General features: G+C 30.1%; 104 protein-coding genes, 2 tRNA genes and 1 pseudogene (1 of these 107 running past the window's edge). 43 read left to right on the top strand and 64 right to left on the bottom strand.

The window, feature by feature from the left end:
• Positions 1-529 carry the 3' portion of an alpha/beta fold hydrolase gene (locus MPF19_RS12055; RefSeq protein ID WP_249988442.1) on the top strand. The gene continues 326 nt to the left of window position 1, outside the view, so the window shows 529 of its 855 coding nt (coding positions 327-855); its start codon lies beyond the left edge, outside the window; its stop codon occupies positions 527-529.
• Between the two features lie 21 nt (positions 530-550).
• On the top strand, positions 551-1,183 hold the full coding sequence (locus MPF19_RS12050) for an NAD(P)-dependent oxidoreductase (RefSeq protein ID WP_249988441.1): 633 nt from the start codon (positions 551-553) through the stop codon (positions 1,181-1,183).
• Positions 1,184-1,520: 337 nt separating this feature from the next.
• Here MPF19_RS12050 and MPF19_RS12045 read toward each other — a convergent pair whose 3' ends face one another.
• Positions 1,521-3,305, bottom strand: a complete 1,785-nt coding sequence (locus tag MPF19_RS12045; RefSeq protein WP_249988440.1) for a glycoside hydrolase family 2 protein — start codon at positions 3,303-3,305, stop codon at positions 1,521-1,523.
• Positions 3,306-4,146: 841 nt separating this feature from the next.
• Here MPF19_RS12045 and MPF19_RS12040 point away from each other — a divergent pair.
• Positions 4,147-6,984: a M16 family metallopeptidase gene (locus tag MPF19_RS12040; RefSeq protein ID WP_249988439.1), complete on the top strand. Its 2,838-nt coding sequence runs from the start codon at positions 4,147-4,149 to the stop codon at positions 6,982-6,984.
• A 324-nt stretch (positions 6,985-7,308) separates the two neighbouring features.
• Here the strand turns inward: MPF19_RS12040 and MPF19_RS12035 are convergent, their stop codons facing one another.
• From MPF19_RS12035 to pdxA, 10 genes are all read right to left on the bottom strand, one after another.
• The gene (locus MPF19_RS12035; RefSeq protein WP_249988438.1) at positions 7,309-8,016 is read right to left on the bottom strand and encodes a LytR/AlgR family response regulator transcription factor; all 708 of its coding nucleotides are present in this window, start codon (positions 8,014-8,016) and stop codon (positions 7,309-7,311) included.
• A gap of 18 nt (positions 8,017-8,034) precedes the next feature.
• The gene (locus MPF19_RS12030; protein WP_203391916.1) at positions 8,035-8,349 is read right to left on the bottom strand and encodes an Hpt domain-containing protein; all 315 of its coding nucleotides are present in this window, start codon (positions 8,347-8,349) and stop codon (positions 8,035-8,037) included.
• A 33-nt stretch (positions 8,350-8,382) separates the two neighbouring features.
• Positions 8,383-8,790 (bottom strand): response regulator, encoded by a 408-nt coding sequence (locus MPF19_RS12025; protein ID WP_203391915.1) that lies wholly within the window; start codon positions 8,788-8,790, stop codon positions 8,383-8,385.
• Positions 8,791-8,914: 124 nt separating this feature from the next.
• The gene (locus MPF19_RS12020) at positions 8,915-9,364 is read right to left on the bottom strand and encodes an Lrp/AsnC family transcriptional regulator (protein ID WP_249988437.1); all 450 of its coding nucleotides are present in this window, start codon (positions 9,362-9,364) and stop codon (positions 8,915-8,917) included.
• Between the two features lie 91 nt (positions 9,365-9,455).
• Complete coding sequence (gene accC, locus MPF19_RS12015; RefSeq protein WP_249988436.1) at positions 9,456-10,793, bottom strand: acetyl-CoA carboxylase biotin carboxylase subunit; 1,338 nt, start codon at positions 10,791-10,793, stop codon at positions 9,456-9,458.
• A gap of 82 nt (positions 10,794-10,875) precedes the next feature.
• Positions 10,876-11,352: an acetyl-CoA carboxylase biotin carboxyl carrier protein gene (accB, locus tag MPF19_RS12010; protein ID WP_203391912.1), complete on the bottom strand. Its 477-nt coding sequence runs from the start codon at positions 11,350-11,352 to the stop codon at positions 10,876-10,878.
• A 25-nt stretch (positions 11,353-11,377) separates the two neighbouring features.
• Entirely contained in the window at positions 11,378-12,373 is a 996-nt protein-coding gene (locus MPF19_RS12005) for a beta-ketoacyl-ACP synthase III (RefSeq protein WP_249988435.1), read from the bottom strand.
• 154 nt (positions 12,374-12,527) lie between these two features.
• Positions 12,528-12,725, bottom strand: a complete 198-nt coding sequence (gene rpmF, locus MPF19_RS12000) for a 50S ribosomal protein L32 (protein WP_068448735.1) — start codon at positions 12,723-12,725, stop codon at positions 12,528-12,530.
• A gap of 1 nt (position 12,726) precedes the next feature.
• On the bottom strand, positions 12,727-13,263 hold the full coding sequence (locus tag MPF19_RS11995; protein WP_203391910.1) for a YceD family protein: 537 nt from the start codon (positions 13,261-13,263) through the stop codon (positions 12,727-12,729).
• 71 nt (positions 13,264-13,334) lie between these two features.
• Positions 13,335-14,369 carry a 4-hydroxythreonine-4-phosphate dehydrogenase PdxA gene (gene pdxA / locus MPF19_RS11990; protein WP_249988434.1) on the bottom strand — a complete coding sequence of 345 codons (1,035 nt, stop codon included), beginning with the start codon at positions 14,367-14,369 and terminating at the stop codon, positions 13,335-13,337.
• A gap of 59 nt (positions 14,370-14,428) precedes the next feature.
• Here pdxA and MPF19_RS11985 point away from each other — a divergent pair, with 59 nt between their 5' ends.
• Positions 14,429-15,013 (top strand): riboflavin synthase, encoded by a 585-nt coding sequence (locus MPF19_RS11985; protein ID WP_203391908.1) that lies wholly within the window; start codon positions 14,429-14,431, stop codon positions 15,011-15,013.
• On the opposite strand, the gene MPF19_RS11980 is transcribed toward MPF19_RS11985, so the two are convergent.
• The 3 genes from MPF19_RS11980 to MPF19_RS11970 all read right to left on the bottom strand — a co-directional run bounded on the left by MPF19_RS11980 (position 15,003) and on the right by MPF19_RS11970 (position 16,938).
• Positions 15,003-15,152 (bottom strand): PID-CTERM protein-sorting domain-containing protein, encoded by a 150-nt coding sequence (locus MPF19_RS11980; RefSeq protein WP_249988433.1) that lies wholly within the window; start codon positions 15,150-15,152, stop codon positions 15,003-15,005. The two genes, MPF19_RS11985 and MPF19_RS11980, sit on opposite strands and share 11 nt — an antisense overlap.
• Before the next feature lie 675 nt (positions 15,153-15,827).
• Positions 15,828-15,901, bottom strand: a tRNA-Ile gene (locus MPF19_RS11975).
• A gap of 65 nt (positions 15,902-15,966) precedes the next feature.
• Positions 15,967-16,938 (bottom strand): polyprenyl synthetase family protein, encoded by a 972-nt coding sequence (locus MPF19_RS11970; RefSeq protein WP_249988432.1) that lies wholly within the window; start codon positions 16,936-16,938, stop codon positions 15,967-15,969.
• A gap of 229 nt (positions 16,939-17,167) precedes the next feature.
• Between MPF19_RS11970 and MPF19_RS11965 the strand changes: the two genes are divergently transcribed.
• The 5 genes from MPF19_RS11965 (at position 17,168) to MPF19_RS11945 (ending at position 24,345) form a co-directional block, all read left to right on the top strand.
• On the top strand, positions 17,168-17,767 hold the full coding sequence (locus MPF19_RS11965) for a TetR/AcrR family transcriptional regulator (protein WP_249988431.1): 600 nt from the start codon (positions 17,168-17,170) through the stop codon (positions 17,765-17,767).
• Between the two features lie 7 nt (positions 17,768-17,774).
• Positions 17,775-19,118, top strand: a complete 1,344-nt coding sequence (locus MPF19_RS11960) for a TolC family protein (protein ID WP_203391904.1) — start codon at positions 17,775-17,777, stop codon at positions 19,116-19,118.
• Between the two features lie 9 nt (positions 19,119-19,127).
• Positions 19,128-20,300 carry an efflux RND transporter periplasmic adaptor subunit gene (locus MPF19_RS11955; protein WP_203391903.1) on the top strand — a complete coding sequence of 391 codons (1,173 nt, stop codon included), beginning with the start codon at positions 19,128-19,130 and terminating at the stop codon, positions 20,298-20,300.
• An 11-nt stretch (positions 20,301-20,311) separates the two neighbouring features.
• Positions 20,312-23,797 (top strand): efflux RND transporter permease subunit, encoded by a 3,486-nt coding sequence (locus tag MPF19_RS11950; protein WP_249988430.1) that lies wholly within the window; start codon positions 20,312-20,314, stop codon positions 23,795-23,797.
• Between the two features lie 74 nt (positions 23,798-23,871).
• Entirely contained in the window at positions 23,872-24,345 is a 474-nt protein-coding gene (locus MPF19_RS11945) for a regulatory protein RecX (RefSeq protein ID WP_249988429.1), read from the top strand.
• Between the two features lie 544 nt (positions 24,346-24,889).
• Here MPF19_RS11945 and MPF19_RS11940 read toward each other — a convergent pair.
• The gene (locus tag MPF19_RS11940; protein WP_249988428.1) at positions 24,890-25,411 is read right to left on the bottom strand and encodes a nuclear transport factor 2 family protein; all 522 of its coding nucleotides are present in this window, start codon (positions 25,409-25,411) and stop codon (positions 24,890-24,892) included.
• A gap of 5 nt (positions 25,412-25,416) precedes the next feature.
• Positions 25,417-26,070, bottom strand: coding sequence for a hypothetical protein (locus tag MPF19_RS11935; protein WP_249988427.1), 654 nt, complete (start codon positions 26,068-26,070; stop codon positions 25,417-25,419).
• Positions 26,071-26,286: 216 nt separating this feature from the next.
• Here MPF19_RS11935 and MPF19_RS11930 point away from each other — a divergent pair, with 216 nt between their 5' ends.
• On the top strand, positions 26,287-26,889 hold the full coding sequence (locus tag MPF19_RS11930) for a thioredoxin family protein (protein ID WP_249988426.1): 603 nt from the start codon (positions 26,287-26,289) through the stop codon (positions 26,887-26,889).
• A 99-nt stretch (positions 26,890-26,988) separates the two neighbouring features.
• On the top strand, positions 26,989-27,471 hold the full coding sequence (locus tag MPF19_RS11925; RefSeq protein WP_249988425.1) for an ABC transporter ATPase: 483 nt from the start codon (positions 26,989-26,991) through the stop codon (positions 27,469-27,471).
• Positions 27,472-27,475: 4 nt separating this feature from the next.
• On the opposite strand, the gene MPF19_RS11920 is transcribed toward MPF19_RS11925, so the two are convergent.
• Complete coding sequence (locus tag MPF19_RS11920) at positions 27,476-27,862, bottom strand: pyrophosphohydrolase domain-containing protein (protein ID WP_203391897.1); 387 nt, start codon at positions 27,860-27,862, stop codon at positions 27,476-27,478.
• Between the two features lie 215 nt (positions 27,863-28,077).
• Here MPF19_RS11920 and MPF19_RS11915 point away from each other — a divergent pair, with 215 nt between their 5' ends.
• The 3 genes from MPF19_RS11915 (at position 28,078) to MPF19_RS11905 (ending at position 35,020) form a co-directional block, all read left to right on the top strand.
• Entirely contained in the window at positions 28,078-28,284 is a 207-nt protein-coding gene (locus MPF19_RS11915) for a hypothetical protein (RefSeq protein ID WP_203391896.1), read from the top strand.
• A 752-nt stretch (positions 28,285-29,036) separates the two neighbouring features.
• Positions 29,037-34,067 carry a cadherin-like domain-containing protein gene (locus MPF19_RS11910; protein WP_249988424.1) on the top strand — a complete coding sequence of 1,677 codons (5,031 nt, stop codon included), beginning with the start codon at positions 29,037-29,039 and terminating at the stop codon, positions 34,065-34,067.
• Complete coding sequence (locus MPF19_RS11905) at positions 34,064-35,020, top strand: PorP/SprF family type IX secretion system membrane protein (RefSeq protein WP_203391893.1); 957 nt, start codon at positions 34,064-34,066, stop codon at positions 35,018-35,020. The genes MPF19_RS11910 and MPF19_RS11905 overlap by 4 nt, the downstream gene beginning before the upstream one ends.
• A gap of 126 nt (positions 35,021-35,146) precedes the next feature.
• Here the strand turns inward: MPF19_RS11905 and MPF19_RS11900 are convergent, their stop codons facing one another.
• The gene (locus tag MPF19_RS11900) at positions 35,147-36,079 is read right to left on the bottom strand and encodes a calcium/sodium antiporter (RefSeq protein WP_249988423.1); all 933 of its coding nucleotides are present in this window, start codon (positions 36,077-36,079) and stop codon (positions 35,147-35,149) included.
• Between the two features lie 541 nt (positions 36,080-36,620).
• Between MPF19_RS11900 and MPF19_RS11895 the strand changes: the two genes are divergently transcribed.
• The 3 genes from MPF19_RS11895 (at position 36,621) to MPF19_RS11885 (ending at position 37,150) form a co-directional block, all read left to right on the top strand.
• A complete protein-coding gene (locus MPF19_RS11895) occupies positions 36,621-36,773 on the top strand; it encodes an SsrA-binding protein (protein ID WP_203391891.1) in 153 nt (50 codons plus the stop codon).
• 11 nt (positions 36,774-36,784) lie between these two features.
• Entirely contained in the window at positions 36,785-37,015 is a 231-nt protein-coding gene (locus tag MPF19_RS11890) for a putative signal transducing protein (protein ID WP_203391890.1), read from the top strand.
• Between the two features lie 58 nt (positions 37,016-37,073).
• Positions 37,074-37,150, top strand: a tRNA-Arg gene (locus MPF19_RS11885).
• An 89-nt stretch (positions 37,151-37,239) separates the two neighbouring features.
• On the opposite strand, the pseudogene MPF19_RS11880 reads toward MPF19_RS11885, so the two are convergent.
• From MPF19_RS11880 to MPF19_RS11840, 9 genes and pseudogenes are all read right to left on the bottom strand, one after another.
• Positions 37,240-37,308 (bottom strand): annotated as a pseudogene (locus MPF19_RS11880) (GTP-binding protein); the annotation flags it as partial.
• A gap of 57 nt (positions 37,309-37,365) precedes the next feature.
• A complete protein-coding gene (locus MPF19_RS11875; RefSeq protein ID WP_249988422.1) occupies positions 37,366-38,271 on the bottom strand; it encodes a GTP-binding protein in 906 nt (301 codons plus the stop codon).
• A gap of 98 nt (positions 38,272-38,369) precedes the next feature.
• Positions 38,370-39,035, bottom strand: a complete 666-nt coding sequence (gene folE, locus MPF19_RS11870) for a GTP cyclohydrolase I FolE (RefSeq protein WP_249988421.1) — start codon at positions 39,033-39,035, stop codon at positions 38,370-38,372.
• Complete coding sequence (locus MPF19_RS11865; RefSeq protein WP_249988420.1) at positions 39,025-39,435, bottom strand: MerC domain-containing protein; 411 nt, start codon at positions 39,433-39,435, stop codon at positions 39,025-39,027. Before MPF19_RS11865 ends, folE begins: the two co-directional genes overlap by 11 nt.
• Positions 39,436-39,480: 45 nt before the next feature.
• On the bottom strand, positions 39,481-39,960 hold the full coding sequence (locus MPF19_RS11860; protein ID WP_249988419.1) for a DUF4625 domain-containing protein: 480 nt from the start codon (positions 39,958-39,960) through the stop codon (positions 39,481-39,483).
• Positions 39,961-40,020: 60 nt separating this feature from the next.
• The gene (locus tag MPF19_RS11855) at positions 40,021-40,806 is read right to left on the bottom strand and encodes a DUF4625 domain-containing protein (RefSeq protein WP_249988418.1); all 786 of its coding nucleotides are present in this window, start codon (positions 40,804-40,806) and stop codon (positions 40,021-40,023) included.
• A 40-nt stretch (positions 40,807-40,846) separates the two neighbouring features.
• Entirely contained in the window at positions 40,847-43,216 is a 2,370-nt protein-coding gene (locus MPF19_RS11850; RefSeq protein ID WP_249988417.1) for a TonB-dependent receptor, read from the bottom strand.
• A 254-nt stretch (positions 43,217-43,470) separates the two neighbouring features.
• Complete coding sequence (locus MPF19_RS11845) at positions 43,471-43,713, bottom strand: hypothetical protein (RefSeq protein ID WP_249988416.1); 243 nt, start codon at positions 43,711-43,713, stop codon at positions 43,471-43,473.
• 117 nt (positions 43,714-43,830) lie between these two features.
• The gene (locus MPF19_RS11840; RefSeq protein ID WP_249988415.1) at positions 43,831-44,217 is read right to left on the bottom strand and encodes a MerC domain-containing protein; all 387 of its coding nucleotides are present in this window, start codon (positions 44,215-44,217) and stop codon (positions 43,831-43,833) included.
• A 154-nt stretch (positions 44,218-44,371) separates the two neighbouring features.
• Here MPF19_RS11840 and MPF19_RS11835 point away from each other — a divergent pair, with 154 nt between their 5' ends.
• Positions 44,372-44,746, top strand: a complete 375-nt coding sequence (locus tag MPF19_RS11835; protein ID WP_249988414.1) for a Fur family transcriptional regulator — start codon at positions 44,372-44,374, stop codon at positions 44,744-44,746.
• 314 nt (positions 44,747-45,060) lie between these two features.
• The gene (locus tag MPF19_RS11830; protein WP_249988413.1) at positions 45,061-45,945 is read left to right on the top strand and encodes a ChaN family lipoprotein; all 885 of its coding nucleotides are present in this window, start codon (positions 45,061-45,063) and stop codon (positions 45,943-45,945) included.
• Positions 45,946-46,038: 93 nt separating this feature from the next.
• Here the strand turns inward: MPF19_RS11830 and MPF19_RS11825 are convergent, their stop codons facing one another.
• The 6 genes from MPF19_RS11825 to MPF19_RS11800 all read right to left on the bottom strand — a co-directional run bounded on the left by MPF19_RS11825 (position 46,039) and on the right by MPF19_RS11800 (position 55,923).
• Positions 46,039-47,484, bottom strand: a complete 1,446-nt coding sequence (locus tag MPF19_RS11825; RefSeq protein ID WP_249988412.1) for a M16 family metallopeptidase — start codon at positions 47,482-47,484, stop codon at positions 46,039-46,041.
• Positions 47,485-47,494: 10 nt separating this feature from the next.
• Positions 47,495-48,811 (bottom strand): M16 family metallopeptidase, encoded by a 1,317-nt coding sequence (locus MPF19_RS11820; RefSeq protein ID WP_249988411.1) that lies wholly within the window; start codon positions 48,809-48,811, stop codon positions 47,495-47,497.
• Positions 48,812-48,871: 60 nt separating this feature from the next.
• Entirely contained in the window at positions 48,872-50,407 is a 1,536-nt protein-coding gene (locus MPF19_RS11815) for a DUF6850 family outer membrane beta-barrel protein (RefSeq protein ID WP_249988410.1), read from the bottom strand.
• Positions 50,408-50,435: 28 nt separating this feature from the next.
• Positions 50,436-51,677 carry a DUF4876 domain-containing protein gene (locus tag MPF19_RS11810; RefSeq protein WP_249988409.1) on the bottom strand — a complete coding sequence of 414 codons (1,242 nt, stop codon included), beginning with the start codon at positions 51,675-51,677 and terminating at the stop codon, positions 50,436-50,438.
• A 32-nt stretch (positions 51,678-51,709) separates the two neighbouring features.
• Positions 51,710-54,598, bottom strand: coding sequence for a TonB-dependent receptor (locus tag MPF19_RS11805; RefSeq protein ID WP_249988408.1), 2,889 nt, complete (start codon positions 54,596-54,598; stop codon positions 51,710-51,712).
• 146 nt (positions 54,599-54,744) lie between these two features.
• Complete coding sequence (locus MPF19_RS11800) at positions 54,745-55,923, bottom strand: FecR family protein (RefSeq protein ID WP_249988407.1); 1,179 nt, start codon at positions 55,921-55,923, stop codon at positions 54,745-54,747.
• Between the two features lie 121 nt (positions 55,924-56,044).
• Between MPF19_RS11800 and MPF19_RS11795 the strand changes: the two genes are divergently transcribed.
• Positions 56,045-56,620, top strand: coding sequence for an RNA polymerase sigma factor (locus MPF19_RS11795; protein WP_249988406.1), 576 nt, complete (start codon positions 56,045-56,047; stop codon positions 56,618-56,620).
• Between the two features lie 266 nt (positions 56,621-56,886).
• Here MPF19_RS11795 and MPF19_RS11790 read toward each other — a convergent pair whose 3' ends face one another.
• From MPF19_RS11790 to MPF19_RS11765, 6 genes are all read right to left on the bottom strand, one after another.
• A complete protein-coding gene (locus tag MPF19_RS11790) occupies positions 56,887-57,084 on the bottom strand; it encodes a hypothetical protein (protein WP_249988405.1) in 198 nt (65 codons plus the stop codon).
• 101 nt (positions 57,085-57,185) lie between these two features.
• The gene (locus MPF19_RS11785; RefSeq protein ID WP_203391873.1) at positions 57,186-57,458 is read right to left on the bottom strand and encodes a hypothetical protein; all 273 of its coding nucleotides are present in this window, start codon (positions 57,456-57,458) and stop codon (positions 57,186-57,188) included.
• 34 nt (positions 57,459-57,492) lie between these two features.
• Entirely contained in the window at positions 57,493-57,768 is a 276-nt protein-coding gene (locus MPF19_RS11780; RefSeq protein ID WP_249988404.1) for an ATP-dependent Clp protease adaptor ClpS, read from the bottom strand.
• Between the two features lie 10 nt (positions 57,769-57,778).
• Positions 57,779-58,615, bottom strand: a complete 837-nt coding sequence (prmA, locus tag MPF19_RS11775) for a 50S ribosomal protein L11 methyltransferase (protein WP_249988403.1) — start codon at positions 58,613-58,615, stop codon at positions 57,779-57,781.
• A gap of 79 nt (positions 58,616-58,694) precedes the next feature.
• Positions 58,695-59,453, bottom strand: coding sequence for a triose-phosphate isomerase (tpiA, locus tag MPF19_RS11770; protein WP_249988402.1), 759 nt, complete (start codon positions 59,451-59,453; stop codon positions 58,695-58,697).
• A 232-nt stretch (positions 59,454-59,685) separates the two neighbouring features.
• The gene (locus tag MPF19_RS11765) at positions 59,686-60,180 is read right to left on the bottom strand and encodes a TlpA family protein disulfide reductase (RefSeq protein ID WP_249988401.1); all 495 of its coding nucleotides are present in this window, start codon (positions 60,178-60,180) and stop codon (positions 59,686-59,688) included.
• A gap of 103 nt (positions 60,181-60,283) precedes the next feature.
• Between MPF19_RS11765 and pyrF the strand changes: the two genes are divergently transcribed.
• Positions 60,284-61,099 (top strand): orotidine-5'-phosphate decarboxylase, encoded by an 816-nt coding sequence (gene pyrF, locus MPF19_RS11760; RefSeq protein WP_249988400.1) that lies wholly within the window; start codon positions 60,284-60,286, stop codon positions 61,097-61,099.
• A gap of 4 nt (positions 61,100-61,103) precedes the next feature.
• On the top strand, positions 61,104-61,886 hold the full coding sequence (locus MPF19_RS11755) for an ABC transporter substrate-binding protein (protein ID WP_249988399.1): 783 nt from the start codon (positions 61,104-61,106) through the stop codon (positions 61,884-61,886).
• A 95-nt stretch (positions 61,887-61,981) separates the two neighbouring features.
• On the opposite strand, the gene MPF19_RS11750 is transcribed toward MPF19_RS11755, so the two are convergent.
• The 5 genes from MPF19_RS11750 to MPF19_RS11730 form a co-directional block, all read right to left on the bottom strand.
• A complete protein-coding gene (locus tag MPF19_RS11750; RefSeq protein ID WP_249988398.1) occupies positions 61,982-63,337 on the bottom strand; it encodes a RagB/SusD family nutrient uptake outer membrane protein in 1,356 nt (451 codons plus the stop codon).
• Between the two features lie 18 nt (positions 63,338-63,355).
• Entirely contained in the window at positions 63,356-66,367 is a 3,012-nt protein-coding gene (locus MPF19_RS11745) for a SusC/RagA family TonB-linked outer membrane protein (RefSeq protein ID WP_249988397.1), read from the bottom strand.
• A 317-nt stretch (positions 66,368-66,684) separates the two neighbouring features.
• On the bottom strand, positions 66,685-67,389 hold the full coding sequence (locus MPF19_RS11740; RefSeq protein ID WP_249988396.1) for a DUF4197 domain-containing protein: 705 nt from the start codon (positions 67,387-67,389) through the stop codon (positions 66,685-66,687).
• Between the two features lie 54 nt (positions 67,390-67,443).
• Complete coding sequence (locus tag MPF19_RS11735) at positions 67,444-67,608, bottom strand: C1orf53 family protein (RefSeq protein ID WP_203391863.1); 165 nt, start codon at positions 67,606-67,608, stop codon at positions 67,444-67,446.
• Positions 67,609-67,667: 59 nt separating this feature from the next.
• A complete protein-coding gene (locus tag MPF19_RS11730) occupies positions 67,668-68,210 on the bottom strand; it encodes a DUF4136 domain-containing protein (RefSeq protein WP_249988395.1) in 543 nt (180 codons plus the stop codon).
• Positions 68,211-68,624: 414 nt separating this feature from the next.
• On the opposite strand from MPF19_RS11730, the gene MPF19_RS11725 reads away from it, so the two are divergent.
• The 3 genes from MPF19_RS11725 (at position 68,625) to MPF19_RS11715 (ending at position 73,386) form a co-directional block, all read left to right on the top strand.
• Complete coding sequence (locus MPF19_RS11725) at positions 68,625-68,948, top strand: hypothetical protein (RefSeq protein ID WP_249988394.1); 324 nt, start codon at positions 68,625-68,627, stop codon at positions 68,946-68,948.
• 11 nt (positions 68,949-68,959) lie between these two features.
• The gene (locus MPF19_RS11720; protein WP_249988393.1) at positions 68,960-69,721 is read left to right on the top strand and encodes a M15 family metallopeptidase; all 762 of its coding nucleotides are present in this window, start codon (positions 68,960-68,962) and stop codon (positions 69,719-69,721) included.
• Between the two features lie 62 nt (positions 69,722-69,783).
• Entirely contained in the window at positions 69,784-73,386 is a 3,603-nt protein-coding gene (locus MPF19_RS11715; RefSeq protein ID WP_249988392.1) for a methylmalonyl-CoA mutase family protein, read from the top strand.
• Positions 73,387-73,614: 228 nt separating this feature from the next.
• Here the strand turns inward: MPF19_RS11715 and MPF19_RS11710 are convergent, their stop codons facing one another.
• From MPF19_RS11710 to MPF19_RS11680, 7 genes are all read right to left on the bottom strand, one after another.
• The gene (locus MPF19_RS11710; protein WP_249988391.1) at positions 73,615-75,105 is read right to left on the bottom strand and encodes a M48 family metallopeptidase; all 1,491 of its coding nucleotides are present in this window, start codon (positions 75,103-75,105) and stop codon (positions 73,615-73,617) included.
• Positions 75,106-75,112: 7 nt separating this feature from the next.
• Positions 75,113-76,288, bottom strand: coding sequence for a DUF6882 domain-containing protein (locus tag MPF19_RS11705; protein WP_203391858.1), 1,176 nt, complete (start codon positions 76,286-76,288; stop codon positions 75,113-75,115).
• A 38-nt stretch (positions 76,289-76,326) separates the two neighbouring features.
• Positions 76,327-76,983: a hypothetical protein gene (locus MPF19_RS11700; RefSeq protein ID WP_249988390.1), complete on the bottom strand. Its 657-nt coding sequence runs from the start codon at positions 76,981-76,983 to the stop codon at positions 76,327-76,329.
• 14 nt (positions 76,984-76,997) lie between these two features.
• Positions 76,998-77,987: a hypothetical protein gene (locus tag MPF19_RS11695; protein ID WP_249988389.1), complete on the bottom strand. Its 990-nt coding sequence runs from the start codon at positions 77,985-77,987 to the stop codon at positions 76,998-77,000.
• Positions 77,988-78,010: 23 nt separating this feature from the next.
• The gene (locus MPF19_RS11690; protein WP_203391855.1) at positions 78,011-78,421 is read right to left on the bottom strand and encodes a hypothetical protein; all 411 of its coding nucleotides are present in this window, start codon (positions 78,419-78,421) and stop codon (positions 78,011-78,013) included.
• A gap of 107 nt (positions 78,422-78,528) precedes the next feature.
• Positions 78,529-79,266, bottom strand: coding sequence for a LytR/AlgR family response regulator transcription factor (locus MPF19_RS11685; RefSeq protein WP_203391854.1), 738 nt, complete (start codon positions 79,264-79,266; stop codon positions 78,529-78,531).
• The gene (locus MPF19_RS11680; RefSeq protein WP_203391853.1) at positions 79,266-81,116 is read right to left on the bottom strand and encodes a tetratricopeptide repeat-containing sensor histidine kinase; all 1,851 of its coding nucleotides are present in this window, start codon (positions 81,114-81,116) and stop codon (positions 79,266-79,268) included. Before MPF19_RS11680 ends, MPF19_RS11685 begins: the two co-directional genes overlap by 1 nt.
• A gap of 278 nt (positions 81,117-81,394) precedes the next feature.
• Here MPF19_RS11680 and MPF19_RS11675 point away from each other — a divergent pair, with 278 nt between their 5' ends.
• The 6 genes from MPF19_RS11675 to MPF19_RS11650 all read left to right on the top strand — a co-directional run bounded on the left by MPF19_RS11675 (position 81,395) and on the right by MPF19_RS11650 (position 87,266).
• A complete protein-coding gene (locus MPF19_RS11675; protein WP_249988388.1) occupies positions 81,395-81,922 on the top strand; it encodes a DUF8685 domain-containing protein in 528 nt (175 codons plus the stop codon).
• A gap of 250 nt (positions 81,923-82,172) precedes the next feature.
• Positions 82,173-82,712, top strand: coding sequence for a sigma-70 family RNA polymerase sigma factor (locus MPF19_RS11670; protein ID WP_249988387.1), 540 nt, complete (start codon positions 82,173-82,175; stop codon positions 82,710-82,712).
• Positions 82,713-82,780: 68 nt separating this feature from the next.
• A complete protein-coding gene (locus MPF19_RS11665) occupies positions 82,781-83,671 on the top strand; it encodes a dienelactone hydrolase family protein (RefSeq protein ID WP_249988386.1) in 891 nt (296 codons plus the stop codon).
• 79 nt (positions 83,672-83,750) lie between these two features.
• Positions 83,751-84,572 (top strand): class I SAM-dependent methyltransferase, encoded by an 822-nt coding sequence (locus tag MPF19_RS11660; RefSeq protein WP_249988385.1) that lies wholly within the window; start codon positions 83,751-83,753, stop codon positions 84,570-84,572.
• A 66-nt stretch (positions 84,573-84,638) separates the two neighbouring features.
• The gene (locus MPF19_RS11655) at positions 84,639-85,604 is read left to right on the top strand and encodes a family 43 glycosylhydrolase (RefSeq protein WP_249988384.1); all 966 of its coding nucleotides are present in this window, start codon (positions 84,639-84,641) and stop codon (positions 85,602-85,604) included.
• Positions 85,605-85,781: 177 nt separating this feature from the next.
• Positions 85,782-87,266: an FAD-dependent oxidoreductase gene (locus tag MPF19_RS11650; RefSeq protein ID WP_502925189.1), complete on the top strand. Its 1,485-nt coding sequence runs from the start codon at positions 85,782-85,784 to the stop codon at positions 87,264-87,266.
• 141 nt (positions 87,267-87,407) lie between these two features.
• On the opposite strand, the gene MPF19_RS11645 is transcribed toward MPF19_RS11650, so the two are convergent.
• Complete coding sequence (locus MPF19_RS11645; RefSeq protein ID WP_249988382.1) at positions 87,408-88,010, bottom strand: short chain dehydrogenase; 603 nt, start codon at positions 88,008-88,010, stop codon at positions 87,408-87,410.
• A gap of 467 nt (positions 88,011-88,477) precedes the next feature.
• Between MPF19_RS11645 and MPF19_RS11640 the strand changes: the two genes are divergently transcribed.
• Together MPF19_RS11640 and MPF19_RS11635 are read left to right on the top strand one after the other, a co-directional pair.
• The gene (locus tag MPF19_RS11640) at positions 88,478-89,542 is read left to right on the top strand and encodes a sensor histidine kinase (RefSeq protein WP_249988381.1); all 1,065 of its coding nucleotides are present in this window, start codon (positions 88,478-88,480) and stop codon (positions 89,540-89,542) included.
• Positions 89,539-90,270 carry a LytR/AlgR family response regulator transcription factor gene (locus MPF19_RS11635; RefSeq protein WP_203391845.1) on the top strand — a complete coding sequence of 244 codons (732 nt, stop codon included), beginning with the start codon at positions 89,539-89,541 and terminating at the stop codon, positions 90,268-90,270. The genes MPF19_RS11640 and MPF19_RS11635 overlap by 4 nt, the downstream gene beginning before the upstream one ends.
• 70 nt (positions 90,271-90,340) lie before the next feature.
• On the opposite strand, the gene MPF19_RS11630 is transcribed toward MPF19_RS11635, so the two are convergent.
• A complete protein-coding gene (locus tag MPF19_RS11630; RefSeq protein ID WP_249988380.1) occupies positions 90,341-92,308 on the bottom strand; it encodes a YgiQ family radical SAM protein in 1,968 nt (655 codons plus the stop codon).
• Positions 92,309-92,894: 586 nt separating this feature from the next.
• Between MPF19_RS11630 and MPF19_RS11625 the strand changes: the two genes are divergently transcribed.
• Positions 92,895-94,271: an aldehyde dehydrogenase family protein gene (locus MPF19_RS11625; RefSeq protein ID WP_249988379.1), complete on the top strand. Its 1,377-nt coding sequence runs from the start codon at positions 92,895-92,897 to the stop codon at positions 94,269-94,271.
• A gap of 100 nt (positions 94,272-94,371) precedes the next feature.
• On the top strand, positions 94,372-96,774 hold the full coding sequence (locus tag MPF19_RS11620) for a helix-turn-helix domain-containing protein (protein WP_249988378.1): 2,403 nt from the start codon (positions 94,372-94,374) through the stop codon (positions 96,772-96,774).
• 205 nt (positions 96,775-96,979) lie between these two features.
• On the opposite strand, the gene recJ is transcribed toward MPF19_RS11620, so the two are convergent.
• Together recJ and MPF19_RS11610 are read right to left on the bottom strand one after the other, a co-directional pair.
• A complete protein-coding gene (recJ, locus tag MPF19_RS11615) occupies positions 96,980-98,665 on the bottom strand; it encodes a single-stranded-DNA-specific exonuclease RecJ (RefSeq protein ID WP_249988377.1) in 1,686 nt (561 codons plus the stop codon).
• Between the two features lie 14 nt (positions 98,666-98,679).
• The gene (locus tag MPF19_RS11610; RefSeq protein WP_249988376.1) at positions 98,680-99,111 is read right to left on the bottom strand and encodes an OsmC family protein; all 432 of its coding nucleotides are present in this window, start codon (positions 99,109-99,111) and stop codon (positions 98,680-98,682) included.
• 219 nt (positions 99,112-99,330) lie between these two features.
• Here MPF19_RS11610 and MPF19_RS11605 point away from each other — a divergent pair, with 219 nt between their 5' ends.
• Both MPF19_RS11605 and MPF19_RS11600 read left to right on the top strand, forming a co-directional pair.
• The gene (locus MPF19_RS11605; RefSeq protein ID WP_249988375.1) at positions 99,331-102,483 is read left to right on the top strand and encodes a SusC/RagA family TonB-linked outer membrane protein; all 3,153 of its coding nucleotides are present in this window, start codon (positions 99,331-99,333) and stop codon (positions 102,481-102,483) included.
• A 10-nt stretch (positions 102,484-102,493) separates the two neighbouring features.
• On the top strand, positions 102,494-103,951 hold the full coding sequence (locus tag MPF19_RS11600; RefSeq protein WP_249988374.1) for a SusD/RagB family nutrient-binding outer membrane lipoprotein: 1,458 nt from the start codon (positions 102,494-102,496) through the stop codon (positions 103,949-103,951).
• 64 nt (positions 103,952-104,015) lie between these two features.
• Here MPF19_RS11600 and MPF19_RS11595 read toward each other — a convergent pair whose 3' ends face one another.
• Positions 104,016-105,032 (bottom strand): aminotransferase class I/II-fold pyridoxal phosphate-dependent enzyme, encoded by a 1,017-nt coding sequence (locus tag MPF19_RS11595; RefSeq protein WP_249988373.1) that lies wholly within the window; start codon positions 105,030-105,032, stop codon positions 104,016-104,018.
• Between the two features lie 2 nt (positions 105,033-105,034).
• Positions 105,035-106,045 (bottom strand): dipeptide epimerase, encoded by a 1,011-nt coding sequence (locus MPF19_RS11590; RefSeq protein ID WP_249988372.1) that lies wholly within the window; start codon positions 106,043-106,045, stop codon positions 105,035-105,037.
• A gap of 68 nt (positions 106,046-106,113) precedes the next feature.
• Between MPF19_RS11590 and MPF19_RS11585 the strand changes: the two genes are divergently transcribed.
• The gene (locus MPF19_RS11585; protein WP_249988371.1) at positions 106,114-106,704 is read left to right on the top strand and encodes a carboxymuconolactone decarboxylase family protein; all 591 of its coding nucleotides are present in this window, start codon (positions 106,114-106,116) and stop codon (positions 106,702-106,704) included.
• Between the two features lie 185 nt (positions 106,705-106,889).
• Positions 106,890-107,897 (top strand): hypothetical protein, encoded by a 1,008-nt coding sequence (locus tag MPF19_RS11580; protein WP_249988370.1) that lies wholly within the window; start codon positions 106,890-106,892, stop codon positions 107,895-107,897.
• Here MPF19_RS11580 and MPF19_RS11575 read toward each other — a convergent pair.
• The 4 genes from MPF19_RS11575 to MPF19_RS11560 all read right to left on the bottom strand — a co-directional run bounded on the left by MPF19_RS11575 (position 107,859) and on the right by MPF19_RS11560 (position 110,137).
• Complete coding sequence (locus MPF19_RS11575) at positions 107,859-108,437, bottom strand: uracil-DNA glycosylase family protein (protein WP_249988369.1); 579 nt, start codon at positions 108,435-108,437, stop codon at positions 107,859-107,861. The genes MPF19_RS11580 and MPF19_RS11575 overlap by 39 nt on opposite strands.
• A 156-nt stretch (positions 108,438-108,593) precedes the next feature.
• Positions 108,594-108,935, bottom strand: coding sequence for a HopJ type III effector protein (locus MPF19_RS11570; RefSeq protein ID WP_203391832.1), 342 nt, complete (start codon positions 108,933-108,935; stop codon positions 108,594-108,596).
• Positions 108,936-108,985: 50 nt separating this feature from the next.
• Positions 108,986-109,972 carry an aldo/keto reductase gene (locus MPF19_RS11565; protein ID WP_249988368.1) on the bottom strand — a complete coding sequence of 329 codons (987 nt, stop codon included), beginning with the start codon at positions 109,970-109,972 and terminating at the stop codon, positions 108,986-108,988.
• 12 nt (positions 109,973-109,984) lie between these two features.
• Positions 109,985-110,137 carry a HopJ type III effector protein gene (locus tag MPF19_RS11560; RefSeq protein ID WP_349666070.1) on the bottom strand — a complete coding sequence of 51 codons (153 nt, stop codon included), beginning with the start codon at positions 110,135-110,137 and terminating at the stop codon, positions 109,985-109,987.
• 549 nt (positions 110,138-110,686) lie between these two features.
• Here MPF19_RS11560 and MPF19_RS11555 point away from each other — a divergent pair.
• From MPF19_RS11555 to MPF19_RS11540, 4 genes are all read left to right on the top strand, one after another.
• Positions 110,687-110,854: a hypothetical protein gene (locus tag MPF19_RS11555; RefSeq protein WP_249988367.1), complete on the top strand. Its 168-nt coding sequence runs from the start codon at positions 110,687-110,689 to the stop codon at positions 110,852-110,854.
• 99 nt (positions 110,855-110,953) lie between these two features.
• The gene (locus tag MPF19_RS11550) at positions 110,954-111,469 is read left to right on the top strand and encodes a GFO_1088 family ECF-type sigma factor (protein WP_249988366.1); all 516 of its coding nucleotides are present in this window, start codon (positions 110,954-110,956) and stop codon (positions 111,467-111,469) included.
• Positions 111,450-111,878, top strand: coding sequence for a hypothetical protein (locus MPF19_RS11545; RefSeq protein ID WP_249988365.1), 429 nt, complete (start codon positions 111,450-111,452; stop codon positions 111,876-111,878). Before MPF19_RS11550 ends, MPF19_RS11545 begins: the two co-directional genes overlap by 20 nt.
• Before the next feature lie 39 nt (positions 111,879-111,917).
• Positions 111,918-112,415, top strand: a complete 498-nt coding sequence (locus MPF19_RS11540; RefSeq protein ID WP_249988364.1) for a hypothetical protein — start codon at positions 111,918-111,920, stop codon at positions 112,413-112,415.
• Positions 112,416-112,485: 70 nt separating this feature from the next.
• Here MPF19_RS11540 and rsmI read toward each other — a convergent pair whose 3' ends face one another.
• From rsmI to MPF19_RS11525, 3 genes are all read right to left on the bottom strand, one after another.
• Positions 112,486-113,163, bottom strand: a complete 678-nt coding sequence (rsmI, locus tag MPF19_RS11535; RefSeq protein WP_203391826.1) for a 16S rRNA (cytidine(1402)-2'-O)-methyltransferase — start codon at positions 113,161-113,163, stop codon at positions 112,486-112,488.
• A 123-nt stretch (positions 113,164-113,286) separates the two neighbouring features.
• The gene (locus MPF19_RS11530) at positions 113,287-114,468 is read right to left on the bottom strand and encodes a hypothetical protein (RefSeq protein WP_249988363.1); all 1,182 of its coding nucleotides are present in this window, start codon (positions 114,466-114,468) and stop codon (positions 113,287-113,289) included.
• 464 nt (positions 114,469-114,932) lie between these two features.
• On the bottom strand, positions 114,933-115,247 hold the full coding sequence (locus MPF19_RS11525) for a hypothetical protein (RefSeq protein ID WP_249988362.1): 315 nt from the start codon (positions 115,245-115,247) through the stop codon (positions 114,933-114,935).
• Positions 115,248-115,343 lie beyond the last annotated feature (96 nt).

Raw genomic sequence — 115,343 nt, 5'->3', positions numbered from 1 at the left:
TAGAATTGCCTCAAAAAAACCAGAATTAATCAAAGGTTTAATAATTCAAAATGCAAATGCCTATATGGAAGGCTTAGGAGAATGGGCTAAAAAAATTGAACAATTTCAAAAAAATAATGATTTAGAAGGCCTTAATAATTTTAAAGGTTATTTAATGTCTCTTGAAGGTCTTAAGGAACAGCATCTTGGAGGATCATCAACACCAGAAAACATTGACCCTTCTTACTATTTAATGGATAACGCTTTTTTAAATAGAACTGGAGCAAAAGAAATACAAACAGCCATGTTTTATAATTATGGCACCAACTTTTCAAAATACTCAGAATGGCAAGATTACTTTAAAACTCATCAGCCTAATACTTTAATTGTATGGGGAGAAAACGATCCGTTTTTTAATAAATCGGGAGGTGATGCTTATGGTAAGGATATTAAAAATATTCAATCTTATTTTTTTAATGGTGGCCATTTCTTATTAGACGAATATGCCGTTGAAGTAGCAGAAAAAATACAAAAATTTATAAAAAATTAAGTACAATTAAATATCATAAAAATGAAAGTAACAATTATTGGAGCTGGTGGAAACATCGGACAAAGAATTACAAAAGAAGCAGCAACAAGAAATCATGAATTACAACTAGTAACCTCAAAAGACAGTCGTTTTTTTGGATTAAATAATGTTAACATAGAAAAAGCAGAAATTTTTGATGTAAATGCTCTAGCAGAAATTTTTAAGAGTAGTGATGTTGTTATAAGTGCTTATGCGCCACCGCTAGAAAATACAGACTTAATTATTGATGCTTCTAAGGCACTAGTAGCAGCTGCAAAAAAGGCCAACGTTAGATTAATAGCTGTAGGAGGAGCCGGTAGTTTAAAAGTAAGTGAAGATTTGCTATTAGTAGATACACCAGAATTTCCAGCAGCTTATAAAGCTGTTGCAGTTTCTCACCAAAAAGCATTGGAAAACATTTACCTTAAAGAATCTGTATTAAACTGGACAAACGTTTCACCATCTGCTTATATTTTTGAAGGAGAAAGAACTAATAAATTTAGAGTTGCAGGTGATTACTTGCTCGCTAATGATAAAGGTGAAAGCTCTATTTCTATGGAAGATTTTGCTGTAGGAATTATGAACGAAGTTGAAAAACCTGCTTATAGTAAAAAACGTTTTACAATTGGGTATTAGTATAAAACGACATACAACGATGTCTAAAAATAATAGCGACTTTGGTTCTTAATCAAAGTCGCTATTATTATGTACTCTAAATCAAAAATAAGAAGGTTTGTATTTCATTTTTATTTAACAATGCAAGTAAATCAACATCAATAAATTTAAGTATTTTTAAAAGCTTAAAATCAACCCAAATGAAAAAAATACTACTTGTAATTATAGCAACAACTTAAAAACGAGATCTAAATATCATAGAACTTAACGTGATTTATAGTAGAAAAGAGTATGTTTTTTTTCAGCGCAGAGGCCTTAATAACAACGATACGATCCTATACGATACTTGCTTGTACGGCTATTTCATATCAATATTATTATAATAATTCTTCATCACAAACCAGGCTTTTTTACGTTGTCCTTTATCAGAAATAAGTCCTTTACGATTCCATCCTTCTTGGTTTTTAGGGTGGCATCTATATGGTGAGCGAAAATCGAATAATACCCACGGACTCGTTCCGCTAAGGTTCGGAATGTTTTTGAACATTTCAAGGTTTTTTAAGTATAAATCTTTCTGGTAATCTTCACTCCAAGAATGTGCTTTATCTTTATCGCCTATTTTTCCATATAAACTCTCACAGCCAAACTCTGTCATAATTAGAGGTTTATCAAGAGCTACATTCCATTTTATATTTGATGGGTCGGTTGGCCATGGCATGTACCATCCCATATATTTATTTACTCCTACCACATCAACAATTTTTGAGATATCATCTTTTATATTAAACGTTGAAGTTTCTTGATCATAACGTGGATTGTCAAAAGCAGCTCCAACAAGGCGGGTATCATCTAACTCATGGGCTAGATTAATTAGATCTGTAAGCACTTTATCTCTATAATTACTAGGCTTCGTTTCATTTGCTACACTCCAAATAATAATTCCTGCTCTGTTTTTATCGCGATAAATCATTTCACGTAGCATATTTATTGCTTTGTCTAGTACAACAGGGTTTTTAAAATCAATTCCTTGCCAAAGAGGAATTTCCTCCCAAATCATGAGTCCTTTTTTTTCTGCCAAGCGGATGATATGTTCGTTTTGAGGATAATGAGCAGTACGTATAAAATTACAACCTAATGCAGTAACCTCTTCTATAATCATAGCTGCATCGGCAGTGGAATAAGCACGTCCTAAGCGTTGTGGTATTTCTTCATGAAAGTTAACCCCTTTAAGGAATACTTTTTCACCGTTTAGAAGAATGTCATCTCCATTTACACTTATATTTCTAAATCCAATTTCATCTTTTACTTGTTCTTTTTGCTCTGAAATAATAGATACGTTATACATTTTTGGCGAATCAGGATTCCATAATTTTGGTTTTGCTTTTATTTCAAAAGAAGCATATCCTTTATTGTTGGTGCTAACAATTTTTTCAATTTTCAGTTCAGGAATAGAAACGGTTACTTGTTGCGATAATTTTGCTCCATCTAACTGTACATAACCAGAAATTATTTTTTTTTCATTTTTCTTTAATTGTATTTTGTAATCGCGAATAAAAGTATCTGGTGTTTGAACAAGAAATACATCTCTTAAAATTCCACCATAATTCCACCAATCAAAATTCATAGCTGGTATCCGATCTTTTTTTCTGTTATTATTTACTTTAACAACAATATCATTTTTGCCTTCCTTCAATAAATCGGTTACTTCAAATTGAAATGGTGTAAAACCTCCTTCATGATTTCCTACTTTTTTTCCATTCAACCAAACAGTTGCTTCGTAACTTACTCCGGCAAAATAAATAAAAGATCGTTTATGGTTTTGTTTGTTTGCTTCAAAATAACGTTGATACCAAATATCTCCTTCATAATATTTTAACTCTGGGTATTGTGAGTTGAAATCTCCGGGAACATCGAGCCTCATAGCTCCTTCAAATCCATATTCTAAAAACTTAGTGTCCTCTGTAGCAATTTGATTCAGATAAAATTGCTTTTTTTCTCCTCTACTATATTGGTCGACTATCGCATTCCATTTTCCGTTTAATAATTTGGTATTGTCTCTGCCATAAGGGTTCATTATAAAGCTTTGAGCATTTAAACCAATAGCAAGTATAAGATAGATGAATGTAATTAAGAATCTTTTCATTATGTTAAAAATATTTAATAAACGAATTTACATTATAAATCTAACTCATTAAATTTAATGATCATAAAATGTTGATTTCGGCTTATGGAGGTAGTCCATTAAAAAATACACAGTGTAAACGGCTTATTAAATCAATAAAATTCAAGAAATAGTATAGGCGTTTTTTAGAGCAGATTTACCAATACAAATTAGTATTATTTAATTCTCTCGAATATCTAATTTCTCTACCTTTTATTTGATAAACTCTTCTCTGTTTTTTAAATTGGTAGAAACTGAAGGCTTTAAATTTGACCTATTTGATGGCTTTAAAATAATACGCACCAAAAATGACCATATTTTACTAGCCTATGCCAAAGGTTATAGTTTGCAAACCGAATTAAATTAGCGTTTAGTAGCATCTTTTTTTAGCGAACCAAAGGATATATCAAATAAAGATGTTCTGTATAAGGAATTGCTGACTGTAGGTATAAACGCTAATGAAAGGATTAAAAAATTAGTTGATACAGAAGCTCGTAAGCACGTAGAAAAACAATTACAATATTGGAAAAACCAAACCAAAAAAATTAGTCTAAAAAAAAATAAACTTTCTCAAGTTCTTATTTTTCGCTCTAAATATCTCGTTAAAATTCAATCAATAAAAACTTAGACCACACTCAGCAAACAGATCTATAAATCTTACGCTGTAAACCTTGCAAGAAAAAAAACGACAAAAGCATTATTTCTATTAAATAATATTCAAAATCCAACACGAAGTTTTAGTGTTTTTCTCATAATATTTAACAACACAAAAATACCTCTATCAATAAATTTAAGTATTTTTAAAAGCTTAAAATCAACCCAAATGAAAAAAATACTACTTGTAATTTTAGCAACAACTTGTTTTTTAAGTTGTAAACAATCAAAAGAAGAAAAAACACCCGAACTTAGCATCAATTATAAAAAAATTGAATTAGAAAACGGTTTAGATGTTGTTTTTCATGTAGATAAATCCGACCCAGTTGTGGCTGTAGAACTAATGGTTCATGTTGGTTCTGCCAGAGAAATTGAAGGTAGAACTGGTTTTGCACATTTATTTGAACATTTATTATTCCTAGAATCTGAAAATCTAGGAAAAGGTGGATTGGATAAAATGAGTGCAAGAATTGGTGGTTCTGGCGCAAACGGATCTACTTCTAGAGACAGAACAAATTACTTACAAACGGTACCAAAAGATGGTTTAGAGAAAATGATTTGGGCAGAAGCCGATAAATTAGGATATTTTATAAACACCGTTACAGACCCGGTTTTAGCAAAAGAAAAACAAGTAGTAAAAAACGAAAAAAGACAAAGTATAGACAACAGACCGTACGGACATAACCAATATGTAATTGGTAAAAACTTATACCCAAAAGACCATCCATATAACTGGCAAGTTATTGGTTCTTTAGAAGATTTACAAAATGCAACCTTACAAGATGTAAAAGATTTTTATAAGAAATGGTATGTACCTAACAACGCAACTTTAGTATTATCTGGAGATATAGATATTGCACAAGCAACAAAATGGGTTCATAAATATTTTGATGAAATACCGAAAGGAAAAGAAGAAATACCTGTATTGGTTAAAAGACCTGGTGTAGTTAAAGAAACGAAATTTTTATATTATGAAGATAACTTTGCAAGAGTACCACAATTAACAATGGTTTGGCCAACAGTAGCGCAATACAATCCAGATTCTTATGCACTAGACGTATTATCTCAATATTTAACAGATGGTAAATCTGCCCCTCTTAATCAAGTTTTAGTTGATGATTTAAAATTGACATCTAGAACAGGTATGTACAGCAGAAATTCTGAATTGGCAGGAGAAATTCAAATTTCTATACGCGCTTTTAATAATGTAAAACTAGACGATGTAAAAGCTGGAGTTGAAAAAGGATTGGCAAAGTTTGAAACTGAAGGAATATCAGAAAAAGATTTAAATAGAATTAAAGCAGGTCAGGAAACTGATTTTTACGCAAGCCTTTCTAGCGTTTTAGGTAAAGGAACTAACCTTGCATCTTACAATACTTATTTAGGCAACCCTGGCTTTGTTACAGAAGATATTAAAAGAACATTATCCGTTACCACAGAAGATGTAATGCGTGTTTATAATACATACATAAAAAACAAAAATTATATAGCAACAAGTTTTGTTCCTAAAAACAGTACTGAATTAGCATTAACAAATTCTCAGTTAGCAGATGTTGTAGAAGAGAAAATTGTAACAGGAGCAGAAGAAAAATTCGATCCTAAAATTGCGGCAACATACGAGAAAACACCTTCTTCTTTTGATAGAACGATAGAACCACCTTACGGAGCTACGCCTTCTTTAGCAGTTCCAAAAGTGTATGAAAGTAGTTTAAAGAATGGTTTAAAAATCTTTGGAATTGAAAATGACGAAGTTCCTTTGGTTCGTTTTAATATAACTATTAATGGTGGCCAATTATTAGAATCTATGGATAAATTAGGGGTTGCTAATTTAACGGCGAATCTATTAAACAAAGGAACAAAAAATAAAACTGTAAAAGAATTAGAAGAAGCTATTCAAGAATTAGGTGCTTCTATCTATGTGTCTTCAGATGTTGAAAACATAACCTTAAGCGGAACAACATTAGCCAAAAACTATGATAAAACGTTAGCTTTAGCAGAAGAAATATTATTAGAACCAAGGTTCGATAAAAACGAATTCGATTTATTAAAAAAAGCGACCATTGCTAATTTACGTCAGGAAGAAGCTAGCCCTAATTCTGTAGCTAGAAATGCTTATAACGCGTTAATCTACGGAAAAGACAATATCCGTTCTAAAAACATTTTAGGAACAACAACATCCGTAGAAAAAATAACAATTAATGATTTAAAAGAATATTACAACAAGTTCATTTCTCCTTCTATAGCAAAAATGTTAGTTGTAGGAGATATTTCTAAAGAAAAAGTAATTGCTTCTTTAGGCAGTTTAAACACAAATTGGAAAGCAAAAGAAGTTACAATTCCGGTATATAAAACACCAGAAACACCAACTAAACCTACTGTTTATTTTTATGATATTCCGAATGCAAAACAATCTGTTTTACAATTTGGCGCACCTGCTTTAGCAGCAACAGATAAAGATTTTTACGCTGCTTCAGTTATGAATTACATTCTTGGTGGTGGTGGCTTTGCTTCTCGTTTAACACAAGAATTACGAGAAGGAAAAGGATATACGTACGGAATTCGTTCTGGTTTTTCTGGCACAAAAGCAAAAGGTGCTTTTACCATTTCTAGCGGCGTAAGAAGTAATGTAACTTTAGAATCTGCCCAAGCTGTACAAAAAATATTAGAAGAATACCCAACTACTTTTTCCGATAAAGATTTAGAAACTACCAAAAGTTTTTTAATTAAAAGTAATGCAAGAGCTTTTGAAACTTCTAGAGCAAAACTAAATATGTTGTCTAATATTAGTGACTATGGCTGGAGTGCAGACTATGTAAAAGACCAAGAAAACACGGTTAATAACATGACCAAAGAACAAATTACAGCGTTAGCAAACAAATATGTGAATCCTAATAAAATGATCTGGTTGGTTGTGGGTGATGCAGAAACACAATTGGAAAGAATGAAAGAATTAGGGTATGGAGAACCTATTTTACTGAATAAAAGACAAGAAAAAATAAAAAATTAGATATAAAACACTTCCATAAAAAAGCCCCAATTTCAAAATTGAAATTAGGGCTTTTTTTATATTCTTATGCTTTAAATTTTTCAAACAAAAGGCACCATGAGCCGCAACAGATCTATCCTATTTATTACAGCGTTTGTAATATTAGTACTTCTAAGAACCAGATACTTATATAAAAAACAACCTTTTAATTAAGACGTTACATCTCATAGAGAAGTCTTTAAATAGAACTAAAACAATCTAAATTATTAAACATTTACAATTCTTGAAATAACAAAATCAGAGTAAAGTACATAGGTTTTATTAAACTGAGGCCAATAAATTACTTTAAAGCAAGTTTAACCTTCTCATTAATTCACTTTTATTAGATCTACTAATCGGAATAACACTTTTTTGAATAAGCACACTATTATCTTCTATATCAACAATCTCTGAAATATTAATAATAAATGACCTGTGTATTCTTAAAAATAAAGAAGACGGTAACTTATCTTCTATTTTCTTTAGTGTGGAATGTACTATATAATTTTTCCCTTCTGTTTTAATGCTAATATAATCTCCTTTTGCTTCAACAAAATAGATATCTGGAATATTAATTTTAACAAGCCTTCTTTCTACACTAACATAAATAAAACTAGAATCTTCCTTAGACACATCCTTTAGATTTATAGAATTTTTAATTTTATTTAAGCCCGCTAATTTCTGTAAAGATTTATTAAATCTTTCTTTAGTAATAGGCTTTACTATATAATCAATCACGCAATCATATTCAAATGCTTGTAAAGCAAAATTCATGTCTGAAGTAGTTAAAATAATTTTTGGAGGCGATTTTAACGTTTGTATAAAGTCAAAACCAGAAAATGTAGGCATGTGTATATCTAAAAATATTAAATCGACATCATTAGAATTAAGATACTTTACAGCTTCTATAGCAGAACTAAACTCCTCTATTACAGAAACTTCTTTAGAATTACTACATAACTGCTTAATAATTAATCTTGCCGTTGCATCATCATCTATTATTATACCAATCATACTATATTTAAAAAATTATTAGACCTTTAAATATACATGAATTTTGTCTAAAATATTTACAAAATCATTATATAATTCTGTGTTAGTATTTTTTAAATCTTTTTCAAATCTAGAAGCTAATTCTAGCCCTTTTTTCAAACCTAAAATACTAATTTTATGTTTTATCTTATGAACATTATTAGCAGCCTCTACATATTCTTTTTTAGAAAAATTCTCATTAAAGAGCATATGTTCTTCAGGAAATTCCTTTTTTAACAGCTCAATGATATTTTCTTCAAATTCTAAATCTCCTCCAGAAAGCTCTTTTATATAATTTAAATTTGGGGTCTCCATTTTTGTTAGAATTGTTTTAAAAAAATCTAATTATTATTCATTAAGTTCATTCCTTTTCCAATAATCTAATAATGATTTTACTTTTTCAGAATATTGAGAATATTGTGCTGGTTTTGTAAAATAGCCAGAAATCCCCAAATTATAACAGTCTTGTAATTCTGTACTATCTTCTGAATTAGACATTATGACTACAGGAATATTCTTATACTCGGTATTTGACTTTAATATTCTTAAAAGTTCAAGACCGTTCATTTTAGGCATGTGTAAATCTAAAATAATAATATCGAAAGTTTTACCTTTTGCACTTAAAAAATGTAAAGCTTGTTTTCCATCTACCGCTTCAACTATTGTGCATGAAAAACAAATATCTTTACATACTTTTTTAAACTTAATTCTTTCCAATTCATCGTCATCAATAAGTAATATGGAGAGAGATTTCATTTCTTTTAACTTTTTTTGTTTAGAACTATGTAAAATTGAACTATTAAGAAAGAAATAAAAAATTTGTTAGTTTACATGAAGTAAAAACTCGTTAAATGGTAAAATTTTAGAGTTCAGTTTATTTTTATATGTGTATTTGCCTCTCAATATGTTTATTTAAAGAAATAAATGTTTCAAATTTAACAACTCCTTTAATAACTTTTAACTTACTATCTAACAAATACATTAAATCTTCATTATTTTTACATAATACCTTAATAAAAACTGTAAAACTACCGGTTGTATAATGACATTCTACTACTTCCGAAATTTCTTTAAGTCTTTTGATTACAGATGATAAAATTGCAGAAGCTTCTAAAAAAACCCCTACAAAAGCGGTTGTATTATAGCCCAAAGCCTTAGTATTTACCATCATTTGATAACCATCAATTAGTTCTGATTTCTCCAATTTTCTTAACCTTTGATGGATTGCAGCTCCAGAGATACCAACTTCTCTAGCAATACTTAAAATAGGTGTCCTTGCGTCTTTTATTAAACTTCTAATAATTTTTTTATCAATTCCGTCTATTTTCATCTTAAGATCTTTAACTATAAAGATAAAAAAAATAGAGAACACAAATTGTATTCTCTATTTTTATATTAAATTTAAACTAAGGTTTTATATTTTATTTCATTACAAAATCTTCCATAAACTTAGTTGTATAGTTTCCGGCAACGTAATCTGGATGATCCATTAATTGTCTATGGAAAGGAATTGTTGTTTTAACACCTTCTATTACAAATTCATCTAAAGCACGCTTCATTTTATTAATTGCTTCTTCTCTTGTTTGAGCAGTCGTAATTAATTTAGCAATCATAGAATCGTAATTTGGCGGAATCATATACCCTGCATATACATGTGTATCTACTCTTACTCCATGCCCTCCTGGAGAATGGAATGTTGTAATTTTTCCTGGTGCTGGTCTAAAATTATTATAAGGATCCTCTGCGTTAATTCTACATTCTATAGAGTGCATTTGAGGGAAGTAATTTTTCCCTGAAATTGGCACACCTGCAGCCACTAAAATCTGTTCTCTAATTAAATCGTAATTTACTACTTCTTCTGTAATAGGATGCTCTACTTGTATACGAGTATTCATCTCCATAAAGAAGAAATTTCTATGTTTATCAACAAGAAATTCTACGGTTCCGGCACCTTCATACTTAATAAATTCTGCCGCTTTAACAGCTGCAGCACCCATTTTCTTTCTTAATGCATCCGTCATAAAAGGAGAAGGAGTTTCTTCTGTCAATTTTTGATGACGACGTTGAACAGAACAGTCTCTTTCTGATAAATGACATGCTTTTCCGTAAGAATCTCCAACAATCTGAATTTCTATATGTCTTGGCTCTTCAATAAGCTTCTCCATATACATATCATCATTACCAAAAGCTGCTTTAGATTCATATCTTGCAGCATCCCAAGCATCTCTTAATTCATCGGCTTTCCAAACAGCACGCATTCCTTTACCTCCACCTCCTGCAGAAGCTTTTAGCATTACTGGATACCCAGTTTCAAGAGCTATTTTTTCACAATCTTCAAAGGTTTCAATAACACCTTCACTTCCTGGAACACAAGGTACACCTGCAGCAATCATAGTAGATTTAGCGTTTGCTTTATCTCCCATTTGATCAATCATATCTCCTGTTGCTCCAATAAATTTAATATTATGCTCTTCACATAATTTAGAAAATTTAGCATTCTCAGATAAAAATCCGTAACCTGGGTGAATTGCATCTGCATTCGTTATTTCTGCAGCTGCAATAATATTAGACATTTTTAAGTAAGATTCTGAACTTGGTGCTGGACCAATACAAACTGCTTCATCAGCAAATCTTACATGCAAACTTTCTGCATCTGCAGTAGAATATACTGCAACAGTTTTAATGCCCATTTCTTTACAGGTTCTAATAACACGAAGTGCTATTTCTCCTCTATTGGCAATTAATATTTTTTTAAACATAATTTAAGAGTTATAAGTTATAAGTTATGAGTTATGAGCTAGAAAGTCTAAAATCTAAACTCAAAAATCTAAACTCTTTCTATTACGATGGGTCTACTAAAAATAATGGTTGATCAAACTCTACAGGAGAAGAATCATCAACTAATACTTTAACAATTTTACCAGAAACTTCAGACTCTATCTCATTAAATAATTTCATTGCTTCAATTACACAAACAGTATCTCCTATAGAAATATCAGTTCCTACTTCAACAAAATTAGATTTATCTGGAGATGGTCTTCTGTAAAATGTTCCAATAATAGGAGACTTTACAGTAATATATTTAGAATCTTCACTTTCTGCTTGTACAGCTGCTTCTGAAGTAGCAACTGGTTGCGCTGCAATAGGAGCTGCTACTTGAGGCATACCTGCCATTGGAGCTGCTTGTAAAATTGTTGTTTCTGTTTTTCCAGAACCAGTTCTAATCGTAATCTTTACATCTTCCATTTCTAACTTTACCTCGCTAGCGCCAGATTTAGCTACAAATTTTATAAGATTTTGAATCTCTTTAATATCCATACTCATAATTGTTTAGTTATTGTATTTATGAATTATACGCCCATTTTACGTAAGCTGCTCCCCATGTGAAACCGCCACCAAATGCCGCAAAAATTAAATTATCTCCTTTTTTTAATTGACTTTCATAATCTGCCAGTAAAAGAGGTATAGTTGCTGATGTAGTATTCCCATATTTTTGAATATTCATCATTACTTTCTCTAATGGCATTTCTATCCTTTTAGCAATTGCTTCAAGAATTCTTTTATTAGCTTGATGAGCAACTAACCATTGAACATCTTTTTCTATAAGATTATTTCTGGTTAACACTTTTTTTGCAACATCTGCCATACTAGAAACGGCATATTTAAAAACAGTTTTACCTTCCTGATACACAAAATGTTTATCTCCTTCCACTGTCTCTTTGGTTGTTGGCATTACAGAACCACCTGCTTCTACTCTTAAAAAGTCTCTTCCTACACCATCACTTCTTAAATATTCATCTTGCAAACCTAACCCCTCATAATTAGGTTCAAACAATGCAGCTCCTGCTCCATCTCCAAAAATAATACAGGTTGCCCTGTCTTTATAATCTATAATCGAAGACATTTTATCTGCCCCTATTAATAGCACTTTTTTATATCTACCAGACTCTATATAACTTGCGGCAGTAGACATACCGTACAAAAAACTAGAACATGCAGCTAACAAATCATAACCAAAAGCATTTATTGCTCCTATTTCTGACGCAACATAAGCTGCTGTAGATGCTATAGGTAAGTCTGGTGTTGCAGTACCAACAATAATTAGGTCTATTTCTGCTGGGTTTACTTTTGATTTTTCTAGTAATTCTTCTGCGGCTTTTATAGCCATGTATGAAGTACCTAAACCTTCTCCTTTTAAAATTCTTCTTTCTTTAATTCCTGTTCTACTGGTAATCCACTCATCATTTGTTTCTACCATGGTTTCTAACTCTTTATTAGTTAGAACATATTCAGGAACATATTTCCCTACTGCTGTAATTGCTGCAGTGATTTTTGTCATAATTTTAGTTGTTTTCCATGTGGTTAGGAAAATCAAAAGTAGTGATTTTTATTTCACTTTTTAAAGTATTAATTATCAAAAGAAGTGATTTTTACTTTAAAAACGCAAAAAAACCCTCATTTAATGAGGGTTTTTATTCAAAAACTTTTAATTCTTATGCTTCAATTGCTGATGCCGATTCTAATACTACTTGTCCTCTGTAGTATAATTTACCTTCATGCCAGTGAGCTCTGTGGTATAAATGCGACTCTCCTGTTGTTGGATCTGTTGCTATTTGTTGAGAAGCGGCTTTATAATGCGTTCTCCTTTTGTCTCTTCTAGTTTTAGATATCTTTCTTTTAGGATGTGCCATTTTATGTATTTTTTTCTGTTATTAAATTCTTTAATTTATCCCACCTTGGGTCTGTCTCTTCAACAGTCTTTACTTCTTTTATTTCTAATTCTCTTAACTTATTTAATGCTTCAGAGTCCATTGTTCCGTCTAATACTTTTGGATGAACCCTTTTATTTGGAACTGATAATACAATCATTTCATAAATAAACTGAGCTACACTAAACTCATACGCCTCATGAGGTAAGATTAAAATCTCCTCATTTTCATCATTAAATTCTGGTCCGAAGTTTACAACTAAAGGTAAAACTGCTTGAACATCTTGTTTATAAAGTTCATTAGAAACATCACAGGGCACCTCTACATAACCATTGGCAGTAAAAGTTAACTCTAATAATGTACTCTTCTTTATAAAATCTAATGAGATTTTAATTGATGAACTTTCATATTCATCAAAATTAAAGGCGTCAAAGAACGTATTATCAATTTCATATTCAAACAAATGACTTCCTTCTTTTAATCCTACAAACGGTATGTTGAATTCCTTTAAGTATTTCATTTCCAAATATCAGTTGAGCGTGCAAAGATATAAAAAATTCTTATTTTACACTGTTTTCTTTTAAAAGTTTTTTATTTTACTAAAAGAGGACTTTTTGTAAGCTCTTTATATTCTTTTCTTGTCTTATAAATTTCAATTGCAGTAAACAATGCTTCTTTAAAAGAAGATGCATTTGCTATATTTTTTCCAGCAATATCAAAGCCTGTACCGTGATCTGGTGATGTTCTAATCTCACTTAAACCTGCCGTATAATTTACTCCACTACCAAAAGACAACGCTTTAAATGGCGCCAAACCTTGGTCGTGATAAGTTGCTAAAACACCATCAAACTGCTTATATGTTTCAGAACCAAAGAATCCATCTGCTGCATAAGGTCCAAAAACCAACTTACCAGATTCTTTTATTTCATCTATAGTCGGCTTTATAATCTCATCATCTTCAACACCAATAACTCCCTTATCTCCACAATGTGGATTTAATGATAAAACTGCTATTTTTGGTTTATTGATACCAAAATCTTGTACCAACGAAGCATACATTGTTCCTACTTTTTCTTTAATTAATGCCGAAGTAATAGTCTCTGCTACTTTAGAGATAGGAATATGCCCAGTAATTAACCCAATTCGTAATGCATCTGTCATTAAAATCATCAAACTCTTTCCTTCTAGTTTATCTTCTAAGTATTCAGTATGTCCCGGAAAATTAAAAGTATCAGATTGTATGGTTTCTTTATTAATTGGTGCAGTTACTAAAACATCTATCTTTTTTTCTTTTAAATAAGTCGTTGCTGCCTCTAATGATTTTGCTGCATACTCACCAGATTCTTTCGTTGCCTTCCCTAATTCAACAGAAACATCTTCTTTCCAAATATTTAGTATATTAATCTTATTATGATTAATTTGATTTAAAGAGGTTATTCCATGAACAGGAGTCTCTGATTTTAATGCTTTTTTATGATAAGAAACTACTTTTGTACTTCCAAAAATAACGGGTGTACAAAAATCTAGCATTCTTTTATCTTGAAAAGTTTTTAGAATTACTTCTAAACCTATTCCATTTAAATCTCCTATTGAAATACCAACTATAATTTTATCAGATTTATCCATAGTAACTCTTCTATTATTCCTATTTTTGAATACCACAAAAGTAACTAAAATTTATAAATATGTTTACCGGAATTATAGAAACACTTGGTACAATAACAAATATTACAAAAGAACAAGACAATATTCATCTAACTGTGAAAAGTAATTTTACTAATGAATTAAAAATAGATCAAAGCGTAGCGCATAATGGTGTATGTTTAACTGTTGTAAATATTAAAAATGACACATACACAGTTACCGCAATTAAAGAAACTTTAAACAAAACAAATATTGGTCGTTTAAATGTAAATGATTCTGTAAACTTAGAAAGAGGAATGAAGCTAGGTGATCGATTAGATGGACATATAGTGCAAGGCCACGTAGACCAAACTGCAACTTGCATTAATATTAAAAAAGATAATGGAAGTACTATTTTTACTTTTAAATACGATGCTGGCACTAATAATATTACCATAGAAAAAGGTTCTATTACTATAAATGGAGTAAGCTTAACGGTTGTTAACTCTAAAAAAGATGAATTTAGTGTTGCTATAATACCATATACGACAGAAAACACAACCTTTAAGTATTTAAAACTTAATGATTGTGTAAATCTCGAATTTGATGTTATTGGAAAATACGTTAGTAAACTAACTAATTCTTAACCTTCTTTACTCCGTAAATAATTCCAGAAACTACTAAAAAGATCAAACCTCCGTCAATCGCCAAACCAGGTGGTGGCGGTGGTGGTCCTGCAGGTCTTGGAACATTTTGTGCGTTAACTATATACGTAAGTGCTAGCATTATTATTAATGCAAAGTATTTTTTATTTTTCATTTTATATCCCCCCAGATTAAAATTTTAATATTAAATAATTTTATTAAATAAAAAATCTATATATCATTAATCATCCATAAACAATCTAAAAAGAAAGCTTATTTGTTATAACTAAACAAATCAACCTCTTTTCTAACTACTTACTAAAATAGGATATAAAAATTTTCTCGGCAAATATAGATACTTTTATTTATTAATTGTAATTTTTAGCATCCGTTTTAAAAATAATTTGATTTACTATCAATAATCATCATAAAAATCTAATTAATTTTAAAATAAGCTTCAATGACAAGGTTCGGATTATCTCATTTTAATGATTCGCATATCCCCCCAAGCCCTTCATCTTAAATTTATACTTTTATTAATTTTAATACACTTAGATAACTTAATCCAAAATATTTAGAATAATTCTTAGTTTTTAACCAAACTAATTCATGCTCATTAATAATTAATTAAAGTAAATCACAATCTCTCAATTTCAATATTTATTAAAACCTTTTCTTTTTAAACAGCAATAACATTTTATTTAGTATTAGACTAATTTCTTTTTCTAACTTATTATATAGTAAATAACCGTTATTTAAATATTTTTTAAAAACAAAAAAAAGCCTTTACATTTCTGTAAAGGCTTGTTGTTACTAGTGGTCCCACTTGGGCTCGAACCAAGGACCCTCTGATTATGAGTCAGATGCTCTAACCAGCTGAGCTATGGGACCGAATAATTGGCTGCAAAGGTACTCTTTATTTTGAATAATCAACAAACTTTTTTAAAAAAAATTAATTAAACTGATCTATTCATTAACCAAAGTCCAAAATTCCTTAAACTAGCCTTACTTTCTTCAGAAATATTCATGCAAGATAAAGTCTCAAAAGCTCTTTCTGTATAATCCTGAATCTGTTCTTTTATTAAAATAGGAATATCATTTAAATCAAAAATACGACTTACCTCCGTAATTTTAGTTGAATTATCATCTAATTTACGGCTATAAAAATATTCCAATTTCTTACAATCATGCTCATTTGCAACCTCTAATGACTTTAAATAAAGATAAGTTTTCTTATTTTCAATAATATCCCCTCCTACTTGTTTTCCAAAAGTTTCGGGATCACCAAAAGTATCTAAATAATCATCTTGTAACTGAAAGGCCAATCCTAAATTCAGTCCAAAATCATATATTAAGTTTGCATTTTCATCACTAGTTTCTGCAACTATTGCACCCATTTTTAATGCCGCTGCAACCAAAACTGAAGTTTTTAAACGAATCATATTAATATACTCATCGATAGTTACATCATTTCTAGTTTCAAAATCGACATCTAATTGCTGTCCATCACAAACCTCTAAAGCTGTTTTGCTAAATAGTTTTGCTAATTTCTGAAAAACAACGGGTTCATAATTCTCAAAATACTGATATGCTAATATCAACATGGCATCTCCAGAAAGAATTCCCGTATTGATATCCCATTTTTCATGCACTGTAGCCTTACCTCTTCTTAAAGGTGCATCATCCATAATATCATCATGAATTAAGGTGAAATTATGAAAAACTTCTACAGCCAAAGCTGCTGGCATTGCTTTTTCATATCCTCCAGAAAAAATATCTGCTGCCATTAGCGTTAAAATAGGACGCATTCGTTTACCGCCTAATTTTATAATATAATCTATGGGCTCATATAAATTTTTAGGTTCATTAACCCACTTTTTAGATTCTAAATAATCAATAAAATCTTTCTGATAATGTAAAATGTCCAAATCTGTATTTTTTTTGTAAAAATAACGTAAAGAAATTTTATTTTTTAATTCCACTGTAGAAAAATTACTAAAACTTTGGAAACTTTTTTTGTTTCCAAAGTTTCCTTTTATATATTTGCACCCGAATATTAATTTTTTTTATAAAATTCAATATTTAGATTCCCATGTTCACGGGAATGACAATTTCAGAGGAAACCTTTAGAAAAACTAAAGGAAACTTTTTTAAATTATGAGAGAAAAAATTTTAGAAAAATCAAATGAACTCTTTTTAAACTTAGGTTTTAAAAGTGTTACTATGGATGAAATAGCAGAGGCTCTTGGGGTTTCAAAAAAAACCATTTACAAGTATTTTAAAAACAAAACCGAACTTGTTACCGCTGTAACACACGCTATGTTTGATAAAATATGTTGTGGTATTAATGGCGTTTGCAAATTAGAATTAAATGCAATACATGAAATTTTTTCTATAAAAAGATTGATTATGGAAAATTTAAAGGATGAAAAATCATCACCACAATATCAACTTCAAAAATATTACCCTAAAATTTATACCTCTTTAAAACAAAAACAATTTCATGTAATGCAAGATTGCGTTATCAATAACCTAAAAAAAGGAATAAAGACCAACTTATACAGAGAAACAATAGATTTAGAATTTATCTCAAGAATATATTATAATGGAATGATCGGAATTAAAGATAAAGATCTATTTCCTTTAACAAATTATTCTATGAACACCTTAATGACCTATTACTTAGAATATCATTTAAGAGGAATTTGTACTGAAAAAGGAATACAACAATTAGAAAACCAATTAAAACTGAAATAAAGAACACATGAAAAAAATAATTATGGTATGTTTAAGTACCTGTTTTTTCTTAGTTACAAACGCACAAGAAAAAACAATGAAATTATCTTTAAAAGAAGCTATAGACTTTGCAATAGAGCATAGTTACAATACCAAAGCATCTAAAAATGATATAAAAATTGCAGACAAAAAAGTTTGGGAAACAACCGCTACTGGGTTACCTCAAATTTCAGGAACTGTAGATTATACAAATTGGCTTAAACAACAAGTATCGTTGTTACCTGCCGAATTAGTTGGAGGAGCTGCAGGCACCTTTACCCCTGTAACTTTTAGTCCAAAACAAAATATTGGTGCATCTGTAACCTTAAAGCAATTATTATTTGATGGTTCTTATTTGGTAGGATTACAAGCATCTAAAACATATTTAAAAATTTCTAAACAAGCCAATGAAAAAACAGAGCTCCTAACCAGAGAAGCTATTATAAATGCTTACGGAAATGTTTTAGTGGTAGAAAACAGCATTACCATATTAGAAGGAAATATAAGAATTCTTGAAAAAAATTTAAGTGATGCTAAAAAAATCTATGAAAATGGTTTTAATGAAGAGGAAGATGTAGAACAACTACAAATTACATTAGGAAATCTAAAAAGCCAGCTTAATAGCGTTAAGAGAATGAAAGACATTGCTTACAAGATGCTAAATCTTTCTCTAGGAAACCCAATTGAAACACAACTTGTATTAACAGATTCTTTAGATTCTTTAGCGGAAAAAAACATTAACTTAGGTTTAATTGCCGATGATTTTAAAGTAGATAAACATATCGATTTTAAAATTGCACAAAACGATAGAGAATCTAAACGCTTACTTGTAAAATTAGAAAAAAGTAAAGCTTTACCAAGTTTATCTGCCTATGTGAATTACGGAGCACAAGCATACTCTAGCGACTTTTCTTTTTTTAAATCAGATCAAAGCTGGTACAACTCTTCTTTATTAGGTGTTAGTTTAAACATCCCTATATTTAGTAGTTTACAAAGAAGTTCTAAAACTGCACAAGCAAAAATCGACTTAGAAACAGCAGATATTAGATTAGAAGAAACTAAACAACGCTTAACCTTATTGGCAGAAAAAGCAAAAAGCGAGTATCAATTAAGCATCGAAAACTACGCAACAGCAAAGAAAAATGTTGGCTTAGCAGAAAGAATAGAAAAAAAGCAACGAATTAAATTCTTCGAAGGAATTTCTACTAGCTTCGATTTACTGCAAGCACAAAACCAACTATACACACAACAACAAACCTACATACAATCTATGTTAGATGTAATTGCTAAAAAAGCAACTTTAGAAAACGCATTAAACACCCCAATCAAATAACAACCAGGCATGAAAAAAATATATTTATTATTAGTAATTACACTTGTTTTAAACTCTTGTGGAGAGAAAAAAACAACCTCTGTTGCAGATTTAGTTGCCACAGGAAACTTACAAGAATTAACAGCAAAAAAGAAAGAAATTACCGCTAATTTAGAAAAAATAAATACCGAATTAGAAACTATAAACGAAGCCATTTCTAAAAAAGATACCTTAAAAAAACTTCCTTTAATTACTACTATTACAGTAAAAGAAGAAGTTTTTAATCACTATTTAGAAATTCAAGGAAATGTAAAAACAAAACAGAATATTTTAATTTACCCAGAAATGGCGGGAATTTTAAAAACAGTTTATGTTAAAGAAGGTCAAAAAGTTACTAAAGGTCAATTATTAGCAACTATAGATGATGGTGGATTAAGCAATCAGGTAGCTCAATTAGCAGCTACAACTCAATTAGCCAAAACTACATTTGAACGTCAAAAACGTTTATGGGATCAAAAAATAGGCTCAGAAATTCAATTTTTACAAGCAAAAACAAGCTATGAATCACAAAGAAACTCTTTAAAACAACTTAAAAGTCAGCAATCTAAATCTTCTATCAGAGCGCCTTTTTCTGGTGTTATTGATGATGTAATAAAAGAAAAAGGAACTGTAATTGCTCCTGGTCAAGGGTCTGAAGTTTTTAGAATTGTAAACCTTAACAACATGTATGTAGAGGCAGAAGTGCCAGAAAGATATATTACAAGCATTCAAAAAAACAAAGAGGTAAAAATAGAATTCCCTGTATTAGGTACAAGTGTAAATAGCTCAATAAGACAAGTTGGTAGTTTTATCAACCCAAATAATAGATCTTTTAAAATTGAAGTTCCTGTTGCTAATAAAAGTGGAAATGTAAAACCAAACTTAACGGCAAAACTTCAAATTAATGATTATACAGATGCTACCTCTATTTTAATTCCGCAAAGTATTATTTCTGAAAATGCAAATGGAGAACAATTTGTATATGTTATTAAAGGAAAAAATTCTGATAATGAAGCTATCGCAGAAAGAGTTGTTATTAAAACAGGAAAAACACAAGGAAATTTTATTGAAGTTTTAGAAAACTTACCTGTTGGATCGGAAATAATTAAAGAAGGTGCTCGTAGTGTAAACAACGGACAAACAGTAAAAGTTATCAATAAATAAAAAGAATAGCGATGACAAAACAAAGAAAACAAGTAGATAAAGAATTTAAATTATCTTCTTGGGCAATTCATAATAAAACTACCATTTACGTAATAATGGCTGTGTTATTTTTCTATGGTATTACTGCTTATTTAAGCATGGCTAGAGAGAATTTTCCGGAAGTAAAAGAAACCAAAATTTACATTAGTACCATCTACCCTGGTAATACAGCTGAAGACATAGAGAAACTAATTACAGACCCCCTAGAAGACGAAGTAAAAACAATTAGTAATGTTATAGAAGTTACCTCAACATCTCAAGAAGATTACTCAATGGTTGTTGTAGAGTTTGATGAAAACATCTCTGTAGAACTTGCTAAACAAAAGATTAAAGACGAAATAGCTACAGAAACAGCTAGTGAAGATTGGCCTACTTTTAACGGGGCTAAAATAGAACCCAATGTATTTGATTTAAGCTTATCTGAAGAAGTAGCAATTTTAAATATTAACATTTCTGGTGATTACCCTGTTCATAAACTAAAAGAATTTGGTGAATATTTACAAGACGAAATAGAAGATTTAGCAGAAATTAAGAAAGTAGATATTCGTGGAGCCCAAGAAAAAGAAGTTGAAGTTGCCGTAGATATTTATAAAATGATGGCTGCAAAAGTAAGTTTTAATGATATTACTTCTGCTATTAGCAACGGAAACGTAACCATGTCTGCAGGTAACTTTATTACAAGCGGACAAAGAAGAACGGTTAGAATTATTGGTGAAATTGATAAACCTGCTGCCTTAGAAGATTTTGTAATTAAATCTGAATTTAACAATCCTATTTACCTAAAAGATGTAGCAACCGTTGCCTTTAAAGACAAAGACAAAACAACTTTTGCTAGAGAAAACGGAAAAGAGGTTGTAATGCTAGATGTTAAAAAAAGAGCAGGAAAAAATATGGTTGCAGCTTCAGAACAAATACAAGTAATTGTTGCTGATGCCATTGCTAATTATTTTCCAAAAGACTTAAAAGTAACTATTACAAACGATCAATCTAACAAAACCATTGGTCAGGTAGACGATTTAGTAAACAACATTATTTTTGGAGTTTTCTTAGTTGTTACGGTTTTAATGTTCTTCTTAGGGTTTAAAAATGCCGTTTTTGTTGGTTTTGCAATACCAATGTCTATGTTTATGTCTTTAATGATTTTAAACTTATTAGGTTACACCATGAATACCATGATTCTTTTTGGATTAATTATGGGACTTGGAATGTTGGTAGATAACGGAATTGTTGTCGTAGAAAACGTGTATCGTTTAATGGACGAGGAAGGAATGGGCAGAATTGAAGCTGCAAAAAAAGGAATTAGCGAAATTGCATATCCTATTATTATTTCTACCGCTACAACGGTTGCCGCATTTATTCCTTTAGGTCTTTGGCCCGGAGTTATGGGTGACTTTATGGTGTTATTACCTATAACTTTATCTACCGTTTTAGGTTCTTCTTTATTAGTTGCCATTTTCTTTAACTCTGTATTGGTTTCTCAATTTATGAGTGTAGAAGATGTAGATATGCCTATTAAAAAGATAGCAATTCTTACCGGTGTAATGACCGTTTTAGGAATTATTGTTTTAATTACCGGAGGTGCTTACGCAGCTCTTGGATCTTTAATGATATTTACCGCAATTATGCTTTGGGTGTATCGTTTATTCTTAAGAGACTGGGCAAATAGTTTTCAAAATAAAGTATTACCGGTCTTAGAAAGATGGTATGAAAGTAGTTTAAGATTCTCTTTAACAGGTAAAACACCATACTTTTTAGTTATTGGAACTACCCTTTTATTATTAGCTTCTTTTATTGCCTTCGGATGGTCTTTAGGTACACAAAGAACTAAAGTAGAATTTTTCCCAGACAATAAACCAAATCAAATAATTGTTTATATAGAATACCCAGAAGGAACAGATATTCAAAAAACAAATGACATTACTAAACTAATCGAGAAGAAAGTAGAAACCGTTTTATATAGTGATGAATATATGGATGGTGACTATAACTTTATGGTAGAAAGTTTGATTTCTCAAGTTGGTGAAGGTGCAGGAAACCCACAAACAGATGGAGGTTCTGCTGCAGAAATGCCACATAAAGGAAAAGTAAAAGCCTCTATGAGAGAATACAAATATAGAAGAGGTTTAGATAGTGAATTAATGCGTCAGAAATTACAAACTGCTTTGGTTGGTATTTATCCGGGAGTTTTAATTTCTGTTGAAAAAGATGCTAACGGACCACCAGCAGGTTCTCCTATTAATATTGAAATTGAAGGTGATGATTATGCTGAATTAATTCATGTTGCTCAAAGAATGCGCGATTTTATCAATACAAAAAGTATTTCTGGTATAGATGAATTAAAGATTGATGTAAACAGAGACAAACCAGGAATGGAAGTTTTAGTTGACAGAAAAAAAGCGGGTGAATTAGGGGTTTCTACGGGTCAAGTAGGACAACAATTAAGAGCTTCCATTTTTGGAAACAAAGCAGGCGTTTACAAAGAAGATGGAGATGATTATGATATTTATGTTCGTTTTAATAAAGAAGATAGGTATAACACAAGCGCACTCTTTAATCAGAATATTATTTTTAGAGACATGGCTTCTGGTAAAGTAAAAGAAATTCCGGTTTCTACGGTGGCAACACAAAAAAACAATTCTGGTTTTAGCGCTATTAAACATAAGGATATTAAAAGAGTGGTAACCGTTTACTCTGCATTAACTCCGGGAGAAACAGATGCTGCTGCTGTTGTTGGTAAAATTCAAAATGAAATGAAAAATTTTAAGAATTTACCAAAAGGAATTAAAATTGATTATACAGGTCAGATTGAAGAACAAAACAAACAAATGCTATTTTTAGTAGGCGCATTTTTTACAGGTTTGGCTTTAATTTTCTTTATTCTAATTTTCCAATTTAACTCGGTTTCTAAACCGGCAATTATAATGATTGCTATTTTCTTAAGCTTTATTGGTGTCTTTGGAGGAATCGTTATTTCTGGTAGTTCTTTTGTAATTATGATGACCATGATGGGTATTATTTCATTGGCCGGAATTGTAGTAAATAATGGTGTGGTACTATTAGATTACGCGCAATTATTAATAGACCGAAAGAAAGGTGAATTAGAAATAGACCACGAAGATTATTTAGACAAAGAAACTTTATATGAAGCTATTGTAAAAGCTGGTGGCGCACGTTTAAGACCCGTTTTATTAACCGCAATTACAACCATTTTAGGTTTAATTCCTTTAGCAATTGGTTTAAACATTAACTTCTTTACTTTATTTTCAGAATACAATCCGCATATTTATTTTGGAGGAGATAACGTTGCTTTCTGGGGACCGTTAGCTTGGACCGTTATTTACGGTCTACTAATAGCAACCTTTTTAACATTAATTATAGTACCTGTTTTATTCTTCTTAATTACGTTATTTAAAATGTGGTTAAAAAGTAAAATAGCTCCTAAAAAAGTAATTTTGTAAAAAGAATTAAATATATTTTAATATTAAAGGGATGAAATTATTTAAATTTCATCCCTTTTTGTATTTTCGAACCAATGATAAAAAAGAAGTCTTTTACGGTTGATGAACTAAAACGAAAACTAGAGAATTATTGCGTTTATCAAGATAGATGCCACAAGGAAGTAGAGCAAAAAATGCGCGAATACAACTTGATTCCTGAGGCTAGAGAAATGATTCTTTTAAGTTTAATGAAAGATAATTTTTTAAATGAAGAACGTTTCGCTAAAAGTTATGCAAGAGGAAAATTTAGAATTAAATCTTGGGGAAAACAACGTATTGTAAGAGAATTGAAGTTTAGAGATATTTCTGCTTACAATATTAAAACAGCCCTTAAAGAAATTGATGAGAGTGAATATTTAAAAACTATTTATAGAATTACAGAAAATAGAAATGAAGTAATTACAGAACCGAATATTTACAAAAGAAAACAGAAATTAATTGGGTTTTTAATGCGTAAAGGCTTTGAAAACGAGTTGATTTATAAAGCTGTAAACGAGGTAGTTTCTTAGACACCTATGTTAATCGATTATTTTTCAAAAACACCATAACCATCACTAATTTGTCACTTCGTATTGAGAAATCCCATAATAGTGATACCACAAAACTGAGCCTCAACAATTGTCATCTCGAAGTATTGAGAAATCTCATAACAGTGATTACACAAAACCAACAAAACTTTATGTGATTTCTCCCAAAAGGGTCGAAATGACAAAACTGTGTGCGAAAAAACTGAACGCAAAAGAAATCCCAACAATTGTCATTTCGACAATAGGAGAAATCCCATATCAGTGATAACACAACACCAACCAAACCTTATGTGATTTGTCTCTACGTTAGAAGAGACAAATTGGGCGTTAAAAACCACTACAAATCTATAACTTAGAAGATGTTACAGACATAGATAAACTCTCATAATAATTTCTTGTAATAACAAAATACTTGCAAAAAAATCTAGCCCTCATTGAAACGGCATCCTTTTTTCTTTTTCTGAAAAAAGATATAGTCTTTCGACACTGCTCAAGATAAATTCCAAGCAGGAAATAGCTTCTAAAGCTATTTATTAAATCTTGTTAAAAAAATAGAATCACTTTTTTTCTTGGCAGAAATAACTGATTGTATATCATCATTCGGAATTTCTACAGACAAAACATAGTGTCTTATTTTCCATATATTTTGTTTTTTCTCTAAAACTCCAGACCCTCTACAGGTGCCCATCCAAGTAGTTAACAACTCATCGAACCAAACAAAATCTTTAGCATCATTCACATAAACATTTCTTTCTAACGACTTAAAAGACCACGCTTTGCCCTTATCAAAATAAGGTTTACTAAAGTTTGCAAATTGCATTTTACTCCAATTTTCCGTTGCATCTGTTCCAATAAAAACAGAAATGCTATCCATTTTCCCAAAATAACCTTCAAAATCTGCTTCAGAAGCAGCTTTGTGCCAATCATCTAAGAAGGTATTTACATTGGTTTTTATGGATAAAATAGTTTGCGCTGCTTTAATTTCTTTTTTTTCAACACAACTCATAAAAGACACAAAGACCACAAAAACGCTAAAGAAATTTTTCATCTTTTTTATTTTTCCACTTTTTCTACTTGTTTCTTAGAAACACGTAACTTAGGCTTTATCCTAGTCTTTTTTATTGAATCTTCTACGTGCTTTTTTAAGTTAATAGATTTCTTGGATATGCTATCCATTTGCGTAGAATCTATACCAATAAAAGCGAATTCCACATCTATTTCATCTTCAAAACTTTTTTTAGCAAGAATGCTATTAATTTTAGAATTAACAGATGAAAAAGCGGCTATTGTTTTGTCTATTTGTAAATTAACTTCTTCTGACGTAATAGCGGGTATAAAGGTTAAATCTGCCAAACGCAAGGCCTCATTATTTAACACATCTATTCTTGTTTGAAAAGGAGGATTGTTAAAAATTGCTGGTTTTACACTATCCTTTAAACTTATTATTAAATCCCTCAATTCTAAAGCATTACTTAAAGCCTCGTTAGGAGATACTTTTTGAAACTTCTTTATAAAAGAATTTACTGATTTTAATTCTTCCCAATTTTCTACCTCTTTTTTATAAATAGGTTTTACATTTTCTACAGAAATATGCTGTTTAGAAATACTTAATTTAGGTGTTTCTTGGGGTGTTTTAATAGTTTCTTGCTTATTATTACTACAAGAAAATAAAATGACTAATATAAATAAGTAAATAATTTGTTTCACGAGTTTTTATAATAAGTGGTAAAAATACACATTTTAAGAGCATCTGTTATCAATTTAAGAAAATTGTAACACAAGGCCTTATTTATACTAAAAAAATAACTTTGTAAGATATTCTTTTTTTTTCGTCTATTTAAATAAGTAAAAATTAAGACTTTTGTAACAAAGGTTACCAATTGTTTTAAGTAATAAAAATACATTTGTATAAAATATTAGAAGATGAAAAAAATCATTGAAAAAAGTTTAGAGAACGCATTATCATATATAGAGTATAGAGGTTTAGTAAGTAATTTATTAGCAGAAGGAAAAGCTACAGGACCTAATCAATCTGAAGATTTAACAAACTACAGCTTGTTAAACGATAAAAGAATGAAGCGTTTAGATAAAACCATAAAAATATCTGAAGAAACCATTGCAGAAATGCAAGAAATTAATGAACCACAAACTTGGTTGGTTATTGCAGAAGGTTGGTGTGGAGATGCTGCACAAAACCTACCTGTTATAAATAAAATTGCAGAAAAAAATGATCTTATTACGCTTAAATTAGCTTTAAGAGATGAGAATGAAGATTTAATGAACCTGTTTTTAACCAATGGCGGTAAATCTATACCAAAATTAATTGCTTTAGATAAAAATAATAACGTAATAAATACTTGGGGACCTAGGCCTAGTGAGGCTACTAAAATGGTTGCAGACTATAAAGCAGAACATGGTGTTATAGATGCACAGTTTAAACAAGACTTACAAGTTTGGTATAACAAAAATAAAGGACAAAGTTTACAAGAAGATTTTATCAAACTTTTTAAAAAGTCCTTAGCATAAGAGTTCTAATTAAAAATCAAAATAAATTTAAAACCGCAAATTAATAAATTGATTTGCGGTTTTTCTTTTCTGTATCTTTGCAGCGAAAATTATATAAAAATGTTTGTAGATTATTCCACAATTACCGAAAACGCAAAAGTTTGGGTATACCCTTCTAGCAGAAAATTCTATCCTAATGAAATTGAAGGAATTGAAAGCAAAGTAAAAGAATTTCTAGAAAACTGGAAATCTGACGACGAAAATTTTAAAGTTTCGTACAAATTTCTTTACAACCGTTTTATTGTACTATTTGCTAATAGTGAAAATTCTAATTTAACAAATGCAGATGTTGATGCTTCTGTTTCTTTTATTTTGGGTTTACAGCAGGAATATAAAGTAGAATTGTTAGACAAAATGAATGCTTGTTTTAAACAAGGAGAATTTGTGCAATACAAAGATTTAAAAGACTTTAAAAAACTACTTAAAAACAAAGCTGTAACTGCCAAAAGCATCATTTTTGATAATTTAATTACCACAAAAGTTGACTTTGATAACAATTGGGAAATCCCTATTGAAGAAAGCTGGTATAACAGATATTTATAATATTTTATTTTTCTAAAATCTCGGCAATGTTGGGCTTAAAATAATTAGGCCCTTTTAAAACTTTGCCATCTTCTCTGTAAATAGGTTTACCATCTGCACCTAATTTACTCATATTACTACGTTGAATTTCATTGAAGACTTCTTCTATTTTATCTTGCATTCCATGTTCTATAATTGTTCCACATAAAATATATAACATATCTCCTAGAGCATCTGCAACCTCTACCAAATCATTGTTTTCTGCTGCTTCTATATACTCTTCATTTTCTTCTTTCATTAAATCAAAACGAAGTGTATTTCTATCTTTACCAATATTTGCAATTGGTTCTTGATTCATGTTTAATTTAAAAGCGGTGTGAAATTTAGTTACTGCTGCTATTTTGTTTTTCATTATGTATAAGATTTTTATAATTCTTTTGGTTTAAATTTTGGTTTATGATATTCTGTTTTTAGAAGTTACTCTAAAAACAATGACATTCTTCTTTTAATTTGTAATTTTACAAAATAGAATTTTGTTAATTTTAGTTAGACAATATATAGAATCTTTCTGATAAAATAAAAGCTTCTTGTTTACTATTAACTCACAACTTATAAAGAATACAAATTATGTTTTTAGGTGCTTATTTTACTTCAGGAAGAATCGTTTTTATGATTTTTTTTATCATTGCTTTTACTGCCTTAATGATTTATAGTTACAGAAAAGATATTAAAAATCACAAACGTTATTATAAAGATACCGGAATAAAAGTACTTATGTATGGAGGAATCATTATTGCTGTTTTTATAGCAATCCGCATCCTATGGGGACAATAGATTGATTTACAAATATTTGTAATTTATTTTAACTCAAAAAAGCCTTGTTAATCATAAATATTTTATATTTTTGCTGAATTAAAACATATAAAAACGCAGTATTTAAAATATTTATCTGTATTTTTATCAATAGTTAGAATTACATAATCATTTAACCCCCCAACAAATGATACAAAAAAACAAATACAATATTATTGTATTTTTCGGAATATCCTATCAGTTAGCTACTGCAACTCCTGTAGCTATAACGGATAATTACGATATTAAAACATACACTACATTTACTACTAACAATATAGACCTGCTTATTAATCACATAGGCCTAAATAAATTTTTTCAGTCGGTTACTCGTTTTTATTCGAGTTACCCCCGTTTATTATAGACCACAAAAAACAAAAAATATGGCAGTGTTTAAAACAAACCTCTGCCTTTAAATAGTTCATATAAATATTAAAATCATTTAATCCCCCCTACAAATGGTAAACACTAAAAAAAACAAGACTTTTATAATAAATCTAGTATCCTATCTACTAATATTTTTATTATTCCTTTTATTATTCAATAAGTTTGCTGCAGCAAATCCTGAATCAGAAAAGAACAAACATTATACTAAAACCAATACTACTTTAAAGATTGAACCCTTAAATGCATCTGTTAACGATGTAGATTTTGATATAAATTGATTGCCCATAAAAAAAATGACCTGACAACATATAAACTTTTTTATTAAAATCATTTAACGCCCCCTAAGAATGATATCCCCTAAATACAATACCTATAAAATAGTTATATTCTTTCTACTTTTCTATCAATTTACAGCAGCACAAACAGCTCCTATAGCATTAGATGATAGTTATGCTACTAAAACAAATTTAGAACTAAGAATTAACACTCCTGGTTTATTAAGTAATGATACAGACAAAGATGATGATGAACTAGAAGTCATTCGATTTTCTGTGAGCGGTAGTACATATAATGTAGGAAACAGTATTAGTTTACCTGAAGGAACAATTACCATAAATGCTAATGGTAGTTTTGTTTTTATACCTACCATCAATTATAACGACTTTACTATTGTAGTTAACTATACAATTTCTGATGGAACTTTTACAGCATCTGCTAACCTAACTATAAAAATCATTAACTTATATCCGCCAAAGGCACAAAATGACAATTATACAACAGAAACAAATGCAGCATTAAATATTGATGCTCCGGGCATCTTAAATAACGATACTGATAAAGATGAAAACTTTCTAACAATTACAGAATTTAAAATAGATTCCGTTAGTTATAAAGTTGGTGAAAAAGCTAAATTTAATGAAGGATCTATTACCATAAATGCTAATGGTAGTTTTTCTTTTATTCCTACAAAAGATTATAACAAGAGTATTCCTACAATTAATTATACGGTTTCAGACGGAACTTTTACAAGTACAGCTAACCTAACTATAAAAATCATTAACTTATATCCGCCAACCGTACAAAACGACAATTATACAACAGAAACAAATGCAGCATTAAATATTGATGCTCCAGGGATCTTAAATAACGACACAGATAAAGATAAAAACTTTCTAACAATTACAGAATTTAAAATAGATTCCGTTAGTTATAAAGTTGGTGAAAAAGCTAAATTTAATGAAGGGTCTATTACCTTAAATGCAAATGGTAGTTTTTCTTTTACTCCTGCAACAGATTATAACAATAGTATTCCTACAATTAATTATACGGTTTCAGACGGAACTTTTACAAGTACAGCTAACCTAACTATAAAAATTATCAACTTATATCCGCCAGATGCAAAAGATGATTATGATACTGCAAACATAAACACTACTTTAAGTGTTCATAACCCTGGGGTATTAATAAATGATAGTGACCAAGACAATAACGCCTTGTCTATTATTAATTTTATTGTAAACGGCAAAACGTATAACACAGATCAAACAGCTACATTTACAGAAGGAAGTATCTCTTTTAAACCAGATGGTAGCTATTCTTTTATCCCTGCTAAAAACTACACGGGTAATGTTCCTGTAATTAAATACATCATTTCTGATGGAACTTTTACAGATGCTGCTAATTTATATTTAACAGTAGAACATATCACTAACTTATTAAAAATAAAATCTTTATCTAGTTGCAACCAAGGCTACACAGTAGACGGAGTCTATAAAATTAAATATAACATAACGCTTAAAAACACAAGTACAGCTAGAGATTACCATGCAGAAAACCTTATAACCAACATCAATTTAACAAATGATTTAAATGCTATTTATGGAAATACATGTGTTGAAAAAATAGAAGGAGTTACTGTAAGCACCACTTCCGTTCAAGATTTTGTAAACAACCCATATCCTTTAGATTTTGATAATGACGCTATAAATAATGACTTTTTTACTGCTTCATCAAATGAAATTTTTAATAAAAATGCCATAGATAATTTTACTTTATACCCAAGACAATCTATAAATATTCAGTTTTGTGTAACAGTAAACCCTTTTTGTAATGGCAGACCAAACCCTACTCCATCTGGTTCTGGAATCGATTTTAATCATGTTGTAGATGTTACCTCTACCATAGGAAACGATACTGCGAATGTTTTATTAACAGATTTTCATACTACAGAAGCTATTCTAGCAGGAGGTTTATATGTGCCAGAGCCTAAACCTAAAGTAAACCCAGACGGAACTTTTGATTACACCAATAGAGTAATCTTAACAAATGAAGGAACTGCTACCGCAAACAATATTAATTACAATATGGGCTTAGGTGATTTTTTAAACAAGTCTATTGTTTTTAAAGAACTTAAAGTTACTCAAATTTCTGGGCCTAATGTTACCGTTAATAATTCCTATAACGGAGACACAAACACTAAATTATTAATGCCAAATAACACTCTTGCTCCAGGGGAAACTGTTATTTTAGAAATCTTTTATTTAACAGAACCTTTTTCTTCTTCTAGAGTAAATAATTTTTATCAATTAAATCGTTCTCAAACTCAAGGCGGTATAGATGGGTTTGATGAAACAACAACTTCTAGTAATAAAAGTTACTCTTTTGTTAATTGGTCAGATAATTTAGGAAATCATTTAGATAGATATTACCCTTCTAATTCACCTACAGCGCCTGTTTCATCATCATTACAATGCAGTTGTTCTGCTTCTAGTATGGTTTTTCTTTTTAATTCTTTTTCTGGAAATACTAAAACAATTTCAGAAGTAAATAAACTTCCTAATGGAATTTTAGAACACCAAGAAATTACGTTTCAACTTACCGTTAAAAATACTAGTGAAATTGTACAATTAGAAAACTTAAACCTACAAGACGACTTAAATAAAATTTGTACTGATAATATAGTTTCTGTTAGCCTTCCTTTTATAGAAAACTCTACAGCAACCACTAACCCAACATTAAACCCGGCATATAACGGAGTTTCAGATATTAATTTTTTTGATGGTACTTCTGGTATATTAATGCAAGGAGAAACAATTACAGTTCAATTTACAGTTGTATTTTATGAAGACTGTATTAACCCCAACACTTCTAGTTTTACAGCAACAGACCCATTAAATGTAATTATAAGTTCTTCTGCTTTTGTACTTGTAAATGCCTCAACGGATACAGATAATGACGGAATTACAAACTTCGTTGATATTGATGATGATAATGATACCATACTAGATATTGATGAATATAACGGATTAAATCCTTTAGATGATCATGACAAAGATTTAACACCTAATTACAGAGATACAGATTACGGAGTTGATGCCAATAATGATGGTATTGTCGATATTTTTGATTTTGATAATGATGGTGTTCCTAATCACTTTGATTTAGATAGTGATAATGATGGAATTTTAGATATTGTAGAAGCAGGAAATAGGGCAGCAGACAAAGACCAATCTGGTACAACCAATAATTTTGTAGGTAATAACGGACTAGATAACACTTTAGAAAACACCGACACTGCAAGTACATCTATTAAATACACTATTCTAAATACAGATGCAAATGGTTCTCCTAACTTTATAGATATTGATGCAGATGCAGATGGTATTGTAGATAATATTGAAGGACAAACTACCGCTACTTATAAAGCCCCTAACGGCATTGTTAATACTTTTGGTATAGACACAGCATACCCAAATGGAATTACTCCAACAGACACAGATCGTGATGGTGATCCTGATTATATTGATTTAAATTCTGATAACGACATTCGTGATGATGCTATTGAAGCTTGGGATGATGATAATGATGGAGTAGCAGAAACTAACCCACTAAATTTAGATAGTGATAATGATGGCTTAGACGACGCTTATGACAATAACAAAATCCTAGTAAACCCAACAAATAATCAAGATCCTACCGATTTTCCAAACAACGATGACCCCGATACAACCGAAAGAGATTGGAGAGAAATTATAGCAATCGACGTACTTATTGATAACGTTTCTGCTATAGAAGGAAAAGTTTTAGAATTCACAATCTTGCTAGTTAAAAAGACTGATCACTCTAAATTGATTCAAAGCGCATCACCAATTACAATTAGTTTTACAACAGAAGACGGTACTGAAACCGCAAACAAATACAATATAGCAATCGCCCCTTATGATTATGAGCAAGTAACATCAAAAATGTTAAAGATACCTGCTTTTACAGATACAAAAACATTTACAATAACCTCTTTAGATGACAATATTGATGAATTAGAGGAATTATTTACTTTAAACGGAAAAATAATCTCTAACAATACCATTAACACAGAAATAAGTGGTGTTGGTACTATTTTAGATGATGATGATGCTCCATCTATAAGTATGAATGATTCCGAAAATAAGGAAGGTGAAGATTTAGAACACACAATTAAACTAAGTCATCCATCTTCTAGACCTATTTACATAGATATCCATACAACCGACGGAACCGCAATTAGTCCAGAAGATTACCCAAGTTCTTATAAATCTGTATCTATTAACGAAACGACAGATCCTGAGAATGCGAATACAGAAACTACGTTTAACATTTCTACATATGTAGACTACATAAACGAACCAGATGAGTTTATAAATGTTTTAGGAGTTGTAGCTTCTTCACCTATAGGAACCCAAGATTTAACAAAAACCGGAACCATTTTAGATATTAATCAAGAACCCAAAATTATAATAGATGATGTAACAGTTATTGAGGGAGCTACTTTGGTATTTACAATTTCTCTTATAAATCCAGATTCTGATGAACCAATGCAAAACTCTTTACCAATCAATTTTAATTTGCAATCGGTTAATGAAACAGCAAGTGATTTAGAAGATTTTAAAATGTTATTTACCAACGCTACAATCCCTGCATTTTCTACATCTATAACCCAAAAGATACAAACCATAGATGACTCTTTAAATGAAGATACAGAAACCATGCGACTACAAGTAAGTATAACATCTACAGATGTCTCTAATATTTCATCAATCATATTTGGAACTGGAACTATAAAAGATAATGATTATCCAAACCTATTTTCGCCAAATGGCGATGGAAAAAGTGACACTTTTGAAATTGCGGGTATTGAAGAGTATCCTAACTTTAAAATAATCATTATGGATCGTTGGGGAGGTCAAGTATTTAATTATAATAACAACGGAAAGTCAAATCCTCTTTGGTGGGATGGTTGCAATCATGGAAAACCTGTTACAGAGGGTATTTATTATTATTCTTTAAACTACAACGACGGAATTACCAAACCTAAAAAAAGCTTTATTCAATTAATAAGATGATAAAAAACAACCCCCTAAACAATCTAAAAATTGAATATAGGCAGCTTTATATAAATGCCTTCATCTTTCTTTTTTTTACGACCATTAATTACGCACAACTAACACCACATTATACACAATATTTGTATAACATGCAGGTAATAAACCCGGCTTTTGTGGGTTCTAAAGCAGATTTAAGCATCTCTTTTTTATCGCGTAAGCAATGGGTTGGTGTAGAAGGAGCTCCAGAAACTAGAACCTTTTCTATAAATGCAAGGACAGCTGCTGGTTTAGGTTTTGGAGTAACCGTAATAAACGACAAATTGGGTTTAGCAAACAGCAATAATATAAATTTAGATGCTTCATATACGCTTGCCATATCTCGTTACGAAAGATTATCTTTTGGTTTAAAAGGTGGTATTACTTTTTTTAATAACAACTATGCAGGAGGAATAACTCCAGACAATGAAATATATGCATCTAATAACGGTACATATGCAAATATAGGTTTTGGAGGATTGTATTATACTGAAGAGTTTTTTGTAGGATTATCCATTCCAAATATTTTAGATTCCAATCAATTTAAAACCCTTAAAAACCTCGAAAACAATTTTGGAATAAAACATAATAATTTTTTTTTATCAACAGGTTTTATATATGATTTGTCTGAAAACTTTAAACTTAAGCCTTCAACAATTGTAAAATACACACCTAGCTTGCCGATGTCAGTTGATTTAAATGCTAATTTAATTTACAAAGATAAGATTGAAACAGGATTATCTTATCGCTATAAAGAATCCATCAGTGCATTATTTGCTATAATTATAAATAAAAAATATAGGGTGGGGTATTCTTATGATAATAGGTTAGCAAGTTATGGAAACAACTTAAGCTCTCATGAAATTATAATTCGTTTCGATTTAAATTTAAATAGAAATACACGTTGGTTATTTCATAACCGTTGTTATTTTTAATAAGACAGTATTCTACAAAATGATTGATTAAATTCATTTGATTTAACTTATCTACATAAAAAAAATATTTTTTTATTTTTCTTTTTTTTTTAAAATCGGCTCTTTAAAGAGTCGGTTTTATTTCGCTTAAATAGTATGATAAATAAAAGCCAAATAAGCTGCTAATAAAAGAATACCATCTTTCCAATTTAAACGATATCCTTTTGGTATAAATACCAAAGGAAGTACTATAAAAGAGATCCCTAACATCCAAAAAATATCACTGGTTAGCAATCCTTGGTCTTTTACTGCAACAGGAGTAATTATAGAAGTAATTCCTAAAACAGCTAAAATATTAAACACATTAGATCCAATAAGGTTTCCTAAAGAAATTGCTTTTTCTTTCTTTAAAACAGCTATAATAGACGCCGCTAGCTCAGGTACACTTGTTCCTATAGAAACTACCGTAACACCTATTACACGTTCACTTACACCAAACTCTAAAGCGAGAGAAGTAGCTCCTTTTATTAATAATTCAGATCCACCCCAAAGCCCTATACCTCCTATAACTAAAAACAAAACCACCTTATACAACGGCAAAGGTTCATCATCTTCTGGTAATTCATCTATTACAGCTGTTTTTTGAAAACGCAAAAGGTATACTAAAAAGATAATTAAAAATGAAAACAAAATAATTCCTTCATTTCGAGTAATTACATGATCACCACTTAAGAAAAAATACAAAAGAAGCGATGCAATCATCATAACAGGCCAATCTGTTTTATAAAAACTCTTTTGCACTTCCATGGTTCCTAATAACAAGGTAATTCCTAAAACCAAACCTAAATTGGCAATATTAGAGCCAATAACATTACCTAAGGCTAAATCTGAAGAACCACTTAAAGCTGCATTAATACTTACAATTAGTTCTGGTGCAGAAGTAGCAAAGGAAACCACCGTCATACCAATAACTATTTTTGGAATTTCTAATTTTAAAGATAAAGCAACAGCCGATTTTAACAACCAATGTCCCCCCAAAATCAACAATACTAAACCTCCAATTATTAATAAAAAATTCATGAATTATAATTTTTAGCGAAGATACATTTTTATCACTCTTAGAAGAAAATAAAAAATGAAAAGCCAAAATTTCTAAATTTTAAAAAGGCACTTTCCTTTACGTTTTAAAAATTCAAATAAACACGCCTTTACAACCTAACACTTAATTACCTAAAATAGCCTTAAAACTTACAATTACAAATATAATTAAAGCAAATATGGTTACATATTAAAACTAATTTACATTAAATGATTACTAATAACAAATCAATTTAATTAATAAATACTACTCTATTTGGTAACGAGGCTGCAAACATTATATATTGATAAAACAATTTCGAAATTGACACAAATTAGTAACTTTTAAAACCCAAACTATGATGATAATTATTTTAATTAAATGTATAACAACGCTCTGTGATATTATATTTCAACTTTTATTATAACAAAAAAATAACAAAACTATATATGCAGAGAAAAAAAAGTAACTTACCTTTAAACAACTCAATCTTTAAACATTGAGTTGTTTATTTTAGTAAATTTGATAGCTAATTTACGACCAATGAAAAAACAAGTTTTTAAAATACTTGCAAAGATTAATAAGTTAATCTTACCTTCCTTTACTAAAAAAGGATTGGATATCTCTAAAGCATCTAAAATTCAACTAGCTATTATTGGATGGAGAGCTTTTACAACTAAAAATTCATTAACCTAAAAAACAATATTATGTCTGAAGATTATACCAAAGTATTTACAGATAATTCTATCATAGTACACAGATTGCATACCTTATTAATTAATGCAGATATTAAATCTAGAACATCCGATCGAGTAGAATCTGGAAGATTAGCTGGTTTTGGTGTTCCCACAAATTCGGTTGAATTATTTGTCTTAAAAACAGATCTAGAAAAGGCCCAACCAATTATAGATGCTTATAAAATGAAAATAAATTCATAAAAAACAACAATTATCTTTCCGTATTCAAAAAAGCACACTATATTTGCACCCGCTTAACGGCCATGTGGCGCAACTGAATAGCGCACTTGATTACGGCTCAAGAGGTTGCTGGTTTGAATCCAGCCATGGTCACCAATAAAACCAGTACTTTACAACATTTTGTAAAGTACTGGTTTTTTCATTTGCAGATTATTTGCCTACAAAACAAGAATTTAAACACCACAATGATTTAACAATGTAGTTTTACCAGCTCCTAAAAATCCACTTAAAACAGTTACTGGTAATTTTTTTATTCCCTTTATCATTATTATTTTATATTTTGAATGGGTTATTTATCTAAATTATCGTAATTAATTATGAGCTTTAAGGCTGTCTGCAATCGCTTTTTCTAAAACAGCGGGTTCACTACCAGCACCAATGGTTAGTAATTTAGTCCCTGTAATTGGTACGCCTTTAAAAGGTCTTACAAATACTTTTCCGTCTGGTGTTCGCTCAAAATAAGTGTATTGCGCCTCTTTAGCTATTTGCACGCAACCTTTAACCCTAAGTATACTTTTAGGCAATTGTTTACAAATAAAATCGATACAATCTTTAGATGGTAAAACAGGTAAATCTATAGAACAGGAAGACCAATGTGCTTTTTGATGCGCTAATTTATCGACCACATTTTTAGAAGGTAAAAGAATGGGTAACAACTCAACGTCTAATGCATCCAAAGTGATAATTTTAGCAAAAGGGTTGTGCTTTTTTAAATCTTTAATTACCAATGCTGTTCTATTTTCTGAAGCTCCATTAAGATGAGTCAGCACAATTAAAGAGGAAACTTGTATTTGATTCGCTTCTAAATCATTATGTTCTCCTCGTTTTTGCCAATTTTGTACATCTACCACAGAGATTTGTATCGGTGGTAAAAACCGATTGTTTACACCTACTCCTAAAAACTCCATAAGCGAACAAGCATCTGATGTTCCGTTGGCTTCAATTAAGGTAATTCCGTTTTTTCTAACAGGAATTCCGTTTACATAATTTCTGAGTTCATGTATGCCAGTGCAACAAATACAACTTCCGGTAAGCGCTTTTAGATATTTATTATCTACTTTTTCTAGAAACTGCTGTACATCCATATTGGCATTTTCATAATCATTTAAAATGACAAAAGGATTCCATTCTTTTTCAGTAAAACGATCTATTAAATAATTTAATAAGGTAGTTTTCCCTGATCCTAAAAAACCGACAATGGTAATAATTGCTTCCATATTGTAAAAAATGCTTGTGCTAATTTATGCTTTTAGTAGATTTAATGTATTCATTTTATCAATAAAACCTACAACATTCATTCGAAAAATACCCTAAATTATATTTTCTCTTGAGCGATAATCTTTAAGAATTCATTACGAGTTTCAGCTTCTTCAAAACAACCTCCATACTCTAAAGTGGTTGTAAAACTGCTTTGATCTTTAATCCCTCTAGAAGAAACACAAAGGTGCTTTGCGGTAACAGAAACAATTACATCTTTGGTTTCTAAAATAGTTTGTAAGTCGTTTAAAATTTGAAGCACAAGCCTTTCTTGCACTTGCGGACGACGGGCATAATAATCTACCAATCGATTTATTTTAGACAAACCTATTACTTTATCTTTAGGAATATAAACCACATTTGCATACCCTATTATCTGTAAAAAGTGATGTTCGCAAGCAGAATCTATGGTAATATTTTGTTCTACCAGCATTTTTTTATACCCATATTTGTTTTCAAAAGTGGATAATCTAGGTTTATTTATTGGGTTTAGCCCATAAAACAACTCCTTTACATACATTTTTGCAACGCGATACGGAGTGCCAGACAAACTATCATCAGTTAAATCTAACCCCATTTCTTCCATGATCTTTTTAAAATGATACTGGATGTTTTCTATTTTCTCATCGTCACTTTTATCAAAAGCATCTGCACGTAAAGGCGTTTTTATACTCGTTGAAAAATGATTATCTCCTACGATTTCTATTTGTTTTTTATTTTTCATGTACACAACATTTATCGGTTTTACATTGGCAATATTTTCTATTATATGTGTGTAAAATAATCAAGGCAATTGCCGGTATATAAATTGCGCTTTCTGGTATAGAAAGCAATGTTATTTTTTCATTAATAATCACTACAAAAAGCAGCAACCAACTAAACCACAAAGAAGGTTTCATCCAATTATTTGCGGTGGTTTCTGTGGAACGATAAATAGCTAAAAATGAAATGACTAAGAAAAAATAGTCTATAAATTTCCACCAACTAGGTGCAGTTGTTGTGCTACAACAAGCAAGAACACTACTTTGTGCAATAAATATAAAAGGTGTTGCAACACAATGCATCAAACAAAGTGAACTAGCTATAGCACCTATATGATCTGCTTTTTGATTTGTAAATGTCATATTTAATAATAATTTTATATCCTTACGTTTATCTAAGTTCCAACACTATTCCTCAATCTTTATATCTACAGAAGTTCTAGACTGCCAACCAGTTTTATCCGTTACAGAATATGCACAATGATAATCTCCAGTATCTATATCATTTGGAATTGTAATAGCAATATTAATTTCATAACTAATTACCTCTTCGTCTATGGAATAGTTTTCTATAAATATGAATGGATTTATAGATTGTTTTATATCTCCTAAACTACATTCAGCTACTTGGTCATCATGTGTATGATGGTCAAAATTATGGTGAATATCGATGCTATAAGCAGCCAATGCCTTATTATCTGTAACTTTAGCTCTAAAACTATAGGTTTCTCCTCTTTTTAATACGGCACAACCTTGCGGAAATCCTTCGTTATAATTGATGCTTATGGTTGGTTTCTCTTCATCTTTATCAATATTATTTTCACTAGAACAAGAAGAAATTAGTATTATAAATGATAAAATATAAAAATGTTTTAATCTAAATTTCATGGTAATTCGATTTAAAACCGCACAGTATAAATAAATACTATGCGGTAAATTTTTATTTAATTAAGCAGTAATATCTATATGAGTTTCATACTCTTTGGTATTTCCATCTTCATCTTTTACTGTAAAAATGATATGATACTCGCCAACAGGAGCAGTTGCAGGAACATCTATATGCTCATGAAATTCTACAGATGTTTGTTCGTGGTAACTTCCTGAAAATTCTTGTTCAAAATCCCACTCTACCTCTCCAGCCCCAACAGTAAGTCCGTGTGCATGAGCATCCACAGAAATACTATGAATACCATTTACAGCATCAATTTTAAATTCTGCATGAAAATCATCGCCTCTAGCGACAGTAGTATCAATAGAAATTTCACTTAAAGTAATAACATCTAAAATTTGAATATATCCATCTACTTCTGTGCTATTTCCTAACTCATCTACAACTAATAACTCTACATGATATTCTCCTGCAGGAATATTTGTAGGCACATCTACATGTTCATGAAAAGTAGGATTAATTACTAAGTAGTTTGTATCTGTAAATACTTGTTCAAACTCCCATTCTACTTCATCATCACCAGCAACTAAGTCATGTGAGTGAATAGAAAGTGTAATACTACTTACAACAGCTTCTGCCATAATTTCTGCTTCTAAATGAATGTCTGATCCTTTATAAGCTACTTGATCTGTGGTATGTTCACTACCTTCTCCATACTCAAAACCGGAGATTATCGGGGCATTTAAATCGATATTATCATCACTACTACATGATTGTAAAGTAATTCCGACAAAAGCGATAATTGCTAAAAATTTAATACTTGATTTCATCATTTTGGTTTTCATTTGTTTTAATTTTAATTGATCATTGATTTTTCGATTAATTTTAAAAAGGTATGGTTAGGGATAACGATAGATTTCTACCTGCTTCTGGCACATCTATCAATCGGTAAAAACTGGTGTGATTGTAATATTTGGTATTAAATACGTTATTCAGTTTTACACGCATTTCTATGGGAGTCTCCTTTTTAAACACATTTATTTCTGATGAAAAAGACATATTTAAGACTTGATAACCTGCCGTTTTTTCTTCCGGAGGAACAATTTCTTCTTGAGATGCAGTTATTCTATAATCTGCCACTAATTGCGGCTTTTTAAAAAATAACAGTTCTTTAAATTGATAATTGGCAGATAATAACCCCGATAATGGCGGTGAAAAAGGCAAAGTAAATCCTTCTTTTGGTCCGCTTGTTTGTCTAGAATACACATACTCTACAGAAGCATCTACTTGCAAGTTTTTATTAAGGGTGGCATTTGCTCTAAACTCTCCTCCTATTCTAAAAACCTTGGCTTGGGTGTATTCATAAATTTGTAAGGTTTCGTAATAATTAGAAGTCGGATTTAAATAAATATAATTGTCAAAAAAGTTTACAAACGGACTCACACCTACACTAAACCATTTTGTAGTATGATCTATATCCAAATCTAATTGATATGATATTTCTGGGTCTAAATCTAAGTTTCCTCTTTCATAACGATACATGTGATAGTTCACTCCATCAGAAGCCAACTCATTTGCCAAAGGCATTCTAAAACTTCTACCTACATTTACTTTATACGTTGTGTTATTGTTGATATAACTCAAACCCAAAGAAGCGCTTAAATTTCCAAAATTCAACACTTTATCTTTCGCCCTTTGTAAAAAAACAGAAGATGTAGATCCATCGTTATTTTTGACGGTTGATGGAAACCAATCTTTATACGTTTTGGTATCTAACAATCCGTAATCATAACGCACACCTGCTAAAACGTGTAAATTATTATTGATTTCAAATTGATCGTATCCAAATATACCCGCTGTAAAACGATTGTATTCTGGAATTAAAAATCCCCAACCATCAATAGTATTATCTTGATATTCCATATTTAATCCAACAACCATATCGTGTTGATTGTTAGGTTTAAATACATCTCTAACATTTAAAGAATAGGTGTTTTTATGAAATACACGTTCTTTTGTATCTGACGGTTTTGGCATATAACCATGCGGAACAGGTTCTGAATGCTCTTCTCTATGATTATTTTGATAACCAAAATCGAAATGCAACGTAGAATTGTCTTTCTTTATAGACGTATTGTTGGTAATTTTAAAGTGATTTACTTTATGAAAAGGTAAATCGATATCTCTACTAGAAGCATCATAATCGATACTAGAAGTTCTTACTTCTAAACCATGCGCATTTGCAAAAAATCCGTTTTTTGTATTTACGTTGCTAAAAACAGTTTCCGATGTAATTTTATCATCAATAAAACCAACACTTACACTTGCATTTGCCTCGTTACCTGCCGTGTTTCTTAAATTATTGTCATGTAAATCAAAAATGTAATTTTCATAATTAATTTTATCCGTAGGCACTTTGTAATCTCCATAATCTCTATAAGTTAATCGTGCGCGATAAAACCAATGCTCTTTTCTAGATTCAATTCCTGTAGAAATTCCTACTAAATCATTATTGGTTTCTCCCAAAATATTGACTTCCCCTTTAAAAGTATTTTCTAACGGAATTTTATTGGGTTGAATATCTACAACACCTGCAATTGCATCAGAACCATACAATAAAGAAGCCGGACCTTTTATAATTTGTATATTTTCTATTCCTTGCTGATCAATTTCTAAACCATGATCGTTTCCCCATTGTTGCGCTTCGTGCTTTATGCCGTTTTGCACTACAGCAACTCTGTTAAATCCTAAACCTCTAATAACGGGTTTCGATTGTCCGGAGCCAATATTAATAGTGCTAACTCCAGGTATTTTACTCAAAGTCTGCATCAAACTATTTTCTCTATTATTATTGAGAAACTCTTTAGAAACCGTCTGAGAAACAAACGAAATTTCTTTATTTTTTCTTCCTTTAGACTTGCCCAACACTTTAATTTCTTCTAGCAGTGTAGAAGACTCTTTTAAATAAACAGGAATTGAAATTTTCGCAGATTTAACTTGTACCGTGACAGTTTCTGCATCAAAACCAACATGAGATATTTTAAAAGTATACGTTCCTTGGTCTACATTATTGATGCTGAACTCACCTGTTTCTGATGAAATTGAAAATAGATTTTCGCCAATAATATTAGCACCTTCTATAGGTTGTAAAGTCTTGAAATTTAACACAGATCCTTTAATTTGATAAGAATCTTGCGCAAACGCAATAGAGCACAAGCTAAAAGATAGCCAGATACTCAATATATTTTTAAACATAATTGTATACTATAAGATTTGAAAAAATGCTCTTAAAATAGAACCATCACAAAATCTATACACCGCTATATTTTAAGGATAAAATCTAGGAACTTTATCAACCTTAAAATAAATAGTTTACTAAAATTACAGCTAAGAAAAATGATGCTAGTTATACACTTTCTTTGATAATGATTATATAACATCATCCAAAAAAATTTATAAAAAGCGAGTTAACTCTTTTAAAATAGTTAGTAATAAAATGTATAGAAAACTTATACCATAAAGGGAGGAGGTCGAGAAAAAAGTTCTCTAGGAATAGCATTATTAAAAATAACACTTCTGTAGTTTATTACTATTTCTTGCTGAATAAAAAAATCAATATTTTTAATTTCAAGATCACTAAAATCTGGCGCAAGTGTTGGCGTTAAATTATGAACAATCGCATGATCACATATAAGACAATATGCAGCATGTTCTTTATCATCTGTATGAGACAACACATGAAGCCCTGCCATTTTCATCGATAGAAAAAGTACAAGAAACAGGTATGTAATATTATTTTTATGGCGACTTAGCTTCATTAAGCTATTAAAAAATCTAAAAAAAGAGATAACTATTTTATTAAAATTAACTTAATGCTTATAGCATTTCTTACTCTTCAATAATTTCCAATTGGTATAATGAGCAAAAGCAATTAAAGAAGCTCCGATAACTATATTTATAACCTCAAAAAGCTCCGATAAATTAAGTCTCCCTAAAACTACAAATAGAAACCCAAAAATAGCATAGACCAAAGGTTTTACATTTTGATGTGTCTTTATATAACTTGGCCACAAAGAAATTAAAATAAAAAAAAGTCCGAAACTAATAAACGTACCTTCAATATATTTATTCCCTAAAAAATGCAGACTACTTAAAGATGAAAATGAAAGAATTAATGGTATTGCTGCACAATGCACTGCACAAATTAAGGAGCTTGAAAGCGCAATAATATCTATGGTATTGTTTTTAATTTTCATTTAATTCTATTTTATAGTACTTGCAGTCATTAATAAAACATTACAATACCACCTATTAAAGCAACAAAGTCGCATTACAAGTTTGCAAACATATTATATTTTTTATAATATTGCAATAGAATCGCATTAATTATTGCAAATAAATCGCATTAAGATGAAAAGAAGAAGTACTCCTACAAAAGAAGCTGTTTTAAATGTATTAACAAAAACAGGAAAAGCAATGAGTCAGGATGCAATTGAAAAGAAAATAAATATTGACATCAACAGGGCTACCATTTACCGCGTATTGAATCGTTTTTGTGATGATGGAATTTTACATAAAGTGGTTGCGGAAGACGGTAAACAGTATTTTGCATTATGTTTAGATTGCGATAAGGAACATAAAACAGTGCACCACTTTCATTTTAGATGTTTAAAATGTGATACCATAGAATGCTTGCCGGGTGAAGTTAATTTTTCAGTTCCAGATAACTATTTGGTTGAAAATGTAAATTGTGTTTTAACCGGAACGTGTAAAGATTGTTCTTAATTATTTTTCATTTACCTTTTTTTAATCTATGAGCTCTAAACTATTTCGATTACTAAAATTAAAAAACAACAACTTTACGCTCAATTTTAATTAAATTATTTCTCTACTTGATAAACGATTTAAATATTAATATTCTGCTGATATATCAAAAAATATTAATTTCTTATTTCTTTCTATATAGCGATCTTTAACAAAGAAAATTCCATTAAAAAAAATCCTATAAACAATAATTGTTTAGTGGTTTATATTTAACAATCCTTTAACTACAACCTTTTAAAGCATCCTCTAATTTCGCAAATCTAAACCAACAAAATATGAAATATTTAATACTTACAACCCTTTTAATTACATCTTTAATAAGCACAACCAAAGCACAAAGCAAACCTGCCTATCAATTATTTAAAAATAATGGAAAGACTGCTAATTACAACAAAATGATTAAAGATCTTGCTGATAGTGATATGGTGTTTTTTGGCGAATATCATTACAATCCTATTGCACATTGGATGCAATTAGAAGTAAGTAAAAGCTTATTTGAAATAAAAGCAGACTCATTATTCTTTGGAGCCGAAATGTTAGAAAGCGGAAATCAATTGGTTTTAAATGAATATTTATCTGGATTGTACCCAGAAAGTAAAATGATTCCTGAAATGACACAAATGTGGAATAATTACAGCACCGACTATAGACCTTTGGTTGAATTTGCTAAAGAGAATAAGCTGCGTTTTATTGCTACAAACATCCCTAGAAGATACGCTTCTTTAATTAGTAAAAAAGGAATAAGTGCTTTAAAAGAATTAAGCCCTGAAGCACTTGCATTGATTGGTCCTAATTTAGAAACATATTTTGATCCTACTGTAAAAGCATATGCAGAAATGGCCGATAATATGGGTGGACATGTACCTCCAAATATGCTTAACATACAAACAGCACAAGCCGCAAAAGATGCTACTATGGCACATTTTTCTCTTAAAAACTTTAAAAAAGGAGATTTATTACTTCATATAGAAGGTTCATATCATTCTAATTACAACCAAGGAATTATGTGGTGGATTCATAAAATTAAACCTGCATTAACATTAAAATCAATTACAACCGTAACAGCATCTGAGTGGAGTGCATTAACTAAAGAGCAAAAAGCAACCATAGCTAATTATATCATTGTTGTTGCAGATAATATGACACAAACAGAAAACTAATTGTTTAAATTTAGTATTTCTTTTTAATGAAAAAATCCCAGAATAATTTCTGGGATTTTTAGTATCAATAAAAAAAAAAGGGGGACAATAAGTTTAGTGTATTTTATTTCCTTTCTCATCAAAATACATTACATCTCCAAATTTTTCTAGCGTCCCTTTTAATTCAGAAACTTTACCTTTAATATAAATAACAGATTTAAAAGGATCTATATATTTTTGAGACATTGCCATAATATCATCTACATTTACCTCATAATATTTTTCTACTTTACTTTGTAAATAATCATCAGGTAAATTATAATCATCTTTTTGCATGGCAAACGTAATATATGGTATTGGCGCAATTGCATTTAAAGATCGTGTATAACGACCAATTAAACTGTTTTTAGCTATTTTTAAATCTGATGCGCTTACTTTTCCATTTCTTAATCGCAACATTTCTAAAATAATGTTTTCTATTGCATACGCAGTTTGATTATTACGTACACTTGTACGAACAGTTCCTGTACCACCAACGGCAGAAGCGCCAACAGAAGATCTAATAAAATAACAAAGCCCTTTATCTTCTCTTAAATTTTTATATAAATAGGATAATTGACTTGCTCCAAAAATTTCATTTAACACCTGTAACTTAATATCATCTTTAAAATAAGTATATGCATCCCCTAAATGCCATCTAAAAGAAATATCAGACTGAACTGCATTTGGCGCATCTACAACCACTATTTTCCTTTTTTTAATAATAGAAGTTTTTTTATTTATAGGGCTATTCTTAACATAAGGTTCTCCAGATTTCCAAGCACCAAAATAACGCATCATTAATTCTTTACATTCTTTTTCTGTAAAATCTCCAACAACTACTATTAAAGAATTATTAGATACAATTCTATCATTTTTAAAGTTTTCAATATCAGAAACTGTTAAACCATTATAATTAGCTTTCACTTTTTCTTGAGTTTCAATAACTTTCTTCTCATTGCCAAATAACAAGGAATCTATAATTTTTTCTATCGAAAACTGTTTTTTAGGTGTATTTACTTTTGATATTTTCTTCTTATCTTTTTCAATCTGTTCTTCATGTTTTTTTTGAATGTAACTATCAGTAATAACAGGATGTAATAGCGCATCAGCATAAACATCTAACAACATATTTACATCTTGCTTCATCCCTTTTATTGTACCACCATTCATACTGGCATTTAACATGGCTCCATAATATTTGGTTATAGAATCAATTTCTCCGTTAGGATATTTTGCTGATAGTTTCTCAAAATATGCTGAATTTAAAATTTTCTTTTCTGCAAGCTTTGTTTCTTTATCATAACCTGGCAACTCTATATTTACAGATATTGTAAATTTTGGATACTCTTTTACAGGAGCCAAATAAATACGAAGTCCGTTGTTTAGCTGTATAGGAATTAATTTACCTACATTTAATTTTGCAGGCTCATCTGCTTCTGGAGGCATAGAACGATCTACTTGTGCAATAGCCTTAAAGCTAAAACAAATAGCAAATATTAATATATAAATATTTTTCATTTTTACTAAATTATTCTGGGTGATAAACAATTACTACTTGATTCTTTTTATCTAAATATTTTTTAGCAACTCGCTGAATGTCATCAGTTGTTACCTTATTAAAATCATCTATAAGATTTCTAATGTCTGATGTTTTATTATATAAATGATAATAATTAGTTACCTTATCTGCAAATGTTTCTGCATGATAAAAGTAGTCTACATGAGCAGATTCGAATTGCTTTTTTACTTGTTGCAATACAACAGCATCGACAGGCTCATTTTTTAAAAGCGTTATTTGTGCTTCTATTTTTTCTAGTAAATAAGGTTCACTATTTTTATTCTCAACATTTGCGGTAATACGCAATGTTCCTTCCTTTTCCCAAAAATCAACTGAAGATTTAATACGTTTAATAATGGTGTCTTTCTTTAAATTTAGATGATTTTCAAAATAAGAGTAATTACTACTACCAGATAAAATAGCATTTATTATTTGCATCGCAGGAGCATCTGCATCACTTTGTGACATTAACGGATATCCTACTAATATAGATTCTTCTTTTAAGCCTTTTACAGTTCTTTCCGTATGTTTTTCGACTCCAGATATTCTATCAAATTTTATAGGTCTTTTTATCTTTTTCCCTTTCGGGATATCTTTAAAATAAAGCTTTATCCATTTTTTAGTTTCTTTAATATCAATATTACCAGCAACCACTAAACAGGCATTATTAGGAATGTAATAAGTCTTTAGAAACGCATCAAAATCTTCTTTAGAAGCAACATTAAGGTCTTCCATAGAACCAATCATATTATGTCCGTAAGTTTCATCAGAAAATAGTTTAGACATCATTTCAAAGTAAGAATTACCCAATGGTTTACTATCATAACGCATTCTTTTCTCTTCCTTTACAATCTCTCTTTCACGATTAATACCTTCTGGCGTAATTACAGGGTGTAACATTCTTTCTGACTCTGCCCAAAGCCCCAATTTAAATTCGTGTGCAGGCAATAATTGATAATAATAAGTTACATCATAATTGGTATATGCATTGCAATATCCACCAGCATCTAAAATAATTTTCTCAAATTTTCCTTGCGGAATATTTTTTGTTCCATGGAATAAAAGGTGCTCGTAAAAGTGTGCATATCCTGTTTTCCCTATCTCTTCATTTTTAGAACCTACATGGTATTTAGTCCCAACAATTACATTGGGTTCGTTTACATCTTTATGAAGAATAACATGCAATCCGTTTGCTAAATCATATTCTTCAAAATGAACATTGTCCAACTTTTGCCCACAAATAACCAGTGGAATAAAAAAGATGAATACTTTAAATAATGACTTCATTTTTTTAATTTAAATTTTATAATAATACGAACTCTTTATAGCAGAAAGCTTGTGTATCCATTAAAAATACAATTTAAGCCCAACCACTAAACTTAGATAATCATCGCTTTTTGAAACATAATTAATTGCTTCGTTAGATAAGCTTGTCGCTTGCCAATAATCACCAGTAAGAGAACATTCTAAGGTATTCTCGTTTTTAAGTTTTACATTAAAACCTAATTTGGTGTTTAAATTAAAAGAGCTGGTTCCTGTATAATCTGCAACGCTATTTCCAATCCAATCTACATAAATGTTGTTGGCTGCATAAGGGTTATGTTGCATATCTAAAACATGGTGATATAAACCAGAAACATTTGTAAAAAATGCCACTTTTGTAGAAACATCTTTATGCAAGCCAAGAGCTACTTTAGGTTCTAAAAACTGATAATCGAATTGATACGCATAGTTTAAATCTAATTGTTCTACATTAGAATAATTTACTCCTAAGCTCACTTTATTCAATAACTTTTTATAGAATAAAATGTTTGCCTCAGTTTTAAAATTATAGTTTGTAGCATTAAAGTTTTTAGCATAATAAGTACCTAATTCTTGCCAAACTTTCCCTTTCCCTTTTAAATATTCGGCATTTAAATTAATAGATAATAAACTATTTTTTTTATACTGATTAAACACAACATTAAATTGTTGATTTAAAAAGCTATACTTCGTTAATTCATCATTCTCTTCTACTCTTACAATGTTTTTATCTATCCATCTTTCTGCACCGTATTTGGTTGCACTTTCTACAGATAAATCCCAATTATTTTGTTTAAAAAGCCAATGCAATTGTAATTGAGGTATTACTCTTTTGGTTTGAAAGCCGTTGTCTATATTTTTTATATAAGACCCTAAACCCGTGTTTAAGTAATAGTTTGCAGTAACCTCTGTATTATTTTCTGGAAACTTATTTCCTAATTCAGAATCTGTTTTAAAAAACTCTGTACTTAAAGCTAAACTCAATAAATGTTTTTCGTTAAACTGATAACTTGCAGAAAGCTTCCCATTAATTTTTAAAGCCGTTAGCTCATTTCTAGTATCTGTTTTTCTAAAATAAAAATTGGTATCATAGTTTAAATAGCCTCCTAAACTTAATTTAGAATTTACTTTATGAGCCGCACTTATTTCAAAATTATAATTCTGATGATTCCATAAACCTGTTGTTTTTTGAAAAAAGTAGTATGGAGAATTATACTCCGAAATTCCGTAGGTTAAATTATTTTCTACATCTTCAATTCTAGTATTTAAATATTCTAGGCTACCATAAAAAGTCCAATTTGTATTTTCTAAGGCCGCTAAAGAAGCTGTTTTAAAATACAATCCGTTTTGTTTTTTATATTCTTGCGGATGTCTTAGTTTTCCTTCACCATACAAATATTTTGTGGTTCCATAAGAAAACTTTGTAAGATTAGATTGATTGATTAACGATGGAATTTGAAAATACCTGCCTTCAAACAATTTAAACTGAAAATCTCTCTCAATAACAGAAAGACTATCTATTGTTGATGATTGCGCAAAACTACTGAACACACAAAATAATAAAGAGAATGTTAAAAACACTCTCTTTATTGTTACACGGTTTCTTTTTTTATTTGTTATAACCATATTTATCTGGAAAATCTATTGCTTCAAAATCTATAGTTGAATTGTTTGTATCTAATAAAATAGTTCTACCAAAACGAGCAGTAGCTACTTCATCAATTTTTCTTCTATTACTTAAACCTGTATATGAAATTGCTCCATCAGCATTTAAATAAGTAAAACCACCATCTATAGAAGAAGGCATACGTTTAAAACCTACTGCTGCTGAATTTTCTAAAATATCTACGCCATCTACAATATTTTCAATAGAAATTTTCATTACTTTAAAGGTAGAAGTAGATCCTGGTTCGGTATAATCTACAATAGCAGAAGCATCAAAAGTTGCATCACTGTTAACTAAAACAATACTTCCTGGTGTAGACAATCTAAAAAAGTTAGTCCCTTCAAATATATAAGTGTTAATCATGTTTGGTACCGCTGGGTTATCAAACTCAAAGAAAGAATTTCCAGTACGCCCTTGTGCTTCTAACCAATCTATAGAATAATGCTCTAAAGTTGCATCTGTATTATCTAACTCTCCATCTGGATTTGCACTTGCTTCCTTATAATTAATAGCGTTTAATGCAATTACAATACTTTTACCAGCAGCTACAGGGTAATCTGTTCCTGTTCCTGGTATTTGACTCATTACATCTGTATACACATAATTTTCATCAGTTAATACCGAATAAACTGAAACGTCTCCTGTTCTACCAGAATCTCCAAATAGATTCGCGATATACATACCATCCGCATATAAAGTTTCTGATGAGTTATTAAAGATTTCAACAAACGAATCTTTAAACAAAGTAACATAACCAGATCCAGATGTGTATATTTCTTTAATAACCAAACCACCGTCTTGGTTAACCGCATTTACTTCTACTGTTGTTGCTACAGTTTCTTGTCTTGCAATTATTATATTATTTGCAGTACCACTTAAAGTATATTCATCTGTAGAATGTGCTACTACCGCGGTATAAGTTCCTACAGGAATATCAGAAAAAGTTGCCAAACCATTTGTATCTGTATTCATTGTTAAAGTAGAATTATCTATAGTTTGTGTAATTGTTACATCTATATCTGTTAAGGATATATCACTAAGACCACTTGCTAATGTTACTTGAACTTCTAAATTTCCTAGATTAGGAATATCCTCGTCGCTATCACAGCTAACTATTACTGATATTAATAGAAATAATGCAATTAACCTTGTTAAACTTACTCGTTTTAAATTCATTTTTTTCATGTTGTTGTTGTTTTACTGTTATTGATTTATTTTTATTTAATTAATAAGGTTAAATTAAAACCTACTGATATTTTATTATTCAATGTTCTTCTACTTCCTAAAAACTCATAAGTTGGGTTGTTCCATGGAGCGTTATTGGCGTAAAAACTAAAAGAATGTCCTTGTTTAGTTTCTTTACGTATCTGCAAATTAAAATTGCTGTAAAAAGGAGTTGCTGTTGTGGTATATGAATTTCGATCTCTTTTTAAGTCATCAAATTCTGGATCCATTCTATTTTCTTCAGGAATTTCTATATAAGTTCCATCTATATCATAATATGCAAACGGATATAAACCTACACCGATATACTGGCTACTTTCCTTAAAGTTTAATTCCGCTGAAAGCGTTAGCACAAACCTTAAAGAAGGTATATGCTGAATTAAAGTTAAAGTACCAAAACTTCTAATTGCCTTTGTTAAATTATTTTCATAAACACCATATCTTACAGAATTGTCGCCAACAACATAACTAGATTTATCAATATCAAAACCTGTATTTGTTACCACACTTTCTAAATAACTATATCTAAAATTAAATTGCGTATTGGTTGCCTTTATTTTCTTTGGACTTATAGTGGCTTCTACCCCATTGGTAGCAACGTAATAATTGTTATTCATTACACTTACCGTTCTTGGTATGTTATTTACCTCTCCGGTAGGCTCAACTGTTGGTTGCACTCCTATTGGCGCATCTATTACTTCATACACAGCTTTTGGTAATAATAACAACTCGTCTGTTGTAGAAATACCTCTACGCATGTCTTTCTTAAAATAGGTGAAATTAAAATTCATAAAAGAAGGAGACCAATCAAAACCAACTTCCTTCAAATCGGAATAATTAGGTTTTAAATGCTCGTTTGTAGGTTGATAAACATAGGTTGTTACAATTGCTAAACGTTCGTCTGGATTCTCTGCATAATATTGAAAATTGATATAATCTATGTACGATTTTCCTGGGTACAATTGCACCATTGCCGGAGCTTTGTAAGAAACTCCCCAAGCTCCTCTAACCTTAAAATTATTATGTTTTGATGAAAAAGACATACGTGGAGACAGCAAATTATAGCGTTCTAACATGTTATCATATCTAAGTCCTAAATTTAATTGTTGGTTAGATGTCTCACCAGATCTTTTTATAATTGTTTGATGATAAGCAGAAAAGGTTTTAGAGGCCGGAATTTTCTCAAATGTTGCAGATCTACTCCCAGCAATATCTTGTGTATGCGCAATATTACCAGTAGCAACTCTACCGCTACCTGTATTATCATCAAAAGAATACTGCAAACCAGTTTCAAAATTAAAATCTAAACTCTTATAACTTGCATTTTGAGATGCCTCAATTCTTCCATTTAAATTGATGGGTTTACCTTTAATATCTCTAGTTTGATTAAATGCATTCGGAGAATAGTTGGTATTATAAGTTCCGCTTTCTATAGATTCTATAATAGGAAAAGGTCCGTTAATAACATAAGTATCATAAAAAGAATGTTGATTAACAACACTACCGCTAAAATTATAACTTACTTTTCCTAAAAGTGATGAACGAAAATCTCCAGAAAGCGTTGCTTGATAAGAAGTACTTTTTACATCTGCTTCATTCTTAAAAACTTCTTCTGGTTCATGACGATTTCCATCATCTGAATGCCCAATTCGTAGAGAAGTAAAATGATTCCATTTAACACCTTTAAATACGGGTAATTTCCAACGCAGTCCTAAATTAAAACTTTGATAAAATAACTTACGTTCTGTTGGTGCTCCTGAAGAATAAGCATAAGATAAATCTGTATTTAAAACACCTAATTTATTTAACTCATATCCTTTAGCAACAGATGCTTGGTAATTTGTAGATGAAACATTAGCAGAAACGATATAAGGAGATTTACCAACTTTACTTTTTACTAAAATTCCACCAGAAGATAAATTCCCATATTTTGGTGATGCAATACCTGTAATAATTTCTACAGATTCTACATTTGCTAAAGTTATACTTCTTAAATCTACACCACCACCAACAACAGATTTCCCACCATCTAAAGTAGATGAATTTTTTGTTTGCATATTTGCATCTGTACTAATTGCCGCACCATCTAAAATAACAGCAGTACCAAAAGAGTTTACATCAGAACTTACTGCACTTCTTAAATTAGCTTGTTTTGTAGAGGTTAAGTTTGTTTGTTCCATTTTATTACCAGGAATTAAACTTAACACATCGCCTAAGTTCATTGCCTGAACTTGTTTCATTGCTTGACTTCCTATTTTATACGTAGATGTTCCTTCTCTACTAACTGTCTTTTTTGCAGTTACTACAACCTCATCTAAACCTAATAAATCTTCATGAAGTATAATTTTAATATTAGATAAATCTGATTCTAAAGACAAATCAATTTCTGCTGTTTTATACCCTAAAAGACTTACATTTAATATAAAATTTTTATGAGGTATGGTCATCAAAAACTCACCATTTTTATTCGTAAAGGTTCCGAGGTTTAAATCTGTAACAATTACGTTTACATCAGAAAGTGGTCTTTTGTTATCGTCTATAATACTACCTCTAACATCTATTTTTTGAGAAAAATCTATTTTTTCGATAGCAATCGTATTATTTTTAAGTAATTCTATGTTATAATATCTTTTAGGTAGCGCTTTTATCAGCAAGGTTTTTGCTTTTATGGTACCTTCTTTTAAATGCATAGGAGAAACACCCTTAAACATATCTGACCGATAAATAAAAGTATAATCTGTTTGTGCTTGAATAATGTCGAATATTTGATCTACAGTTACGGTTTTATCCTTATTTATTTTAATTTCCGCATTTTGAGAAATAACGTCAATTGAGGTAAAACTAAACACTGTAGAACAAAATAATAAAAATACTGTCCTCATAATAAAATTTTGAGTTCGCTTTTTGAGCCACTCTTGAGTAAAATTAATTTTCATAAATTTGTAAAGTATTAGTTATTCTTTTAATTAATATTTCTTTGGGGATAAAGCGATGTACTTTGAGCGGTATTGACTTTATCCCTTTTTTTTTATTTTAAAATTATTTTGCTATCGTTTACGGTATAATTTAAATTAGAGCTTCTTTTAATCGGAATTAAAATTTCTTCAAGTGTCATTTTTTTACTTAAAAGACCATTAAACTTAATCGTTTCTAATTTTTTATTTTCAAAAACAATATCAACATCATACCACCTAGATAAAACTTTCATAATTTCTTTTAAAGTTTTATTTTTAAATGAAAAAGAACCTAACCTCCAAGCAGTTTCATTGTAAATATTAACCGTTTTTATAGCAATTTCTCCTGTTGATTTACTAATAATAGATTGTTGCCCTACTTTTAAATTATCTTTAAAAGCAAAATTACTAACAGCTACTTTTCCTTCTGCCAAAGTAGTATATACACTTTCTTCGTCTTTGTAGGCTTTTATATTAAACTCTGTTCCAAAAACTTCTACTTCTTGTAAATTAGAAATAACTTTAAAAGTTGCGCCATTATGATTTTTACTTGACGATACATCAAAATAAGCTTCTCCATAAACCAATTCTACTTGCCTAGTTTCTCCTTTTTTAAATACTGTTGGATATTTTAATTTGGTTTCAGAATTTAACCAAACTTGCGTTCCATCTGCCAACGTAATTTGAAACTCTCCTCCTCTTGGAGTCGTTAAATAATTATAAGCTATTTTAGATTCCGTCTTATTTGTTTCAACTTTATCTTCAAGATTAATTATTGTTTCTTGCTCTTTTTTATAAATAATCTCTTCTCCATTACTTGCTACCGTCTTATTATTATAAACTGTACCTGCTTCTAAAATAATATTAGATCCATCATCTAATGTTAAAGTTGCTTTATCTACACCAGATTCTACAGTTGTTACAAATGTGTTTAAAACCTCTGCAGGTTGTTCTTTATTATCAAAAACATATATGTATGAAAACATAAATACAACCACTGCCGCTGCTGCATATCGAGACCAAACGGGGAGAATCCTTAATTTAGATTTCTTTTTAGAATCAATAGAATGCCTTATTTTTTTATAAGCAGCATCTAAATCTGGTTTATTCATTGCGCTATCTATATCATAAGAGGTTTTTATGTATTGCTCAAATGTATTTTGATTTTTTTCCTTTTTTAACCACAACTTAAGAGCATCCAACTCTTGGTCTGTAATTGTATTGGCGATGTATTTTATTATTATTTTCTTCAACAGATTGTCTGTTTTATTAAATTTATATTAACATTACGTTGATTTTACAAAATACCCTTAGCTAAAATCTAATTATTTTTATCATATTTGTTTTTTTAAAAAAAAATTAACCAAAACAATTTTGAAAATCCCTATAGAAGACTCTATACTAGCTATTAATATTAAAAAAGATGATGAAAAGGCATTTAAAACATTATTTGATCGTTACTATAAAAAACTAGTAGATTATTCCTTCAGTTTTACGCACAATTTGCAAGAAGCAGAAGATATAGTGCAACAAACCTTTATAACCCTTTGGACTAATCGAAAAAAAATAAACACAGAAAAATCAATTAAAAGTTATTTATACAGAATTACTCAAAACAGTTATATAGATACTTATAGAAAACAAAAACATAAGGAGAGTTTTTTTGATGAAATTAAAGAACGTGCTTTAAGCAATAGAATTAATGATGATGATGATTTAATAGAGCAGCGAATTTCAAAATTAAAAATTGTAATTGAATCTTTACCCGAAAAATGTAAAGAAATTTTAAAAATGAATAAATTTCAAGGACTTAAATATAAAGAAATCGCAGATCAATTAGATATATCTGTTAAAACAGTGGAATCTCACATGCATACTGCCTTTAAAAAAATACGTAAAGCTTTTAAAGGTGACGATTTCTTTTTATTTGTTCTCTATAAAATTATTTAATTAAGATTCTTTTTGTTAAAAAGAATCCTTTATTCAATTTTTAATACTCCGTTCTTATTAAACTTCTCTAATTTTAATTACTATACCTTACTAAAAGAAAAAATCCATTTTATGAATCAACATATAATCTAGCTCTTTTAATAGTTTTGCAAACATAACTAATTATTTTTATTTAGACTTAATTTAAATAATAAAACTTTTACGCATAAAAAAGACCTTGAACAAATGTCCAAGGCCTTTTCGTCTAACCAAACTTAGTATAAAAACTAACTACTACTATCTTTAAGGATCTTTTTAGATCCGTATATCAATCCCAAACTTATTAGAAACAACATACCTATTAAATTATCTATAGGTAAACCCGGAGGTGGTGGTGGTCCTGCAGGCGGTGGAGTCATTGTTTGACCAAAACCAAAAACCGGAACCATAAAAACTATTACTATAAGGGTAATCTTTTTAATCATATTTATTGTTTCTTATCTATATGACTCATATTAGTTATAAAAGTCACTACAAATAAAAAATAAAATTGCCTTTTCTGTAAATATTTTCGATGAATGGTACTTTAATGGAGGTATTGCTTAATCATTAAGCGATGTTCAGGAATGCTCTTATCGTAGTTTTCTACTAATAACTCTAGTATTTGCGGGGCATTAACACCAATTTCTTTTTTATGCTGATATCTTGATACATATAAATTATAAATATCATTATTTTTTTCAAAAATTAAAAAATGGGTATCATTTAATTCTGTGAAACTAATTTCATTTCCAGAAAAACTATCTGATCTATCTAAAAAGAAAGGTGAGAACTCGTAATATTTAAAAACATTTTCCATAAATAGATATTTTTTTGAAATTAATTCTTTTCGATTATACCAATTCTGCAGACAAACCTAATTGTAATAATTTAGAACATCTTGGTTCTAAATCTTTAAGTTCCCCAGATTTAACCGTGCATTTTCCTTTATAATGAACCAAGGTTGCACATTGCTCTGCTTGCTCAAATGAATGATCACAAACACTAACTAAAGAATCTATTACGTGGTCAAAAGTATTTACATCATCATTATGTAATACTATTTCATGCTGAAAGACTTCTTGTTCTAAGACATTAACCTCTTCTTGTATTTTTTCTTTTGTACTCATAATCACAAAATTACAATTTATTGTATTTTAATGCAACCCAATTATTTCTTTCTATAACAGTATCTAATTTTAAATTGTATTTAGAAACTTCTGCATCTATAATTGGTATATCTTCTTGATAAAAACCACTTAATAATAGAATTCCATTATCATTAAAACAATTAGCGTACGCTTGCATGTCCATCAATAAAATATTTCTATTGATGTTCGCAATAATCACATCATATTTTTTATTGATTAAAAGGGAAGCATCTCCTTCAAAAACCGAAATATTTTTACAATTATTTCTATCTACGTTTTCTATTGAGTTTTCATAACACCAATTATCAATATCAATGGCGTCTATTGGGTTTGCTCCTTTCATTTCAGCAAAAATTGCTAAAATTCCGGTTCCACATCCCATATCTAATGTTTTTTTACCTTCTAAATCTAATTGCAATAAATGTTGCACCATCATGTGAGTTGTTTCATGATGACCTGTACCAAAACTCATTTTTGGTTCAATTACAATATCATATTTTAGATTTGGATTTTCATGAAATGGTGCACGAATACTTACGATATCTTCCACCTGAATAGGTGAAAAATTCTTTTCCCATTCTGCATTCCAATTAGTTTGTGCTATTTCACTGTGGTTGTGCTCTATAGAAAACTCTTCTGAATTTATGACAAAAATATCGTTTAAAATATCCGCATTCCAATCGTCTTTTTGAATGTAAGCCGTTACTCCGTTTTCATTTTCAACAAAACTCTCAAAACCAACTTCTCCTAATTCTGCAATTAAAATTTCTGTTGCTGGTTCTTTTGGGGTTACTGTAAAATTGTATTCTATATATATATTGTCCATAAACTTCGTGTAAAAAAAAATGCATCGAGATTTTAAAATCTCGATGCAAATTTATTGTAAATATCTTTAATTACGATGCTTAAATAGCTTTAATAATTCCTGTAAAATCATCTACATTTAATGCTGCTCCACCAATTAAACCACCGTCTACATCTGGTTTAGAGAAAATTTCTTCTGCATTTGCAGGTTTTACACTTCCACCATATAAGATAGAAACAGCATCTGCTACTTCTTTATTGTATTTTTTAGCTACAATACTTCTAATAAAAGCATGCATTTCTTGCGCTTGTTCTGCACTTGCAGTTTCTCCTGTACCAATTGCCCAAACTGGCTCGTATGCCAAAATAATGCTTTTCCAAGCATCTGCTCCTAAATGAAATAATGCATTAGAAATTTGGCTTTCTACTACTGCAAAATGGTTTTCAGATTTTCTATCTTCTAACAATTCTCCAAAACAAAAAATTGTTTCTAAATCATTTGCTAAAATAGCATCTACTTTTGCTGCTAATGATTCATCTGTTTCATTAAAATAAGTTCTTCTTTCAGAATGTCCTAAAATAACCGTTTTAATTCCGATTGCTTTTAACATATCTGCAGAAATCTCTCCGGTATAAGCACCATTTTTAGCTTGGTGCATATTTTGAGCAACAACTTCAATTGCAGAACCGTCTGCTGCTTTTATTGATGCCGATAAGTTTACAAAAGTAGGAGCAACAATTACACGAGTATTTTTTAATTTCTCTTTTTTAATTGCTTTTTTTAAATCTTTGATAAGTTTTTTACTCTCTTTCTTATCATTGTTCATTTTCCAGTTACCTGCTACTATTTTTGTTCTCATAATTCTTATTTTATAACCTAAAAGGTCCTTGTTAATGTTTTTATTAATTTGGATGTAAATTTAAGAAATGAAAAGACAAAAAACACATAGAAAAGCAAATAGTTACGATAACGTTTTTTCTAAATAATTTGAAGTACATAAAAAAGACTTTATACTGCTATCTATGCGTAAAATGAATCTAATAAACTCCTTTATACGATCAATCAAAATCTTTAAACGAACCTAGAATCTTTTAATTTCGCAAAGCTTCTATGATTGCATTATCGGAAGCTTCTGTAGCTTTAAATAAGGATATCTTTCCGTTTTCATTAACAACGACATATCTCGGAATCCAATTAAGATTTAAGAAACCAACCAAATCTCCCGTTTTCATTCCTTTTGGTAAATTGTAATGTTCTCCAATAACATTGTAACGTTTTACACCTCTTTTCCATGAACCTTTTTTCTCATCAACAGATAAAAACAAATAAACTACTTCTGGAAACTTCGCTTGTAATTCTTTTACTTTTGGCATTCCTTTTATACAATCTCTGCACCAAGAAGCCCAAACATCAATTAAAATATTTTTCCCTTTATGTTGATTGATAACTTCTTGAAACGTAGCAACCTCATCGTTTAAATTATATACTTTTTCATTGAGCGCTTCTTCTGAAAATTCGGTTGGTTTTTCGAAATTACAACTCACTAAAATTGATACTAAAATTAGAAATAATATTTTTTTGAACATGAATTATTTTTTATTTTTTGTCATCTAAAATTTCCAATACTTACAATTAGACACTTTATTTAAAAACAAAAATACCTACTTTTGCGTAACTTTTACAAAACAAATGACAACACAAGAACTTATTGCCCAAATTAAAGAGAAAAAATCATTTTTATGCATTGGATTAGATGTGGATTTAAACAAAATTCCAACGCATCTTTTAAAAGAAGAAGATCCTATTTTTGCCTTTAACAAAGCAATTATCGATGCCACGCATCATTTATGTGTTGCCTACAAACCTAATACTGCTTTTTATGAAGCCTACGGAATAAAAGGATGGAAATCACTTGAAAAAACGATTCAGTATTTAAATACAAATTACCCAGAGATTTACACAATTGCAGATGCAAAACGTGGAGATATAGGTAACACTTCTACCATGTATGCAAAAGCTTTTTTAGAAGACTTAGCGTTCGATTCTGTTACTGTTGCACCTTATATGGGAAAAGATTCAGTTGAGCCTTTTTTAGCTTTTAAAACCAAGCATACCATTATGTTGGCTTTAACATCAAATGAAGGTGCTTTCGATTTTCAAACCAAAGAAGTAAATGGTAGAGAATTATATAAAGAGGTTTTAGAGACTTCTAAAGGATGGAAAAACTCTGAAAACTTAATGTATGTTGTTGGTGCTACAAAAGCAGAATATTTTGCAGAGATTAGAAAAATTGTTCCTAATTCTTTTCTTTTAGTTCCGGGTGTTGGCGCACAAGGCGGAAATTTACAAGATGTTTGTAAATATGGTTTATCAGAAAATATTGGCTTACTTATTAACTCATCTAGAGGTATTATTTACGCTTCTAAAGATGAAAATTTTGCACAAAACGCTGCTTTAAAAGCCGAAGAATTACAACAAGAAATGGCAACTATTTTAGCAAAATAATTACATGGAATTTCAAGACCAAATAGCACGAATTTTAACGTTTGATAAAACGCCAAAACGTATTATTAGTCTTGTACCTAGTTTAACCGAATTATTGGTAGATTTAGGCTTAGAAGATGCTATTGTTGGCATTACAAAATTTTGTATACATCCTGCTCACTTAAAAGAAACCAAAACAATTGTTGGCGGAACAAAAAGCATAAATATTGATAAAATAAAGGCTTTACAGCCTGATATTATACTTTGCAACAAAGAAGAAAACTCAAAAGAAATTGTAAAAATCTGCGAAAAAATTGCAACCACGCATGTTTCTGATATCTTTACGGTTGATGATAATCTAGCGCTTATAAAACAATACGGACAAATATTTTCGGTAGAAAAAAAAGCCTCAGAAATTATTCAAAAAATCAATTCTGAATTCGCTATTTTTAAAGAATTTATCAAAAACAAAGAAACAAAAACAGTAGTCTATTTTATCTGGAAAGATCCTTGGATGGCCGTAGGAAATAACACTTTTATTAATCATTTGTTAGCATTAAACAAGTTTGATAATATTTATCAAAATAAAGAACGTTATCCAGAAATCGATTTAGAAGAAATGAAACTAAACACAAACCTAGATTTCATCTTATTGTCTTCTGAACCATACCCTTTTAGGAAAGAACACATTTTAGAAATAGAAAATTACACGCACCAAGCAAAAGCAGTATTGGTTGATGGAGAAATGTTTTCTTGGTATGGAAGTAGATTAATTAAAGCTTTTGAATACTTTAAAAGTATTCATTAAAGTAATCGTGATATAGTAGAGATACCACAATTAAGTATAAAAAAGAAAGGCTATTTAATTAAAAATAGCCTTTCTTTTTTATCATTAGTATTATACTATTTAACGTATCCTGTATTCTGAAACATTAAATTATTTGTATCCATTTCTGCCTGAGGAATAGGTAATATTAATTCTTCTGCATCAAAAGACAAAGCACCAACATTTTTTTGAGTTCTCTTTATATCATCAATTAATTGACCTTCAAAAGACAACTCTAATTGTCTTTCATTAAACAATACATCTAAAGTTAATGCACTTAAAGCACTCGCGTTAGATCTTGCTCTAACAGCATTAACTTCATCTAAAGGAGGTAAACCTACACTTGTACCTTCTCTAAAGTTAGACTCTGCTCTCACTAAATGCATATCTGCAATTCTTAAAACAGAAATATTGGCAAACTGATTTGTATACTTTGATGTTAAAGTTCCACCAGTATCTGAACTAATATATGTAAAACTATATCTTTCATCATTTGCAGCATCATCAAACAAATTAAAAAAACCTATTTGTAAATCAATATCTCCCTGTCTACCTCCAAAATCTTGCGAAGCATAAAATGTAATAAAATCATTATCGCCACCTTGAGACGTTACTTGAAAAGCAAAAAGATCTTCTACACTATCAACATCATTGTTAAAAGCACCACTATAAGTTGGCGCTAAAGTATGACCACTATATAATATTACATCATCTGCGGCATCTCTTGCCGCTGCATAATTACCTTGTTGAAAATATACTTTAGCCAATAAAGCTTCTGCTGCATATTTATCTGCATAAACATCATTAGTTGCTGGTAATTTAGAAAAAGCATCATTTAAATCAGTTATAATCTGAGTGTAAACTTCTTCAACAGTGCTTCTAGCAATTGATAAATCTATACCATAATCAATAATACCATTTAAACGTAAAGGCACACCTAACTGAGTATTGCTTGCTCCCGCTACATAAGGTTTACCAAAATGACGAACTAAATCAAAATACATTAAAGCTCTTAAAAATTTAGCCTCTCCTTCTGCAATATCTGCAGCACCATTTGTTATTACCTCTAAATTATCTATAACTAAATTTGCTTGGTTAATTACTTCATAAGAATTTCCCCAAACTTCTTCTACAAAAGCATTGTCTACTAAAACACTTTTAGAATTAAATTGCCTTGGATCTACAAAAGTACCACCCCAACTCATTTGAGTTGTGTTTCCTAACAAATCTGCAATTATCTGAGTTCTACCTCCAAATGTTGCATCTTCTCCGGCCTCTGTATATGTACCTACTAAAATATTAAGAACATTATCTTCTGTAGACAATGCCTTTTCTGAAGATATACTTTGTGCTGGCTCAATATCTAGCTCTTTTTCACAACTAATAGTTGTAAAAAATAAAACTAAAATTAATGTATATTTTATTATTTTCATTTTTATAAAGTTTTTAAATTAAAAAGTTACGTTAAGACCTATTGAAAGCGTTTTTGCTGCAGGAGCAGAATAGAAGGTTTGACCTACACCACCTGCATCACTTCTAGATTCTGGATCATAACCTGTATAATCTGTTATTGTTAACAAATTAAGACCACTAAAATATAGTCTTAACTTAGATAATCCCATTTTAGCAATTACTGATTGAGGAATTGAATACCCTAATGTTATGTTTCTAAGTCTAATAAAATCTCCTTTTTCTAAAAATCTTGTAGAATGACTTGTACCATTACCAGCACCTAATCTTGCTTGTGGTACATTTGTTATATCACCTGGGTTTTGCCATCTATCTAATTGATCTACTGTTTGATTATCAAACCAGTCTCCATTTGCAGATTGAAAACGTCCTCCACCATTATAAATACTTGCTCCCCATTCTCCTTGAAAAGTCATTGTAAAATCGAAATCTTTATAAAGAACAGTATTTGTAAGACCTGCTATAACTTCTGGAAAAGGATTTCCTGCTACAACTCTACTTGCAGCATTAGAATCGTTTGTAGTACCTCTATCTAAGCTTCCACTTCCATCATCTGTATTTAAATAATACAACGCATCTCCATTATCAACATCTACACCAGCATACTCTATAAGATATAAAGAATTTACAGCTTCTCCTTCTCTTAAAATATTCTGACCGTTAACAACATCTTGCCCATCTGGTAATTCAATTATCTCATTATTATTTGTTCCAATATTAAAACTTGTAGTCCATTTTAAATCCTTTGTTTGAATGTTTTTAGAAGTTATAGAGAATTCAATACCATCACTTTTCATTCTACCAATATTATTATTAATACCCCCTTGCTCTGGTGCTCCAGAAGATAAAGGCAAAGGCTGCTCAAATAATAACTCTTTTGTATCTTTTACATAATATGCTACTTCTCCTGAAAGTACTCCGTTAAAAAGCCCATATTCTATTGCAACATCACTTTGGTCTGATGTTTCCCAACTTAACTCATTATTACCTGCTTGAGTTGGGGCAATACCTGGTTTTTGATTGTATGAAACTCCACCAAATAAACCTCTAGAAGCAAAATTCCCTATTTCTGCATTTCCTACTTGACCGTAACTAGCTCTTAACTTTAAGAAAGATATTGCAGAACTCTCTAATAAAAAGTTTTCTTCAGAAAGAATCCAACCTGCAGAAAAAGCAGGAAAAACACCAAATCTAGAATCACTACCAAATCTTGAAGAACCATCTCTTCTAAAACTTGCTTTAAATAAATATCTATCTTTATAAGCGTAAGTTGCTCTAGTAAAATAAGAAACAAAAGCATATTCTGTAAAACTACCAGAACCTGCAGTAATTTCTGCAGCTGAACTTATTGTTTGAAAATCGTCTGTTGGAAATTGTTGACCAGTAACACTGTTAAATCTTCTTTTACTTTTATTTAATTCTGTACCAAGAATAATATCTAAATCATGATTTTCGCCAAAAGTTTTATTATAGCTCAAATAATTACTAAAAATATAGTTCTCTGTATTAACGTTAGAAGCATAAGCCTCTCCGTTTGTAGATTGAAAAGGAGCTAAACTTCCTGTAAAACTATCTTCTGTCTGAGAATATAGATCATATGCAAAATCTGAATTAAATTTTAAGTTATCAGTAAATTGATATGCCGCAAAAACCTTACCTGTTACTCTTCTAATAATTGTATTATAATAAGCATGCTTATCTTGTAATAAAAAATTTGCATACGTTGTGTTTGCAAAAGGCTCTCCATCTACAAAATCAGGAGAAATTGGCGCAAGAGCAATTGCTTGTAATGGCGATACAAATGCATTATCATTTCCAATTCTATCAATATCCGTTCTAGAGAAACTTAAGTTCATTCCTGCAGAAAATTTATCTGTTAATTTATGAGTAATGTTTAAACGTGAACTAATTCTATTCAATTCATTCCCTCTAACAATCCCTTTTGTATCGTTATATGCTCCAGAAAAGAAATAAGTAGTTTTTGCATCTCCTCCAGAAATAGAAAAATCTGCATCTCTAGTATATCCTTTAACTAACGCAAGGTCTTGCCAATCGGTATCATAAGTTCCTTCTCTCCATGTATTATTAGAATATCTATCTAATCTTTCTTCTACATAGCCTTCTGCTGGCCAACCACCAGTGGCTAACCCATTTTTTCCAGCTTCTAAAAACAACTCAACATATTGTTCTGCATTTAACCAATCTCTAGAGTTTGCTTTTTCACTTACTCCATTAGAGATATTTACAGAAAACTTTGCTTTTCCTTCTTTACCAGACTTCGTTGTAATAAGCACAACTCCATTTGCTCCTCTTGCTCCATAAATTGCTGCCGAAGAAGCATCTTTTAAAATATCTATAGATTCTATCTCATTAGGACTCAAAGTTAATAATGGATTTGTTGGAGACCCATTATTAGACTCATTGCTATTTATTAATGGAATTCCATCTAAAACATACAAAGGATCTGAACCTGCACTAATACTAGACTGCCCTCTAATTCTAAAATTTAGACCACCTTCTACCTTACCATTTGTTTGGCTAATTTGAACACCAGCAGCTTTACCTGCTAATGAATTCATAACACTAGGTGTAGGCACATCTGCAATATCATCTGAACTTAATTTTACAATATTGTCTGTTAATTTTCTCTTGCTTTGAGTACCATATCCAACAATAACAACTTCATCTAACTCACTGCTACCTTCCTTTAACACTACGTTAACTTTGCTAAACTTACCTATTTTTTTTTGATTTGTTTTATAGCCTAAATAGCTAAACACCAAAATATCTCCTTCGGTGACAGAAATAGCATAATTACCTTCAAAATCAGTTTCTGTACCTGTACTAGTACCTTTAACAGCTACACTTACTCCAGGTAGTTTTCCTGACGCATCTGAAACAGTACCAGAAACAGTTTTCTTTTGCGCGAAAGTAATTTGCACAATAAACCCTAAAAATAGTGTTAGGGATGCTTTTAAAATTCTTCTCTCCATTATATCTTATTTGAATTAATTATGTCAAACATCTTAAAATTTTCTTAAAATAAAAAGGAAAATGTTAATTTATTTAAAAATAATTCAATAAAATTAACAATAAAGAGAATATAACACACTAACATGGTAATTTTGATGATAATTCCATAATTAGGAGGCGTTAGCTAAAAAATACCGTTTGATAAATTAAGGCCTAAAAAAGAAACAATGCATTTTGTAGGAAGCATAATAGATTTTAAAAAAAATACAAACAAAAAAGACTCTGCTTTTTACAAAGCAGAGTCTTTTTTAAAATATGTTATTTATTTTCTATATTCTTAATCTTGCAACGCAAACACCTGCTTTAATAAAGCCGTAGTACGTAAACCTGCTTTTTCTCTAATTCCTTTTTCTTCAACTTCAATCATTGTAAAAACACCTTTTAAGGCTTGATTGGTAACATACTGTGTTAAATCTGGATTTACACTCTTTACAAAAGGAATAGAATTATACTTACTAATTAAGTTACTCCAAACTTTATCTGCCCCTACTTTAGAAAAAGAGTTTTTAATTACCGGACTAAAACTTGCCGTTAAACTTTCTGTAGTTTTTCCTTGTAAATAAGAAGTTGCAGCATTTTGGTCTCCTAAAAGAATTGTTTTAGCATCTGCAAACGTCATATCTTTTACTGCATTCACAAAAATTGGAGTTGCCGTTTTTACAGCATCTTCTGCCGCTCTGTTTAAAACTTTAATTCCCTCATCTGCCAAATTACTTAAACCTACTTTACGTAAACCTTTGTCTACAGCTTGTAGTTCTTCTGGCAACATAATTTTTACCAAATCGTTTTTATAAAACCCGTTTGTTGCAGTTAATTTAGAAACTTGATCCTTTATTCCTTTATCTAAAGCCTCACGCAAACCATTACCTATTTGCTCTTGACTTAAACCTGTACTTTGTGAAACTTGGTTTGCTACTTTTTGTAATTCTGCACATCCTACTAACTGAATTGCAATTACTAAAACTAAAATTCTTTTTATCATTTTTATTATATCTTATCTACTCTTTGGAAACTATTTCCCTTTAAAAGTCACTATTTACTTAAAACTATCTGTTTTTTTATCATAACCATAAGGGCAATGTTTACACCCACTTTTACAGCAATGACCTCTTTTTAGATGAAACTTTTCTGTAAACACTTTATAACCTTGTTCGTTTACATAAAAATCACCTTCTTCTAATTCTATTCTTTTATTATACACACTACAAAAATAGTTTTTAATCCATTAAAAAAGCGTTCCTAAGAACGCTTTTTTAACTTTTATTTTTCTTTTCCTTGAGGAAATCTAGAAATAATCTCTTTTACAAACTCTTTAATTCTAGCCTCTTTTTTTTCTCTATTCTGAAGTTTTAAAGCCCCAGTTCCTATTCCTTGCCAAATTAATTCTTTTTTCTTTTTATCAATAAAATCAATAAACAAAGTACCTTCTGTATATTGAGAAACATTAATATTATTATTCATACCTCCCATCATCCATGGGCTCCAACCCCAACCGTAGCCATAGCCAAAACCATTATTTTGATTTACGTTTACTTTTTCTCTAGATTTAGTAAAAATACTCACCAACATATCTGGATTATCAGATTTAGAAAATCCTTGAGTTAATAATTCTGACTCAATAGCTCGTAAAATTCGTTTTTTATCTAAATCAGAAATTTCTGCTTTATCAATTCCTGGTTTGTAAAAAGCAAAAGTTTTATATTGATTAAAATCTACCTTGCTATCATAATCTGTAGTAACTTTTATCGCACTACACGAAGTTAAAAGCGCTGTACTAAACAGAAATAAAAATAGTTTTTTCATGAGATGTGTTTTTAAATTATTGAATCGATTATGGCATCATCTACTAAATTAAGAAGCGTAACAAATAAATATTTTACAACTTATATTACATTTCAAAAGGTTTACAAGATTACCTTATTATTTGTCAAACATCTTCTTAAAACTACATTGTTTACTTTCTAAAAATGTAATTTATAAATGCTTCTACACTTCTTATTACAAGCAATAAACATGCCAAACCACTCGTAAAACTCTAATTAACAAGCAACATGAATCGTATAACAAATAAAACACATCGCTTTTAAAATCTATTGATGCTTCTATGTTTGATTGACAATTATAAAACTAAATAAAGACTTTTTCTTTAATCATCTTTTAAAAAGAAGTTTACACAAATATATTTATTTTGTTATGATTATTGTTTAACTTTAATAAATGATTTTAATTGCTAAATTTCTAATACCAAAAGGTTTTGTAGGCATCACCTTATTTCCTTTTATTTTTCTAAAAAAGGAAGATTTAAAAAACGATAAAGTTTTGGTAAATCATGAAAAAATACATTTAAAACAACAAGCTGAATTGTTACTCATATTCTTCTATATTTTTTATAGTTTAGAATGGGTTTTTAAATTTTTAAAACATAAAAATGGATATCTTGCCTATAAAAATTTAAGTTTCGAACGTGAAGCCTATCAAAATGAAAATAATTTTAACTACATAAAAAATAGAAAATTTTGGGCATTTATAAAATACTTATAAAATTAACTGTTGTGTTTTTTTTCTTCGGATGTTTTAATGGCTGCAAGCCAGCACCAAAGAAAATAGCCATACAAACGGTTGAAGTTTCAAAGAAAAAAGATTCAATATTGAAATTTCCAAAATACCTAAATTCAAATTATGTATTGGGAAAATTTGATTATTCTAAAAATATAGACTTTGCTATGGTTCCGAAAGAAAACGCATCAAAAAACATCTATGTACGAAAAGAAGTATTGACTGCTTTTTTACAAATGAATGATGCTGCTCTAAAAAATGGAGTTTCCTTAAAAATAATATCAGGAACTAGAAATTTTGAATACCAAAAACGTATTTGGGATTATAAATGGAATGAAAAATATAAAAACATTCCTCCTTTAAAAAGAGCAAAAAAGATTTTAGAATTTAGTTCTATGCCTTCTACTTCTCGTCATCATTGGGGAACCGATATTGATATCAACAACCTTAATAATTCTTATTTTACAAAAGGAAAAGGGCTAAAAGAATATAATTGGTTGCTTAAAAATGCTCAAAAATATGGTTTTTATCAAGTGTATACTTCCAAAGAAAATGGAAGAACGGGGTATAGTGAAGAAAAATGGCATTGGACTTACCTTCCGCTTTCATCATTATATGTAAAGTTTTACAATGCCAACATCAAACTAAAAGACATTAACGGTTTTAAAGGTTATTCTTACGCCAAAGAATTAAATGTTATTAAAAATTATGTAAATGGAATTAATCCGGAAATTATCAAAAAATCAATAAAAAACTAAAAACTTACATCTTTTTTAATAATTCACTAAATTGCAGTACTAATTTTATACAAATATTACGAATGAAACAAATTCTACCATACAAACCAAAACACAAAGTACGTATTGTAACTGCTGCTGCTCTTTTTGACGGACATGATGCTTCTATAAATATTATGCGTAGAATTATTCAAGCCACTGGCGTGGAAGTTATTCATTTAGGTCATGACAGATCTGTAGAAGAGGTGGTAAACTGTGCCATTCAAGAAGATGTAAATGCTATTGCAATTACATCTTACCAAGGCGGACATAATGAGTATTTTAAATACATGTTTGATTTATTGCACGAAAAAGGAGCTGGACATATTAAAATTTTTGGAGGTGGTGGCGGTGTAATTCTTCCTAAAGAAATAAAGGAATTAATGGATTACGGAATTACAAAAATCTATTCTCCAGATGATGGTAGAGCATTAGGTTTGCAAGGAATGATAAATGATTTAGTGCAAAAAGCAGAAGAAGCCCATCCTAACCTTCCCAAAGGGAAGGAACTCCAATCTGACTTAAAAAATGTTGAAAAAATTTGTAATGAGGATGGTTCTTGGTTACTAGGAATGGGAAGCGACAAAGTTTTAGAAAACTTAAAAAACAAAGACGTAAATACAATTGCAAGGTTAATTTCTCTTGCAGAAAATAACCACACAGATTTTACAAAAATTTTCAACAAAGATTGGAACTCCTCCCCTTCAGGGAAGTCGGGAGAGGCCTCTTCTCCCGTGCTAGGAATTACTGGAACTGGTGGAGCAGGAAAATCTAGTTTAGTTGACGAATTAGTCCGTCGATTTTTAATTGATTTTCCAGAGAAAACAATCGGAATCATTTCTGTTGATCCATCAAAAAGAAAAACAGGTGGAGCACTTTTAGGAGATCGAATTAGAATGAACTCTATAAATAATTCTCGCGTATATATGCGTTCTTTAGCTACAAGACAATCTAATTTGGCTTTGTCTAAAAATGTAAATGAAGGTATTGAAGTTTTAAAAGCTGCAGAATTTGATTTAATTATTTTAGAAACTTCAGGAATCGGACAATCAGATACAGAAATTACAGAACATTCTGATACTTCTTTATATGTAATGACTCCAGAATTTGGTGCTGCAACACAATTAGAAAAAATTGACATGTTAGATTATGCCGATTTAGTAGCTATCAATAAATTTGATAAACGTGGCGCTTTAGATGCTGTTAGAGATGTGAAGAAACAATACATGCGTAACAATAATTTATGGCATATACACCAAGATGATTTACCCGTCTACGGTACCATTGCATCTCAATTTAACGATCCAGGAATGAATACTTTGTACAAAAGCATAATGGACAAGTTGGTTGAAAAAACAGGTGTAGATTTAAAATCGAACATGGAAATTACCACAGAAATGTCTGAAAAAATCTTTGTAATTCCGCCTGCAAGAGTTCGCTACTTATCTGAAATAGCAGAAAATAACAGAACTTATGATCAAAATGTTGATGATCAAGTAGTGGTTGCTCAGAAATTATATGGAATTTATCAAACGATACTTTCTATTACAGAAAATAATAAGTCATTGCAAGGAACGAAGCAATCTGTTCTTACTAAAACAGGACTTGATGAAGATAAAATTCTGAAACAAGTTCAGAATGACAAGTCGAATGTCATTCCGACAGAAAGAGGGACGAGTGACGAGGAATCTGAAACCTACTTCTTAAAATTACTACTTGCCCAATTCGAAAAAGTAAAACTAAACCTCCATCCTTTAAATTGGGAAATTATATTGAACTGGGATGAGAAAGTTCAGAAATATAAAAACCCAATTTATACGTTTAAAGTCCGAGATAAAGAAATTAATATAGAAACGCAAAGTGAATCACTTTCGCACACTCAAATCCCTAAAATAGCTTTACCCAAATACAAAGCTTGGGGAGATTTATTACGTTGGAATTTACAAGAAAATGTTCCTGGAGAATTCCCTTATACCGCAGGATTATATCCGTTTAAAAGAACGGGAGAAGATCCAACTAGAATGTTTGCAGGTGAAGGTGGGCCAGAAAGAACAAACCGTAGGTTTCATTATGTAAGTTTAGGAATGGATGCAAAACGCCTTTCTACAGCTTTCGATTCGGTTACTTTATACGGAAACGACCCTGGTAAAAGACCTGATATTTACGGAAAAATTGGTAATGCAGGTGTTTCTATTTGTTGTTTAGACGATGCTAAAAAATTATATTCTGGTTTCGATTTAAGTCATCATATGACTTCTGTTTCTATGACCATCAATGGACCAGCACCTATGTTGTTAGGTTTTTTTATGAATGCCGCTATTGATCAAAATTGTGAGAAATATATTATAGAAAATAAATTAGAAGCACAAGTTGAAGCCACTTTTATAGAGTTTTATGATTTAAAAGGTTTAGAAAGACCAAAATACCAAGGTGAATTACCTGAAGGAAATAATGGTTTAGGATTAATGTTACTAGGTTTAACCGGAGATTTGGTTTTACCTTCTGAGATTTATCAACAAATAAAAAAAGACACACTAGCTCAAGTTAGAGGAACCGTACAAGCAGATATTTTAAAAGAAGATCAAGCACAGAATACCTGTATTTTTTCTACCGAATTCGCCTTGAGGTTGATGGGTGATGTGCAAGAGTATTTTATAGAAAAAAAAGTCAGAAATTTTTATTCGGTTTCTATTTCTGGATATCACATTGCCGAAGCGGGCGCAAACCCTATTACGCAATTAGCTTTGACATTGTCTAACGGATTTACCTATGTAGAATACTATTTAAGCAGAGGAATGGATATTAATAAATTCGGCCCCAATTTATCTTTTTTCTTTTCAAACGGAATTGATCCTGAATATTCTGTAATAGGAAGAGTTGCGCGTAAAATTTGGGCAAAAGCCATGAAAAACAAATACGGAGCAAACCCAAGAGCTCAAATGTTAAAGTATCATATTCAGACTTCTGGTCGTTCTTTACATGCGCAAGAAATCGATTTTAATGATATAAGAACAACATTGCAAGCGTTGTATGCCATTAACGATAATTGTAATTCTCTACACACAAATGCCTATGATGAAGCAATTACAACGCCAACGGAAGAATCAGTTAGAAGAGCCATGGCTATTCAGTTAATTATCAACAAAGAGTTAGGTTTAACTAAGAATGAAAATCCGATTCAAGGTGCATTTATTATTGAAGAATTGACCGATTTAGTAGAAGCAGCAGTTTTAGAAGAGTTTGATAGAATTACAGAGCGTGGTGGCGTTTTAGGCGCTATGGAAACCATGTATCAGCGTTCCAAAATACAGGAAGAAAGTTTGTACTATGAGACTTTAAAGCACAATGGAGAATTCCCTATTATTGGTGTAAATACCTTTTTAAGCTCTAAAGGTTCTCCAACAGTTCAGCCAGCAGAAATTATTAGAGCAACGGAAACAGAAAAGCAACATCAAATTAAAACGAAAGAAAACCTCAACAAAATAAATCCGAAGAAAGTTGAACAGCAAATTGCAATTTTACAAGAAGCAGCAATTAAAAATGAAAATTTATTTGATAAATTAATGGAAGCTACCAAAGTGTGTTCTTTAGGACAAATTACGGAAGCGTTGTTTAAAGTAGGCGGACAGTATAGAAGAAATATGTAGAAGGTATTTTCTTTATAAAAATAAAAATCCGCATAAATTATATGCGGATTTTTTTTGATTTAAATAAATCTACCATTTTTGTTAATAGTGTGTTCGAAAAGATCACCAAAACTAGAAGTTTTAGAATGTTTAGAGTTTTAAAAAAAGGCAGCATTATAAAATTACCACCTTTCTAATTAACTGTAGTAAGAATCCCCCAACTCTTAAACAGTATTTTAAAATTACTTTTTAAACTCCTTGCGCATCACCAATAACACGATCTATAAAATCTGTATTGATATATAAAAGCCTTGCTAAGTTGTACAAAACATTTACTTCACTATCATCTATTTCTCCATCAGCATAAGAAATAATAGATAAATCTCTTAAAATATTTAGCTTTTGCATTACAGACAACACAACATCTAAATCTTTGGTAAGTTGTTGTACTTCGCTAATCATTTCATCTTCTGTAAGCCCTTTTATGGTCATCATGCAGTTGGCAAAAACTTTGGGAGCCACAATACTGCTTAAGGCTTGTATTTCAGAATCATCTACAACACCATCTGCATTGGAAATTAAATAGCCTCCTAAAAACATTAAACGTTGTATTTTCTCTGAATGTTCGCTTTCATCCTCTAAATTTTCCGGTTCCATTAAAGACATAATTCTTTTAATTTCAACCTCCATAGCTTCCTCAGTAATTTCACCTGAAACAGATTTATTAAAAGCAGCATAGGTTTCACTTTTATTAAAAAGCTCTAAAGCTTTAATTCTTAAAGGACTAAAAGGATGAGTACTATACCAATCTGAAGGATCTAAATTAGAATCATTCAAAACTTCTTCTAAATCTACAAATTGTTCTATGTAGGCATTTAGTTGAAAATCTAAAGAATCTGTAGTGACACCAGATGATAGTTTAAAGAAAGTACGCCCTACAGCTTCAAAATTTTGGCAACATAACAAGCCTGCTCTATCTGCACTTATTTCTGCATTTCTGTTCCAAGCATATAATTTCATTGCGTGAATTGGAGCTAAATCATTTTCACCAGTATCTAAAATTTGTCTTACAGGATAATCAAAATGCTCAAAAAGCACATGTCCTATTTCATGACCAACAACAAACGTTAATTCTTCTTTAGAGAAACGCTCCAGAATTCCGGATGATAAAATAATGTATAATTTATTATCGTCTGGCGGATAACAAGAAGCGTTAAAAGTATCACCTTGATACACAAAAAACTCAATATCAGCTTTAAGTTTTAATGTTTTTTTACAATGCTCTCCTATTTCATGAAGCATTGGCGCTAAGGTTTTTGTTAACCTTAAACTAGATTTTAACAAATGCTTTCTAGACTTAAATTTACCACTATTCTTATTTACTTTTTCTAACGTTTTTTGTATTAAATCGTCTTGTTGAAAAGCAATAACATAATCTCTATCGCCATCATAAACTAATAAATTTAAGTCTATATCAGCTCTATTATTTGTATAGATTCCTTCTACAGTTTCTACTTCTGCTTTATGATTTAAAGCATTTATCTCTTCTATACGTTTCGTATATTCCGACGCTAGTTCTGTTGTTAAATTTTGAAAAACAATACTAGCTTCTTGTATTTTATCGAAATTTCCTGATGCTTGTGCATCATTTAAATCGGTTAACATCTTTTCTTGCGCTGTATTTAAAGCCGCTTGATGTTCTTTTTCTAATTCTGAAAGTGTATGTGCTATATATGACATAATATTTTTAGGCTTTAACTGTTATTTTTGAATTAGAAATTTTCATTAACCTTCCTTTTAAATCGAAAATCCCTAAAATTTGATCATCCCCTTTTTTAGCAACAATATTGTTACCTGGTAATTCTACTTCATACCCTTTTCCTTTTAAATAAAAGTACAAACTGTATTTATGAGGAAACGTATAGTTTGCAGCAACCTTTGTAAAATGAGAGCATATTAAAGCAGGTGCTGTTCTAGCTTTACTATCTGCTTCGGCAGATGTAATGGTAACATAAACAGTTAAGCCTTTAAAAGTTAATGGCACATAACAGCTTTCTTTTGCCATTGCAGAAATAATTGTAGAAAAATAAACTCCAGGATCTGAACTAAATTCTCTTTTAGATGTTGTAAAATCTTCAATTTGATAAGCTTCCCCTATCGTTTTTGCCGCTAGAGCAGTTTGTAAAAACTTTTCTGGAATACCACTTTGTGTATTTCCCCAAGCCCATAGCCAACTTTTTTCATTTTCTGAATAAGTACCTAAAACTTGAATATCAAAAACTTTATCGTCTCCATACGTTAATTTACCTTCTAAGATATCACAAGTCCAACCTAAACCTTCTACCATTTCTCCAAAAACCTCTTGTTTTTCGGTAGAAATTACAAACGATTGATTGTACAATTCTTCAATAGTTACTTTATTTTCTTGTTCATCTGTGGTTGCTTGTTTGTTTTCTGTTTCAGATGTTGCCGTTTCAGCTGTTGCTGCTTCTGGGGTTCCTTCTGCAAATTCTTCTAACTTTTCTTCTAATAAATAAATAATTCGAGCAGTTCTACGATCTACATTATCGGCATTCATAACAGGGCTGTGATCAATTTTTAAAACACCTTCTTCAAAAGTAATTGCACGGTCTAAATTATGTTCGTCGTTTTCATTAACGATAACAACTTCTTTTAATCCGGCTTTTAAAAGTTCAATCCCCATATCATCAACACAAATAGCTTTAAAAGCTTCTATTAATGGTTGAAAATAGATTTTAGGAAACGTATCATTATATAAATGAGAAAATCGATCTTCCATTAAAGTGTTCCAAGAAATATTTAATGGAACGGTAAAACCTGCTGCCGTATTAATTTCTGTTTCTAACGCTGGAAATAATTCTTTTTGAAATGCTTGGATAATTCTTTTTTCTTTAAGTCCCATAATTGTATTGTTTTAATTTTATTAATTTTGTATTTACTTTATAATATTTGAAGTAATTTTTCTTCTAAAATAGTCGCTAATTTTTCTGGTAAAGCTTTATCAATATTTATTGATATGGTTAGTGTTTTTCCTTGATATTTAAGAGCTAACTTGTCTGCTTGTTGCAAAATAATAGTATCAACACCTTGCCAAGCTTCTTTACCTAATTCATCTGTTATAATTTGATGTACCGCACTTTTTAATGCTGCAAAAACATCTTGAATATTTAGTCTGTTATTTAATTCACTTAAAGAAATATCATTGATATCGAATTCTTTTATCTGACTTCCAAGTAGACTTTTTTCTCTTTGCAACCAACGTTTTAATTGCAAAACAGTTACAGCTTCTTTTTCTGATGATAAAGGCCTACTTATAGTTCCTTTAGATAACTCTACAACCATTTTTTTAGGTTGTTTTACAGTAATCATTGTAATAGTATGCAGGTTAAAAAAAGTTACTTCTTCTTGCTGAGAAAGCATACAAACCGATTTTTGATGGTTATTGTCTTCTTTAAAATCTAGAATTATGCCTTCTACATAACCTCCGTTGTTAAATGAAATAGCAATTAAAATGTCTTCTTCTTTCTTAAAAACAGATCGTAAGATTTCCTCTGGCGTTTGGGCTACAAACGCTTTATAATAATGTGTGTTTTTCATGATAAAAAATAGTGCTATAAATCTGCTATGAGATATTGGTAATCTTGTGGTAACTGTGTAGATAAAAAAAGAAAAATATCATCTCTATCTGTAGTTTTGTAATCGAAGTAGGTTAAAGTTTTCTTTTTTAAATTAGGATAACTCATTTCAATTAAATACATCCCTACTCCTTCGGTTAAATACTTATTTCTTTCTTGTATTTTTCGTGGTTCATGTTTTTCGAAAGCGATGTAAAAAGAATTTAAATCTTTTTGATTGACCCAAATATTGCTTAAAAAAATAGGAGATTTTGGCTTAGAAAATTCTTTTCTTATAATGTAATCTATATTTTCTGCCTTTACAGATCCATAATTATTTGCAACAATAGCATTTTGCTTATATCTATATAATTCTGTGCTATCATTAAACATAGTAGGTTTTACAATCAATTCATAAAAACCTTTTTCCTCTCTTTTAATTTTAAACTCTACATGCGCTTCTCTAGTCCAAGTATTTGGATATTTATCTAAAACTGTACAAATTTTATTTGAAAAATATTGAAATTTATCAAATGTAGGTTCTGTTCCCAAGTCAATACTAATAGCATGATTAAAGACATTTACATCCATACTTAAAACATCTTTATCTAAAACGTTGTATAACTCTTCTCTAAGTACAATTTCTTGTTTTTGATAATTCGTTAATGCTTCAATGCTTCTATCCTCTGTGTAATTAAAAGGCACATAGAGCGCTTTATCTTTAGCATTCCATTCAAAATTGATTACAATTTTAGAATTTTCTTTTAGCATTAATTCTACCCAGTATAAATTAGGATTCATATTAGCAGCATTAAAATTTCTTTTAAAAGTCAGAATTTCATATTTGTTATTATGATGCTCTTTTAAATATTTCACAAACCCCTTTTTTGCGTTCGTATTAGAAACTCCGCAACCAACAAACAAGAATAAAATTCCGATTAAAACACTATATAAAATGATTTTACACATACCAATATCTTTTACCAATTACACTAAATTTTAAACGCTCCTTATAAATTATTTTCTAATAACTCTACAAGTACTTTAATTCTACTATTAACGTCTGGTGCATTTATAATAGGACTATGATCTATCGTTAAAACTCCATCTGAAAATGTAAATCCATTTTTAGGATTGTGATGGTCTTTGGTATTTAATATGTGTATTTCTTTTAAGCCTTCAGATAAAGCTTCTTTTCCCATATCGTCTGCAGCAATAGACTTAAAGGCTTCTATAAGTGGTAAGAAATATATTTTTGGATACGAATCTGCATAAAGGTGTAAAAAGCGTTCTTCAAACAAAGTACTCCACTCAATGTTTAAAGCAACATCAAAACCTGCAGCTTCAATTATTTGTGCTTTTAATTGTGGAAATTGTTCTTCTTGAAATGTTTTTGTAAATCTGTTTTCTTTTAATCCCATGATCTTTTAATTTAAAGGTTATTTCTTTGTATACCTCAAAACTAAGATTTGAATAGGAAGTTTTTAAAACCGTTTTACATTTGTCGTTCTTCGTTTTATAATTGCGCTTATAAAGTATCTAAAACTTGTTTTAAGTATGATTTTTTACGAGTAGCAACAGGAATTACTTCACCATTTGTTAAGTAAACAGTGTTGTTAGCATTAATGGTTTTTATGTGTTTTATATTTACTAAATGCGATTGATGTATGCGCACAAAAGTGTGTTCGCTTAAAATATTCTCATAGTATTTTAGATTACGAGCACTCATTATTTTTTTATCAACCGTATGAAAAACAGTGTACGCACCATCAGACTGACAACGAACAATGTCTTTTGTCTGAAGAAAATATTGTGCATCCGCAGTTTTTATTAATAAGGTTTTATCAATTTCCTTTTTATTAATTTCAGACACTTGGTCTAAAGCATTTTTATATACTTGTTCTTTTTTATAACCTACTCTAAAACGATCTATACATTCAGATAATTCTTCTGAATCTATCGGTTTTAATAAATAATCTATGGTATCAAACTTTATCGCTTTTATTGCAAACTCATCATAAGCTGTTGTAAAAATTATTTTAAAATCGATGCTATCTATCGCTTCCAATATCTGAAAAGCATTACCACCAATCAATTCTATATCTAAAAAAACTAAATCTGGAGTTTCCTCTTTTAAAAATGAAATAGCATCGGTAACATTATCTATTTTAGCAATAACCTCAATGTCTTTTTGAGTATAGGTAATTAGTTTATCTAATGTGTTTAATGCATTAAATTCGTCTTCTATTATAACTGCTTTTATCATTAAATTTTTAATTTAAATACTACTTTTGTTCCTGAAGGATTATTGTTTTCATCAAATAAATCTTGAAGTAGAAATGACTTCTCCTCGCCTTTTTTCCTCATTTTTAAACGCTCCTTAAAAATAGATGTTGCATGTAGGTCTTCTGTTACCTCTTCTTCTTTGGCTTTTGCAGACCTTCCTACTCCATTATCTAAAATAACAAAAAGCAATTCTTCTGCTTCTTTTTTTATGACAAGCAGAAGTTTCCCACCTTCTTTTTTTTCTTTTAAGCCATACTCAATTGCATTTTCTAAAAATGGCTGTAATAACATTGGCGGCACCTGTATTTTAGAAACATCAATAGAATCATCTATTTCTAGAGCATACGTAAAAACATTATTAAAGCGTAATTGTTGTGTTTCTATATAGTTAGAAATCATGGCAATTTCTTTATCAAGCGGTATAGCTTCTTTTCTAACATAATCGAAGTTTTGTCTTATCAACTTAGAAAACTTAGCAATATAATTAGAAGATTTTATAGCATTTCCTTCTAAAGTTATATTCTGAATAGCTGCTAATGTATTGAATATAAAATGTGGATTCATTTGTACACGCAGCAAACTTTGTTCTAAATTAAACGCTTTATTTGCAGCTCTTAACTTAGTGTTATACACATAAAAAGCAGTTGCAATACCAAGTAATACAAATAACAAAATAGTGCTTATTAAAAGCCATTGATTTCGTGTATTTATTTCTTTTTGATGATTAATTTCTGTCTCCTTTTTCTTTACTTCATAATTAACATTTGCAAAATTTAAGAGTCTGTTTTTTTCTAAACTACTCACATTTAACTGCAAACTATCTCTAACTATCTGGTTATCTAATGCTTTCACATAATCTCCATCCATAATAGAAATAGCAATTAATTTATCCCTAACTTCTATCTCGTCTTTTACATTTTTATTAGCAACGTAAATATCTAGTGCTTTTTTATAATTAATTGCTGCTGAATCATTTTTAGATTTTAGCAAAAATAAATTCCCTAATCCTTTATAAGGTGCAGCATTAGTAGCTTTAATATTCTTATTTAAAGTAGCGGCTCCTCTTAAAAATTTTTCTGCATTTTCATATTTCACTGCATCAATATAAGTATAACCAATATTATTTAAAACACTTGCTAATAAAACAGGGTTCCGAATAGATTGACTTAAAGCCATAGCTTCAGAATACGTTTTTAAAGCTTTGTTATATTCCTTTAACTTTAAATAAACACTTGCTTTGTTATTTTTTATTGAAATAATAGAAGTAGTATCAATTTCTTTAGAAAACAAACTATCTGTTATGTTTATATAAGACAATGCTTTTTTATAATCTTTTAACTTAAAATGAAGATTAAATAATTGATTGTAAGCTTTACCTTCTATCCTTTTATCTTCAATTAATTGTGATAAATGCAAGGCCTTAAGTGCATAAACCTGTGCTGTTTCAATATCGCCTACATGCAAATACGCTCCGCTTAACGTAATCAAACAACGGCCTTCATTATACTTATCTTTTAAATCAGTAAATAAATTATACGCTTTTAAATGTGTATTAATTGCCTCTTGATATTTAAAATTTAGGTATAAAACTTCCCCCTTTTTAAACAATAACATTGCGTGTTCTAAGCTTGTTAAGTCTTTAGCATTTATGAGTAAACTATCTAATTCTAGAAAGAAATCTTCTGGTTGCGTTTGCGCAATAGTATCTAAACGAGCAAGTTTACTTTTTATATTCGGGCGAATAATATTTTGTTTAGAACAAGCTAAAAACAAAAGTAATAAAGACATTGCAAAACTTAATTGCCATAATCTTTTCTTTTTTAAAATCATAAAAGCTAAAATAGAAAATGTTTGAATAAGCTAAAATAAGCAATCATCAATACTCTCATAAAAAAATACTTTTATTTTTTGTAAAAACCAACCATTTTATTGAAACAAAATTAGAGTTGTAACTAATATTTATTATTAAAATTTCAGCAATTATTGAAATATAAATAATTTAATTACTTCAATATTAATTATTATCTTTAATCTAAGATAGTTCTTAAGATGAAAATCTAAAGAATAAATTTAAAAAAGACATATCAATAAAACGAAAATAAATACATATGAAATTATTAGGAATAGGTTCTAGAATTCAACATTCTGGATTTGGTTTTGGCGTAGTTACCAACGTAGATAGTAAAAATTATTGGGTTACCTTTCAGGAAAGCGGTTTAGAAACCATTCCTTTAGATAGTGAGTTTGAAGTTATAGAAGCAGTTGTAGATGAATTAGATACTGTTAGTTTTTACGAAGTAGAAAATACTTTAAGAAACCTATTAAAAAAATATAGCGATATTTCTGAAGTAGTGCATATTGCAGATAAATGGAAAGGTGGCACCTTAACCCTAGCTCCTAAAGATTCTAATTTAAGCTCTAAAGAAATTCCTATTGATGGTTTTTTCCATAAAATAGTAATGGTTAGAGATCGTGTTAGAGTTATGGAACAAAAAATAAATGCAAGTAAAACGCTAGAAGATCAAGACAAAATTGATTTACAACAATACATCACAAGAATTTATGGTAGTTTAACTACGTTTAATGTGTTGTTCCATTTAAAATCTGATCATTTTATTGGTTCTAAATCTAAATAAAATAGAATAATTTGCATCTTTTTTAACTAGTCAGCGTCTATTCTATGAATATTAAAACAAATATCATGGAAAATAATAATTGTACTTGTAATTGTGAAGGTTGTAAAACCGGAGATTGTAAAAATTGTAATTGTACAAACTGTACTTGCAGCAATTGTAACTGTTAAAAAAATCGTCATTGCAAAGTTTGAAGTAATCTACTTATAAATAAAAGATTGCTTCATACTTTGCAATGACGTAAATTTCTATTATGACTACAAAACAAGTTTGGACTTTATATTCTGAAGATTTAAAACGATTTATTATCAGCAAAGTAAAAGATACCACTATTGCAGATGATATTTTGCAAGATACTTTTATAAAAATTCATACTAAAATACATAGCTTAAAAGATATTACAAAACTAAAATCTTGGTGTTTTACAGTGGCTAGAAATTCTATTCTAGATTACTGGAAGTCTACAAATAAAACATTTGAAATTGCAAATTTTGAAAGTGAATCAAAAATTTCAGAAACGATTCACACAGAAAAAGACTGCTTAAGAAGTATCTTAAAAAACTTACCTAAAAAATACAGAGACCCTTTATTTCTTTCAGATATAAAAGGGATGAAACAACAAGAAGTTGCAAATGAACTTAATCAATCCTTACCAACTACAAAATCTCAAATTCAACGTGCAAGAAAATTAATAGCACAAGGTTTTATGGATTGTTGCGGTTTTGTTTTAAATGATGATGGCAATTTAGTAGGTGAAATTAAAGAAAAAGAAGATTGCAAAGTTTGTAAATAATTTAACAATAAAACTCTATTTATGTTTTATATTAGTTGAAATTCTATTATTCTTTAAAAATCGATAAAATGGCAGCACTTAAAAAAGAAGATATTAGTCAAGAAGTATTTGATTTGTATGATGATTATGCACACAACAAAATAGACCGAAAAGATTTTCTAAAAAAACTTTCTTTATTTGCTGTTGGTGCTATTACATTACCTGCTTTATTAAGTTTTATTTCTCCGAATTATGTAGATGCTATTTTAGTACAACCTACAGATCCAAGATTAAAATCAGAAACCATAAACTACGCCTCTCCAAAAGGAGGATTAAAAATGACGGGCTTATTATCAATTTCAAAAGATGTAACAACTAAATTACCCGGAATTATAGTCGTTCATGAAAACAGAGGCTTAAACCCGTATATAAAAGATGTTGCTAGAAGAGCTGCCTTAGAAGATTTTATAACCTTAGCACCCGATGCACTTTCTCCAATGGGCGGTTATCCTGGTAATGATGATGATGGTAGAAATATGCAAAAAAAGCGAGACCAAGGCGAAATGTTAGAAGACTTTATTGCTGGCTACCATTATTTAAAATCTCACAAAGATTGCAACGGAAAAGTAGCGGTTGTAGGTTTTTGTTTTGGAGGATGGATTGCGAATATGATGGCTGTAAAATTACCAGATTTAGCGGCGGCTGTTCCGTATTACGGAAGACAACCAAAAAAAGAAGATGCAGCTAGAATTAAAGCTCCTTTATTATTACAATATGCCGGTTTAGACAAAAAAGTAAATGAAGGTTGGCCAGAATTTGATAAAGTTTTAACAGAAAATAATATTGAACACGAAGCCCATTTTTACCCAGATGTAAACCACGGGTTCCATAATAATACAACCCCAAGATATGATGAAGCAGCAGCAGATTTATCTTGGAAAAGAACCATTGATTTTTTTAATAAACACTTAAAAGAATAATTTACTTTTTTATCATTCCTGCAAAAGCAGGAATCTATTTCACTATATTTTAATTACTTTTATACTTTAAATATTTAAGGTGAAAAAGAAAACTCTTATCAGTAAAGAATTAGAAAACTTTTACAACAAAGCTTCAGAAGAAACCAGACTAGAAAAAGGAATGGGAATTTTTGAGTTTGAACGTATAAAAGAACTCATACAACAACATATTTCTAAGACAAATAGCACCATTATTGATGTTGGTGGTGGAACAGGAAAATATTCTGAATGGCTGGCAAAAAACAACCACACTGTTCATTTGGTAGAGCCAGTTTTAAAACACATAAAATTTGCAGAAAAAAGAGCTAAGAAACTAAAGAACCCTTTTTCTGTTGCCATAGGCGAAGCTAAAAAATTACCTTTTAAAGACAATGTTGCCGATTTAGTAATTTTACACGGACCTTTATATCACTTACAAAAAAGAGAAGATAGAGTCGCTGCTATTTTGGAAGCCAAAAGAGTATTAAAAAAAGGCGGAATTATATTAGGTTTTGCAATTAATGCAACCGCTTCTACCGTGGTTGGTTTAATGAACGGAATGATTCACGCAAATTCATTTTTTGATATGTGCAAAAAAGAACTTACCACAGGAGTTCATGATGCACCAAAAGACTTTCCTTTTTTATTAGCAGATGCTTTTTACCATAAACCAGAAGGCTTAAAAGCTGAGTTTTTAGAACAAAACCTCAACTTTATAAATCTTTTTGCTGTAGAAGGAATGATTTGGTTAGACAATGAATATTTTGCAAACATGTTAAATAAGAAGAAATCGAAGACTTTAAAAGCGCTACAAACTCTTACTCAAAATGATGAATATTTGTTGCCTTTTAGTCCACATATGATGATTGCTGTTAGTAAATAAACCATCTGTTATTATAAAATAATTACAATTAAACTATTTTTGATGATATCTTCTAAATCGAAAAAAATGAAGTTGCTAAAAATCAAAAAAAACTCGTACTTATTATTAGGTCTTATCTTTTTAATTAGTTGTCAGAAAACACAACAGGAAACCTTTAAATTTACAAAAACAGAAAATCCTTTTATTAAACATATGTATACTGCAGATCCTTCTGCAAGAGTTTTTAAAGATAAATTATATGTATACACGTCTCATGATGAAGATACTGCAACCTATTTTAACATGATAGATTGGCATGTTTTTTCAACCGAAAACATGGTAGATTGGGAAGATCATGGAGCAGTCTTAACGCTAGATGATATTAAATGGGCAAAAAAGTGGGCTTGGGCTCCAGATGCAATTAGCCGAAATGGAAAATATTATTTTTATTACCCTGTTGAACGTTCCAAAATTGGAGTTGCAATTAGCGATTCTCCTACCGGACCGTTTACTGACAAATTAGGAAAACCACTTATTGACAATACAAATCAAATAGAAAAAATAGGTCCAGAACCTATTGACCCAGCATTATTAATTCACAACAATCAAGCATACATGTACTTTGGATGTCGAGAATTACGTGTTGTAAAATTAAAAGAAAATATGATGGAAATTGATGGTGATGTAATGAAGTTGGAGATTAAAGGAATTGAAAATGATAAACAAAATGATGGAGGTTTTTACGGCGAAGGCCCTTGGATATTTGAAAGAGAAGGTAAATTTTATTTTATGTATTCTAATGGTTGGGGAAAGAAAAGCACCTTAGTTTATGCAATGTCAGACAATCCTTTAGGTCCTTTTGAATTTATTGGCGAAGTTGTAGATCCGGTAAACTCGCCAACTTCTCATGGTTCAATAACCAAATTTAAAAATGAATGGTATTTATTTTATCATAATAAAACACTATCAAACAACAAATATCGTAGATCTGTTTGTTTTGATAAAATCACGTTTGATTCCAATGGAAAAATAAACAAATTAAAACTGAATTAGAAAAAGTAAAAAATTATTAAACACTATTTCAATCATAAATATTTGTCGCCTTTTAATATCTTAATCATGTAGACTTGTTAGAAAAGAGTTTTACTTGTGCCTAAACTTTAAAAAAGATAACTTCGCTATATGTACTAAACTGATTTCTGTAATTACTATTTATATTAAATCGTTAAAATAGATGTCAAATCAGAATTAATAGCATGCAAAAAGGTGAATAAGAAAGAGAATAATTGGATTATTTGTAAGAATTGTAAAGGCACAGGAAAAATAAGGAAAAGTCTTCCTAAAAAAGTACGACTCAACTACAAATTTTTATTAGAACAATTTAAAAAATCCAATGGAGAAGGAATCGCTCCAATTCGACCTCTAGGTCAACTACAAAACTGTTTAAATTGTAAAGGATCTGGAATTATAGCATCTAACAATCTACCTATTGCAGACACAGAAAACTATCCGCACGTTGCCATTATTGGAGGTGGAATTGGAGGTGTTGCACTAGCAGTAGCTTGTTTGCATCGCGGAATACCTTTTACGCTTTATGAACGAGATATTAACTTCGATGCTCGTTCTCAGGGTTACGGTCTCACACTACAACAAGCAAGTAAAGCTATGGCGGGTTTAGGTATTCTTTCTCTAAAAGAAGGAATCACTTCTACCAAGCATGTGGTGCACACTACAGATGGAAAAATTATTGGGGAATGGGGCATTAGAAAATGGGGAAGATCAGACACAAAAACATCACCAAAACATACTAATATACACATTGCAAGACAGTCTTTACGATTGGCTCTACTAGAACAACTTGGTGGACCTGATAAAGTAAAATGGGGACATCAATTCATAAATTATAATGAATCTGAGAACGAAGGGGTAAGCCTAAAATTTCAAGTGAACGATGAAATAAAATATGCCAAGGCAGATCTTATAGTTGGAGCTGATGGAATTCGTAGTACGGTAAGAGAACAACTTATTGGAGAAGAGGTAACTTCTTTACGTTACTTAGGTTGTATAGTCATTTTAGGTATTTGTCCTCTTAAGAATTTAAAAGGTATTGAAAGTCCTTTATTAGATTCAGCCACCGTGTTTCAAACAGCTAATGGTAATGAACGCATCTACATGATGCCGTTTAATTCAGATACCATCATGTGGCAACTTAGTTTTCCTATATCAGAAAAAGAAGCTAAAGAACTCAATTTAAAAGGAGCGAAAGCACTAAAAGAAGAAGCGTGTTTTAGAACGCAGTGGCACAAGCCTATTCCGCAGATTGTAAAAGCAACCAACAAAGCAAATATTTCTGGATATCCTGTTTATGACCGGGAATTACTAAAACCTGAAATGCTAGAAAAAGTAGCAAAAGTTACATTATTAGGAGACGCCGCTCATCCAATGAGTCCATTTAAAGGTCAAGGTGCAAATCAAGCTTTATTGGATGCGCTATCACTGGCAAGAGAAATATCAAAAGTAAACGGTTCTTTATCCCGATGGAAAGAAATAGGAATACGGAAAAGTGTATTAACTGTCTTTGAGGCAGAAATGATAGCACGGAGCGCTACCAAAGTAAAGAGTTCTGCTGAAGCTGCTGAATTATTGCATTCAGAAATTGTACTTCAAGAAGGTAATGGTCCGAGAGGAAAGTATCGAAAAAAAAAGGACGCATAGTATTGAACTTTATAGTGTTTGTGTATTGAAAGTTACGTTTTAAGTGAACCTCAATTTTCCTCTGAAAAATTGAAGTTTTCAAAAATGTAATTGCTTTTAATTTAGCATTTTTTTACATGGTGTTAGCAACTTGGCTTTGTTTCAGTCGTAAATTCTAATTATTTCACCATTTCCTTTTCCGTTTACACTTCTTACATATCCGTTAACTACTTTTTTCATTGGTATCGGATTGTGTCCTGGAAAATAGTCTTTGTACTTTTCATAAGCATCTTCGACCATTCCCGAAGAAACCACATTTACTCTAATTCCATTTTCAATTTCAAGTGCAACCGCTTTTACAAAACTATGAATTCCGCCATTTACCATTGATGCACTCGCCGTTTTTACAACCGGGTCATCTGCCAAAATTCCTGTAGATAAAGTTATTGAACCATTTGGGTTTAAATAATTTTGTCCAATACGAACAAGATTAACTTGTCCCATTAGTTTACTTTTCAGTCCTATATAATAATCGTCTTCGGTAAGTTTATCAAAATCATCCCATTTTGCCTCGCCTGCGAAGCATATAATAGCATCTAACCTTCCAATCTTTTCAAACATAGATTTTATTGACTTGCTATCAGCAATATCTACTGACACTTCTCCATTGGTTCGTCCAGCAATTATTATTTCGTTCTTTTCTTTAAAATGGAAAACTACCCTTTTTCCGATAGTTCCATTTCCTCCAATTATTAAAATTTTCATTGTTTTCGTTTTAACTTGAATTCAAAAATATAATTAAGAAAAAGATAGATTATTAATGTACTGTTAATTAGTAAATTTTTAACTACGCTTTAATTATTGTCACATCCAATAAAACAAGTTTTTAATTATCTATTAATCCCTATTTGAGGATTGTTATGAGAAAATTTAAATTCTTTTTTTAATTCAACTAAATAAACTTTCCGCTGCTCACAATCAAACTACCGCTTGTCATATTTTCAATTTAAAAATCAATTCTCTTAGATATATTTACAGTATCATTAAAAAAATTAAGATTATGATCGTAATAGTAAACGCTTTAATAAACATCGTTGAAACAGCAATAGAGTTGGTTTTTCAAATACTAATGTGGTAAATCAATTAAAATAATTGATAAAACAAATTAAAAATTTAGAAGTAAATAATCTTAAATTATAATTTGTAAGTTTGAAAATTAGCACTAGTAATAAATGAAATTATCTCTAAATAAATCTTATATAGTATTCAATCTCATTGGATGGCTCCTTTTGTTTACAGCAACATTAGCCGGCCCAAAAATATTTCTTTCAGAAGAAGTATTGGCTAACGAGCGCGTCTTATATTATTGGTTAGAAACTGTTGCGTGTGCAGTTCTGGCTTTTACGTTATCGTTTATAATCTCTATTTTTATTGATGATAAAATTAATTTTAATAACAACTGGAAAAGGATTACTTGGAAAATTTTTATAATTTTTACAATTGTTCAAGCATCATATACCTTGTTTATATGGCCTATATTAGATTTTGTTCAAGAATGTACAAAGTATGAATCTGATGTGGTTATGGGCTTAGTTGGTAAAATATATAATGTTTTTTACTTTGCAACCTTATTTGTTATCTGGCTTTTTGTTTTTTTAACCATTAAGATTTTCCATCAATTAAAAACAGTACAATTAAAAAAACTTCAACTAGAAACAAATCTAAAAGAGTCTCAGTTAAACACCTTAAAAGGACAAATAAATCCACATTTTATGTTTAACAGTTTAAACAATATTCGTGGGCTCATGTTAGAAGATGTAGATAAAGCTAGAAATATGCTTACAAGCCTATCAGAAACTTTACGATACTCTTTAACAAAAAGTGATGTAAATTCTATTTCATTAGAAGATGAATTAGAAATGGTTGAAAATTATATCGCTATTTCTAAAATTCAATTTGAAAATCGTTTACAATTTGAAACACATATTGATCAAGAGTCTTTAAGTAAACAAATTCCGCCCATGATTATTCAAATGTTAATAGAAAATGCACTGAAACACGGAATATCTAATTTAAAAAATGGAGGTATAGTAAGTTTATCAACCACCATAAAAGGTACTCAATTACAAATAGAAGTAATAAATTCTGGAACACTACAAAAAAGTAAAAACAGTACGCAATTAGGCTTAAAAAACATTAAAAAAAGATTAGCCCTACTTTATGGAGAAGCTGCAACTTTTAATTTAAGAGAAAATAAAAATCAAGTGGTTGCTACGATTAAAATTCCATTGATATGATAAAATTAAAAGCTGTTATTGTAGAAGATTCTCGTTTAGCTCGTAATGAATTAAAAGAATTAATTAAAGCGCACAAAGAAATTGAAATTTTAGGAGAGGCAGAAAATGTAGATGATGGCTTTAAATTGATTAATGATACAAATCCAGACCTACTTTTTTTAGATATTAATATGCCAGAAAAGGATGGATTCGAATTATTAGAAATGTTAGATCAAGTTCCTACAACTATTTTTACAACAGCTTTTGATGAATATGCCATTAAATCTTTTGATTATAATGCTTTTGATTATTTATTAAAACCAATTAATCAAAAACGTTTTTCTAAAAGCATAGAGAAAGTAATCGAAAGCTTCAATAATAATCTAGCAACAGCAGTAAAAAATGAGAGTGCATTAAGTTTAGATAAACAAATATTTATTAAAGATGGAGAAAAATGTTGGTTGGTAAAAATTGAAGATATTTCTTTATTTGAAATTGTAGGAAACTATACGCGTGTCTACTTTGATAACAACAAACCATTAATCTATAAATCGCTGGCGCAAGTAGAAGAAAAGCTACCCAAAGAAGTCTTTTTTAAAGCCAATAGACAACAGATTATTAATATAAATCACGTTAAAAAAGTAGTATCTTGGTTTAATGGAAAATTAAAAGTAGAAATGAATTCTGGAGAAGAAGTAGAAATTTCCAGAAGACAATCTTATCTTTTTAAAGAACAACTGAGTTTTTAAGCATAAAAAAAATAGCCATTATTTTACAACAATGACTATTTTTTATTAAAAATTTAAGAGTAAATTAAGCTTATCTCCTTTTTTTCTTAGGAGCTCTACTTACTTTTTTCTTTCGTTTATTAAATGGAACAGGAACTGCATCATCAAAAGTATTCTTTACTTCTTTGGCGTTTTTGTTCTTTTTCCAAGAATTATTTTCTGGTAATAGTTTTCTCAATAAATCTTGTCTTCCAACTTTGTTAAGGGTGTTTTTAATCCAATCTTTATTTTCTTTTTTGTACCAAAAGAAAAATTTATGTTGGTCTTCACGCTCTTTTTTTGTCTTAGGTGTTTTAGTCGGTTTTAAAGTATACGGATGAAATCCTGAATAATAAATAACAGTTGCAACCGTCATAGGTGTTGGTGTAAAACCTTGCACTTGCTCTAGCTGAAAACCCATATCTTTGGTCTCTGCAGCTAAGTTTGCCATATCTTCTACTTCACTTGCTGGGTGACTAGAAATAAAATACGGAATTAACTGTAAATTTAATTTTTTCTTAATATTTATCTTATCAAAACGCTCTTTAAACATGTGAAAATATTTAAAAGACGGTTTACGCATCAACTTTAAAACAGGATCAGAAGTATGTTCTGGCGCAACTTTTAATCGTCCAGAAACATGTTTGGTCATTACCTCTTCCGTATACGCATCCAATTCTTTTGGATCTGCATTTTTATTGAATTCTGGCACCAACATATCATGTCTAATTCCACTTCCAATAAAAGACTTTTTAATCTTCGGATGTTTATCAACCGCTTGGTATAACTCTGTTAAAGGTTTATGAGACGTATCTAAATTAGAGCAAATTACAGGCGATATACAACTCGGCGCAACACATTTGTCACAAATAGATTGTACTTTTCCTTTCATTTGATACATATTAGCAGAAGGCCCACCAATATCAGATAAATACCCTTTAAAGTCTGGCATATTTGCCACTTTATCCACTTCTCTTAAAACAGATTCCTGACTTCTGCTTGCTATAAATTTTCCTTGATGTGCAGAAATGGTACAAAAACTACATCCACCAAAACAGCCTCTATGAATATTAATAGAGAATTTTATCATTTCAAACGCAGGTATGGGACCACGTTTGTTATATTTAGGATGCGGTAAACGCGTAAAAGGCAAATCGAAAGAACCATCTATTTCCTTTTCTGTCATGGTAGGATACGGCGGATTAATCACCATCGTTTTCTCTCCTACTCCTTGTAAAATTCTACGTGCTTTTAACTTGTTAGACTCTTGTTCAATCACTTTAAAGTTAGAAGCAAATGTCTTTTTATCCTTTAAACAAGCCTCATGCGAATTGATAGTTATATCTTCCCAACCATTTACAACAGGCAAACTTTCTTCCTTTTCGTTGATAAAAATAGCCGTTTGTTTAATATTTTTTAAACTAGAAAACGGAACCCCTTTTTGCAATAATTCTACAATTTCTCGCAAAGGTTGTTCTCCCATTCCGTAGACTAACATGTCTGCTTTAGAAGTTTCTAAAATACCAGGTAACAACTTATCAGACCAATAATCATAATGAGTTACACGTCTTAAAGAAGCTTCAATTCCGCCAATTAAAACAGGAATATCTGGAAATTTATCCTTTAAAATCTTAGAATATACAGAAGTTGCATAATCTGGTCTAAAGCCTTTATCGCCATTTGGCGTGTATGCATCTTTATCCCTACTACGTTTACTAGCCGTATAATTACTCACCATCGGATCCATACACCCTCCAGTTACAGCAAAAAACAAACGCGGTTTTCCTAATTTTTCAAAATCTTGCAAATTATCATTTACACTTGGTTGCGGCACAATGGCCACTCGCAAGCCGTAACTTTCTAAAATACGACCGATTACTGCAGGTCCAAATGATGGATGATCTACATAAGCGTCTCCGCTAAATAAAATAACGTCTAGTTCTTCCCAACCACGAATTTTCACTTCCTTGTTTGTAGTTGGTAACCAGTCGGTTAATTGATGTCTTTTAGGTTCTTGCATAGTTTGCAAAAATACAAGATTTTTATTTGATTAAAACACAAATTTTATAAATGTATTTTTATTGGTATTCGAAGCTATTTCCCGCTTTCACTACTCGCTTTTTTTATACAGAAAAAGTATAAAAAAGAGCTCAAACAAACCGTTCAATCGGGGCTAGACTTGTTTGCTAACTATTATCTTTCTAAAAAATGAATCACTTTGTTTATTTTTTTAGTTTAATCATTAGATTTGTTAGTAGCAATTTAAATTCTAACTTAGCTACTTCCTAATTATAAAAACACCAACAAATAGCAACAATATAAACTGTTAATATCTATTACCGCAAAAGTTCTATTGATTTGCAAACAATCTATTGGCAATTTATAAAACGAGAGAACATTTTACAGAGCCTAAAAAGCAATAATTACAAATCTGTATTTCATTCTTATAAAATATTAGGAACATGAATAAGTGAAATTAATATCCATATTAATAATTTTAACTCATAAATTAGTAACAATATATTTTTTGATAAAAACTTACTCGAACTAAAAATTGAGGAATTCATTTTAATCTAAAAATGCACAAACATTAAATACACATTCTAATGAAAGAAACCACAGAGGCTATTATTCTTAAAAATATAGCAGCACATAAGTCGTTTTTTGCAACACATCAAACAAAAGATATTCATTTTAGATTAATGCAATTAAAAACGTTAAAAAAAGCCATTCTTCAATATCAAGAAAAAATTGAAACTGCTTTATGGCAAGATTTACACAAATCGCCAGAAGAAGCATATCTAACAGAAATAAGTCTTGTTATTGGTGAAATTGACAATCATCTTAAACATTTAAAAAAATGGGCAGCTCCTAAAAGAGTTGCTTCGTCACTTCATTTAATTCCAGCTTCTAGTAAAATTATTTACGAGCCTTTAGGAACCGCTTTAATTGTTGCTCCTTGGAATTATCCTTTTCAATTATTAATAAACACGTTAGTTGGCGCAATTTCTGCAGGTTGTTGTAGCGTACTAAAACCATCTCCAGACACACCTACCGTTGCCAAAGTGATGGAAGATATGATTTCAGATAATTTTGATTCAAATTACATTAGTATTGTGCATGGCGGCAGAGAAACCAACACTATACTATTTGCGCAACGTTTCGATATTATTTTCTTTACCGGAAGCCCTAAAGTTGGTAAAGTAGTCATGAAAGCTGCTGCAGAAAACCTAACACCTGTCGTTTTAGAATTAGGCGGAAAAAGTCCGTGTATTGTAGATGCAGATGCCAATATAGATATTGCCGCTAAACGAATTATTTGGGGAAAATTAATAAATGCCGGACAAACCTGTATTGCTCCTGATTATCTTTTTGCCCACCAATCTATTAAAGCTCAGTTATTAGACAAAATTGCAGAAAATATTAAATTGATGTATGGTGATGATATTAAGAAAAGTCGTTTTTATCCGCGTATTGTAAATAAAGATGCAGTAGAGCGCTTAAGTGATTTATTAAACCAAGGAACCATACATACTGGAGGGGAAATCGATATTAAAGAAAAATTTATTGCTCCTACAATTATAGATAACGTTCTGCCAGATTTTAAAATTATGCAAGCAGAAATATTCGGACCAATATTACCTGTAATGAGTTTTAGCCATATTGATGAAACTATAGATTACATCAATAAAAACGAAAAACCTTTGGCTTTCTATTATTTTGGGAAAAATAAAAAAGCGAAAGAAATTTTAGCAAAAACCTCATCGGGTGGCGCTTGTATTAATGACACGTTAATGCATGTAAGCAACCACAATTTACCTTTTGGAGGTGTAGGAAATAGCGGATTAGGAAACTATCACGGACAAGATAGTTTTTTTGCTTTTAGCCATAAAAGAGCCGTTGTTACAAACCCAACTTGGATAGATTTACCTTTAAAATATGTACCTTTTAAGTATTTTAAAATTATTAAGAAACTTCTATAAATTAAAAATATTGGAAGCAAATGAATGGCTTTTACAAATAAAATGAAATCGTTTAATTTCTTTTAAAGGCTATTTATTACCTTGCAACAAAAAGTGAAAAATGTCAAAAAACCCTGAATTAGAACTTGCCCTACAATTTATAGATAAGACTGATAGAAATATCTTTGTTACAGGAAAAGCAGGTACAGGAAAAACTACTTTTTTACATCAAATTAAAAAAGAATCTTTAAAAAGAATGGTTATTGTAGCACCAACTGGTGTTGCTGCAATTAATGCCAAAGGTGTTACTATTCATTCTTTTTTTCAAATGCCTTTTGGTCCTATTTTACCAGATCAGATTGCAAATACAAATCAGCAACGTAAGTTTTCTAAAACAAAAATAGATATTATCAAATCGTTAGATTTGGTAATTATTGATGAAATTTCTATGGTTCGTGCCGATTTGTTAGACGGAATAGACCAAGTGATGCGCCGTTATAAAAACCGAAATAAAGTTTTTGGTGGTGCACAAGTTTTAATGATTGGAGATTTACAACAATTAGCTCCGGTTGTAAGACCTAATGAGTGGAGCTTATTGCAACAACATTATAATACTGTTTACTTTTTTAGCTCTAAAGCCTACCAAGAAGCCAATGTGGTTTCCATAGAATTAAAACATATTTATCGTCAGAAAAACGAAGATTTTATTACCATTTTAAATGAAATTAGAACGGATACTTTATCAGAAAAATCTGCTGAAATTTTAAATAAAAATTACAATCCTACCTTCTCTCCTACTAAAGATGATGGTTATATTACCTTAACAACTCATAATAATAGAGCCAATTTAATTAACAGTTCTGAATTAAATAAACTAAACACCAAAAGTTACTTTTTTAAAGCGGATGTTTCTGGTAAATTCAATGATAATGCTTTTCCGAATGATGAAAAGTTAGAGTTGAAAATGGGAGCGCAAGTAATGTTCATCAAAAATGATTCATCACCAGAAAAAAGATATTACAACGGAAAAATAGGAATTATAACAGATATTTCTCTACAAAATGTAACCGTACAATGTCCCAATGAAATTGATGAGATTGTTACAGAAAGAGAAACTTGGGATAATGTAAATTATTCCATTAATGAAGAAACTAAAGAGATTAAAGAAGATGTAATTGGCTCTTTTTCTCAGATTCCTTTACGATTGGCTTGGGCAATTACCATTCATAAAAGTCAGGGGTTAACCTTTGAAAAAGCAATTATAGATGCAGAAGCCTCTTTTGCACACGGACAAACCTATGTTGCCTTAAGTAGATGTACTTCTTTAGAAGGTTTAGTCTTAAAAACACCAATTACCAGCAGTGCAATTATTAATGACAGAACCGTTAGTGTTTTTAATGAAAGTGTAGAAGAAAATCATCCGGATGAAAGTGTTTTAAACGAATCTGAAAAACATTTTCAGTTGAATTTAATTTCTGAATTGTTCGATTATCAACCATTTTTATATCCCATTTCTAGATTGATTGATATTTTTTATAAAAATCAAACAAGTATTAAAGGTGATGTCATAGATCATTTACAAACTATAAAAGATGATGGTGTTGTGGCTTTGATGAAAGTTTCTAACGGATTTAAAAATCAGTTAAACGCAATCTCAGAAGACAGTATTCTACCAGAAAATAGTTCGCAAATTCAAGAACGTTTTACAAAAGCGCTCGATTATTTTGTAAAACAAACAAAAGGAAACATTCTAAAACCTTTAAATGCCATTCAGTTTTCTACGGATAATAAAACTGTGAAAAAAGATTTTACGAAGCAATTTGACAGCTTACAAGAAAAGCTATTAGAAAAATTGTTTGCGCTTCAAAAAATGAACAATGGTTTTAAAGTGCAAGACTATTTAAAAATAAGAGCAAAAGCCGTTTTACAAAAATCTGCACCAGTAAAAAAGAAAACAGTTGCTTCTAAACGCGACCCTATTTTAGCCTTAAGATTGCGTGAATTAAGAGACGAAATTTCTAAAGATTTAGGAATTCCGCATTTTCAAATTTTTACACAAGAAACTCTATATGCTATTTGCGATGATTTACCAAGAACAGAGAAAGCATTATTAAGCACTGTTGGAATGGGAAAAACACGTGTATCTAAATACGGAGTGCAAATCTTAGAAGCCATTGAAGATTATTGTAAAAAAAACGGAATTAATAAATTAAACGAACAGAAAAAAGAGGATAAGAAACCAACCAAACAAATTACTTTTGAGTTGTTTAAATCTGGGCTATCCATAAAAGAAATAGCTAAAGAACGTAGTTTAACTTCCGGAACTATAGAAAGTCATTTAGCTAGTTATATTCCTTCTGGTGATATTGATATTCTAGAATTGATAGATATTAAGAGATACAAGAAAATTGTAAACGCCATAGAAGACACCGAGTTTAAAAGCTTAACAGACCTTAAGGAAAAAGTAGATAAATCTTTTTCTTTTATGGAATTGAGAATGGTTTTAATGTCTATGGAAAATTAATTTAAAATATTTTAAAATAAAGTGTAAGTTGTAATAAAAAGGATCGTCTTAAGAATTATGATAAGATACTTTCTTATCATTTTCTTTTTCATAGCAATTTTCCCACTTCTATTTTAGGAGTGGGTTTTTTATTACAATAAATATTTATTGAAACTCCTAGATTCCTTGTCGTTCTTACGTCTCTCTTTCGGAATAACACTTATTTCTACTTCAAATCTTTCAACAACAACTGTATCGATTTATTACCGTTCCATACGTTTTCATCTAAACCGTATACAATATCAAAATCATTTTGAACTAATTCCATTTTATCTCCTAAACCAAAACCAATGGAGTTAAAGGTCCTTTTATTATCACCTTGAAAAACATTCAATTTTAAATGTGTTTTATCTGCTCCTACTTGTTTTCCGTATCCGTTGTCTCTTACACAAGTCGTTTTAAAAGTAGGTCTCATATTCATAGGTCCAAAAGGAGCCATTTGCTGAATAATTCTAAAAAACTTCGGTGTAATTTCTAACAAATCTATTTCTGCATCTATCGAAATTTCTGGCGTTAGCAACTCTTTATCGATGGTAGCTTTTACAACTTCTTCGAACTTATTTTTAAAATTCTCATAATTTTCCGGTAACAACGTTAAACCTGCGGCATATTTATGTCCGCCGAATTGCTCTATAAACTCTTCACAAGCATGCAATGCATTATACACATCAAAACCTTTTACAGAACGTGCAGAAGCCGCTAGTTTATCGCCACTTTTGGTAAAAACTAAGGTGGGTCTGTAATATTTTTCTATTAAACGAGAAGCTACAATTCCAATAACTCCTTTGTGCCAATCTTCTTGAAAAACTACCGATGTAAAACGGTCTTCTTCTTCATTATCAATAATTTGAATTAAAGCTTGGTCTGTAATTTTCTTATCTAAATCTTTTCTATCCGCATTAAAAATTTCTATGGCAGCAGCAAATTCAACTGCCGAGTCAAAATCCATTTCTGTTAATAATTCTACGGCATAATTACCATGCTTCATTCTACCTGCTGCATTTATTCTTGGCGCAATGGTAAAAACAACATCGGTAATTGTTAATTCAGACTTTTTAGTTTGATGAATGATTGCCTTTATTCCGTTTCTTGGACTTTCGTTAATAACCTGTAAACCATGATATGCTAAAACTCTATTTTCTCCATTCATAGGTACAATATCTGCAGCAATTGCAGTAGCCACCAAATCTAAATAAGGAATAAAATCTTCTATGGTTTGACCTCTAGAAACGCCTAAAGCTTGAATTAACTTAAACCCAACACCACAACCACAAAGCTCATCAAAAGGATAAAAACAATCTTCTCTTTTTGCATTTAAAACTGCAACTGCTTTCGGAATTTCATCACCAGGTTTATGGTGATCACAAATAATAAAATCGACATTTTTTTCGGCTGCATACGCAACTTTATCAATGGCTTTTATACCACAATCTAAGGCTATAATTAAAGAAAAATCATTGTCATGCGCAAAATCAATTCCCATATAAGAAACGCCATAACCCTCTGCATATCTATCTGGAATATAGGTTGCTATATTTGGATAAATCGTTTTTAAATAAGACGCAACTAAAGAAACAGCTGTTGTACCATCTACATCATAATCACCAAAAACAAGAATATTTTCATTGTTCGAGATTGCAGTTTCAATTCTGGCAACAGCAAGATCCATATCCTTCATTAAAAAAGGATCATGAATTTCATCTAAACTCGGGCGAAAGTAATTCTTTGCGTCTTCAAATGTTTCAATATTTCTTTGACAAAGAATTGCTGCTATGGTTTTATCAACCTGAAGTTCTTTTGCTAATTTTTCTATTTTTTCTTTATCTGCTTTTGGTTTCAACGTCCATCTCATAGCTACTTTCTCTATTAAAGCTCTATTTTATGCAAATGAATTTCAATTTCTACCTCTGCAAATTGACGGAACATTTCCATAACTCCGCAATATTTTGTAACCGATAAATTAACTGCTTTCTGAATTTTATCTGGTTTTAAATCACTATCCGAAAAATGATAATCTACTTTTACTTTATTATAAAACTTTGGGTGTTCATCTGTTAACTCTGCAGTAACATCAATTTTAAAATTTGCAACTTCTGCACGCATTTTTGTTAACAAAGACACTACATCTAAACCAGAACATCCGGCCAATGAAGCTAACATTAAAGCTTTTGGTCTGTACCCTTTTCCTTCTCCTCCACTTTCTTCTCCTGCATCCATGGTCAAATTTAATCCACTCGGATTGTCAGATTCAAATTGCATGTTTTCTTTCCAGGTAGTTTTTACAATATTTGTAGCCATATTAGATGATTTTGTTATTTTATTTAAAAATTACTTCTTGAACAAAAATAAGAAAACCTAAAGACTTAAAAGAAGTATCCTTTTTTATATTTATTTAACGAACTTTAAATCAACAATTATTAAAACCTAAATTATATTTAATATTTATTAACTTAAACTGCGATTAAACTGTTAAAAATGGTTAATTTTATAAAATATTTTAATCAAAAACGCATTTTCATGAGAAAAAAATTATTATTTATAGTTTCTATTCTCTTCCTATTTACATTAAATTTTGTTGCTCAAGATATTACTGTAAAAGGGAAGGTAAAAGACAAAACAGGAGAATTACCAGGAGTAAGTGTACTAATTAAAGGTACAACAAAAGGTACAAGTACAGATTTTAATGGAACGTATTCTATTAAAGCAAAAAAAGGAGCCATTTTAGTATTTTCTTCTTTAGGATATAAAACTAAAAAAGTTATTATTCAGTTTGCAACTCTTAACGTAACATTAATAGAAGATGCTAATATTTTAGATGAAGTAGTAGTAACTGCCTTAGGTATTACAAGAGAAAAAAAATCTTTAGGATATGCAATTCAAGAAGTAGACGGAGATAACCTTAATAAGGCCTCTGAAACAAATGTTGTAAATACCTTAGCAGGTAAAGTTTCTGGTGTTCAAATTCAGGGAACAGGTAATATTGGTGGTTCTTCTAGAATTCTTTTAAGAGGAGCTTCTTCTTTAACAGGTAACAACCAACCGTTATTTGTTGTAGATGGTGTACCTATAGATAATTCTAATTTTGGAAGTGCTACCCAAGCTTATGGAGATAGAGATGATACTAGTGGAAATGTAGATTATGGTAATGCTGCACAAGACATTAACCCAGATGATATTGAATCTGTAAGTGTTTTAAAAGGAGCAAATGCTGCTGCACTTTATGGTTCTAGAGCAGGAAATGGAGTTATTTTAATTACCACTAAAAAAGGAAAAAAGAATAAAGGTTTAGGCATCTCTATCAATAATAGTTTTTCTTTAGAAACGGCTTTCGATTTCCCGGAATTACAAAATGAATATGGTGGAGGGCAATCTTTAACCTTTGCAAATATTGGTACTGACGGTATTCCTATTCAGAATGTATCTACAGATGAAAGTTGGGGACCAAAATTAGATGGTAGATTAGTAAGACAATGGGACGGAGAAGGAAATGGTGGAGAAGTACGACCATGGATTGCACACCCAGATAATTATAAAAATTTCTTTAATACTGGTCAAATTAGTAAAACAAACATTGCTATTAGTAATGCAAGTGAAGACGTAAATTACAGAGTGTCTTATACCAACTTAAACCACAAAGGTATTGTACCAAATAGTAGTATAAAGAGAAATACTATTAATTTAAATTTAAATGGAAAAATTGATAAATTATCTATTTCTACAAACCTTAGTTATATTAATACAAAGGGAGAAGGAAGACCAAAAGGTGGTGGTAGTAGCGATAATTTAACTTACAACATGGTAATTTGGACACAAAGACAATTAGATATTGATAAATTAAGAAATTATGAAAGAGCAGATGGTTCTCAACTTACTTGGAGAACAGACGATCTTAATTCTACAAATGTAAGAGCAAATAACCCTTTTTGGTTAGCTTACAAAGATTATCAAGATGATGAAAAAGACAGAATTATTGGTAATGTAAAAGTTAAATATGACATTACAGAGAAGTTAAATGCCTCTGTAAGATATGGTTTTGATAGTTATAATGATAACAGAAGAGATCGTAGATCTGTAGGTAGTAGATATACTCCTTACTATCTTAGTAAAATTTACGATTTTAAAGAAGAAAATATAGATGCAATATTAAACTATAATAACAGAGAATTAACTTCAGATATTTCTTTAATAGCTACTTTAGGTATGAATACGATGAGTAGAACTCTTGAGTCTAACATAGGTGCAACACAAGGTGGTTTAACAGTTTCAGATATTTATTCATTAGCCAATTCTGTAGATGCTGCTTTTTTAGAAAGATCTTTAGTCAATAAAAAGACAAGTAGTATTTATGCAAGTACTTCTTTTGGATTTAAAGATTTAGCATATTTAGATTTAACAGCAAGAAATGATTGGTCTTCTACACTACCAAAAGACAATTGGTCTTATTTCTACCCTTCTGCCACAGCAAGTGTAATTTTTTCTAAATTTATAGAAAGTGACGTATTATCATTTGGTAAATTTAGAGCAGGTTGGGCTCAAGTTGGTAATGATACAGAACCTTACAGACTTACAAATAACTATACTCAAGGTTCTGCCGTTGGCGGAAACCCGGTATTTACAATTCCATCTACATTAAACAACGCAGAATTAAAACCAGAATTAACTTCTTCTTTTGAAACTGGTGTAGATCTTAAATTATTTAGTAATAGATTAAGTGTAGACGCTACTTATTACACGGGTAAAACTACCAATCAAATTATGCCTATAACAGTTTCTGAAACAACAGGATATACTCAAAAATGGGTTAATGCAGGAGAAATTAAAAATAGTGGTATCGAATTACAATTACAAGGATCACCAATTAGAACTAAAGATTTTTCTTGGGATATTGGTATCAATTGGGCAAAAAACAATAATGAAGTTGTAGAATTGGCTGAAGGATTGGATACATACTTAATGAGTACGTTCTACACTTCAGGACCAGCAAGCGTTACTTTAGAATCTAGAGTTGGAGAATCATTTAGTTCCATTTATGCAACAAAAGTAGCAAGAGACCCTGATGGAAATAAAATAGTAGATGCTAACGGATATTATATTAGTGGAGAACAAGAATTTATAGGTAGTGTTTTACCAGATTGGACTTCTGGTATTACAAACACATTTACGTATAAAAACTTTACTTTATCGGCTTTAATTGATATTCAAAAAGGAGGAGTGTTTTACGCTAGAGGTTACCAAACTGCTGTCTACGCAGGTACTATGGCAGTAACTGCTGTAAATGGTGTTCGTGAAAATGGAATCGTTGCAGAAGGTGTAATGTCTGATGGAAATGGAGGCTATGTTACCAATACAACTCCTGCTGCTTCCGTAGATCAATACTTTAGACTTTACAGAAGAAACCCAGGAGATTTTACAACATTTGATGCTAGTTTTGTTAAGTTAAGAGAAGTTTCTTTCAATTATACTTTTCCATCAAAATTAACAGAAAAATTAAAGTTAAATAGTTTAAACCTTTCATTGGTTGGTAGAAACCTTGCAATTCTTCACAGAAATACTCCAAAAGGATACGATCCAGAATCTGCAGGTAATGCTTCTGGTAATATTCAAGGTAGAGAATATGGTCAATTACCGTCTGCACGTACTATAGGAATGAATTTGAAACTAACATTTTAAATAAAAAAACATGAAGAAAATTATAATAATATGTATATTATTTGTTAGTATAAGTTCTTGTACTAGCGATTATGAAGAACTAAATAAAGATCCCTTAGCGGCAACAAAAGTACCTACTACAGCACTTTTAACCGCTGCAACACAAAGTTTAATTAATGTTAATTCTGGGCTAGGTTATAACAAAACCATGATGTTTTATTCGCAACAATGGGCGCAAAGAGAAACAACTACTAGAAGTGTGTACGGTCTTTCTCCTGATGGTGATTGGAGTGCTTTTTATGGTATTTTACCTGAAATTATGGAAATAATTAAACTAAATACAGGAGAAGACAAAGATAGTTACGCAGCTTATGGAAAAAACGAAAACCAAATAGCAGTTGCCACCATATTAAAAGTATGGGTTTTTCATAACCTAACAGATACTTGGGGAAATGTACCTTATTCAGAAACTTTTAATGACGATATTACTTCTCCTAAATTTGACAAACAAGAAGATATCTACCCTGCATTATTACAAGAATTAAAAGATGCAGTTGCATTAATAGATACAAATGCTTCTGGTTTTACAAATGGAGATTTAATGTATAATGGAGATATGACTAAATGGAAAGCTTTTGCAAACTCTATGAGAGCAAGAATTGCCATGAGAATGTCTGAAGTAAACCCTGGCTTAGCCAAAACTGAAGTTGCTGATGCTTTAGGAGCTTCTGTATTTACGAGTAATAATGACAATGCAGTTATTGCATTTCAAAATGAAGAAGCCAATGCAAACCCATTGTATATAGAATTTTTAACGCAAAAATGGACTTTTATTGCAGAACCATTAACTGATTTAATGAATTCTTATGGTTCTGGTACAGCTTCAACACCTTCAGACCCAAGAACATCTAAATATGCAGATCCCAATGATGCAGGAGAATATATTGGCTTTCCTTATGGTTTAGAAACTACAGACACCTTTAATTACGCAATAGGAGACCGTTCATTACCAAATGCAACCACAAGAGCTATTGATTTTAACAGCTATATTATGACGTATTCTGAATTGCTGTTTATTAAAGCAGAAGCCGAACAAAGAGGTTGGTTTGGCACTGCAGGAAATGCTGCAACAACATACAAACAAGCTATTACAGCAAGTATGGAGCAATGGGGAGTTAGTTCTACTGCTACCACTTCTTATTTGGCTCAAACAGATGTTCTGTATAACGCATCTAACTGGAAAAAGTATATTGGAGAGCAAAAATATCTTGCATTATTTTCTCAAGGAGGAAATGCTTGGAGCGAATGGAGAAGGTTAGATTACCCTATTTTAAATTTCCCTACCGCAGGTTTACTTAACACAACCGAAATTCCTAGAAGATATTTTTATCCGACGAATGAAGGCATTATAAATGGAGATAATCTAGACCAAGCTGTTATAGATATGGGTGGAGATACTTTCTCTACAAGAATGTGGTGGGATCAATAAAAAACTCAAATTAATTAAATTGCAAAAGACCTCTTTAAAAGTGGTCTTTTTTTTTGATTATTTTTTATAATGATAAAATTAAAACATCCAACTGCTCTTTTGTATGATTTGCATTCACAACAATTCTATTAAACTTTTTAGTGCTTGTAGCATAATAAAAAGAGGTTATTAAAATATTTTTATTTAATAAAATTTGTTCTATTTGTTCATCAGAATGAAAGAAAACAGGATACATTTTATCTATAGTAATTGCTGTATTATCTTTTAATTGATGATACACGTACTCCATATTACTTTTCAGTTTTAATAATTGATTTTTATAGATTTCTTCTGCATTTACAAAAACCTCCAAAAAAGCAGGACTCATACCTGCACAACCAATAAAAAGATTGTCTTTTTTGATTAGGTTGATAAAACATAAATCTCCTGCAATTACGCCTCCGTTAATTCCGTAAGCTTTTCCTAAAGAAGAAGTAATAATCACTTTTATATGAGCTTTTTTCTGTATCAAGTTAGAAATTCCATTTCCATTTTCACCCAAAACACCTAAACTATGAGATTCATCTGCAAGAATATAAATGGTGTTCGAAGCATCTATTTCCTTTAAAAAACCGAAAGAAAACGGAGTTGTTTCAAAAGCAGCAATTCCATCTAAAACAATACTTATTTTTTTATTTTTTAAAGTTTTTAAAGATGTATGTAATTCTGAATCATTAAAAACAGGCAACGCATTTTTTGGCAAAATTGCCGGATGCGTTTTTGGCATAAAATAAAAAGCATCTACTAAAGTATCTAATGTATTTATAGCAAATTGACCCGCTAAAGTTCCTGAAGAAAGTGTTACAGCCGATTCTGTCTGTAAAAAATTGGCTAAAAAAGTTTCACCTTTCTGATAAATTGCTAGTTTAATATTTGCACTTCTAGAACTTCCGTAAGAAACGCCCCATTTTTTAATTGCTTTAAAAACCAATTCTTGAAACTCCGGTAAAGCAGCAACTCCTAAATAAGAAGTTCCACTAAAATACAAATATTCTTTTCCGTTTAAAGAAGCTGTTGTGTTTGGTACTTTTTCTAATTGCATATTTATAATAATGAAACTCCTGTTCCGTTTTTATCAGCATAAGAAATTACACCATTGTGTATGGTAATTCCTTTAGCAATATCTTTTTTTAACAACAAGCCACCATCCATATCAACATAATCTAAAAGTGGTAATAAATGTGCAATGGCAGAAATACCAACGGTAGATTCTGTCATGCAACCAACCATTGTTTTTAAACCTAATTCTTTTGCTTTTTCTAACATTCTTTTACCCGGAGTTAAACCTCCACATTTTGTAAGTTTTACGTTTACACCATGAAACAAACCAAAACATTTTTCTACATCACTTTCTACAATACAGCTTTCATCTGCAATAATGGGTAAAGCAGAATTTAGGTATAACTTCTTTGCTCCTTCAATATCATCTGCTTTTAAAGGTTGCTCTAAAAATTCTACCCCTAATTCTTTTAGTTTTATCGAATTTTCTATCGCCTCATCTGCTGTCCAACCACAATTTGCATCAATTCTAAAAATGGCATCAGAATGTTTTCTTAATTCTGTAACTATTTCAATATCGTTTTTTGTTCCTAATTTTATTTTATAAATCGGCCAAGGAAGTTCTTTCATCTTCGCTACCATTTTCTCTACAGAATCGATACCTATTGTATAATCTGTCATTGGATTTTTATCAATATTAAAACCCCAAACCGCATATAATTTTTTATGTAGTTTACGTGCATACAAATCATTAAAAGCCATATCTAAAGCACATAATGCGAACATATTTTCTTTAAATAACGGTTGTAACTTTTGCCAAAAAATAGAAGGATTTTCGCCTGATAAAGATTCAATAACATTTTTATTTTCTAAAATAATTTTCATCATTTTATCAACTGTAATATTATAATAAGGGTTTGAAGTTGCTTCACCAAAACCAGAAAAACCATCTGAAACCAACTCTACAACTAAACTTGGTTGAAAATCGTGAGACTCTCTAGAAATTGTAAATGTGTGTTTTAATTGAAGATTATAAGAATGTAGTTTTATTTCCATTTTTTACAGTTATATTTATCGTAAAGTTATAAAATTAGAATTCTATAAATAAATTTAAAATCATAAAAATGCCATTAGTAACCCCATTATCTGCAGAACACGATATAGAAACAAAAGAATTAGCACTTTTTTTTAATGAGACCTTAGGCTTTTGTCCTAATTCAGTTTTAACTATGCAACGAAGACCCGCTATTTCTAAAGCTTTTATCAATTTAAACAAAGCAGTTATGGCTAATGAAGGTAAGGTAACCTCTGCATTAAAAAGAATGATTGCTTGGGTATCTAGTAATGCAACAGGTTGCAGATATTGCCAAGCTCATGCAATTAGAGCCGCAGAACGTTATGGAGCTGAACAAGAGCAATTAGATAATATTTGGGAATACAAAACACATGCAGCTTTTTCTGATGCAGAAAGAGCGGCTTTAGATTTTTCTTTGGCTGCTTCTATGGTGCCAAATGCTGTAGATGAAACTATTAAAAAAGAACTCTATAAATATTGGGATGAAGGAGAAATTGTAGAAATGTTAGGAGTAATTTCTTTATTTGGATATTTAAATCGTTGGAATGACTCTATGGGAACAACGTTAGAAACAGGAGCTATTGAAAGTGGAAATCAATATTTAGGTAAACATGGTTTTAAAGTAGGCAAACATCAATAAAAAAAGGTTTTTGATAAAAAAAGACCCTCTCATAATAAAATGAGAAGATCAATATAAATTATTAAGGTCCCCCAACCTATTCAAATTTAGATCACAAAAGTAGTAAAAATATCACCTATTACAATTGTGTTTTTCACAAAAAATAAATGTTTTTTTTGTGAATTTTATATAAAAAAAAGGCTTAAATGAAAAGTTCAGAAGAAAGATTATTTAATTATATTAAAAAAAAACTCCCTAAAAACGTTTCTTTTATAGATAGAATTGCAGAGGTTTTAAATATAAGTTACGATGCAGCATATAGAAGAGTTAGTAGAAAGACCGCGTTAAATTTAACGGAAACTTTAAAACTTGCAAATCATTACAATATAGATTTAAATACTTTATTATTATCTACTAAAAATGATAATAAAAAAATTGTTGTAGAAAAAACGCATCATTTAATTGAAGAAAACTTTTTACAAACTTTTTTTGACAAATCAACTAACGAGATTAAAAACTTACAGCAGTCTAAGGGAGCATTATTAATAAACTCTCTTAAAGACTTCCCACTCTACCATGCTGGCAATGGCTTTTTTTCTATGTTTAGAATATTTGCTTTAATTAATATTTCTAGCAGAAATTCTAAAACAAAAAAAATGCCTTTTTCAGAATTTACTACTTCTTCTAAAATTTTAAAAAAACACAATACTTTTTTAAAAGAATACAATAAAGTTGCGTTAATAGAAATATGGAGTGATTCTAGTATAGATAATATTTTAAATCAAATTCAGTATTTTTTTGAAATTGGACTTATCACAAAATCCGAATCTTTAATGATTGCTGATAGTTTAGTAGATTCTTTAAAATTAATTGAAGAACAAGCAAAAAATCAAAAAAGAAACCATAGTAAAAATAGCTATCAATTGTATCATAACAATTTAGTTCCGCTATTAAATACAGTGCTTATGCAATCTGAAAACCAAAAAAATATTTTTGTCCCCTATACTAATTTAAGTTATTTTAGAGTGAGTGATGAGAATACCACCCAACAGATAGAACAACATTTTAAAACGCAAATAGAATTTTCTAACAACCTTTCTGGTGATGCCTCTGTAGAAAGACAAAAGTTTTTTAATACATTATATCAAAAAATTGAAAACAGAAAAACAAGACTTTCATTTTCTACTAATGATGCTTTGAACCCTGTTTTTTAATTCTGGAATCACATTTTTCTCAAACCACGGGTTTTTAGTCAGCCAAAAACGGTTTCTTGGAGATGGATGCGGAAGTGTAAAATAGGTAGGTAAATATTCTGGGTAATTATCTACTGTTTCTGTAAGTGTACGTTTGGCCTTGTCTTTTAAATAATAATTCTGAGCGTACATTCCGATAAGGATAATCAATTCTAAATTTGGCATTTTGTCAATGATTTGCTGATGCCATTGTGGAGCACATTCCTTTCTTGGAGGTTTATCGCCACTTTTCCCTTTTCCGGGATAACAAAACCCCATGGGTACAATAGCAAATTTTTCTACATCGTAAAAATCTTCATCAGAAACATTGAGCCATTTACGTAATTGCTTTCCGCTTGCATCATCCCAAGGAATTCCAGATTTATGAACCTTAATTCCAGGAGCTTGACCAATAATTACAATTTTAGAATTTTGATGACCTGTAACCACAGGATTTGCTTCCAAATCTAAATGTGGTTCGCAAATTGTGCATTTTTTTATTTCAGATAAAAGATTTTGCATACTCTAAAAATACAGTTTTTTGTCATTCCGATGGAGGAACGACGAGGAATCTCATTTTAAATTTCTATGTTATTAAAGATGAGATTTCTCATTAGTTTATCTTGAGCGGAGTCGAAAGGCGAAAAGCTCATTTCGAAATGATCTGTGTTAGAAATCTTACTTTAATTCCAAAGCTTCACCTTCAAAAGACAATCCTTCGAAACCAGATTTCATAAAGTTTCTAATATTTTGATGCGAAATACCATTTTCATCTTCTAAAACATTTTTATAGTGTTCTCCAAAACAAAATAAAGCTTCTTCTTTTGTCAATTTTTGAATCTTCGCAAATGCAAATAACTTACAAGAACCAGAATTTTCGCCTGTTTTGTTTTTAATATCTCCGTTTGTAAATGTGGTTGGCGTAAAATTATAATTATCCTCAATTACTTGCATGGTTTCTGCAAAGTTAATTTGGGTTGGGTTTACTTTTAATTTTGTTATGAATTGTTGGATGATCATATCTAAAGATTGTAAAATGATTAATTCTATTTAGGTTTGTTCTAGCTATTTTACCATAAATCTTGCACTTCTGCCTTAATATATTTATCGTAAATACTTTTTGTTTGCGCGAGTTGGGTATCCGAAATCGGACTTATATTACTTGTATTTAAGTTAGAAACTAATTGCTCTACGCTAGAAGTTCCAGGAATTACACAACTTATTTCATTAAAAGACAAAATCCATTGTAATGCTTTATGCACAAGACTTTCGTCTTCATTAAAAATTGTTTTTAACTCTTCTACAGCCTGTAAACCTAAATTATAATCTATTCCAGAGAACGTTTCTCCTTTATCAAAGGCAGCTCCGTCACGGTTAAAGAATCTATGATCTTCTTTGTTAAAGGTTGTTGTTTTAGTAAATTTCCCTGTCAATAATCCACTAGCTAATGGAACACGAGCAATAATACCAACATTTTTCTTCTTTGCTTCCTCAAAAAATATTTCACTTGGTTTTTGACGAAACATGTTAAAAATAAGTTGAACGGTACTTACTCCTTCAAATTCTATTGCTTTTAATGCTTCTTCAACTTTCTCTACACTTACTCCGTAATTTCTAATTTTACCTTCTTTAGTTAAATCATCGAACAAACCAAAAATCTCAGGACGACTATACACTTCTGTAGGCGGACAATGTAATTGAATTAAATCAATCCTATCAACACCTAAGTTAGATAAACTATCTTCTACAAATTTCCTTAAAGCTGCAGTTGTGTATGATGCATTTATATGAGGATTTAACTGTCTTCCACACTTTGTTGCAATAAACACTTCTTCAGAACTTGCACGTACAATTTTACCTACCGCTTTTTCACTTAATCCATCACTATAAACATCTGCGGTATCGATAAAATTAATTCCATTATCAATTGCTGTGTTAATAATTTTTTCTGCATTAGAGAAACTAAAGTCACTCCCCCATTTTCCACCAACTTGCCAAGTACCTAAACTTATTTCTGAGATGTTTAAGTTTGTTTTTCCTAACTTTCTGTAATTCATTTTTGCTATTATTTATTGTGATTTTTTGAAAATTAATTTAAGTTCTTTGTTTGTAAATGTTGTTGGTGTAAAATTATAATTATTTTCAATTACTTGCATGGTTTCAGCAAAGTTAATTTGGGTTGGGTTTACTTTTAGTTTTGTTTTGAATTGTTGGGTGATCATTTATATTTTTTTTGATAAAAGTAATAAAATCTATCTCTCTCTACTTGAAGTAATTTTAATGAAAACATATTCAGGAAAACCACATAAACATCTTATAACGAACTATATAATTATTTTTTTTTATATTAATAACCCTTTTATTTATAAGGGTTTTAGATGTTTCTAAAAGTCTGTCCTATTTTAAAGTTTATGGTTTTTGTAATCTTGAAAATAATAAATCAATGAAACTACGAATTTCAATATATCATTTATTTGTAAGATTCTTGATTGTAATTTATTTTTGAGTAATGATTTTCTTTAAAAGTCAAAACCATTGATTTTACTAGAGAAATTTCATGTCTTAAAAAATAATTTCTTTCGATTTACTTTAGCAAAATAAGATTATAAATTATGGAAACATACCAATTCATAACTTTAATAATATCTGGAATCATCCTTCAAATTGGATTGACTCTAAGGTTGAAAATTAAAGAAAAATCAAAATCTAAAAATTTCAAATAATTAATTTTAACGCATTGGCAAATATTAATATTGATTTCATTACTTTCTGTGATAGTATTACAAATAAGGATTAATGTAAACAAAAATATTGATGAGAAATCAATTTTAAAGAAGATGGATAAAGTGAAAAACTTATTTCCGAATTTAACAATAAAGGAGTTAGATAGCTTTATTATAAATACTAAAGAAAACCCTAGTGATAAAAAAGAAACTTAATATTCTTTTCCCCTCTTCAATAGCATCATTCTAATTTTTTTCAAATAAAAATGCATTTCACTGTTATAAATACACATACTTTAACGTTATTAAAATAGAATGACCAAACAAGACTTTAAATACAAAGTATTTTCATTATCATCACTCATATTTCCTATGGTAGCTAGAATGCTTGGCTGTAATTCTAATGCAGAAGATGCAATACAAGAGATAATGATAAAACTATGGAATAAGAGAAAACAACTTGATAAACATCCAAATATAAAAGGTTTTGTCATTTTAACAGCTCGTAATTATTGTTTAGATATTTTAAGAAAAAAAACAGTGTTGTTAGAAGATTCTACCGCAACTCTTAAAATTATAAAATCGACAAATGGACATTCAGATTTAGAATGGAAAGAATTAAATAATATCATTCAAAACATTCTAACAAAGTTACCAGAACAACAAAAAGAAGTTTTTATAATGCGAGATATCGATGGTTATGATTTTGATGAAATAGCCGCTGCTTTACAAATAAAAATAGAACATGTTAGAGTTTTACTTTCCAGAGCAAGAAAACAAATAAGTACAGCCTTAGAAAAAACATATAGTTATGAAAGAGGAAAATATTAAGAACATACTAGAAAAATATAAATCGGGAAAAAGCACTTTAAAAGAAGAAACCTTTTTGTTTGATAACGTAGACGATTCTGAAACAGGAATTAAAGCATGGTCTTCTTTTGTAAAGAAAAATAAAAAAGTTGTTCCAGATAATTTTAATGATGATTCATGGCAATCGTTTGATAAAAAAACGACAAAAAACAATCGATTTAAAATTGGTTTGATGTCTGCCATAGCTTCCATATTATTACTGAGTACACTTTATCTTAATAATCTAAGAAACCAAGGCTTAAGTAATAACGAAAAAGAAGCTTTGCTTAACGAAGCAAAAAAAATGTTTATAGTAGCCGAACAAACAAAACCAATACTTAGAATTATTGTAGAAAGTGATTTATTAATTGTCTACACCAAAATAGAATAAACCCATTAAATATAATTACTAATCTTAAATATAATAAAAATGAAAAAAATATTATTTATAGCTGCTGTTATGTTGTTTTCAACAACCATTGTTAATGCACAAGAAGAAAAAAAGGATGAAAAAGAAAAAATCTATATAAAATTAAAAGATGGTGCTAAACCTACTATTTATGTAAATGATAAACTATTCGATTTCCCAATGGAACTGATAGATCAAAATAAAATAGCATCTGTTAATGTTATAAAAGGAGAGAAAGCAAAACAAAAATACAATGCTTCAAATGGTGTTGTTCTAATAAAAACAAAAGAGTTAGAAACGACCTCTATTCCTATGCCTAAAGTAGCAAAAAAAGATACAGAAATCGGAGGTAAAAATGGACCAATGGTAATTGTTGATGGTAAAGTTACAGACAAAGCAATGTTAGATACCATAAGTCCTAATACTATTGATAAAATGGAAGTTTTAAAAGGAGAAAAAGCAATACAACAATACAACGCTCCGAATGGTGTGATAATTATTACCACAAAAAAACTGTAACTACTTAGCTGTTTTTTGCATCAATTCCCAATAAGTAGAAAATCTATTGATTGGGAATTTTGTATATAATTTATTTTGTAGACTTCCCTTCCACAATCACAACAATTTCTCCTTTTGGTGGTTTTGCTGTAAAATGTGCTAAAACTTCAGTTGCAGTTCCTCTAATGGTTTCTTCAAACATTTTTGTGAGTTCTCTTGATACAGAAACTTGCCTATCTGCTCCAAAATACTCTACAAAATGCCCTAAAGTTTTTACTAATTTATGAGGAGATTCATAAATAATCATGGTTCTTTTTTCTTCTGCCAACAATAAAAAACGAGTTTGTCTTCCTTTTTTTACGGGTAAAAAACCTTCAAAAACAAATTTATCATTTGGTAAACCAGAATTTACCAAAGCAGGCACAAAAGCCGTTGCTCCAGGTAAACAATCCACCTCAATATTATTTTCCACACAAGCTCTTGTCAATAAAAAACCAGGATCTGAAATTGCAGGTGTTCCCGCATCAGAGATTAATGCACAAGTTTCTCCGTTTTGGATTCTTTGTACAATTCCTTTTACAGATTTATGCTCATTGTGCATGTGATGACTGTGCATTTGCGTTTCAATCTCAAAATGTTTTAAGAGTTTTCCGCTGGTACGTGTGTCTTCTGCTAAAATAAAATCGACTTCTTTTAGAATTCTAACGGCTCTAAACGTCATGTCTTCTAAATTACCAATTGGTGTTGGCACTAAATATAGTTTGCTCATGGTATCATTTACATTATCACAACAAACTTACAAAAGAATTAAATAAAACCCCTTTGTAAGTTTGGTAAATGAATTCAGAAAAGAAGTATTCTTTTGAAACCTTCAATATATTAATGAATACCTCTATTTTATTTCTATTAATTCTGTTATCGAATAATCTACATTATTAAAAGCGTCTATATCTTCACGAATTACTTTGGCAAAAACACCTGGTTTATTTATAATCATCCAATATTTAAGTTTTACTTCTCCATAAAAACCTTCCACTACTTTACATTCAAATTCTCCTGCAATTACTTTTATAGTTTCCGTTGTTATTACTCTAAACGGACCTAGTTTTTCTTGTGGAAAAAAATCATTGGTCATATTTAAAAAGCCTCCTTTAAAACTTTCAGCACCTTTTAAGGTGTCTTTTTCTGTAATGATTAAATTATTTACAGTGATACTTTTTCTTTTTTTATTTATGTTGATTTTAGACAATAAAGTGTCTTGTTTAAAACTTGTTGTGTTTGGTATTAACCTACTTTGTTTATACTTTAAATAGTTTACATGTTCTAGTTCTACTAATAAAGCATTAAAATCTAACCAAGGAGGGTTTTCGTTTGGTCTTGCTGGAAAATTATCAATATTAAAAATTAAACGCTCTAAATTAGTGGAGGATACTTCTTTTTTAGCAATGATTTCTTTTCCATTTAAATTTAGTACAAATACATTTTCTGATTGCTCTTTTAACGTACTTTTCCCTTTTAACAATTCCGATTCCCCTATAAAGGTTATAGATCTCTCATTAGAATTGTACATCCACGTTCCATTAGTTGTTGATTTTATGCTATCTTTTGAAGAAATTGTAGTTAACGAAAAAATATCTGGTAGTTCCATTTTTAGCAACTGAATATCATCAAAATCATTTTCTAATTTCCAAGCTCCTTTTAATTTTGACATTGCGTTTTCTTTAGCAATTTTATTTAGATCTAATTTTAAATAGGTTGTTTTTATGCCCTCTTTTTCTAACACGAGTTCTTTATTGGTACTACTTAAAATTTTGCTCATGCCATTAAAGTCTTTTTTAATATTAGATCTCATTTGAATTTCATTACTTCTAATATTGTAACGCCAAGTTGCAATCAATACACTTTCCATCAATACTCTTCCCCTATTAGAGAACTCTATAACTTTAAATGGATATTGTGTATTGGTCGGTAATTCTACTTTGGTTATAAGCCAACTTCCAATAATTTTTGCTTTTTGTGCTTTAGAAGAAAAACTACAAACAATAATTATAAGCGTGATAACCATTTTTTTCATGAGTCTTTATTTTTATCTGGTTAAACATTAAAACATCTCAAGACAAGCAAGCAGTTTAGTATTCCCCCTACTAAACACTAAACTTTTAGCCTGCTCGTTCCATAACAATTTATTCTTTTTTTTAGGTACTATTTTCCCTTAAACTTCCATTGTACTATAAATTATATAATTATCAAAAACTCTAAAATATGTTGAACACTTTTTTATAGTACAGCAATCGATTACATAGATTAAAGTTTGACTATTAGTTATAAATTTAGGTAAGGATGTCTAAACTTTTTTTAACTACCAAAGAATTAGTAATTGCACTTTAAAGATAATAAAAAATAACATAATCACTCTAATATCAAAATCTTAAAATAATATATTTCTACAAACTTCCAAAATTTTCATTTTACTCAACTAATTTCACTCTTATGAGAGCGCTTTTTAAAATTAAGAAAACAAATACTATCCTTTATTTTCTATTTTTTTTGCATTTTCATTTTTATCACTTTTTGCATCATTTCGTAAGTTTGATGCAGCTCTTGATCACTCATTTTTTGCATTTCTTCGTTCTCTTTATCCCCTAAAGCCATTTTTTTCCATTCTTCAAAAGACATTTTACTAAGCATCAACATTTTGGCATCCATATTTTCTATTTCATCTTCATACTCCTCATTGTCCATAAAACCTTCTTCCTTAATAATAGGAAAATCTGGTAGGTTAAAGTTGCTATCTTTTAAACTTATATTAAATTTAGCATCAATAGCTTCTTTAACAGTTGTAATTCCCATCATAGTCATCCTATGTTTGTAAACTCTTAAAGTTTATGTTAAAATTAATTACATTTAAGATTAATAATAACAGAAAAGTATAGGGTAAAGGTTAAGATT

The sequence above is a fragment of the Polaribacter sp. Z014 genome (assembly GCF_023555435.1).
In the GTDB taxonomy this organism is placed as follows: domain Bacteria; phylum Bacteroidota; class Bacteroidia; order Flavobacteriales; family Flavobacteriaceae; genus Polaribacter.
The sequence above is the reverse complement of the archived record's forward strand: the minus strand, read 5'-3'. Positions and strand labels throughout refer to the sequence as shown.

Bases quoted from the DNA above. Each gene is read 5' to 3' on its own strand.
- MPF19_RS12050 (WP_249988441.1), top strand. From the start codon at position 551: ATGAAAGTAACAATTATTGGAGCTGGTGGAAACATCGGACAAAGAATT.
- MPF19_RS12045 (WP_249988440.1), bottom strand. From the start codon at position 3,305: ATGAAAAGATTCTTAATTACATTCATCTATCTTATACTTGCTATTGGT.
- MPF19_RS12040 (WP_249988439.1), top strand. From the start codon at position 4,147: ATGAAAAAAATACTACTTGTAATTTTAGCAACAACTTGTTTTTTAAGT.
- MPF19_RS12035 (WP_249988438.1), bottom strand. From the start codon at position 8,016: ATGATTGGTATAATAATAGATGATGATGCAACGGCAAGATTAATTATT.
- MPF19_RS12030 (WP_203391916.1), bottom strand. From the start codon at position 8,349: ATGGAGACCCCAAATTTAAATTATATAAAAGAGCTTTCTGGAGGAGAT.
- MPF19_RS12025 (WP_203391915.1), bottom strand. From the start codon at position 8,790: ATGAAATCTCTCTCCATATTACTTATTGATGACGATGAATTGGAAAGA.
- MPF19_RS12020 (WP_249988437.1), bottom strand. From the start codon at position 9,364: ATGAAAATAGACGGAATTGATAAAAAAATTATTAGAAGTTTAATAAAA.
- accC (WP_249988436.1), bottom strand. From the start codon at position 10,793: ATGTTTAAAAAAATATTAATTGCCAATAGAGGAGAAATAGCACTTCGT.
- accB (WP_203391912.1), bottom strand. From the start codon at position 11,352: ATGGATATTAAAGAGATTCAAAATCTTATAAAATTTGTAGCTAAATCT.
- MPF19_RS12005 (WP_249988435.1), bottom strand. From the start codon at position 12,373: ATGACAAAAATCACTGCAGCAATTACAGCAGTAGGGAAATATGTTCCT.
- rpmF (WP_068448735.1), bottom strand. From the start codon at position 12,725: ATGGCACATCCTAAAAGAAAGATATCTAAAACTAGAAGAGACAAAAGG.
- MPF19_RS11995 (WP_203391910.1), bottom strand. From the start codon at position 13,263: ATGAAATACTTAAAGGAATTCAACATACCGTTTGTAGGATTAAAAGAA.
- pdxA (WP_249988434.1), bottom strand. From the start codon at position 14,369: ATGGATAAATCTGATAAAATTATAGTTGGTATTTCAATAGGAGATTTA.
- MPF19_RS11985 (WP_203391908.1), top strand. From the start codon at position 14,429: ATGTTTACCGGAATTATAGAAACACTTGGTACAATAACAAATATTACA.
- MPF19_RS11980 (WP_249988433.1), bottom strand. From the start codon at position 15,152: ATGCTAGCACTTACGTATATAGTTAACGCACAAAATGTTCCAAGACCT.
- MPF19_RS11965 (WP_249988431.1), top strand. From the start codon at position 17,168: ATGAGAGAAAAAATTTTAGAAAAATCAAATGAACTCTTTTTAAACTTA.
- MPF19_RS11960 (WP_203391904.1), top strand. From the start codon at position 17,775: ATGAAAAAAATAATTATGGTATGTTTAAGTACCTGTTTTTTCTTAGTT.
- MPF19_RS11955 (WP_203391903.1), top strand. From the start codon at position 19,128: ATGAAAAAAATATATTTATTATTAGTAATTACACTTGTTTTAAACTCT.
- MPF19_RS11950 (WP_249988430.1), top strand. From the start codon at position 20,312: ATGACAAAACAAAGAAAACAAGTAGATAAAGAATTTAAATTATCTTCT.
- MPF19_RS11945 (WP_249988429.1), top strand. From the start codon at position 23,872: ATGATAAAAAAGAAGTCTTTTACGGTTGATGAACTAAAACGAAAACTA.
- MPF19_RS11940 (WP_249988428.1), bottom strand. From the start codon at position 25,411: ATGAAAAATTTCTTTAGCGTTTTTGTGGTCTTTGTGTCTTTTATGAGT.
- MPF19_RS11930 (WP_249988426.1), top strand. From the start codon at position 26,287: ATGAAAAAAATCATTGAAAAAAGTTTAGAGAACGCATTATCATATATA.
- MPF19_RS11925 (WP_249988425.1), top strand. From the start codon at position 26,989: ATGTTTGTAGATTATTCCACAATTACCGAAAACGCAAAAGTTTGGGTA.
- MPF19_RS11920 (WP_203391897.1), bottom strand. From the start codon at position 27,862: ATGAAAAACAAAATAGCAGCAGTAACTAAATTTCACACCGCTTTTAAA.
- MPF19_RS11915 (WP_203391896.1), top strand. From the start codon at position 28,078: ATGTTTTTAGGTGCTTATTTTACTTCAGGAAGAATCGTTTTTATGATT.
- MPF19_RS11910 (WP_249988424.1), top strand. From the start codon at position 29,037: ATGATATCCCCTAAATACAATACCTATAAAATAGTTATATTCTTTCTA.
- MPF19_RS11905 (WP_203391893.1), top strand. From the start codon at position 34,064: ATGATAAAAAACAACCCCCTAAACAATCTAAAAATTGAATATAGGCAG.
- MPF19_RS11900 (WP_249988423.1), bottom strand. From the start codon at position 36,079: ATGAATTTTTTATTAATAATTGGAGGTTTAGTATTGTTGATTTTGGGG.
- MPF19_RS11895 (WP_203391891.1), top strand. From the start codon at position 36,621: ATGAAAAAACAAGTTTTTAAAATACTTGCAAAGATTAATAAGTTAATC.
- MPF19_RS11890 (WP_203391890.1), top strand. From the start codon at position 36,785: ATGTCTGAAGATTATACCAAAGTATTTACAGATAATTCTATCATAGTA.
- MPF19_RS11875 (WP_249988422.1), bottom strand. From the start codon at position 38,271: ATGGAAGCAATTATTACCATTGTCGGTTTTTTAGGATCAGGGAAAACT.
- folE (WP_249988421.1), bottom strand. From the start codon at position 39,035: ATGAAAAATAAAAAACAAATAGAAATCGTAGGAGATAATCATTTTTCA.
- MPF19_RS11865 (WP_249988420.1), bottom strand. From the start codon at position 39,435: ATGACATTTACAAATCAAAAAGCAGATCATATAGGTGCTATAGCTAGT.
- MPF19_RS11860 (WP_249988419.1), bottom strand. From the start codon at position 39,960: ATGAAATTTAGATTAAAACATTTTTATATTTTATCATTTATAATACTA.
- MPF19_RS11855 (WP_249988418.1), bottom strand. From the start codon at position 40,806: ATGAAAACCAAAATGATGAAATCAAGTATTAAATTTTTAGCAATTATC.
- MPF19_RS11850 (WP_249988417.1), bottom strand. From the start codon at position 43,216: ATGTTTAAAAATATATTGAGTATCTGGCTATCTTTTAGCTTGTGCTCT.
- MPF19_RS11845 (WP_249988416.1), bottom strand. From the start codon at position 43,713: ATGGCAGGGCTTCATGTGTTGTCTCATACAGATGATAAAGAACATGCT.
- MPF19_RS11840 (WP_249988415.1), bottom strand. From the start codon at position 44,217: ATGAAAATTAAAAACAATACCATAGATATTATTGCGCTTTCAAGCTCC.
- MPF19_RS11835 (WP_249988414.1), top strand. From the start codon at position 44,372: ATGAAAAGAAGAAGTACTCCTACAAAAGAAGCTGTTTTAAATGTATTA.
- MPF19_RS11830 (WP_249988413.1), top strand. From the start codon at position 45,061: ATGAAATATTTAATACTTACAACCCTTTTAATTACATCTTTAATAAGC.
- MPF19_RS11825 (WP_249988412.1), bottom strand. From the start codon at position 47,484: ATGAAAAATATTTATATATTAATATTTGCTATTTGTTTTAGCTTTAAG.
- MPF19_RS11820 (WP_249988411.1), bottom strand. From the start codon at position 48,811: ATGAAGTCATTATTTAAAGTATTCATCTTTTTTATTCCACTGGTTATT.
- MPF19_RS11810 (WP_249988409.1), bottom strand. From the start codon at position 51,677: ATGAAAAAAATGAATTTAAAACGAGTAAGTTTAACAAGGTTAATTGCA.
- MPF19_RS11805 (WP_249988408.1), bottom strand. From the start codon at position 54,598: ATGAGGACAGTATTTTTATTATTTTGTTCTACAGTGTTTAGTTTTACC.
- MPF19_RS11790 (WP_249988405.1), bottom strand. From the start codon at position 57,084: ATGATTAAAAAGATTACCCTTATAGTAATAGTTTTTATGGTTCCGGTT.
- MPF19_RS11785 (WP_203391873.1), bottom strand. From the start codon at position 57,458: ATGGAAAATGTTTTTAAATATTACGAGTTCTCACCTTTCTTTTTAGAT.
- MPF19_RS11780 (WP_249988404.1), bottom strand. From the start codon at position 57,768: ATGAGTACAAAAGAAAAAATACAAGAAGAGGTTAATGTCTTAGAACAA.
- prmA (WP_249988403.1), bottom strand. From the start codon at position 58,615: ATGGACAATATATATATAGAATACAATTTTACAGTAACCCCAAAAGAA.
- tpiA (WP_249988402.1), bottom strand. From the start codon at position 59,453: ATGAGAACAAAAATAGTAGCAGGTAACTGGAAAATGAACAATGATAAG.
- MPF19_RS11765 (WP_249988401.1), bottom strand. From the start codon at position 60,180: ATGTTCAAAAAAATATTATTTCTAATTTTAGTATCAATTTTAGTGAGT.
- pyrF (WP_249988400.1), top strand. From the start codon at position 60,284: ATGACAACACAAGAACTTATTGCCCAAATTAAAGAGAAAAAATCATTT.
- MPF19_RS11755 (WP_249988399.1), top strand. From the start codon at position 61,104: ATGGAATTTCAAGACCAAATAGCACGAATTTTAACGTTTGATAAAACG.
- MPF19_RS11750 (WP_249988398.1), bottom strand. From the start codon at position 63,337: ATGAAAATAATAAAATATACATTAATTTTAGTTTTATTTTTTACAACT.
- MPF19_RS11745 (WP_249988397.1), bottom strand. From the start codon at position 66,367: ATGGAGAGAAGAATTTTAAAAGCATCCCTAACACTATTTTTAGGGTTT.
- MPF19_RS11740 (WP_249988396.1), bottom strand. From the start codon at position 67,389: ATGATAAAAAGAATTTTAGTTTTAGTAATTGCAATTCAGTTAGTAGGA.
- MPF19_RS11730 (WP_249988395.1), bottom strand. From the start codon at position 68,210: ATGAAAAAACTATTTTTATTTCTGTTTAGTACAGCGCTTTTAACTTCG.
- MPF19_RS11725 (WP_249988394.1), top strand. From the start codon at position 68,625: ATGATTTTAATTGCTAAATTTCTAATACCAAAAGGTTTTGTAGGCATC.
- MPF19_RS11715 (WP_249988392.1), top strand. From the start codon at position 69,784: ATGAAACAAATTCTACCATACAAACCAAAACACAAAGTACGTATTGTA.
- MPF19_RS11710 (WP_249988391.1), bottom strand. From the start codon at position 75,105: ATGTCATATATAGCACATACACTTTCAGAATTAGAAAAAGAACATCAA.
- MPF19_RS11705 (WP_203391858.1), bottom strand. From the start codon at position 76,288: ATGGGACTTAAAGAAAAAAGAATTATCCAAGCATTTCAAAAAGAATTA.
- MPF19_RS11700 (WP_249988390.1), bottom strand. From the start codon at position 76,983: ATGAAAAACACACATTATTATAAAGCGTTTGTAGCCCAAACGCCAGAG.
- MPF19_RS11690 (WP_203391855.1), bottom strand. From the start codon at position 78,421: ATGGGATTAAAAGAAAACAGATTTACAAAAACATTTCAAGAAGAACAA.
- MPF19_RS11685 (WP_203391854.1), bottom strand. From the start codon at position 79,266: ATGATAAAAGCAGTTATAATAGAAGACGAATTTAATGCATTAAACACA.
- MPF19_RS11680 (WP_203391853.1), bottom strand. From the start codon at position 81,116: ATGATTTTAAAAAAGAAAAGATTATGGCAATTAAGTTTTGCAATGTCT.
- MPF19_RS11675 (WP_249988388.1), top strand. From the start codon at position 81,395: ATGAAATTATTAGGAATAGGTTCTAGAATTCAACATTCTGGATTTGGT.
- MPF19_RS11670 (WP_249988387.1), top strand. From the start codon at position 82,173: ATGACTACAAAACAAGTTTGGACTTTATATTCTGAAGATTTAAAACGA.
- MPF19_RS11665 (WP_249988386.1), top strand. From the start codon at position 82,781: ATGGCAGCACTTAAAAAAGAAGATATTAGTCAAGAAGTATTTGATTTG.
- MPF19_RS11655 (WP_249988384.1), top strand. From the start codon at position 84,639: ATGAAGTTGCTAAAAATCAAAAAAAACTCGTACTTATTATTAGGTCTT.
- MPF19_RS11645 (WP_249988382.1), bottom strand. From the start codon at position 88,010: ATGAAAATTTTAATAATTGGAGGAAATGGAACTATCGGAAAAAGGGTA.
- MPF19_RS11640 (WP_249988381.1), top strand. From the start codon at position 88,478: ATGAAATTATCTCTAAATAAATCTTATATAGTATTCAATCTCATTGGA.
- MPF19_RS11635 (WP_203391845.1), top strand. From the start codon at position 89,539: ATGATAAAATTAAAAGCTGTTATTGTAGAAGATTCTCGTTTAGCTCGT.
- MPF19_RS11630 (WP_249988380.1), bottom strand. From the start codon at position 92,308: ATGCAAGAACCTAAAAGACATCAATTAACCGACTGGTTACCAACTACA.
- MPF19_RS11625 (WP_249988379.1), top strand. From the start codon at position 92,895: ATGAAAGAAACCACAGAGGCTATTATTCTTAAAAATATAGCAGCACAT.
- MPF19_RS11620 (WP_249988378.1), top strand. From the start codon at position 94,372: ATGTCAAAAAACCCTGAATTAGAACTTGCCCTACAATTTATAGATAAG.
- recJ (WP_249988377.1), bottom strand. From the start codon at position 98,665: ATGAGATGGACGTTGAAACCAAAAGCAGATAAAGAAAAAATAGAAAAA.
- MPF19_RS11610 (WP_249988376.1), bottom strand. From the start codon at position 99,111: ATGGCTACAAATATTGTAAAAACTACCTGGAAAGAAAACATGCAATTT.
- MPF19_RS11605 (WP_249988375.1), top strand. From the start codon at position 99,331: ATGAGAAAAAAATTATTATTTATAGTTTCTATTCTCTTCCTATTTACA.
- MPF19_RS11600 (WP_249988374.1), top strand. From the start codon at position 102,494: ATGAAGAAAATTATAATAATATGTATATTATTTGTTAGTATAAGTTCT.
- MPF19_RS11595 (WP_249988373.1), bottom strand. From the start codon at position 105,032: ATGCAATTAGAAAAAGTACCAAACACAACAGCTTCTTTAAACGGAAAA.
- MPF19_RS11590 (WP_249988372.1), bottom strand. From the start codon at position 106,045: ATGGAAATAAAACTACATTCTTATAATCTTCAATTAAAACACACATTT.
- MPF19_RS11585 (WP_249988371.1), top strand. From the start codon at position 106,114: ATGCCATTAGTAACCCCATTATCTGCAGAACACGATATAGAAACAAAA.
- MPF19_RS11580 (WP_249988370.1), top strand. From the start codon at position 106,890: ATGAAAAGTTCAGAAGAAAGATTATTTAATTATATTAAAAAAAAACTC.
- MPF19_RS11575 (WP_249988369.1), bottom strand. From the start codon at position 108,437: ATGCAAAATCTTTTATCTGAAATAAAAAAATGCACAATTTGCGAACCA.
- MPF19_RS11570 (WP_203391832.1), bottom strand. From the start codon at position 108,935: ATGATCATCCAACAATTCATAACAAAATTAAAAGTAAACCCAACCCAA.
- MPF19_RS11565 (WP_249988368.1), bottom strand. From the start codon at position 109,972: ATGAATTACAGAAAGTTAGGAAAAACAAACTTAAACATCTCAGAAATA.
- MPF19_RS11560 (WP_349666070.1), bottom strand. From the start codon at position 110,137: ATGATCACCCAACAATTCAAAACAAAACTAAAAGTAAACCCAACCCAA.
- MPF19_RS11550 (WP_249988366.1), top strand. From the start codon at position 110,954: ATGACCAAACAAGACTTTAAATACAAAGTATTTTCATTATCATCACTC.
- MPF19_RS11545 (WP_249988365.1), top strand. From the start codon at position 111,450: ATGAAAGAGGAAAATATTAAGAACATACTAGAAAAATATAAATCGGGA.
- MPF19_RS11540 (WP_249988364.1), top strand. From the start codon at position 111,918: ATGAAAAAAATATTATTTATAGCTGCTGTTATGTTGTTTTCAACAACC.
- rsmI (WP_203391826.1), bottom strand. From the start codon at position 113,163: ATGAGCAAACTATATTTAGTGCCAACACCAATTGGTAATTTAGAAGAC.
- MPF19_RS11530 (WP_249988363.1), bottom strand. From the start codon at position 114,468: ATGAAAAAAATGGTTATCACGCTTATAATTATTGTTTGTAGTTTTTCT.
- MPF19_RS11525 (WP_249988362.1), bottom strand. From the start codon at position 115,247: ATGATGGGAATTACAACTGTTAAAGAAGCTATTGATGCTAAATTTAAT.